87 protein-coding genes and 2 pseudogenes (2 of these 89 cut by a window edge) are annotated in these 115,343 nt (G+C 66.3%); 53 read left to right on the forward strand and 36 right to left on the reverse strand.

Translation table 11 applies throughout. The annotated features are described in order from the left end of the window. Nucleotides 1–438 carry the 3' portion of a helix-turn-helix domain-containing protein gene (locus tag ACZ0AE_RS09840; protein ID WP_448133638.1) on the forward strand. 318 nt of this gene lie to the left of the window's left edge, so 438 of the gene's 756 nt are visible here — the last part of the coding sequence; its start codon lies beyond the left edge, outside the window; it ends in the stop codon at nucleotides 436–438. A gap of 48 nt (nucleotides 439–486) precedes the next feature. Here the strand turns inward: ACZ0AE_RS09840 and ACZ0AE_RS09845 are convergent, their stop codons facing one another. The 3 genes from ACZ0AE_RS09845 to ACZ0AE_RS09855 all read right to left on the reverse strand — a co-directional run bounded on the left by ACZ0AE_RS09845 (nucleotide 487) and on the right by ACZ0AE_RS09855 (nucleotide 3,194). Continuing rightward, complete coding sequence (locus ACZ0AE_RS09845; RefSeq protein ID WP_463600952.1) at nucleotides 487–2,028, reverse strand: diflavin oxidoreductase; 1,542 nt, start codon at nucleotides 2,026–2,028, stop codon at nucleotides 487–489. Further along, entirely contained in the window at nucleotides 2,028–2,456 is a 429-nt protein-coding gene (locus ACZ0AE_RS09850; RefSeq protein ID WP_038688342.1) for a PAS domain-containing protein, read from the reverse strand. The genes ACZ0AE_RS09845 and ACZ0AE_RS09850 overlap by 1 nt, the downstream gene beginning before the upstream one ends. Nucleotides 2,457–2,666: 210 nt before the next feature. Further along, nucleotides 2,667–3,194 carry a hypothetical protein gene (locus tag ACZ0AE_RS09855; RefSeq protein WP_463600953.1) on the reverse strand — a complete coding sequence of 176 codons (528 nt, stop codon included), beginning with the start codon at nucleotides 3,192–3,194 and terminating at the stop codon, nucleotides 2,667–2,669. Nucleotides 3,195–3,566: 372 nt separating this feature from the next. On the opposite strand from ACZ0AE_RS09855, the pseudogene proP reads away from it, so the two are divergent. Beyond that, a pseudogene (gene proP, locus ACZ0AE_RS09860) lies at nucleotides 3,567–5,048 on the forward strand (glycine betaine/L-proline transporter ProP); the annotation flags it as partial. A gap of 191 nt (nucleotides 5,049–5,239) precedes the next feature. Here the strand turns inward: proP and ACZ0AE_RS09865 are convergent. Next, nucleotides 5,240–7,516, reverse strand: coding sequence for an autotransporter family protein (locus tag ACZ0AE_RS09865; RefSeq protein WP_463600954.1), 2,277 nt, complete (start codon nucleotides 7,514–7,516; stop codon nucleotides 5,240–5,242). Nucleotides 7,517–7,857: 341 nt separating this feature from the next. Here ACZ0AE_RS09865 and ACZ0AE_RS09870 point away from each other — a divergent pair, with 341 nt between their 5' ends. The 5 genes from ACZ0AE_RS09870 to ACZ0AE_RS09890 all read left to right on the forward strand — a co-directional run bounded on the left by ACZ0AE_RS09870 (nucleotide 7,858) and on the right by ACZ0AE_RS09890 (nucleotide 12,190). Then, the gene (locus ACZ0AE_RS09870) at nucleotides 7,858–10,209 is read left to right on the forward strand and encodes a GH92 family glycosyl hydrolase (RefSeq protein ID WP_463600955.1); all 2,352 of its coding nucleotides are present in this window, start codon (nucleotides 7,858–7,860) and stop codon (nucleotides 10,207–10,209) included. A 141-nt stretch (nucleotides 10,210–10,350) separates the two neighbouring features. After that, a complete protein-coding gene (locus tag ACZ0AE_RS09875; RefSeq protein WP_038688332.1) occupies nucleotides 10,351–10,689 on the forward strand; it encodes a type II toxin-antitoxin system prevent-host-death family antitoxin in 339 nt (112 codons plus the stop codon). A 3-nt stretch (nucleotides 10,690–10,692) separates the two neighbouring features. Continuing rightward, a complete protein-coding gene (locus tag ACZ0AE_RS09880; RefSeq protein ID WP_463600956.1) occupies nucleotides 10,693–11,322 on the forward strand; it encodes a hypothetical protein in 630 nt (209 codons plus the stop codon). 119 nt (nucleotides 11,323–11,441) lie between these two features. Beyond that, a complete protein-coding gene (locus ACZ0AE_RS09885; protein ID WP_038692204.1) occupies nucleotides 11,442–11,864 on the forward strand; it encodes a baeRF12 domain-containing protein in 423 nt (140 codons plus the stop codon). After that, entirely contained in the window at nucleotides 11,861–12,190 is a 330-nt protein-coding gene (locus tag ACZ0AE_RS09890; RefSeq protein WP_463600957.1) for a thioredoxin family protein, read from the forward strand. The genes ACZ0AE_RS09885 and ACZ0AE_RS09890 overlap by 4 nt, the downstream gene beginning before the upstream one ends. Before the next feature lie 34 nt (nucleotides 12,191–12,224). Here ACZ0AE_RS09890 and ACZ0AE_RS09895 read toward each other — a convergent pair whose 3' ends face one another. Both ACZ0AE_RS09895 and ACZ0AE_RS09900 read right to left on the reverse strand, forming a co-directional pair. Continuing rightward, nucleotides 12,225–12,878 (reverse strand): YcxB family protein, encoded by a 654-nt coding sequence (locus ACZ0AE_RS09895; RefSeq protein WP_463600958.1) that lies wholly within the window; start codon nucleotides 12,876–12,878, stop codon nucleotides 12,225–12,227. After that, nucleotides 12,875–14,098 (reverse strand): MFS transporter, encoded by a 1,224-nt coding sequence (locus tag ACZ0AE_RS09900; protein WP_051598824.1) that lies wholly within the window; start codon nucleotides 14,096–14,098, stop codon nucleotides 12,875–12,877. Before ACZ0AE_RS09900 ends, ACZ0AE_RS09895 begins: the two co-directional genes overlap by 4 nt. A 212-nt stretch (nucleotides 14,099–14,310) precedes the next feature. On the opposite strand from ACZ0AE_RS09900, the gene ACZ0AE_RS09905 reads away from it, so the two are divergent. After that, the gene (locus ACZ0AE_RS09905) at nucleotides 14,311–15,669 is read left to right on the forward strand and encodes an XAC2610-related protein (RefSeq protein WP_463600959.1); all 1,359 of its coding nucleotides are present in this window, start codon (nucleotides 14,311–14,313) and stop codon (nucleotides 15,667–15,669) included. 7 nt (nucleotides 15,670–15,676) lie between these two features. On the opposite strand, the gene ACZ0AE_RS09910 is transcribed toward ACZ0AE_RS09905, so the two are convergent. The 5 genes from ACZ0AE_RS09910 to ACZ0AE_RS09930 form a co-directional block, all read right to left on the reverse strand. After that, nucleotides 15,677–18,466 carry a type 2 lanthipeptide synthetase LanM family protein gene (locus ACZ0AE_RS09910; RefSeq protein WP_463600960.1) on the reverse strand — a complete coding sequence of 930 codons (2,790 nt, stop codon included), beginning with the start codon at nucleotides 18,464–18,466 and terminating at the stop codon, nucleotides 15,677–15,679. Between the two features lie 188 nt (nucleotides 18,467–18,654). Next, nucleotides 18,655–18,861 carry a DUF6229 family protein gene (locus ACZ0AE_RS09915; RefSeq protein ID WP_038688320.1) on the reverse strand — a complete coding sequence of 69 codons (207 nt, stop codon included), beginning with the start codon at nucleotides 18,859–18,861 and terminating at the stop codon, nucleotides 18,655–18,657. Nucleotides 18,862–19,296: 435 nt separating this feature from the next. After that, entirely contained in the window at nucleotides 19,297–20,883 is a 1,587-nt protein-coding gene (locus ACZ0AE_RS09920) for an SDR family NAD(P)-dependent oxidoreductase (protein WP_463600961.1), read from the reverse strand. Between the two features lie 411 nt (nucleotides 20,884–21,294). Next, nucleotides 21,295–22,959: a fatty acid--CoA ligase gene (locus ACZ0AE_RS09925; protein ID WP_463600962.1), complete on the reverse strand. Its 1,665-nt coding sequence runs from the start codon at nucleotides 22,957–22,959 to the stop codon at nucleotides 21,295–21,297. Nucleotides 22,960–22,983: 24 nt separating this feature from the next. Next, entirely contained in the window at nucleotides 22,984–24,828 is a 1,845-nt protein-coding gene (locus ACZ0AE_RS09930) for a 3-hydroxybutyrate oligomer hydrolase family protein (protein ID WP_463600963.1), read from the reverse strand. A gap of 88 nt (nucleotides 24,829–24,916) precedes the next feature. Between ACZ0AE_RS09930 and ACZ0AE_RS09935 the strand changes: the two genes are divergently transcribed. Beyond that, on the forward strand, nucleotides 24,917–25,591 hold the full coding sequence (locus ACZ0AE_RS09935) for a response regulator transcription factor (RefSeq protein WP_038688314.1): 675 nt from the start codon (nucleotides 24,917–24,919) through the stop codon (nucleotides 25,589–25,591). Between the two features lie 7 nt (nucleotides 25,592–25,598). On the opposite strand, the gene ACZ0AE_RS09940 is transcribed toward ACZ0AE_RS09935, so the two are convergent. The 4 genes from ACZ0AE_RS09940 to ACZ0AE_RS09955 all read right to left on the reverse strand — a co-directional run bounded on the left by ACZ0AE_RS09940 (nucleotide 25,599) and on the right by ACZ0AE_RS09955 (nucleotide 32,566). Next, complete coding sequence (locus tag ACZ0AE_RS09940) at nucleotides 25,599–28,931, reverse strand: hybrid sensor histidine kinase/response regulator (protein WP_463600964.1); 3,333 nt, start codon at nucleotides 28,929–28,931, stop codon at nucleotides 25,599–25,601. Nucleotides 28,932–28,995: 64 nt separating this feature from the next. After that, nucleotides 28,996–29,481 carry a MaoC family dehydratase gene (locus tag ACZ0AE_RS09945; RefSeq protein ID WP_463600965.1) on the reverse strand — a complete coding sequence of 162 codons (486 nt, stop codon included), beginning with the start codon at nucleotides 29,479–29,481 and terminating at the stop codon, nucleotides 28,996–28,998. After that, entirely contained in the window at nucleotides 29,478–30,356 is an 879-nt protein-coding gene (locus tag ACZ0AE_RS09950; protein ID WP_463600966.1) for an alpha/beta fold hydrolase, read from the reverse strand. The genes ACZ0AE_RS09945 and ACZ0AE_RS09950 overlap by 4 nt, the downstream gene beginning before the upstream one ends. Nucleotides 30,357–30,367: 11 nt before the next feature. Then, nucleotides 30,368–32,566, reverse strand: coding sequence for a TonB-dependent receptor (locus ACZ0AE_RS09955; RefSeq protein WP_244880218.1), 2,199 nt, complete (start codon nucleotides 32,564–32,566; stop codon nucleotides 30,368–30,370). A 157-nt stretch (nucleotides 32,567–32,723) separates the two neighbouring features. Between ACZ0AE_RS09955 and ACZ0AE_RS09960 the strand changes: the two genes are divergently transcribed. The 3 genes from ACZ0AE_RS09960 (at nucleotide 32,724) to ACZ0AE_RS09970 (ending at nucleotide 36,654) form a co-directional block, all read left to right on the forward strand. Next, nucleotides 32,724–34,130: a GntP family permease gene (locus tag ACZ0AE_RS09960; protein WP_463600967.1), complete on the forward strand. Its 1,407-nt coding sequence runs from the start codon at nucleotides 32,724–32,726 to the stop codon at nucleotides 34,128–34,130. An 87-nt stretch (nucleotides 34,131–34,217) separates the two neighbouring features. After that, nucleotides 34,218–35,222, forward strand: a complete 1,005-nt coding sequence (locus ACZ0AE_RS09965; RefSeq protein ID WP_463600968.1) for an extracellular catalytic domain type 1 short-chain-length polyhydroxyalkanoate depolymerase — start codon at nucleotides 34,218–34,220, stop codon at nucleotides 35,220–35,222. Between the two features lie 307 nt (nucleotides 35,223–35,529). Next, nucleotides 35,530–36,654 (forward strand): serine hydrolase domain-containing protein, encoded by a 1,125-nt coding sequence (locus ACZ0AE_RS09970; protein ID WP_463600969.1) that lies wholly within the window; start codon nucleotides 35,530–35,532, stop codon nucleotides 36,652–36,654. A 30-nt stretch (nucleotides 36,655–36,684) separates the two neighbouring features. Here ACZ0AE_RS09970 and ACZ0AE_RS09975 read toward each other — a convergent pair whose 3' ends face one another. Then, on the reverse strand, nucleotides 36,685–36,963 hold the full coding sequence (locus tag ACZ0AE_RS09975; RefSeq protein ID WP_038688301.1) for a hypothetical protein: 279 nt from the start codon (nucleotides 36,961–36,963) through the stop codon (nucleotides 36,685–36,687). Nucleotides 36,964–37,440: 477 nt separating this feature from the next. Between ACZ0AE_RS09975 and ACZ0AE_RS09980 the strand changes: the two genes are divergently transcribed. After that, nucleotides 37,441–37,788 carry an RcnB family protein gene (locus ACZ0AE_RS09980; RefSeq protein ID WP_463600970.1) on the forward strand — a complete coding sequence of 116 codons (348 nt, stop codon included), beginning with the start codon at nucleotides 37,441–37,443 and terminating at the stop codon, nucleotides 37,786–37,788. Between the two features lie 49 nt (nucleotides 37,789–37,837). On the opposite strand, the gene ACZ0AE_RS09985 is transcribed toward ACZ0AE_RS09980, so the two are convergent. Beyond that, entirely contained in the window at nucleotides 37,838–38,959 is a 1,122-nt protein-coding gene (locus ACZ0AE_RS09985; protein WP_463600971.1) for a LacI family DNA-binding transcriptional regulator, read from the reverse strand. A 322-nt stretch (nucleotides 38,960–39,281) separates the two neighbouring features. Between ACZ0AE_RS09985 and ACZ0AE_RS09990 the strand changes: the two genes are divergently transcribed. The 8 genes from ACZ0AE_RS09990 to ACZ0AE_RS10025 all read left to right on the forward strand — a co-directional run bounded on the left by ACZ0AE_RS09990 (nucleotide 39,282) and on the right by ACZ0AE_RS10025 (nucleotide 52,762). Further along, complete coding sequence (locus tag ACZ0AE_RS09990) at nucleotides 39,282–42,413, forward strand: TonB-dependent receptor (protein WP_038688298.1); 3,132 nt, start codon at nucleotides 39,282–39,284, stop codon at nucleotides 42,411–42,413. A gap of 65 nt (nucleotides 42,414–42,478) precedes the next feature. After that, nucleotides 42,479–43,237: a SapC family protein gene (locus ACZ0AE_RS09995; protein ID WP_463600972.1), complete on the forward strand. Its 759-nt coding sequence runs from the start codon at nucleotides 42,479–42,481 to the stop codon at nucleotides 43,235–43,237. A gap of 21 nt (nucleotides 43,238–43,258) precedes the next feature. Continuing rightward, the gene (locus tag ACZ0AE_RS10000; RefSeq protein ID WP_463600973.1) at nucleotides 43,259–44,260 is read left to right on the forward strand and encodes a cupin-like domain-containing protein; all 1,002 of its coding nucleotides are present in this window, start codon (nucleotides 43,259–43,261) and stop codon (nucleotides 44,258–44,260) included. A 13-nt stretch (nucleotides 44,261–44,273) separates the two neighbouring features. Continuing rightward, nucleotides 44,274–45,827 (forward strand): tryptophan halogenase family protein, encoded by a 1,554-nt coding sequence (locus tag ACZ0AE_RS10005; RefSeq protein WP_463600974.1) that lies wholly within the window; start codon nucleotides 44,274–44,276, stop codon nucleotides 45,825–45,827. Nucleotides 45,828–45,869: 42 nt separating this feature from the next. After that, nucleotides 45,870–47,363, forward strand: a complete 1,494-nt coding sequence (xylB, locus tag ACZ0AE_RS10010) for a xylulokinase (protein WP_463600975.1) — start codon at nucleotides 45,870–45,872, stop codon at nucleotides 47,361–47,363. 46 nt (nucleotides 47,364–47,409) lie between these two features. After that, entirely contained in the window at nucleotides 47,410–48,744 is a 1,335-nt protein-coding gene (gene xylA / locus ACZ0AE_RS10015; RefSeq protein ID WP_038688292.1) for a xylose isomerase, read from the forward strand. 47 nt (nucleotides 48,745–48,791) lie between these two features. Next, the gene (locus ACZ0AE_RS10020) at nucleotides 48,792–50,201 is read left to right on the forward strand and encodes a sugar porter family MFS transporter (RefSeq protein WP_038688290.1); all 1,410 of its coding nucleotides are present in this window, start codon (nucleotides 48,792–48,794) and stop codon (nucleotides 50,199–50,201) included. Beyond that, a complete protein-coding gene (locus ACZ0AE_RS10025) occupies nucleotides 50,198–52,762 on the forward strand; it encodes a glycoside hydrolase family 3 protein (protein ID WP_463600976.1) in 2,565 nt (854 codons plus the stop codon). Before ACZ0AE_RS10020 ends, ACZ0AE_RS10025 begins: the two co-directional genes overlap by 4 nt. 17 nt (nucleotides 52,763–52,779) lie before the next feature. Here the strand turns inward: ACZ0AE_RS10025 and ACZ0AE_RS10030 are convergent, their stop codons facing one another. Then, complete coding sequence (locus ACZ0AE_RS10030; RefSeq protein ID WP_463602084.1) at nucleotides 52,780–53,835, reverse strand: LacI family DNA-binding transcriptional regulator; 1,056 nt, start codon at nucleotides 53,833–53,835, stop codon at nucleotides 52,780–52,782. A gap of 126 nt (nucleotides 53,836–53,961) precedes the next feature. Between ACZ0AE_RS10030 and ACZ0AE_RS10035 the strand changes: the two genes are divergently transcribed. The 7 genes and pseudogenes from ACZ0AE_RS10035 to ACZ0AE_RS10065 all read left to right on the forward strand — a co-directional run bounded on the left by ACZ0AE_RS10035 (nucleotide 53,962) and on the right by ACZ0AE_RS10065 (nucleotide 65,741). After that, complete coding sequence (locus tag ACZ0AE_RS10035) at nucleotides 53,962–56,055, forward strand: alpha-glucuronidase family glycosyl hydrolase (protein WP_463600977.1); 2,094 nt, start codon at nucleotides 53,962–53,964, stop codon at nucleotides 56,053–56,055. Nucleotides 56,056–56,087: 32 nt separating this feature from the next. Continuing rightward, nucleotides 56,088–58,064, forward strand: a complete 1,977-nt coding sequence (locus ACZ0AE_RS10040; RefSeq protein ID WP_463600978.1) for a sialate O-acetylesterase — start codon at nucleotides 56,088–56,090, stop codon at nucleotides 58,062–58,064. After that, nucleotides 58,064–59,761 (forward strand): glycoside hydrolase family 43 protein, encoded by a 1,698-nt coding sequence (locus ACZ0AE_RS10045; protein WP_463600979.1) that lies wholly within the window; start codon nucleotides 58,064–58,066, stop codon nucleotides 59,759–59,761. The genes ACZ0AE_RS10040 and ACZ0AE_RS10045 overlap by 1 nt, the downstream gene beginning before the upstream one ends. Next, nucleotides 59,758–62,430, forward strand: coding sequence for a glycoside hydrolase family 3 protein (locus ACZ0AE_RS10050; protein ID WP_463600980.1), 2,673 nt, complete (start codon nucleotides 59,758–59,760; stop codon nucleotides 62,428–62,430). The genes ACZ0AE_RS10045 and ACZ0AE_RS10050 overlap by 4 nt, the downstream gene beginning before the upstream one ends. 10 nt (nucleotides 62,431–62,440) lie before the next feature. Further along, nucleotides 62,441–63,913 (forward strand): annotated as a pseudogene (locus ACZ0AE_RS10055) (MFS transporter); the annotation flags it as partial. Next, on the forward strand, nucleotides 63,887–64,903 hold the full coding sequence (locus ACZ0AE_RS10060; protein ID WP_463602085.1) for a glycoside hydrolase family 43 protein: 1,017 nt from the start codon (nucleotides 63,887–63,889) through the stop codon (nucleotides 64,901–64,903). The pseudogene ACZ0AE_RS10055 and the gene ACZ0AE_RS10060, both read left to right, overlap by 27 nt. Further along, on the forward strand, nucleotides 64,893–65,741 hold the full coding sequence (locus tag ACZ0AE_RS10065) for an aldose epimerase family protein (protein ID WP_463600981.1): 849 nt from the start codon (nucleotides 64,893–64,895) through the stop codon (nucleotides 65,739–65,741). The genes ACZ0AE_RS10060 and ACZ0AE_RS10065 overlap by 11 nt, the downstream gene beginning before the upstream one ends. 26 nt (nucleotides 65,742–65,767) lie before the next feature. Here ACZ0AE_RS10065 and gcvA read toward each other — a convergent pair whose 3' ends face one another. Next, a complete protein-coding gene (gene gcvA, locus ACZ0AE_RS10070; RefSeq protein ID WP_463600982.1) occupies nucleotides 65,768–66,709 on the reverse strand; it encodes a transcriptional regulator GcvA in 942 nt (313 codons plus the stop codon). Between the two features lie 101 nt (nucleotides 66,710–66,810). Here gcvA and ACZ0AE_RS10075 point away from each other — a divergent pair, with 101 nt between their 5' ends. From ACZ0AE_RS10075 to ACZ0AE_RS10090, 4 genes are all read left to right on the forward strand, one after another. Beyond that, the gene (locus ACZ0AE_RS10075) at nucleotides 66,811–67,665 is read left to right on the forward strand and encodes an MBL fold metallo-hydrolase (RefSeq protein ID WP_463600983.1); all 855 of its coding nucleotides are present in this window, start codon (nucleotides 66,811–66,813) and stop codon (nucleotides 67,663–67,665) included. Further along, a complete protein-coding gene (locus ACZ0AE_RS10080; protein ID WP_463600984.1) occupies nucleotides 67,662–68,522 on the forward strand; it encodes an MBL fold metallo-hydrolase in 861 nt (286 codons plus the stop codon). The genes ACZ0AE_RS10075 and ACZ0AE_RS10080 overlap by 4 nt, the downstream gene beginning before the upstream one ends. A gap of 59 nt (nucleotides 68,523–68,581) precedes the next feature. After that, entirely contained in the window at nucleotides 68,582–69,280 is a 699-nt protein-coding gene (locus tag ACZ0AE_RS10085) for a hypothetical protein (RefSeq protein WP_463600985.1), read from the forward strand. Between the two features lie 73 nt (nucleotides 69,281–69,353). After that, a complete protein-coding gene (locus tag ACZ0AE_RS10090; protein ID WP_463600986.1) occupies nucleotides 69,354–69,713 on the forward strand; it encodes a nuclear transport factor 2 family protein in 360 nt (119 codons plus the stop codon). Nucleotides 69,714–69,720: 7 nt separating this feature from the next. Here ACZ0AE_RS10090 and ACZ0AE_RS10095 read toward each other — a convergent pair whose 3' ends face one another. The 4 genes from ACZ0AE_RS10095 to ACZ0AE_RS10110 all read right to left on the reverse strand — a co-directional run bounded on the left by ACZ0AE_RS10095 (nucleotide 69,721) and on the right by ACZ0AE_RS10110 (nucleotide 79,904). Beyond that, nucleotides 69,721–69,981: a hypothetical protein gene (locus ACZ0AE_RS10095; RefSeq protein ID WP_463600987.1), complete on the reverse strand. Its 261-nt coding sequence runs from the start codon at nucleotides 69,979–69,981 to the stop codon at nucleotides 69,721–69,723. After that, a complete protein-coding gene (locus ACZ0AE_RS10100; RefSeq protein WP_463600988.1) occupies nucleotides 69,978–78,689 on the reverse strand; it encodes a GH36-type glycosyl hydrolase domain-containing protein in 8,712 nt (2,903 codons plus the stop codon). The genes ACZ0AE_RS10095 and ACZ0AE_RS10100 overlap by 4 nt, the downstream gene beginning before the upstream one ends. 106 nt (nucleotides 78,690–78,795) lie before the next feature. Next, a complete protein-coding gene (locus tag ACZ0AE_RS10105; RefSeq protein ID WP_463600989.1) occupies nucleotides 78,796–79,578 on the reverse strand; it encodes an SDR family oxidoreductase in 783 nt (260 codons plus the stop codon). Next, nucleotides 79,575–79,904 (reverse strand): nuclear transport factor 2 family protein, encoded by a 330-nt coding sequence (locus ACZ0AE_RS10110; RefSeq protein WP_463600990.1) that lies wholly within the window; start codon nucleotides 79,902–79,904, stop codon nucleotides 79,575–79,577. Before ACZ0AE_RS10110 ends, ACZ0AE_RS10105 begins: the two co-directional genes overlap by 4 nt. Nucleotides 79,905–80,027: 123 nt before the next feature. Between ACZ0AE_RS10110 and ACZ0AE_RS10115 the strand changes: the two genes are divergently transcribed. The 3 genes from ACZ0AE_RS10115 (at nucleotide 80,028) to ACZ0AE_RS10125 (ending at nucleotide 84,089) form a co-directional block, all read left to right on the forward strand. Next, the gene (locus ACZ0AE_RS10115; protein WP_463602086.1) at nucleotides 80,028–80,930 is read left to right on the forward strand and encodes a LysR family transcriptional regulator; all 903 of its coding nucleotides are present in this window, start codon (nucleotides 80,028–80,030) and stop codon (nucleotides 80,928–80,930) included. A gap of 505 nt (nucleotides 80,931–81,435) precedes the next feature. Continuing rightward, nucleotides 81,436–82,692, forward strand: coding sequence for a DUF1214 domain-containing protein (locus ACZ0AE_RS10120; RefSeq protein WP_463600991.1), 1,257 nt, complete (start codon nucleotides 81,436–81,438; stop codon nucleotides 82,690–82,692). Further along, nucleotides 82,689–84,089, forward strand: a complete 1,401-nt coding sequence (locus ACZ0AE_RS10125) for a DUF1254 domain-containing protein (protein ID WP_463600992.1) — start codon at nucleotides 82,689–82,691, stop codon at nucleotides 84,087–84,089. Before ACZ0AE_RS10120 ends, ACZ0AE_RS10125 begins: the two co-directional genes overlap by 4 nt. Nucleotides 84,090–84,172: 83 nt before the next feature. Here the strand turns inward: ACZ0AE_RS10125 and ACZ0AE_RS10130 are convergent, their stop codons facing one another. Next, nucleotides 84,173–84,544, reverse strand: a complete 372-nt coding sequence (locus ACZ0AE_RS10130; protein ID WP_463600993.1) for a hypothetical protein — start codon at nucleotides 84,542–84,544, stop codon at nucleotides 84,173–84,175. Between the two features lie 112 nt (nucleotides 84,545–84,656). Further along, on the reverse strand, nucleotides 84,657–85,067 hold the full coding sequence (locus ACZ0AE_RS10135) for a DUF3693 domain-containing protein (protein WP_463600994.1): 411 nt from the start codon (nucleotides 85,065–85,067) through the stop codon (nucleotides 84,657–84,659). Nucleotides 85,068–85,367: 300 nt separating this feature from the next. On the opposite strand from ACZ0AE_RS10135, the gene ACZ0AE_RS10140 reads away from it, so the two are divergent. The 10 genes from ACZ0AE_RS10140 (at nucleotide 85,368) to ACZ0AE_RS10185 (ending at nucleotide 90,729) form a co-directional block, all read left to right on the forward strand. Beyond that, nucleotides 85,368–85,568 (forward strand): hypothetical protein, encoded by a 201-nt coding sequence (locus ACZ0AE_RS10140; protein ID WP_463600995.1) that lies wholly within the window; start codon nucleotides 85,368–85,370, stop codon nucleotides 85,566–85,568. Between the two features lie 118 nt (nucleotides 85,569–85,686). Then, nucleotides 85,687–86,619 carry a rolling circle replication-associated protein gene (locus ACZ0AE_RS10145; protein ID WP_463600996.1) on the forward strand — a complete coding sequence of 311 codons (933 nt, stop codon included), beginning with the start codon at nucleotides 85,687–85,689 and terminating at the stop codon, nucleotides 86,617–86,619. Then, nucleotides 86,616–86,915 carry a single-stranded DNA-binding protein gene (locus tag ACZ0AE_RS10150; RefSeq protein WP_463600997.1) on the forward strand — a complete coding sequence of 100 codons (300 nt, stop codon included), beginning with the start codon at nucleotides 86,616–86,618 and terminating at the stop codon, nucleotides 86,913–86,915. Before ACZ0AE_RS10145 ends, ACZ0AE_RS10150 begins: the two co-directional genes overlap by 4 nt. A 3-nt stretch (nucleotides 86,916–86,918) precedes the next feature. Further along, complete coding sequence (locus ACZ0AE_RS10155; RefSeq protein WP_463600998.1) at nucleotides 86,919–87,170, forward strand: hypothetical protein; 252 nt, start codon at nucleotides 86,919–86,921, stop codon at nucleotides 87,168–87,170. Nucleotides 87,171–87,201: 31 nt separating this feature from the next. Next, complete coding sequence (locus ACZ0AE_RS10160) at nucleotides 87,202–87,342, forward strand: capsid protein (protein WP_463600999.1); 141 nt, start codon at nucleotides 87,202–87,204, stop codon at nucleotides 87,340–87,342. A 277-nt stretch (nucleotides 87,343–87,619) separates the two neighbouring features. Beyond that, a complete protein-coding gene (locus tag ACZ0AE_RS10165) occupies nucleotides 87,620–88,666 on the forward strand; it encodes a hypothetical protein (protein WP_463601000.1) in 1,047 nt (348 codons plus the stop codon). Further along, on the forward strand, nucleotides 88,663–89,010 hold the full coding sequence (locus tag ACZ0AE_RS10170; protein ID WP_463601001.1) for a phage coat protein: 348 nt from the start codon (nucleotides 88,663–88,665) through the stop codon (nucleotides 89,008–89,010). Before ACZ0AE_RS10165 ends, ACZ0AE_RS10170 begins: the two co-directional genes overlap by 4 nt. Nucleotide 89,011: 1 nt before the next feature. Then, complete coding sequence (locus ACZ0AE_RS10175; protein ID WP_463601002.1) at nucleotides 89,012–90,328, forward strand: zonular occludens toxin domain-containing protein; 1,317 nt, start codon at nucleotides 89,012–89,014, stop codon at nucleotides 90,326–90,328. Nucleotides 90,329–90,413: 85 nt separating this feature from the next. Beyond that, nucleotides 90,414–90,602: a hypothetical protein gene (locus tag ACZ0AE_RS10180; RefSeq protein WP_463601003.1), complete on the forward strand. Its 189-nt coding sequence runs from the start codon at nucleotides 90,414–90,416 to the stop codon at nucleotides 90,600–90,602. Beyond that, complete coding sequence (locus ACZ0AE_RS10185) at nucleotides 90,595–90,729, forward strand: hypothetical protein (RefSeq protein ID WP_463601004.1); 135 nt, start codon at nucleotides 90,595–90,597, stop codon at nucleotides 90,727–90,729. The genes ACZ0AE_RS10180 and ACZ0AE_RS10185 overlap by 8 nt, the downstream gene beginning before the upstream one ends. Nucleotides 90,730–91,070: 341 nt before the next feature. Here the strand turns inward: ACZ0AE_RS10185 and ACZ0AE_RS10190 are convergent, their stop codons facing one another. The 9 genes from ACZ0AE_RS10190 to ACZ0AE_RS10230 all read right to left on the reverse strand — a co-directional run bounded on the left by ACZ0AE_RS10190 (nucleotide 91,071) and on the right by ACZ0AE_RS10230 (nucleotide 101,706). Continuing rightward, nucleotides 91,071–91,451, reverse strand: a complete 381-nt coding sequence (locus tag ACZ0AE_RS10190; RefSeq protein WP_463601005.1) for a DUF3653 domain-containing protein — start codon at nucleotides 91,449–91,451, stop codon at nucleotides 91,071–91,073. Between the two features lie 270 nt (nucleotides 91,452–91,721). After that, nucleotides 91,722–92,372 carry a hypothetical protein gene (locus ACZ0AE_RS10195; protein WP_463601006.1) on the reverse strand — a complete coding sequence of 217 codons (651 nt, stop codon included), beginning with the start codon at nucleotides 92,370–92,372 and terminating at the stop codon, nucleotides 91,722–91,724. Between the two features lie 134 nt (nucleotides 92,373–92,506). Beyond that, nucleotides 92,507–93,889 carry an aldehyde dehydrogenase family protein gene (locus tag ACZ0AE_RS10200; RefSeq protein ID WP_463601007.1) on the reverse strand — a complete coding sequence of 461 codons (1,383 nt, stop codon included), beginning with the start codon at nucleotides 93,887–93,889 and terminating at the stop codon, nucleotides 92,507–92,509. 35 nt (nucleotides 93,890–93,924) lie between these two features. After that, nucleotides 93,925–95,580 carry an acetolactate synthase large subunit gene (locus ACZ0AE_RS10205; protein ID WP_463601008.1) on the reverse strand — a complete coding sequence of 552 codons (1,656 nt, stop codon included), beginning with the start codon at nucleotides 95,578–95,580 and terminating at the stop codon, nucleotides 93,925–93,927. Nucleotides 95,581–95,867: 287 nt separating this feature from the next. Beyond that, the gene (locus ACZ0AE_RS10210; protein ID WP_448133695.1) at nucleotides 95,868–96,149 is read right to left on the reverse strand and encodes a hypothetical protein; all 282 of its coding nucleotides are present in this window, start codon (nucleotides 96,147–96,149) and stop codon (nucleotides 95,868–95,870) included. 87 nt (nucleotides 96,150–96,236) lie between these two features. After that, nucleotides 96,237–96,530 carry a hypothetical protein gene (locus tag ACZ0AE_RS10215; protein ID WP_038688243.1) on the reverse strand — a complete coding sequence of 98 codons (294 nt, stop codon included), beginning with the start codon at nucleotides 96,528–96,530 and terminating at the stop codon, nucleotides 96,237–96,239. A 65-nt stretch (nucleotides 96,531–96,595) separates the two neighbouring features. Further along, complete coding sequence (locus tag ACZ0AE_RS10220) at nucleotides 96,596–100,342, reverse strand: hypothetical protein (protein WP_463601009.1); 3,747 nt, start codon at nucleotides 100,340–100,342, stop codon at nucleotides 96,596–96,598. Nucleotides 100,343–100,372: 30 nt separating this feature from the next. Beyond that, nucleotides 100,373–101,185, reverse strand: coding sequence for a hypothetical protein (locus tag ACZ0AE_RS10225; RefSeq protein WP_463601010.1), 813 nt, complete (start codon nucleotides 101,183–101,185; stop codon nucleotides 100,373–100,375). A gap of 110 nt (nucleotides 101,186–101,295) precedes the next feature. Further along, nucleotides 101,296–101,706 (reverse strand): hypothetical protein, encoded by a 411-nt coding sequence (locus ACZ0AE_RS10230; protein WP_185753518.1) that lies wholly within the window; start codon nucleotides 101,704–101,706, stop codon nucleotides 101,296–101,298. A 394-nt stretch (nucleotides 101,707–102,100) separates the two neighbouring features. Between ACZ0AE_RS10230 and ACZ0AE_RS10235 the strand changes: the two genes are divergently transcribed. Further along, nucleotides 102,101–106,762 (forward strand): autotransporter outer membrane beta-barrel domain-containing protein, encoded by a 4,662-nt coding sequence (locus ACZ0AE_RS10235; protein WP_463601011.1) that lies wholly within the window; start codon nucleotides 102,101–102,103, stop codon nucleotides 106,760–106,762. A gap of 6 nt (nucleotides 106,763–106,768) precedes the next feature. On the opposite strand, the gene ACZ0AE_RS10240 is transcribed toward ACZ0AE_RS10235, so the two are convergent. Continuing rightward, complete coding sequence (locus tag ACZ0AE_RS10240) at nucleotides 106,769–107,350, reverse strand: hypothetical protein (protein WP_463601012.1); 582 nt, start codon at nucleotides 107,348–107,350, stop codon at nucleotides 106,769–106,771. Nucleotides 107,351–107,628: 278 nt separating this feature from the next. Between ACZ0AE_RS10240 and ACZ0AE_RS10245 the strand changes: the two genes are divergently transcribed. The 4 genes from ACZ0AE_RS10245 to ACZ0AE_RS10260 all read left to right on the forward strand — a co-directional run bounded on the left by ACZ0AE_RS10245 (nucleotide 107,629) and on the right by ACZ0AE_RS10260 (nucleotide 112,314). Next, complete coding sequence (locus ACZ0AE_RS10245; protein WP_463601013.1) at nucleotides 107,629–108,777, forward strand: SPFH domain-containing protein; 1,149 nt, start codon at nucleotides 107,629–107,631, stop codon at nucleotides 108,775–108,777. 21 nt (nucleotides 108,778–108,798) lie between these two features. After that, nucleotides 108,799–110,136: a TFIIB-type zinc ribbon-containing protein gene (locus ACZ0AE_RS10250; RefSeq protein ID WP_463601014.1), complete on the forward strand. Its 1,338-nt coding sequence runs from the start codon at nucleotides 108,799–108,801 to the stop codon at nucleotides 110,134–110,136. Continuing rightward, nucleotides 110,133–110,384: a hypothetical protein gene (locus ACZ0AE_RS10255; RefSeq protein ID WP_463601015.1), complete on the forward strand. Its 252-nt coding sequence runs from the start codon at nucleotides 110,133–110,135 to the stop codon at nucleotides 110,382–110,384. The genes ACZ0AE_RS10250 and ACZ0AE_RS10255 overlap by 4 nt, the downstream gene beginning before the upstream one ends. A gap of 277 nt (nucleotides 110,385–110,661) precedes the next feature. Further along, nucleotides 110,662–112,314 (forward strand): tyrosinase family protein, encoded by a 1,653-nt coding sequence (locus ACZ0AE_RS10260; protein WP_463601016.1) that lies wholly within the window; start codon nucleotides 110,662–110,664, stop codon nucleotides 112,312–112,314. A 78-nt stretch (nucleotides 112,315–112,392) separates the two neighbouring features. On the opposite strand, the gene ACZ0AE_RS10265 is transcribed toward ACZ0AE_RS10260, so the two are convergent. Continuing rightward, complete coding sequence (locus ACZ0AE_RS10265; RefSeq protein WP_463601017.1) at nucleotides 112,393–112,824, reverse strand: GFA family protein; 432 nt, start codon at nucleotides 112,822–112,824, stop codon at nucleotides 112,393–112,395. 137 nt (nucleotides 112,825–112,961) lie between these two features. On the opposite strand from ACZ0AE_RS10265, the gene pip reads away from it, so the two are divergent. The 3 genes from pip to ACZ0AE_RS10280 form a co-directional block, all read left to right on the forward strand. After that, complete coding sequence (gene pip / locus ACZ0AE_RS10270) at nucleotides 112,962–113,927, forward strand: prolyl aminopeptidase (protein ID WP_463601018.1); 966 nt, start codon at nucleotides 112,962–112,964, stop codon at nucleotides 113,925–113,927. A 130-nt stretch (nucleotides 113,928–114,057) separates the two neighbouring features. Further along, nucleotides 114,058–114,747 carry a hypothetical protein gene (locus tag ACZ0AE_RS10275; RefSeq protein ID WP_463601019.1) on the forward strand — a complete coding sequence of 230 codons (690 nt, stop codon included), beginning with the start codon at nucleotides 114,058–114,060 and terminating at the stop codon, nucleotides 114,745–114,747. An 88-nt stretch (nucleotides 114,748–114,835) separates the two neighbouring features. Further along, a protein-coding gene (locus tag ACZ0AE_RS10280) for a DNA-3-methyladenine glycosylase (RefSeq protein WP_463601020.1) crosses the window boundary here: on the forward strand, nucleotides 114,836–115,343 show its 5' portion. The gene runs 92 nt beyond the window's last position; 508 of the gene's 600 nt are visible here — the first part of the coding sequence; its start codon is at nucleotides 114,836–114,838; the stop codon falls past the right edge of the window.

Below are 115,343 nucleotides of genomic sequence, written 5' to 3' on the forward strand. Positions count from 1 at the left end.
GGTGCGCGTTACCCCTGCAACGCCGTTGCGCTGGATACGGTGTACCTGTGCCGGTTCTCGTTCCCGCGCATGAGCCTGCTGGCCACGCGCATGCCGGGCCTGCAGGCCAAGCTGTTCAGCCTGCTCAGTGCCGAGATCGGCAAGGTGGCATTGATGGCGGCCAACCATCGCACCGAAGAGCGCATGGCCGCGTTCCTGCTCGATCTGTCCGAGCGCTATGCACGGCGTGGTTTCTCGCCGCTGCGCTTCAACCTGAGCATGAGCCGGGTGGAGATCGCCAATTACCTGCGGATGGCGCCGGAAACCGCCAGCCGCGTGCTGCGTCGTCTCAGCGATGACGGCGTGATTGCGGTCAACCAGCGCGAAATGCAGGTGCTGCAGCCGGACCGGCTGGCTGCGCTGGCCGCGGCAAGTGACGGGACCGGCGCGACTGGCTGACGAAACGGTTTCGGCCAGGTGGCGCGCAGCACCGCCCTGGCAGAGGACTCAGTACAGTTCCCGGTGCAGCCGGCCCTCGGTCTGCAACGTATCCCATGTACTACCGCCGCCTTCGTGGGCCGGCATGATCGTGTTGATCGCGTCCTGCACGGCAGCGCCCAGGTGGTGCTTGTTGCCGCACAGGAACACGTGCGCGCCACGCTGCAGCAGGTCGCCAACCGTTTCGGACTGCTCAGCCAGCGCGTGCTGCACGTAATACTTGGCCGTGCCGTCGCGTGAGAATGCCGTGTGCAGTCCCTGCAGGCGCCCGTTGGCGCGCCACGCCTCCAGTTGCTGCTGGTAGAGGAAGTCGTGGTCGCGATGCTTCTCGCCGAATACCAGATGCACCTCGCGCTGCTGGCCAGCGGCGTCGAGCTCGCGCAACAGCCCCATCAACGGCGCGATACCGGTGCCGGTGCCGACCATCAGCAGCGGGGCATCCGGGTCGCGGGGCAGGTGGAAGCCCGGGTTGGAGCGGCAATACACACGGGCGCTGCCGTCGCCGTCCAGCAGCCAGCCGGTGGCGGTGCCGCGGCGCTCGCGCCCGGTGCGGGTGTAGCGCACCTCGCGCACACACAGCGCCACCGCCGTGCTGTTGGCAGCCGATGCAATCGAGTAGGCGCGCGGCAGGCACGGCGACAGCAGTGCCGCCAGCCGCTCCAGTGGCACATGGTCCGGGCTGGCGTGGTCGTTCAGTACATCCAGCAGGTCGGCCCCATGCAGGTAGGCCTCCAGCGCCTGGCGCTGGCTGCTGCGGAGCAGGTCCTTGAGCACCTCGCTGCCGGTCAGTCGCGCCAGCTCGCGGAGCAGGGACTTGCCCAGCAGGCGCAGCTCTTTGTGACGGAGCAGCTCGACCGCGTCGCCCTGGCCATACCAGCGCGCCAGTGCCTGCAACAGCGCCGGGTCGTTCGGAGCCACCACGTGCAGGGTGTCCCCCGCGCGGTAGGCGATGCCGCTGCCGCGCAGGTCCAGCTCCAGGTGCCATGCCGCCGGATCGCGTGCGTTGAGGCGGCGCCGCGCGATGATCGGCGCCGCGAACGCATTGTCCTCGGCATACGCGGTCACCTGCAGGCGAAGGTCGCGGCCGGCGGACGGGTTGCCGTCCAGTACGTCGCCGAGTACCGGGGCCCATTGCTCGAAAAAGTGCTCGTAGCCGCCATCGGCGTCGACGCGCTGCATGATCGGCCGCGCCTGACGCGCCCCGAGCAGGCGGTCCAGGGTCTTGCTGAAACCGCAGAACTGCGGGTAGCCCGTGTCGCCCAGCCCGAACACGGCGTAGCGCAGCCCGGGCAGGGCAGGGCACTGGCGCAGCGCCTCGGCGAAGCGCTCGCCGTTGGCGGGCGGCTCGCCATCACCGAATGAGCTGGACAGCGCCAGCAGCACGTCGCCTGCGCCGAGCGAGGCAACGTCGATGTCGTTGAAGGGCAGCACCTGCGGCGCATGCCGCTGCAGGGCCGGGAACGCGCCCAGGCGGTGGGCCAGGGCGCGTGCGTTGCCGGATTCGGAGCCGTATCCGACCAGGACGCGTTGGATCGGGGCGGCGACGTCCATCAGGCGGCAGCGTAGAAGTCGTCGAACTTTTCCTTGCTGAACTCCACCGCGTCGAAGTTGCCCATCAGGTCATTCACCACGCGGCGGATGCTGATGTAGGCGGTGATCGCACCGTCAGCGTCGAACAGCGGCTGCACGGTGGTGTCCACCACGTACAGCACGCCACCCTTGCCCAGGTTCGGCACGATGCCGGTCCAGCTCTTGCCGGCCTTGATCGTGTCCCACATGTCCTTGTAGACGGCCTTGGGCACGTCCGGGTGGCGCACGATGCTGTGCGGCTGGCCAATCAGCTCATCGCGGGTGAAGCCGGTGAGCGTGCAGAACAGGTCATTGGCATAGGTGATGTTGCCCTGCAGGTCGGTGGTGGAGATCACCATGACGTTCTGCAGTGCGTTCAACAGCTGGGCATTGTCGGGGGCGTAAGACATGGCGGGTTCCTTGGAGCGGTGTGGTGGGTGCGATGCCGGCGTACCGGCAACGCGTTGACGTCGTGTCCCGTACAGGATCGACGTAGCCCCCAGGCACCACCATGACAAAGGTCAAGGTCGCTGTTGCCGCCGCTGCGACATTGCGTCGCATGCGCGCACGCACGCGGTGCGGCATCGGCGCCCGCACCGCTGTGTGTGCGCAGCGGGTACTTACAGGATGTCGCTGTACGCGCAGCCCACCGTGACCCAGCCCGGCGAATAGCTCAGGTCCACCAGCACGCGGGCCGTGCGGTTGCCGCCCAGCGGCTTGCGGTAGTCCATGCCTTTCCAGCCGTAGGTCTCTTCCATGGCCGCCTGGTCCGGGCGCGGCGACATGCCGCCGATGCGGTCCACGATGGTCTTGCCGCGGCTCAGTTCCTGGCCGGGCGCTACCTTGAAGGCCAGCAGCATTTCGGTGGTGCTGGACAGGTGCACCAGGTCGGACGTTTCGCCCCAGGCGGTGATGGGCGCGTCGCTCTTCCAGAGGCTGAGCGCGGCGTCGCTGGACGCTGCCGAACCGGCATGTGCGAAGTCGGTGACTTCTTCGGCGTTGATGCTGTCGGTGAAGGCAGCCACCTGGTCGGCGGTCAGTTTGCATTCCAGCAGGCGGGACAGCGTAGCGGCGCTGTCCTGGGCCATGGCGGCGGTGGGTGCGAGCAGGCCGAGCAGGGCGCACAGGGTGGTGGTCTTGATGGACATCGGGGTGGTATCTCTTCGTGCTGGTGATGGGATGCCGCGCGCACGTTCCGTGTGAGCACGCCGCAGCGGCGCACGGATTCTGCACGATTCCTCATGTCCATCGATAGCGTTGCGTAGTACTCACGTGAAGATGAGGTAAGGATCACATTTTCGATGTGTAGTACCATGTGTCGCTTGATCATTGTCTCGGGCCGTTGCCCGTCTCTCGGTCACCCTTCCTGCAGCGCCGTGGAATTCCACGCGGCCGTCCGGGAACGCCTGTTGCCACCCCTTCTTCGCGCCTCGTGCTGCGTTCTTTCGAAGGCGGTTCTTTCCTGTGCCGTGCGCGGGACCTCGGGCGTGGTGGTGGCCATGCTTCCAGGAGAAAGCAGAATGCAGGACCTGCATGCCGCACACGCCCATTTCGGGTGGTTCAAACGCCGTCGCCACGTCCAGGTGGATGAAGTGACCGTTGTTGATCGCCCGATGCTCAAGAAGGCCGTGGGTGCCGCCGCCCTCGGCAATGCGATGGAGTGGTTCGATTTCGGTGTGTACGGCTACATCGCGGTCACGCTGGGGCAGGTGTTCTTTCCCGCCAGCAACCCGACCGCACAGCTGATCGCCACCTTCGCCACGTTCACCGTGGCCTTCCTGGTGCGTCCATTGGGCGGCCTGGTATTCGGGCCGCTGGGCGACAAGTACGGTCGCCAGAAAGTGCTGGCCTTCACCATGATCCTGATGGCGCTGGGCACCTTCAGCATCGGCTTGATTCCGTCCTATGAGCGCATCGGGCTGTGGGCCCCGGCGTTGCTGCTGCTGGCGCGGCTGGTGCAGGGCTTCTCCACCGGCGGCGAGTATGGCGGCGCGGCCACCTTCATCGCCGAGTATTCCACCGACCGCAACCGCGGCCTGATGGGCAGCTGGCTGGAGTTCGGCACGCTGGGCGGCTACATTGCCGGCGCGGGTACCGTGACGGCGCTGCATATGGCGTTGAGCAGCGCGCAGATGCTGGACTGGGGCTGGCGCATCCCGTTCCTGGTGGCCGGTCCGCTGGGCCTGCTGGGCCTGTACATGCGCATGAAGCTGGAAGAGACCCCGGCGTTCCGGGCCTATGCCGAAGAGGCCGACAAACGCGACAACGAGCGCCCCGGCCTGGGTGCGCTGTTCCGCGTGCATTGGCCGCAGCTGCTCAAGTGCGTGGGCCTGGTGCTGGTGTTCAACGTCACCGACTACATGCTGCTCACCTACATGCCCAGCTACCTCAGCGTCACCATGGGCTACGCCGAAAGCAAGGGCCTGCTGCTGATCATCATCGTGATGCTGGTGATGATGCCGCTCAACGTGGTCGGCGGCCTGTTCAGTGACAAGCTTGGCCGCCGCCCGATGATCATCGGCGCGTGCATCGCGTTGTTCGCGCTGGCCATTCCGTGCCTGAAACTGATCGGTACCGGCAACGACTGGCTGATCTTCCTGGGCCTGATGCTGCTGGGCCTGGCCCTGGTGTGCTTCACCAGTTCGATGCCCTCCACGCTGCCGGCGTTGTTCTACACCCCGGTGCGTTACAGCGCGCTGTCGATTGCCTTCAATGTCTCGGTGTCGCTGTTCGGTGGCACCACGCCGCTGGTCACCGCGTGGCTGGTCGAGCGCACCGGCGACCCACTGGTGCCGGCGTACTACCTGATGGGTGCAGCGGTCATTGGCATCATCACCATGCTGTTCGTCACCGAAACCGCGCGCCTGCCGCTGCGCGGCTCACCGCCGGCGGTGGCCAGCGAAGCCGAAGCCCGCGCCCTGCTGCGCAGCGACGCCCTGATGACCGTCGACAACGCCCAGCCAACGCTGCCCGAGGTGCGCCACCCCCGACGACGCACGTCCCGCCTGACCCGGCGCTCCCGTGCGACCCCGGTATTGCCGGCCGCTGGCCGGCTCCGGCACGATCTCGGTAATGCTTGCCGCCGGCCGGCTCCGGTGCAGTCTCCGTAGTGCCGGCCGCTGGCCGGCTCCCCGCACACCAGGATCACCGCGACGCCCAAAAAATGGAGCCGCCCAAGGGCGGCTCCATTCCATCACCAGCTGTAACTCATCCCCAGCTGCGCACTGGTCTGGTGATACCCACTGGCCTGCTGCCGGGCCAACCCGGCCCACGCTCCGAACCCGTTGGCAAACTTCAACGACGCACCGGCGCTCACCTCCGCACGGCTGCGCGGAATGCGCGCATCCACGCGCTCATCGTCCATCCACACCTGGGACTCGGCGCGGGTATGCAGCCAGTTGGCGGCGATATACGGCTGCACATCGGCGGCACCATCGCCCCAGCGGGTCACGCCGGACAAGCGCAGGCCCACGCGGCCATACAGCCCATCGGCATCCTGCGTGGTCACTACCGTGCCATTGGCCTCGGTGTGGCGCAGGTCGTCCCAACGGTTGTAGCCCACCTGCAGCTGCGGCTCCAGGAAGATCCCGCCGGCCTGTGCACCGCCCACACGGAACGCATAGCCGGTTTCAATCGCGCCCTGCCAGCCGCGGCTGTCGTAGCGCTCCGCGTCCAGGCCTACGCCTTCCACGCGGTTGCGGAACTGGGCGCGCTGCACCGAACCATCCACGTAGAAGCCGGCATACGGATCAACGGCATTACCCGCCCGCCACGTGCCATACACGCCCAGTGCTTCGCCCTTGACCTTGCCACGCGCGTAGTAGCCGGTAAGTGCATTGGTGGACGTGCTGGTGGCATTGCCACTGGACAGCATCACGCCCACGCCGCTGCCCGCATCGTTGCGCCACACATCGGCACCGACGCTGAGCGACTGGCTGTTGCCCTGCACATCCAGCTGCTGGCTTACCGCATCAAAGCCGGTACGCGAACCATCCACCCGCGCCCAGGCGCGGCCGCTGTTCTGGCCGGCATGGCGGTCGTGGTAGCCCAGGCGGAACATGGATTGGGTGGCCTGCAGGTTGGCCAGGTAGGCACCGCCTTCCGGGCGCAGCACAGGCTCCGGATTCACCGGATTGCACTCGGGTAGGGTGGGGTCGACCTCGCACGGTTCCGGCTGGGTGGGCAGCTGCGAACGCAGATACCAGTTGCCATCGGTGCCGGTGCCCTTGAACAGGAAGTAGTCGTACTGGCCACCCACGGCACGGCCGGCCAGGTTGAACTGGCCATTGGAGGCTCCGCCCACCCGGATCAGCTCGATGCCCTTGTCGGTCTGTGCGCCGGCACCGCCCACATTGTTGACGCGCACGTTGGCGCTGCCGCTGGTGTCGCCGCCGATGATCAGTTTGTCGGTGGCCGCGGTGTCGCCAGCCAGTGCGGTGTTGAAGGCGAGGGTGCCGCCGTTGCCGCTGAAGTTGCCCGCGACGTTGAGGGTGTTGAAGGTTGTGCCGTTGCCCAGCGATACCGTGCCGCTGCCGAGATCGAGCCGGCCAACGGTGGAATTGCCGGTCATGTTCCAGGTGGCCGTGTCGAGTGTGACACGGGTAACATTCGTCATCGTCCCGGAGAGGTGGGCGTTGTTGTCCAACAGCACATTTGCGATGGCTCCTGGACCATTCCGGACATCACCAACAAGCGTGCTGTTGCTGGCGGTGAAATTCACATCTACTACGCCATTGGTTTCCAGCAGGACCCCATTGCCACCCTTGGCGGTCGCTCCGTTGCGGAAAACAATATCGGTGCCGAACGGAGTGGCACTATTGCCCAGGAACTCGGTGACGTAGACCGCCGCGTCAGTACCACCCTCGATGTGGGAACTGTCCACGATCAGCTGGTTGCGTCCATTGAATACGTTCCCGCCGCGAGGGTCGTAGGTCAGCCCTGCGCCGTATTTGGCGCCGACAATGCGGGATCCCTGCGATACCGTGGCACTGGCGGATCCACCATAGGCCAACCCGCTACCGCTAAGGAATGAGCCTCCAGCCGTGCTGGATACCCTCGTATTGGCCAGGGTGACCGTCGCGTCACTCGACAATTGAATTCCGAGATTTTCCGCGATGACGGAGGCGCCTGTCATCGTGACGTTCGAGCCACGGGTTGCGAGCAGGCCGATCACTCCGCCACTTAGTGTTGTTCCGTCGAGCGTCGCGCTCGATCGGGCGACGCTCAGTGTTCCGTTGATGGAGCCTGCGGCAAGTGACAACGTGGAGGCATTGTCCGCTGTTATTCCAAGGGAGGCAGCACTTGGGCGAAGAATCAACGACGCAGCATCGAGCGTCCACGCTTCGGCTGGATCGCCAGGCTCCACGGTTGCGGAGTCGCCAGGGTTCAGCGTACCTGCATTTGTGCTCAGTATCGGCGACAGTGCGGCTGCCAAGGCGAGTGCGAGGGTGCGACGAACGATGATCTTCATGCATTACTCCTGTGGGAAAAAAACTCCGAAAAGGACCGCATTCACTTCGCTAGCATGGATCAAAGATACGGCGATGTGACAACGACGTGATTTTTCCGGAAGTTCTCAAGTAGCGAGAGCAGAGTGCAGGCCAGCTCTCGCTTGAGGTGGATCGACAGGCTCTTCTCTTGTGCACTGCAGTAAGGAGGGGACAGTCTGTTGAACGGCCATAGATCGATCCATGCAATTTGTTGCATTCGATAGCGCCGGCGATTGACGCTTCGGAGGCCATTCAGCCGCAGCGCAGCATGCGGTGCCGTAAGGGGGGTGCTAGGATCTGACTACCATCTGAATCGATCCAAATGCCGATGCCCACGTTGGACCGTCGTCTCCTGATCGCTGTCGCCGCCACGGCGATGTTCGCCTCCGGCCTGGCTGCGGCCGCCCCGGCCAAGACCGCCGCTGACAAAGCCTATGCCTCGGTCGACCCCTTCATCGGCACCGGTGGGGAAGGGCATACCTATCCCGGCGCCACGGTGCCGTTCGGCATGGTCCAGCTCAGTCCGGACACCCGCATCCAGCCGCGCGAAAAAGCCTACGGCTGGGCTGCCGGGTACCGCTATGACGACAGCAGCATCGTCGGCTTCTCGCATACCCATTTCTCCGGCAGCGGCCATTCGGACCTGGGCGACGTGCTGGTGATGCCGTTTACCGGCGATCCCGGGCTGGAGCGCGGCGACCCGGACAAGCCCAAAAGTGGCTATGCCTCGCGCTTCCACCACGACAACGAGAAGGCCGAGCCGGGTTACTACGCGGTAACGCTGGACGACTACAAGGTGCGTGCCGAGCTCACCGCCAGTGCCCGCACCGGCGTGCACCGCTACACGTATCCACGTGGCCAGCAGGCGCGGGTCCTGCTCGACCTGCGCACCAGCCTGTATGACTATCCGGGCAAGATCCTGTGGTCGCGGCTGCGCCTGCAGCCCGATGGAACGGTCACCGGCTTCCGCGAAACCCGCGGTTGGGCGCCGGGCCGGCAGCTGTATTTCGCGATGCGTTTCTCGCGCCCGCTGACCGGCCACGCATTGCACAACACTGAAACCGACATTGCCTACAAGGGCTTCCCACCGCCGGGCCAGAACGATCCCACCCAGCGGCCGCAGATCGAAGGGCGGCAACTGGTGGGTACGTTCGATTTTGGTGCACTGGATGCGCCGCTGGTGGTCACCGTGGCCATCTCGTCGGTGAGCGAGCAGGGCGCGATCGCCAACCTGGACGCCGAGGCGAAAGATCAGAACTTCGACCGTGTGCGCGCCGAGGCGAAGCAGCAGTGGACCCAGGCGTTGTCCGCCGTGGACATCGAGGCCCCCGAGCATGATCGCCGCAGCGCCTACACCGCGCTGTACCACAGCATGCTGGGCCCAACCCTGTTCATGGATGCCGATGGCCAGTACCGCGGTTCGGACAATGCCGTGCACCGCGCCGAGGGCTACACCAACTACTCCACCTTCTCGCTGTGGGACACCTACCGTGCGCTGCATCCGTTGCTGACCCTGGTGCAGCCGGAAAAACGCAACAGCGACTTCATCAATTCGCTGATCGCCCACCAGCAGCACAGTGCGTACGGCATGCTGCCGGTGTGGGCGTTCCACGGCCAGGAAACCTGGTGCATGATCGGCTACCACGCCGTGCCGGTGATCGCCGATGCCTACCTCAAGGGCATCCGCGGTTTCGATGCCGACAAGGCGCTGGATGCGATGGTGGCCACCGCCAACTACGGCCCGTATGACGGCATCGCGCAGTACCGCGAACTGGGCTGGGTGCCGATCGACGAAGAGGGCGAGGCGGCCAGCAAGACGCTGGAGTACGCCTTCGACGACTGGACCATCGCACGCATGGCCGAGGCCATGGGCCGCAAGGACGTGCAGGCCACCTTCGACGGCCGTGCCGGCAACTGGCGCCACGCGTTCGACGCAGAGACCGGCTTCATGCGCGCGCGCAAGCGTGACGGCAGCTTCCGCACCCCGTTCGATCCGTCGGCCAGCGGGTATGGCACCGACTACACCGAAGGCAATGCCTGGCAGTATTCCTGGTACGTGCCGCAGGACGTGGCCGGGCTGGCCGCCGCACACGGGGGCAGCGACAAGCTGCTGGCCCGCCTGGACCAGGTATTCGAGGCCAAGGTCGACCCGTCGATCTTCGAGCATATGGAAGACATCACCGGCCTGATCGGCTGGTATGCGCACGGCAACGAACCCAGCCACCACGTGGCCTACCTGTACGCTCATGCCGGCCAGCCGTGGCGCACCCAAGCCCGCCTGAAGCAGATCATGGACACCCAGTACGCCGACCGTCCCGATGGTCTGGCCGGAAATGACGACCTGGGTCAGATGTCGGCCTGGTACGTGTTCACCGCGCTGGGCTTCTACCCGGTGGCACCGGGCAGTGGCGAGTACATCATCGGCCGCCCGTTCCTGCCCAAGGCAACGTTGAACCTGCCCAACGGCAAGCGCTTCAGCATCGTCACCGAGGGGATGGCCAAGGGCCACCAGTACGTGGGCTCGGTTACCCTCAACGGGCAGCCCCTGCAGCGCACCTTCCTGCGCCATGCCGAGATCCTGGCCGGCGGCGAGCTGCGCTTCACCCTGCAGGCCGAGCCCAACAAGGCCTGGCCGGGGGAGGGCGCCCAGGCGCCGTACTCGATGTCGCGCTGAGCCTTGGGGAAACCCGTGCAGCCCTTGCATGGCAAGGGCTTTCGCGGTTTGTCGGGGCACCCGGGATAGGCCAAAATGGGATTTATGTCCAATTTGGCCAAAAGGCGTATGATGGCGCCATATCCCGCGCTGGAGCCTGCCATGACCCTGCCCCTGGACCTGCCCGGCCTTGAAAAGGCCACTGCATCGTCGGTAAAGACCCGTGGCTGGCCAAGCCTGATGCGCACCGTGCGCGAAAAGCAGGCCCTGGTGATCACCAACCACAACCACCCCGAAGCGGTGATCGTGGACATCAAGGCCTACCAGGAGCTGCTGGCCAAGGCCGCCGAGGCCGACACCGACGAGCGCGGCGGCGAGCTGGAACGCCTGCGCGCGCAGTTCGACGTGCAGCTGGCCAGCCTCAACCGCGACGGCGGGCTGGGCAAGGTGCTGGGCCAGCCGATCCGGCGCGGCAGGATCACCCCCGGCAAGTCGCTCTGACCGATGGGGCGGATACTGGTGCTTGCCGGCGTCAATGGCGCCGGCAAGAGTTCGCTGCTGGGAACCTGGCTGGAGGCCGATGGCCTGACCTGGTTCAATCCGGATTCCTTTACCCGCGCCCTGGTCCAGGCGGGGTGGGCGGCCGAAGAGGCCAACTCCGCCGCCTGGCACGAAGGCGCACGGCGGTTGCGCAGCGCCATGGCCGAGGGCAGCGATTTCGCCTTTGAGACCACCCTGGGCGGCAACACCATCGCGCGGCTGCTGCGCGAGGCGTGCGAAACCCACGACGTGGCGATCTGGTTCTGCGGCCTGGACAGCGTGCAGCTGCATATCGATCGGGTGGCCGCGCGCGTCGCCACCGGTGGGCACGATATTCCGCAGGACAAGATTCACGCCCGCTACGACGCATCGCGTGAAAACCTGTTGGCGCTGCTGCCCTATCTGGCCGAATTGCAGGTCTACGACAACAGCGCTCCGCTGGATGCACAGGGCTGCGCCAACCCGCTGCCGCTGCTGCATTGGGACCGCCGCGGGCTGCACTACCCGGTGTCGGTGGCCGAGCTGCTGCACACCCCGGACTGGGCCAAGCCGATCGTGATGCGGGCGATGGAGCTGCACGCCAGCGCGCCCTGACCACTGCGCAGAGCGTGCGCTGCACACATGGCGAACACATTCGTATGCGCGGTCCTTACACCTGCCCGCCTACGGTGGAGCTGGGTGCACTGGCACCCGTTTTTCCACAGGAGTTCACCATGCAGCAGCAGATCCCGGAAGGCACCTTGATTGTCGTCGCAGACGGCGGCTCGGCCCGCGTGTTCACCAACATCGGCAGTGGCCATACGCTGCAGCTCAAGCAGCAGGACGCGCTGAAGCTGCAGGACATCAGTGCGCAGGGCGTCTCGGGGCAGGGTCCGTCCGGTTCAATGCCGCAGGACACCAGCATCGCGCAGATGAACGAAGCCACCTTCGCCAAGCAGCTTGCCGGACAGTTGAACGAGGACGCCCTCAACAACCGCTATGCGCACCTGGTGCTGATCGCCGACCCGCAGACCCTGGGGCGCATCCGCCCGCAGCTGCACAAGGAAGTCCAGGCCCGCCTGCTGACCGATATTGCCAAGGACCTCACCAACGCGCCGCTTGAAGACATCCAGCGGGCGCTTGAGTCACCGCGATGAGCTACGCGCGCGCCTATGCCGCGCAGGAACCCAGCCGCGCCGCCGTCGATGCGGCGCCCGGCTGGCAACTGCTGGAATTCGGCGCGCCGTGGTGCCCGCACTGCAGTGCCGCGCAGGCGCCCTTGAAGGACTGGCTGGAGGCGAGGGACAACATCTCCCACCTCAAGATCGAAGACGGCAAAGGGCGGCCGCTGGGCCGCTCTTTCCAGGTGCGGCTGTGGCCGACGCTGGTGCTGCTGCATGACGGACAGGAAGTGGCGCGGGTTGTACGCCCGCGTGCGGATGCGGACCTGGCGGCATTGGCGGCGGCCACGCCGACGACCTGACCCGCAGGGCGCGGTGGCTTGGCCCTTCGGTGGGTCAGGCCGTTGCCGCGGCTGCTCTGCAATGACCCAGCAAGCCCTGCATGCCCTGGCGGTAGACCTCCGGGTCCATCGCATCGCTGTGCTTCGGGATCCAGTACGCCTGCCCGCGGCGATGCAGTGAGGCGCAGGCCACGACCAGGAACGCATCGGTCTCCTGGATATGCACAACGTCGCTCCAGCGCAGCAACGCAGGTCGCTGTCCTGCCCGCGCCACCTGCATGCCCTGGGCATCGAACTGCACGCGGTAGTCGCCCTGCAGCCGCTTGAAGCGAGTTTCCAGGGTGAGCCGGGCGAGGGCGCGGCTGAGCGGGCGCCCGCCTGCCGTACTGGCCGTCTGCTGTTGCGCCATCGTGCTGCGCAGACGCGCGGCGAACGGGCGGGCAGATCGCCAGGCAGGCACCAGCAGCAGCGCCGCCAGTGCCAGCGTCATCCACGTTTGCGGCGTGGCGCCGCGATGGAACAGCAACCATGCAGTGCCGCACACCGGCAGCAGCACCAGCAACGGTGTGACCGCACGCTGCTGGGCTGCGCCGAGCCGCTCGGCCAGCGCGTCGTCCCGGCGCATCTCGCGCTCCAGTGCCGCATCCACCCAGTGGCGGGTGTGCGCCGCGGTAATCGTGTAGCGCAGCTCGCCGCACGCCTCGCTCACCGGGCGCGGGTCCTGGGCAGGAATGCCGTGGCCAGGCCCAGCAATGGCAGGTATGAGGTGAAGTGGTAGATCCACACGATGCCATGCACGTCGGCCAGTTTGCCCAGCCCGGCGGCGCCGAGGCCGCCGATGCCGAACATCAGGCCAAACATCAGGCCCGACACCATGCCCACGCGGCCCGGCACGGCTTCCTGCGCGTAGACCACCAGCGCGGCGAATGCCGAGGACATCACCAGGCCGATGGCCACGGCCAGCACCGCGGTACCCATCAGGTTGGCGTAGGGCAGGGCAAGCGCGAACGGCGCCACGCCCAGGAACGAAATCCAGATCACCGCCTTGCGCCCGATCCGGTCGCCCACCGGGCCACCGATGAAAGTGCCCAGCGCGATCGAGGCCAGGAAGATGAAGAGGTACATCTGGCTCTGCTGCACGCTCAGATGGAAGCGCTCGATCAGGTAGAAGGTGAAGTAGTTGGTGAAGGACGCGATGTAGACGAACTTGGCGAACATCAATACCGCGATCACCGCGATGGCCTGGACCACCTTGCCACGTGCCAGGCCGACCCCGGTGTTGCGCGCCAGGCTGCTCATCTTTGCCTGCCCGTGGCGGATGGTCCACCCGGTGAGCAGGAACAGCACGCCAACGGCCAGCGCGGCGGCCAGCATGAACCAGGCAATCGAACGCTGCCCATACGGAATCACCACCGCGGCGGCCAGCAGCGGCCCAATCGCCGAGCCGGTGTTGCCGCCCACCTGGAAGGTGGACTGTGCGGTGCCGAAACGCCCACCGGAGGCCATCCGCGCCACGCGCGAGGCTTCCGGGTGGAAGGTGGCCGAGCCCACCCCGACCACTGCGGCGGCCACCAGCAGCATCGGGTAACTGCCGGCCAGGGCCATCATCGCGATGCCGATGCACGTGGCGATCATGCCGCACGGCAACAGGTAGGGCAGCGGACGTTTATCGGTGTACATCCCGATCCACGGCTGCAGTAGCGAGGCGGTGATCTGGTAGACCAGCGCGATCACGCCGATCTGCCCGAAGCTGAGCTGGAACTCGCTCTTGAACATCGGGTACACCGCCGGCAGCACCGCCTGGATCATGTCGTTGAGCAGGTGCGCAAAGGCGGCCGCGCCGACGATATGGACCGCAAAGCCCTGGTTGGGCGCGGTGGCGCTGGCGGCGGCGGGAATCGCAGGTTGCGTGGGGGAAGGCGAAGTCATGGACGGTATCGGACGCGAAGTACGGTCAGCGGCACCACGCGCGCGCACCCGGGCGCCGCCTGGTCCCTGGCCCGTAGGGGAGGGGTACCCAAGGATAGGCCGGTTGCAGGGCGCCGTCCTGTGCCGGACCGGGCGAATGGCCGTGATATGGGCAGCACGTGCGCCGGCGCGGTAGCATGCGCCGGCCTTCTGTATTGCCAACGAGATTCCCCATGGCGTTCCTTTTGCCTGCACTGGCCCTGGCCGTGGCGGGCAGCACCCTCGCCGCGCCCGACCTGCTGCAGCCCGGGCTGTACGCGCTGCAGCCCGACGCGCACCTGCTGGCCACCCCGGCGACCCCTGCGGCGGGAGAAACCTACCAGCAGCGCTACGAACATGCCGTTCCCACGGCGGCCCGGGTGCGCTACGCGTTCGTCTCGCGCGATCCGCAGGCGCAGCTCAACAAGCTGGTGTTCGTTACCGACGCGGCCTACCGGTACGACATCAACAGCGCCAACCTGCTGTGCCCGGCGTACGCCTTCCCGGATTGGAATGCGCATTCCGACGCGCAGCCCTACTGCCGCACCAACATCGGCGCCAATGACCGGGAAGCGGCACTGGACTGGACCGCCACCGCGTTCTCGGTGCGCTGGGCCGACCGCAAGCAGCTGCAGGGCACAGTGCAGGTGCCGCCGCAGCGCGCACCCACCGCCGAAGAGGCCGGCGCCTGCGCCATTGCCGATGTCTGTGCGGCGGTCGCCTACGGGCGCCACATCAACCAGTACGAGGTGGTGCACTACAGCGACCGATTCGCGCTTCAGCAGCCGCGGGACTATGTGGATGTACTGCACGTGGACCGGGCGCTGCCGTTGCACGCCCAGGCCAGCGACGCGGGCAGCGTTGCGACGATTGCCGCCGGCAGCTACCTGGCCGTGCTGCAGCGTACCCCGGCGTGGTACCAGGTCGAGCAGATCGACCCGGACGGCGGCGCGGTGCGTGGCTGGATTGACCGCGATGCCATGTCCACCGTTACCTGGGTGGCACAGGCGGCCGCCACCCCGAAGGCCACGTTCCGCGTGGGCGTTGAGCGTGACGAAGACGGCGTGAGGCTGACGGCGATCGAAGTGCTGGATGCCCGCACCGGCCAGCGGCGCCAGGTCCTGCGCGATTTCGAGGCCGATCCCGTTGGCGACGCCGATGCGCTGCTGCAGGTGGTGGACGTGAACTTCGATGGCCACCCGGATCTGCTCGCGCCGGGAATGTCCGGCGGTGCCGGCCCGAACAGCACCACCAATGTGTTCCTGTTCGACCCGGCCAGCGGTACGTTCGTGCACGACGCCACGCTGTCGGACCTGCCGCAGTTGTCGATCAATGCGCAGGATCGCAGCATCACCTCCGCATCGCGGGGCGGCTGCTGTTCGCATGCGTCGGAAACCTATCGCTACCGCGACGGCACGCTGCAGCTGGTTGGCAGTTGGGAAGAGTCGTTGTCTGCCGACGGCGAGCATGTTGAAACCACCCGCGGCACCTGGCGCAACGGGCGGATGCAATACCGCACCACGCGGGCCCGCGCGACGCCCGACGGGCCGTGACGCCGGTCTAGCCGGCGTATTCGGGAACGGCCTCGCGGGTTGATGGCGCGGCCTGCTGGTTGCGCTGCACCACCCCGGGTGCACGCTCCAGCAACAAGGGCGACGGCATCACGCACGCCGGATGCATCCGGCAGAAACCGTAGATCGCGCCGGCCAGGCCGATCATCAGGCCCGGCGTGAACGCGGCGCGGGTCAAGCCGCCCACCATGCCGTGGTGCTCCTCGATGGAGGAGATGACCTCGATGGCGGCCGCGTCGACATCGTACGGGCAGGCCGGGTCCAGTTCCGCCGCGCGCAGCAGCAGTTCGCGGGTGGACAGGTCGCCATGGCAGAGCGTGTGGCTGAAGCCCCATTTGCCGGATGCATCCGCGACCGCCCGGCGCAGTCCGCGCAGGTGCTGCTCGCTGCCGGTGCGCGCATACAGGTCGGCATGGGCCAGGCCGATGCCGACGCTGCCGTGGCACCAGGTCGGGAAGTTCTTCTGGCCGTCCTTCAGGTGGATGTCGCGCCAGCGCCCGGTGGCGGGCTCGAACAGCGCCTCCTGGAAGGCGAATGCCGCCGCGGCCAGCTGCCGCCACCCGTCGCGCTCGGCGGCGGTACCTGCGTCGGTTGCGGCCAGGCGCGCCAGCGACCAGCCGATGCCCATCGCCCCATGGGCGAAGCCGCCGATGGGTTCGTCGAACTGCGGGCTGGGCCATCGCGCCCCGTCATGGTCGACGATGGCGGCCGCCTGTACGACGCGCGCCACACGCGCGGCCAGCGCCAGCCAGCGCGCTTCGCCGGTGGCATCGGCCAGGCCGATCAAGGGCAGGATGGCGCCGCTGACGCCATCCAGTATTTCGAACTTCGGTGACGCATCGAAACTGTGCCGCTCCAGCGTCGCCGCGCAGTGCCGTGCGTCGTCGAGCAGCGCAGGGCGGTCCAGCATGTCTGCCAGCGCAAGCAACGCCCAGATCCGCGAGCCGGCACCGACGAAGCCGCCGTCCATTTCCGAGTGGTCCAGCCGCGACATGCTGGCCAGTACCTGGATCGCCCCCTCCAGGGCCGCCTCCAGGCCGGCAACCGCATCGGCACGGCCCGCCTGTACTTCCAGCCAGTAACCGGCCAGCGCGAAGGCAATGCCGCCCAGCCCGAAGTAGGTGTCCGGACGCACCGGCTGCACCGTCCAGCCGTTGGGCGTGATCTCCGGCGTGATCCAGGTCATCGACCCATCGTCGCCACGCACCGACAACCGCAGCAGGCTTTCCACCGCGGCGGCGGCCAGTGCACGCCGGCGCGCGTCCAGGTTGTCCGGACGGGGATCGCGGGCGGCGTAGGAGTAGCCTTCGCGCGCCTCTGCCCGGGCCAGGGCATGTTGGTTCAGATCGGTCGCCACCAGCGTGCTGCGGATCGTGACGTCTTCCAGGTCGATGCGCATGTCGCGCCAGTTGGCGATCACGGTGTTGATCCGCTCCAACGCAACCGGTGCGGCGAAGATCGGGATGTCGCCATGCCGCAGGTCGTCGATCTCGCCCATGATGGCGGCCGGATCCGATGGCGCCGCGCGCACCACCTGCGCATTGCGCACCAGCAGGTCCATCGCGCGTGCGACGGCCTTTGGCTCGTCATGCAGGGACGCCGGGTGCCACAGCATCCGCCCGATTTCGGCATAGGCCATGGTGGGGCGGCGCACGTCACGGACCTGGCAGCCTTCGAAGGGCGCCAGCAACGGCATCAGTGCCCCCGACGCGTCCAGTTCGCGCAGCCGCTGGCTGGCCTGCATGAAGCCTTCGCTGATCTGGTCCCAGTAGCGCGACACGTCCGGATGCGGGGATGGATGATTCTGTGACGCGGCGAAGTCTGCGTCGATCATGCCCAGGCGCGGCCCGTCTGCGGGGTCCTCGACAATCACCGGCACGCGCACGCGGGGCTGCTCGCCTGGCAGGGCGCCCGCGGCGGAGAGGTCCACGCCGGCCATGCCCAGGCCCGCGGTGCGGAACGGCACGATGCCCGTGCGCAGGACCGAATTCATCATCAGCTTTACGGCGATGTCGTACGCCTGCCCGTAGCCGGATGTTTCGATCTCGATCACCGGGGCGAACACGCTCTCGGCATCGACCACCACCGGTACCGGCCCGACCGCGATCAGGTTTTCCAGATGGATGTCGGTACCGCCGATCAGGCGCAGCACTGCCAGCCAGTGGCCCAACCCGCGGTAGTAGGTCTGCAGCTCCTGGTCGCCGTCACAGTAGCGGTGCGCGGCAAATGCCGCCCAGCCGTGGCTGCCCCGATCGATCACGCGTGGCACCCGCACCCGGTCCGGCACGTCACCGAACACGGCGCCAAGGAAGGCGTCCAGCGTGGCGTCGATGCGCAGCGAGCGCGGCTTGTACATCAGGTTGCCGCCTTCGAATGCAAGGCGGGCAACGGTATGCCCCTGCGAGTGCAGGTCGCCCTTGCCCAGCGACACCGACAGCAGCTGGCCGGCCGGGCGGCCGAGCAGGGCAGGGAAGGCGTCGCGGTCGGCGACGATGCGCGTGGCCAGTTCTTCGACGGCAGTGCACTGCGCGGCCAGCATCTGCTGGAACCTTGGGCGCAAGGCGGGGTAGCGCTGGTCCAGGTGGGCGCTGAAATCGGGGTGGGTGGCAAGCTGCACGAACTGCGCGAACTGCCCCGCGTTATCGGTGGCGGTGATGGCGCCGCTGCGGACGGCGGCGTGCAGCTCCAGCAGCAACAGCCGGTTGAGTTTCAGGTGGGCGTTTTCAAGCAGTGCGGCCTGGGCCTGGGCGCTGATCAGCGCGATTTCCGCGGTACTCAAACCGGGCGCCAGGCTGTTCAGCCGCCTGGACAGCGCGTCGCGCTGGTCTGCCGTGATGTGGTTGAGAACAAGAGCAAACGAATCGACTACGGTTGTGCCCGCCATTGCCTTCCCTGCGATAGTGTCCGGATGCGGCATTGCTGGAGACGGCGCGCAGCACGTTCGGCTGCGCGCCGGTACAGGCTAGATCAGCAACACATGCAGTGGTTGATCACTGACATGGTGGTGGTGCAGTTGCCGGTGCCGCCGGTCACCATGGTGGGCGCCATTGCGGTCAGCGCGGCATCGGTTGCGTCCTGGCCGTAGATGAAGAGCGAACCCGCCGGATTCTCGCAGCCGTCGACGCTGTCTGCGCCATTGAGCCAACCTGCAACGACGTTGTCATTCAATTCCATTCCGCTTTCTCCTGTTGATCAACAATGAAGCGATCAAGGCGCCAGGACGAAGCTGGCGCCTCTGGGATACGGCCATTCCATGGCAAGGCGAGGACGCCTGGCGATACGGAGTGACGATGGTCAGGCCGCATTTCTAGGGTGCACATAATTGTTTGTCAGGTCAAACTGAGAAATGGTGCTCAGAACCATTCCGTATTTGCGCTCATTACCGTGTAGGAAAATACCTACGACCGTTCAGCGATGCGGTGCTGCAGCATCGAAGTGTTAACGGAGGGGCGAGGCGAATATCACCCTGCGGGATTGAATCGACGGCGGAAGATACACGCCTGGGCGGTCTGGTTGCGGTGACGCAGACTGCTGAAACGAGAAACCCGGAACGGGTGCGCATGCCCCCGCAACCCGGTATGCCGGGCTGCGGGGAGTTTCAACGCGTCATTACCAATCGGTAGGCGCGTAGTCTTTCAGGAACTGGCCCCAGACGTGCTCGCCGGTGTTGATGCCATGGATGATCGGGTCCACGATGCGCGCGGCCCCGTCCACGATGTCCAGCGGCGGATGGAAGCGCTCTTCCTGCACTTTCTTGGCCGCAATGTCGGCCGGATCCTCGTCGGTTACCCAGCCGGTATCCACGCTGTTCATGTGGATGCCGTCGTTCTGGTAATCGGCCGCCGAGGTGCGCGTCATCATGTTCAACGCGGCCTTGGCCATGTTGGTATGCGGATGCCGGGTGGTCTTGAAGTTGCGGTAGAACTGCCCCTCCATCGCCGACACGTTGACGATGTGCTTGTCGCGGCCCGGCGTACGAAGCATCAGCGGCTTCAACCGCGCGTTGATGATGAACGGCGCGATGGCATTCACCAGCTGCGTTTCCAGCAGTTCCACCGAGGGCACTTCGGCCATCAGCATGCGCCAGGAATTGCGCCCGCGCAGGTCCACCTGCTGCAGGTCCTGGTCGAGGCGGCCATCGGGGAACAGGTGCTGCTGGGCCACCAGCTCATCCTCCAGCAGCGGCACCTGCGACAGCTCGGCGGCGCGGGTGAGGCCGTTGGCACCGTTGAAGCCCTGGTCCTGCACCACCGGCAGCGCGGCGGTCGACGTTGTGCCCAGCAGTTCGGCGCTGCGCAGGCCTTCGTAGTCGCCGATCAGCTTGCGCAGCGTCTCCGGAACCTCGTGCAGCGCCGCGGTTTCGCCGGCCATCATGTGCGCATAGAACTGCGGCGGGCGACGGACGGTCTGGCAGGCGTTGTTGATGATGAAGTCCAGGCGCGTGCGCGTGGCCAGCAGTTCGTTGCAGAACGCTTCCACGCTGGGCGTGTGGCGCAGGTCCAGGCCATAGACCTGCAGGCGGTGGCCCCACTCGGCGAAGTCCGGCTCTTCGGCGTAACGGGCGGCCGAATCGCGCGGGAAGCGCGTGGTGACAATCAGCTCGGCACCGGCACGCAGCAGTTTCAGGCCGGCCTGGTAGCCGATCTTGACCCGGCCACCGGTCAGCAGCGCCACGCGGCCGTGCAGGTCGGCGGTTTCGGTACGCTTGATGAAGTTGAGCTCGGCGCAGGCCGGGCACATCTGGTCGTAGAAGTGATGCAGCTGGGTGAACTTCTGCTTGCACACATAGCAATGGCGCAGCTCCGGCGAGTGCACCGGATCCGTCGTCTCGGCGGCGTTCTCGCCGTTGTGGGCGTCATGCAGCCCGGCGGCGTGCGGCGGGAAGTAGTTGGGCGTGCTGAACACCGGCTTGCGGCGCAGGGCGCGGATGCCGGTCTGCTCCAGCAGCGCCTCGGCCTTGGCCACTTTTTCCTGGTGGCGCTGCTTGGCCTGCTGCTTGAGCTTCTGCCGGCGCGCCTTGGGTTCGGGGTGGTAGACCTTGGCCACCACCTGGTGCAGGCGCACGCGGTCGGCTTCGGGCAGCGTGTCGAGCACGGTGCGGTCGGCCTCGATCGCCTCCAGCAGGTCCAGCGCGGCGCGCAGGCGGTCGGTCAGGGGCAGGTCGTCAGCGTCGAGGGGTGGGGCGATGGTGTTCAAATCGGGTCCGGATAGCGCGATGGCTGGCGTGGTGCGGGCGGCAGGGCGGGCGCGCAGGGCGCGCATTGGGGGCGCTATTGTCCCTGATCCTGGGTCTGGTTGCCCAAACGAGGGGTTCAGAAGGGGCGCTCGGGGGCCGCTGCCGGGGTCGATCGGGCCGGGGCGCCGGGCCTGGGGCGTGCTGGTGCGGCCTCGGCAAGGAACGCACCAAGGGGGCGCTGTGGAGACCGTGTCGCGTCATGGTGGCTGTGTGAAGACGGCGGCGAGGGGGCTGAGCCTACCGTTTCGGGGCTGCGCGCCAAGGTGGCCGGATACAGTGCCCACTGCCTGTCTCCACGGCCATGAGCAGGCGCATGCGGCGCGTCGTTGCTTCCAGCATGCCGAGCTGACGCCCGCCCTGCATGCGCCGCATCATCCCGCGTCGGCGGCGGCGCCCAGGTCATGCAGGCTGCGCAGTTTCTTCTTGTTGATCTTGCCCACGCTGGTGCGTTCGATCGCATCCACGAAGCTGACGCGGTCCGGGATCGCGAAGCGGGAGATATCGCCCGAGCGGCTGCGCGCGGCGACCAGTTCTATGATCTCGGCTTCGGTGACATCGCTGCCGGCATGCCTGACCACCAAGGGCAGCGGTCGCTCGCCCCATTTCGTGTCGGTGATGCCGATGACGGCCACTTCGTTGACCGCCGGATGCAGGGCGATGATGTCCTCCAGGGCGAGCGAGGAGATCCACTCGCCGCCGGTCTTGATCACGTCCTTGATGCGATCGGCGACGCGCAGGTAGCCGGCGGCATCGATGTTGCCGATGTCCCCGGTATGCAGGTAACCGCCGGCCCACAAGGCCGCCGACGCGTCCGGGTTGTGCAGGTAGCCCTGGGTAAGCCAGGGCGCGCGCACCACCACTTCGCCGGTAGCCACGCCATCGTGGGCGACATCGTGCATGTCTTCGTCCACGATGCGCAGGTCGACCAGCGGCACCGGAATGCCCGCCTTGGTACGCAGCGAGAGCGCCTCGTCCGACTCGCCCAGGGCGGTGGCATCGATCTGGGCGAGGGTAAGCAGGGGGCAGGTCTCGGACATGCCGTAGCCGCCGAAGATGTCGATGCCACGGGCCAGCGCCTGCTGCGCCAGTGCGCGGGGCAGGGCCGCGCCGCCGATGACCACTTTCCAGCCGCTCAGATCGGTGTCGGCCGCGCTGGGGTGGCCCAGCAGCATGTGCAGGATGGTGGGCACGCAGTGCGAGAAGGTCACCTTCTCGCGGGCGATCAACGCCAGCAGCTGCCCCGGCAGGTAGCGACCGGGGTAGACCTGCTTGATGCCCATCAGCGTGGCCACGTACGGCAGGCCCCAGGCGTGGACATGGAACATCGGCGTGATCGGCATGTACACATCGTCGCGGTGCAGGCGGCCCTGGCTGGCCGCACTGCCCAGCGCGGCCATCCCCGCCAGCGAGTGCAGCACCAGCTGTCGATGGCTGAAGTACACCCCTTTGGGCAGGCCGGTGGTTCCGGTGGTGTAGAACATCGTGGCGCGGGTGTTCTCGTCGAAGTCCGGGAAGTGGCTGACCGGCGTGGCGGCACGCAGCCCGGCCTCATACTCGGTCACGAAACCCGCCGGCAGCGGCTGATCGGCCTCGTCCTCGAGCACGATCCGTGTGCGCACATCCGGCAGCTGGTCGTCGATGCCGTCCAGCACCGGCAGGAACGCGCGGTTGGCCAGGATCACGCGCGCACCGCTGTGGTTGAGGGTGTAGGCAATCTGCTCGGGCGCCAGGCGGATGTTCACCATCATCAGCACCGCACCGAGCATCGGCACGGCGAAATTGCTCTCCAGATAGCGGTTGCTGTCCCAGTCCATCACCGCCACGGTATCGCCGTGCTTGACCCCAAGGGACGTCAACAGTCCGGCCAGCTGGCCGATACGGGCCTGCAATGTGCGGTAGTCGAAGCGCACGTTGTCGCCGTAGACGATCTCCTGCTCGGGACGCACCGCCAGCGGCGTGAGCAGCAGCTGCTTGATCAGCAGCGGGTAGGCGTGGGCGTCGGGGGCGGGCGTGTCTGCGGCGGTGGCAAATGACATGGGGGGTTCCTGGTGGGGCGCGTGTCAGCGGCCGGGCGCGGCGGGAATGGACAGCTGCTCACGCCGCAACGGTGCTTCCGCGCGGGGCGTGGGCTGGATGCGGGCGTCCTGCGGCAGGGCGCGGGCAGAGTCCTCAAGGTGATCCCACACCTGGTCCATCGCCGCGAACATATAGGGCAGCAGCGGCACATAGCGCTTGCGGTAGTCGGGGAAGGCCAGCACCGCGTCGAAGTGCTGTGCGTTGTCCACGCGCCAGTACGCAATCTGCGCCCCCGCCTTGCGTGCGAGGGGCACGTAGCGATCGCTGGTCATGCTGATCGGCACCAGCCCGTCGTCCATGCCGTGAATGACCACGATCGGCAGGCCGCGACGCGGCGCCTTGGCGGTAGCCTCGGCGATACCGGTGCGTACCCGTCGGGCATCGGCGCTGTCGCCTCGGCCAAGCGCGCGCAGGCAGTTCATGCCCTGCAGCGGGTCCTCTGGCGAGCGTGCCGCATTGCCATCCACCAGCACCACGCCGCTGCCCGGCGGGATGCCGCTGCCTTCACTCCACCAGCTGGCACGCAGCGCCGCTGCGGCCGGGCCGGGTGTGCCGTCAGCGGCCGCGGCTGAGAAGCGGTACGCACAGGGATGCTCGTCCGCCCCGTAGCGCCCATAGGCCGACGCATAGGTCACCGCGATGGCACGCCACAGATCGAACCCGGTCGAGAACGCCCCCGCACGAAGCGCGCCGTCGCTCAGGCCGGCGTCGACCAGCTGCTGCCGCGCGGAGCGTGCCTGTGTTGCGGTGTCATCGCCTTGCACCTGCCCGGCGGTTTTCAGCAGGGCGCACCGCTGGCTCCCGGCCGCCGCGGCCTGTGCCTGCAGCGGCGGTTGTGGCAGATCCTCCAGCGCCAGCAGCGCGCAGGGCATCAGCAACGCGGCCTGGGTGACGAAGTCGTACAGCGGCGGTGCGCCGGCCACTGAGACATTGGGTTCGCCGGCCACCATCGCATCGAACCAGTCGCCGTCGATCTCCGCGGCACGCAGCACTGCGCCTCCGCCGTTGGAGACACCCACACCCAGCGTGCGCGTAGTGGACGGTGTGAACGGGGCGGATTCGGGGTAGGCGCGGTCCAGTGCCTGCAGGCCGAACTGCAGCGCCTGCAGCAGATGTTGGCCCCAGTCTGCTTCCGGGTTGTCGCCCGAATGGGCGTGCTTGAAGGCGATGCCGTGCGCGGCGGTTGGCGTGACGGGCGCGAATGCCAGCGGGCCCTGCGAGGCGGGCGTGCCGTCAGCCTGGAAGCCAACCTTGGCGTCCAGGTCGTAGTAGTCGCTGCCGGTCCCCTTGTCGGTGTACGCCACGGCACAGCCGTGGGTCAGCCCCCAGCTGCCGGCCACGGCGATGGCGCCATAGATGCCGCGCGAGCCGGACGAGGCGGCGACCACCAGGCAGCGTCGCGCGGCATCGAAGGTGTCGGGCACCTGCACCAGTACGCGGTGCGGGTGGCGCGCGCCGGGGACGCGTGCATAGGCGGAGAATTCGCGGCCGGGTACCGCCTGCAGGCGGCCGTAGACATCGCCGAAACCGCCACCGGGGGTCAGGTCGGCGATGCCGCGCCAGCTGCTCCAGATGGCGCGGCGCCGGGCCTCGTCGGCTGTTGGCTGGGCCGGGTTGGCGAACGCCGGCGCGGTGGTCGAGCGCAGGGCGTCCAGTCCCAGCCCGGCGGTCAGCAGTTCATCGCGGCCGCGGTGCGGGGTTTCCCGCCACTGCTCGAACACGGGGGCTGCAGCAGTGGAGCGGGGCGCGGCGGCATCGGCGACGGAGATGCCGCCCGGCAACAGGGCCAGCGCGGCGCACAACGGAGCAAGGGAGCGATGAGTGTTCATTGCGCCACCCTAGCAAGCCCGGCAGCCCGCGCCAGCGTACCTAGGTACCCGTGCCGAGCGGTGGGCGATTTGCTAACCTCGGCTGGACATGCCGACCCTGCTCATCGCCGACGATCACCCCTTGTTCCGCGCGGCGCTGCATCGCGCGGCCGAAGAGGCCGTTGCCGATCTGCAGATCAGCGAGGCCGATTCGCTGCACAGCGTGCTTGAAGCGATCGAGAGCCAGCAGATCGACCTGATGCTGCTGGACCTGCATATGCCCGGCAATCACGGGCTTGCCGGGCTGGCGACCATCCGCGCGTTGCAGCCCGGGCTGGCGATCATCATCGTGTCGGCCAACGAAGAGCCGCACGTGATCCGCCGTGCCATCGACCTGGGTGCTGCCGGCTATCTCCCCAAGAGTTCGGGGCTGACCGACCTGCAGTCGGCGCTGCTGAGCGTGCTGGAGGGCGAACGCTGGATTCCGGCGCTGCTGCGCGAGCCGGTGGCGCGGGTGGCGCCTTTCAGCAAGGACGCCGACCTTGCCGCACGCCTGTCCAGCTTGTCGGCGCATCAGTACCGCGTACTGAGCCTGGTGGCCGAAGGGCTGCTCAACAAGCAGATCGCCGACCGCCTGGGTGTGCAGCTGCGCACGGTCAAAGCGCACATGACCCGCATCATGGGCCGACTGGGCGTACGCAATCGCGCGCAGGCCATCCGCGTGCTGCACGAGATGGGGTTGACCGATCCCGCACGGCAGATCGAAGAAGCGCAGGACGCCTGATCCTGCGTCAGGCGGTGGCCGGGCGCGGGGTGGCCAGCAGGTGATTGATCGCCCAGCGCAGCGCCAACGGCTTGAACGGCTTGTTCAACAGGGATAGCCCCACCTCGCGCACCGCTTCACGGGTGTCGCTGCCGGTATCGGCACTGAGAATCACCGTTGGCCGCGCCCCATGCACGGCGGCAAGGCGCGTCCACAGCGCAACCCCGGTATCGCCTTGGTCAAGGTGGTAGTCGAAGAGCCACAGCGCGGCCTCGTGCGCGGCTGCACCCACGTCACGGGCATCCCGCACCGCGACGACCTCGCAGCCCCACGCAAGCAGCATCTGCCGCATGGCCTCCAGTGCGTCCGGATCGTTGTCGACCACCAGCACGCGGATGCCCTTTATGGTGCTGTTGCCGGCCGTGGCTTCAATCCGCGGCGCCGCGGGCGCAGTGGCTTGTGCCACGGTGATGGAGAAGGCCGAGCCGCGATCGAGCACGCTGTGCAGTTCCAGCGGTGCGTGCAGCAGGTCGGCAATGCGGTGGGCGATGGTCAGGCCAAGGCCCAGGCCCTGGCCATTGCTGCGGTCGCCGCGATGGAACTCCTCGAACACCACCGCCTGCTGTTCCGCGGCGATGCCGGGACCACTGTCATGCACTCCGATCGACAGCGTGTCGCCCCGGCGACGCACGCCCAGCAGCACGCCGCCGTTACGCGTATAGCGGATGGCATTGGCCAGGAAGTTCTGCAGCACGCGGCGCAGCAGCAGCGGGTCGCTGTGCACCCAGGCGCGGGTGCGGACATGGCGGAACTGCAGGCCGCGCGCCGCGGCCAGCACGGCGAACTCCTGCGCCAGCGGATCCAGCACGGTGGACAGCGCGAACGGGCGCGGATCGGCCACCAGTCCACCGGCCTCCAGCCGCGAAATATCGAGCAGGCCCGACAGCAGGTCGTCGGTGGAATCCAGGGCGCCGCGGATCTGGCGCAGGAAGCTGTCCAGGAACTCGGATTCAATGTGCTGCGACATGGCGTCGGTGAGCAGCTGCGCCGCGTGCAGGGGCTGGATCAGGTCGTGGCCGACGGCGGTGAGGAAGCGGGTCTTGGCCACGTTGGCCCGCTCGGCCTCGTGCACGGCCTGCTCCAGCCTTGCGGTGCGGTCCTGCACGCGGCGTTCCAGGGTTTCGTTACTGCGCTTGAGTGCATCCTCGGCGCGGCGGAAGGCGGTGACGTCGGTGAAGGTGGCCACGTAGCCGCCCCCCGGCATCGGGTTGCCGCGGATTTCCACGATGGTGTTGTCCGGGAATATCCGCTCGGACAGGTGCGGGGTAGCGCGGCGCATGTGCGCAACACGGCGCTGCAACGCCTTGTCGCGGGTGTCACCGGGGCTGTCGCCGATTTTCAGCTGTCCCAACGCCCACGCCGTGAGGTTGACCACCGGCTGCCCCACCTGCAGCAGTTCCGGGGGGAACTTGAACAGCGCGGCATAGCGGCTGTTCCAGGCTACCAGCTGCAGCTGGGCATCCACCACGCTGATGCCCTGGCTCATATTCTCCAAGGCCGCTTCCAGCAGGCGCTGGTTGAAGCGCAGTACCTGCGTGGCCTCACCGACGGCGCGGGTGACCGCGTCCAGCGGCGCGGCGCCGCCATCGCGTGCGGCCTCCACCAGCAGCCGCGCCATGCCGGCGCCCACCACGGCGGTCAGCTCACGCTCGATGGCGGTGACCCGGTCGTCATCCAGCATCTGCCCGGCGTGGCCGTCCATCAGCTGCCGTGCCCGTTCCGGGCCGAGGAAGCGACCGGCGGTCTTGCGCATCGACGCGGCGGCCACCGCGTCCCGTTGCCGTGGCAGCGAGGGACGCACGGCGCGCGACACCAGCACAACCGTGGCCAGGTTGACCGCCAGGCTGGCACCCATGCTGATCGCGATATGGCCCGGCTGCATGCGCAGCGAGAACATCGCCAGCCAGTGCAGCCCCTCGGGGCTGGCAGACGGCGGCGCGGCCGGGATCACCATCGGCAGCAACACCAGCCACAGCCAGACCAGTGAGCCCAGCACGATGCCGGCAATGATGGCCGGGGAGGGCGTGCGCGGGCGATACACCGCCAACAGGACGGCCGGTGCCAGTTGCGAGAGCGCGGTGAACGACATCAGGCCGAAATCGCTCAGCGCTTCGGTGCCGCTCATCGCGCGGCTGTACAGCCATGACATCAGGAACACGGCAACGATACCGGCGCGCCGGAACGCCAGCACACGCGGACGCAGGTCGGCGCCGGTGTTGAAGGCCGTGACGCCGCTCAGCAGGCGCGACCCCACGCCGTGGTTGCCGAGCATGATCGACAGGGTCAGCCCGGACAGGATCATCATGCCGGTGGCCGCGCTCAGGCTGCCCAGGTACGCCAGCAGCGCCAGTACGTGGTGGCCGCGTGCCTGCGGCAGGGCCAGCACGTACAGGTCGGGCGACATCGACGCCGGCAGCTGCGCGGCACCGGACAGCGCCATCGGCACCGACGGCAGGCCGATCAGCAGCAGATACAGCGGGAACAGCCAGCGCGCCGTTTTCAGGTCCGAGGACTGGCGCAGTTCAACCACGCCCACATGGAACTGATGGGGCAGGGTGAACGCGGCCATCGCACCGAGCGCGACCATGGTCAGGAAATCCGGGATGACGGCCGGCGGCGGCAGATGTGCCATCTTCTCCAGCAGGGGCGTGCCGGCCTGGTGCACCGACAGCCCGGCATACAGGCCGATGGCCAGCAGGGCCGTCAGCTTCAACAGCGATTCCAGGCCCAGCGCGACCACGATGCCGCGGTTGTGCTCGGTGGCCGATGCCTTGCGTGCACCAAACAGCAGGGTAAACGCAGCCATGGTCAGCGCGAACCAGAACGAGATGTCCAGCTGCCACCCAACCGGCGCGAACTGATCGCCCAGCAACGCGCCGAGGCCCTGGCTGACCGCTTTGAGCTGCAGCGCGATGTAGGGAATGATGCCGAACAAGGCGACCAGGGTGATGGTGACGCCCAGGCCTTGATCGGTACGCAGCCGCGCGACCACCAGGTCGGCGATGGTGGCGCTGTTGTGCTGTTTGGCCAGGCGCCCGAGGCGCGCCAGGAACGGCAGGCCGAAGGCGAAAATCAGCGCCATGCCGATCAGTGTCGGTGGGATCGGGAAGCCCCATTGCACGCCCTGCGAGGCGGCGCCGTAGTACGTCCATGCGGTGCAGTGCACGCCGAGCGACAGCGCGTAGATGGCCGGCCAGAGCCTGGACAGGCGGTGCCCCTGACGCTCCCCCCACAGGGCAACGCCAAACAGCAGCACGGTCCATGCGATGCAGGCGAACAGGACGATGGTGGGCGTCAACATCGCTCCAGTGTAGAGAGAACCGCAGCCGCCGGGCAGTAGGCCGGCACGGTGCGGTAGGGCAGTGCTAGGCGGTGAGCACGATCAGCGACAGCTGCTCGGCCACCAGCGCCACTTCGCCACCGGGGACAACCTCCACGGCCTTGTGCTGGGTCAGCAGCCATTGCCCCGGGTTGCGTGCTTCCAGTGCCAGCAGGCGCGAGCGCACCCGGACCTCGGAGCCGCTTGGCACCGGCGCCAGAAAGCGGACCTTGTTCAAACCGTAGTTGAGTACGTGGGCGATGCCGGGGAAGCCGGTCAGCGCCGCCACATCGTCTTCGACGGTGAGGGAGAGCAGGAGAAATCCATGGGCGATGGTCTGCCCGCCGGGCAACCCCGCCTGTGCGCGGGTCGGGTCGACGTGAATCCAGTTGTGGTCACCGGTGGCGTCGGCGAACGCGTCGATCCGTGATTGCGTGAGGCGCGTGCTGCCACCCAAACGCTCGGTTGCGGCCCATTTCCCCAGCGGCTGCAGCGTGGCCGGCAGTTCATCAATCCAGGATGCGGCGCTCATCGCACGCGTTCCAGCAAGGCCAGGATCGCCTCACGCGCTTCGGGCTCGGACAAGGTCGGCGCATGCCCCACCTCCGGCACCTCGACCAGACGGGCGGTGGGGGAGGTCGCGGCCATCCTGCGTGCGACATCGGCCGGCAGGATGTCCGACAACGCCCCGCGCACCACCAGCACGGGCACGCGCGCCGTCAGCCCACGCACCGCGCGCCACAGCACCGGGCGCAGCAGCCACAGCACCCACGGCCGCGTGGTGCGGATCACCGCCGGGTCGTAGTCCAGTTCCAGCAGCCCATCGTCGCGCTGGCGGAAGGTGTTGGCGGCCATCACGCGCCAGTCCTCGGCAGTGAAGCGCGGGAACGAAGCCTTGCCGATGGATTCCACATAGGCCGTGGCCTGCGCCAGGTCCATGGGGGGTACGGGCTTGCCGGCGTATTTGCCGATCCGCGCCAGGGCTTCGCGCGGCACCTTGGGGCCGGCATCGTTGAGCACCGCGGCGGCAATGCGCTCGGGCGCGCGGGAGGCGAGGGTAATGGTCACCAGCACGCCCAGCGACGTGCCGATGAACACCGCCTTGTCGATGTTCTGCGACTGCAGCAGCGCCACCATGTCGTCGGCATACGCGCGCGGGTTGTAGCCGGCCGGGTCCGGCGCCCGCGCCGAGCGTGCCCGCCCGCGCAGGTCAACGGCAAGTACGCGCCAGCCGGCGGCGGTCAGCGTGTGTGCAAGGGCATCGAAGTCGGCCGCATTGCGGGTCAACCCCGGAATGCAGACCACCGTGCCGCGAGGCGGTTGCCCCGCGGCCGGTGCATGGTCGCGCGCATGCAGGCGCAACCCGTCGTTGCTGTTCCAGTACAGATCATCGTAAGACGGCGTCATGCACACGCTTCCTAGAAATCGTAACGAACGCTGAGGCTATATTGGCGCGGCGGGCCATAGAAGCCTATCAGCGTGCCGACTGCCGGAATGTTGTAACCGGTGGTGCGGTATTCCTTGTCGGCCAGGTTGGTGCCCTGCAGCGAGAAGGTCCAGGCATCGTCCAGCTTCCAGATCACACCGGCATTGACCAGCCCGTAGCCGTCCTGGCGGATCACCGGGCTCAGGTCGGTGGTCGGCCACACTTCGCTCTGGTAGCTGTAGCTCACCCGTGCCGAGAGGTTGCCGCCGCTGGCCAGATCGGTGCGGTACTCCACGTTCAACGCGCCGGAGAAATCCGGTGCGTTGGTGAACTTCATCTGGTCGGCCACGTTGACGCCACGGTCCATGTATTCATCGTACTTGGCGTCCAGCCAGGCCAGGTTACCGGAGATCAGCCAATGCTGGCTGGGCAGGTACTGGTACTCGATTTCCAGCCCGTTGATGGTGCCAGCGCCGGCATTGGTGAAGTCGCCGAAGAAGGCATCATTGGTGCCGTCGCCATTGGTATCAATGCCGGTGAACACCGACAGCTGGATATCCTTGTACTTGTTGTGGAAGGCCGACAGGTTCAGGAATACGCGCTGGTCGAGGAAAGCCATCTTGCTGCCGATCTCAATGCTGTCGACGGTCTCGTCGTCGAACGGCTCGGCCGAGCGCGGCACGGCCACGGCGTTGGCGCGGATGTTGTAGCCGCCCGACTTGAAGCCGCGCGTCGCCAATCCGTAGACCATGATGTCCGGGGTGATCTGGTAGTCCAGCGACACCTTCGGCGAGACGTTCGTGAAGTTGGTCTTCTTGTCGAAATCCGCCGCCACCGCAATCGGCCTGCTGAAGGTCGCATCGGCGTAGAAGCGGTTCAACACGATCGCGCGCTTGTCCTCGTCGGTGTAGCGGGCGCCGACGTCCAGCTTCAGCTTGCTGGTCAGGTCGAAGGTCCAATCGGCATACAGCGCGATGCTGTCGGTCAGCACCTTGCCGCGGGTATCGCCGAACTGAAGGTTGAAGAAGTTGTTGCGGATCTGGCCACCGGCTTCACCGCTGAACTGGTACAAGCCCACCACGCCGCGCACCTTGCCACCGGCATCATAGTTGAGCTGGACCTCGTTGCTGACCTGGTTGTCGGTGTAGGCCCCGCCCACATCGGCCAGCTTGACCGGCGTGCTGTCGAAGTCGATGTTGGCATCGCTGTCCGACTCGCGCTTGGCCACCACGTACTTCAGTGCGAGGTCGTCGTTGGGCCGCCAGTTCACCGTTGCCGACGCGCCCTTGGTCTCGACGCTGTTGAGGTTGCGCATGCCCGACCGGATGTCGTAGCGGTCATCCATCGGCGGGTAGGCCGGGGTGAACGGGTTGGGTGCCAGCATCTTCGACCCGCGCATGCCGGATTGGTCGTCGATCCAGTCCAGGGCGAACTGCACATCGAAATCGTCGCCCGCGTAAGCACCCACGTTGAGGCGGGCGGCGTTGATCTGCTTGTCACTGACCGGCTGGCCATTGAACGTGTTCTCGCCGAAGCCGTCGCGGTTCATGCTGGCCACCGCCACGCGCGCCCGCAGGCCGCTGTCGGCGCCGCCCACCGGACCACCGATGGCGGCCTTGGCGTCCAGCTGGCCGTAGTTGCCCACGGTGATCTGGGCGAAGCCTTCGTTCTGGGTGGGCAGGCCGCGCGAGATGTACTTGATCGCCCCGCCGATGGTGTTCTTGCCGTACAGCGTGCCCTGCGGACCGCGCAGCACCTCGATGCGCGATACGTCGAACACGTCCAGCAGCGCACCCTGTGGGCGCGCGATGTACACGTCGTCGAGGTAGATGCCCACGCCCGGGTCCGCGCCCCAGGTGGGATCGGACTGGCCAATGCCGCGGATGTAGGCGGTGACCGTACTGCTGGCACCGCGCGCGGCGTAGATGGTCAGGTTGGGCACCTGGCCATCCAGGTCGCTGATGTCCTGGACATTCATCTTGTCCAGCGCCTCGGAGGTAAAGGCGGTGACGGCCACCGGCACCTCCTGCAGGGTTTCCTCACGCTTGCGCGCGGTTACCGTGATGCTGTCCAGGTTGGTGGCCGAAGCGGTCTTGCCTGCCGCCGGTGCGGCGCGTGGCGCCTCCTGTGCCAGTACCGGCCCGGAGGCCAACAGCGCGCCGATCATCAGGCTCAAGCAATTCCGTTTCATGCGGTCCTCCCCCAAGGCATCTACGTTGCGGATGGCCCATTGCCACCCATGGAGCCTAGGCTAGCGGCGCCGCGGTGCACCGGCGAGTGGACCTAGGTCCAGTCGGCAGCGACCGCCAGATCCGGATACTGGGCGCGTCCTCACCTGGAAGCGCCGTATGTCGTTACTGATCGTACTTGCAGCGCTGGGGTTCCTGATCCTGGTGGCCTACCGCGGTTACAGCGTGATCCTGTTCGCGCCCATCGCCGCCCTTGGCGCCGTGCTGTTGACCGACCCCTCGCTGGTGGCCCCGATGTTCACCGGCTTGTTCATGGACAAGATGGTGGGCTTCCTGAAGCTCTACTTCCCGGTGTTCCTGCTGGGCGCCGTGTTCGGCAAGCTGATCGAACTGTCCGGCTTTTCCCGCTCCATCGTAGGCGCCGCGATCCGGCTGTTCGGCCCACAGCGGGCGATGCTGTCGATCGTGCTGGTGTCGGGCCTGCTGACCTATGGTGGCGTGTCGCTGTTCGTGGTGGTGTTTGCGGTCTATCCGTTCGCGGCCGAAATGTTCCGCCAGAGCAACATTCCCAAGCGCTTGATCCCGGCGACGCTGGGGGTGGGTGGTTTCAGCTTCACCATGGATGCGTTGCCCGGCACGCCGCAGATCCAGAACATCATTCCGACCACGTTCTTCGGTACCGATACCTGGGCGGCGCCCGTGCTGGGCACGCTGGGCAGCATCTTCGTGCTTGCGGTGGGGATGGCGTACCTGGAGTGGCGCCGGCGCGTCGCGCAGCGCAACGGCGAGGGCTACGGCGACCCGGCCACCCTGGTGAATGAGCCGACACCCTTCACCGGCACGCATCTGGCGCACGCGGGCATTGCCGTGCTGCCGCTGGTACTGGTGTTCGTCTCCAATAAGCTGTTTACCCTGGGCATGCCGCACTGGTACGGCGGCGGCGAGCACAGCTTCGTGCCCTCGATCATGGGCAACGCCGCGCCGGTCGTGCAGGACGTGGCGAAGATCGGGGCGATCTGGGCGGTGGTGGGGGCGCTGCTGGTGGGCATCCTGTCGGTGCTGGCGCTGGCCTGGCGCCCGGTGGTCACCCAGTTTGCCGAAGGCACCCGGGCGGCCATCAGCGGTGCGGTGCTGGCGGCCATGAACACCGCATCGGAATATGGCTTCGGTGCAGTGATCGCTGCATTGCCGGGTTTCATGGTGGTGGCCAACGCGCTGGGATCCATCAAGGATCCGTTGCTGCATGAGGCGGTCACGGTAACCGGCCTGGCCGGCGTCACCGGCTCGGCATCCGGTGGCATGAGCATCGCCCTGGCCGCGATGTCGGAGACCTTCATCGCCAACGCGCAGGCGGCCGGCATCCCGATGGAGGTACTGCATCGGGTCGCCTCGATGGCGTCCGGTGGCATGGACAGCCTGCCGCACAACGGGGCGGTCATCACCCTGCTGATGGTGACCGGGCTGACCCATCGCCAGGCCTACAAGGACATTTTCGCGGTGACCGTCATCAAGACCCTCGCGGTGTTCGTGGTGATCGGCATCTATTACGCCACCGGCTGGGTTTGACAGCGGCGTCGAAGCACCCTCTGGAAGGCTGGTCCACGAGGATTCCCGGAACCACTTCATCCACGACTCACGCATGAGGATCTGGCAATGAACTCTGGAATCAATTCGATCAAGGCGGCCGTACTGGTGCTGTGCACCTGGCTGGCAACGGCGGCAAGCGCCTTCGCGGCAGGGCCCGCCGGGCATTGGGATGTGGGCCTGTTCGGCAATATCTTCGGCGCCCGCGAGTACCAGGTGTGGGTGCCCGCGGGTTACGACGCCACGCAGCCGCTGCCTGTGCTGCTGGTGCTGCACGGCTGCGTGACCGGGCCGAACCTGATGGGCGAGGCCTCCGGCTTCAACGATGTGGCCGATACGGAAGGCTTCCTGGTGGTCTACCCCCGGCAGAACGTCACCGCCAACCCCGCACGCTGCTGGAACTGGCAGCTGCCGATCAACCAGGCGCGCGGCAGCGGCGAGGCGTCGATCCTGGCCGGGATCGTGGACCAGGTGAAGGGCAGCTACAGCGTCGATCCGCGCCGGGTCTACGTCACCGGCATTTCGGCCGGTGGTGCGATGACCTCGATCATGCTGGCCTGCTATTCGGATGTATTCGCCGCCGGTGCGATCCATTCCGGCGGCATGTACAAGGGGGCCACCACCGTGCCCGGCAGCGCCTACGCGCTCTTGGCGGGCAGCATCTATTCGCCGGACAGCAACGGCCGGCTGGCCTGGCAGTGCTCGGGCTCGCCGACGCCGCGACCGATCCCGGTGCTGGTGTTCCATGGCACCGCCGACAGCACGGTGAACCCGGTGAACGGCCAGCAGGCCGTGCGCCAGTTCCTGCAGACCAATGACCTGGCCGACGATGGCCTGGACAACGACTCGGTGAAGTACGTGCCGACCAGTACCTACAACGGGCAGGTGCCGGGTGGGCGCGCATATCGGGTTGACACCTATAGCTACGGCGGCAGGACGCTGGCCCAGCATTACGTGGTGCAGGGGATGGGGCATGCGTGGAGTGGCAGCCAGACGGGATTGCCGTTCACCGATCCCGACGGGCCCGATGCCACGTTGATTACGTGGGTGTTCCTGAAGGATCAGCTGCGCTGAGCCGATGGAATGAAAGGCCGGGGACACGGTAGAGCGGACCGTTGGTCCGCTCCCACCGGGGGCAGGACGAACCATGGTAGAGCGGACCGTTGGTCCGCTGCGGCCAGGGCTGGACGATCCATCGTAGAGCGGACCGTTGGTCCGCTACCGCCCGCGGAATGGCCGATAGCCGCCCAACCTCCCGCGACAGGCGTGCGCGCCGTGTATCCGCTATCGTAGGGGCCCTTTCCGCCTCCCCACCAAGCGCCGACGCATGCGAGCTACTTCGATGGTTGTTCGACACAGGCACTGGTTGAGTTGCCTCGTAGTGGTCGCTGCGCTTCTGGCCGCCGGATGCGCCGGCGAAAAAGCCCCGGCGACGGATCTGGCCACGGACATCGATGAGGTCGCCGCAACCCTCATCGAGCAACCCTTGCTGCACTCGACCTCGATCGGCGTGGTGTACCGGGGCCAGGCGTTCATCCGGCACCGCGGCGACATGGAAGCGGGGAAGCCAGGCCCTCCGACCGACGCGACCCTCTACGAAATCGGCTCGTTGAGCAAGACCCTGGCCGGCACCCTGATGGCCAACGCCGTCCTGGAGCACAAGGTGGGTCTGGACGACGACATCCGGAAGTACCTCCAAGGGGACTACCCGAACCTGCAGTACAAGGGCGAGCCCCTGCGCGTTCGCAACCTGCTCTCACATACCAGTGGTCTGCCGAATATGTTGCCGGCGCGTGCGAATACGGTACTGTCCGACTTCACCGATCACCGTACGCCCGGCCAACTCAATGCCGTGTACGCGCGCTACGGCCAGGCGGATTTCTTCAGGGATCTGCACACGGTCGAGATCGGCGGCATGCCCGGAAAGGAATACGCCTATTCAAGTGCGGGAACGGAGCTGGTGGCGCACATCCTGGAAGTGGTCTACAAGCGCGACTACGAAACGCTGTTGCGCGACTTCCTGGGGGACTCTGCAGGCATGACCGGCGTCAGGCTCCGGCTGAGCGATGCCGAGGCACCCCGTCTTGCGATTGGGTACCACAGTGACAACCCGATACCGACGACGCCGATGCCGCAGTTGCCCTGGGGCGCTTCCGGAAACGTGAAGGCGACCGTTCCCGAGATGGTGAAGTACCTCAAGTTCCAGCTGGCCGCTGGGCCGGTCGTGGCGGAATCGCATCGCGCCCTGGTCAGATTCGATCCCGAGTTCAGCGTCGGCTACTTCTGGAACATCGTCAGCGGTGACGCCGTGAAGGGTGTCTACTACGCGCACCATGGGGGCGTGCCACGGTCGCAGTGCTACATCTACATCGTGCCCAAGTACGACCTCGGCATATTCGTGATCACCAACCAGAGCGGCGACGATACGGCGCACGCCATGGAGGCGGCGATCGACACGCTGATCAAGAGAATCGCCGCGCGCGAGAACGCTGCTGGTTCGGCCTGAAGCACCGGGCCGAGCCCTGGCCGGCTGACCTCAGCCCGGTAGCTCGCACTTCATTTTGCCGTCCACGTAATAGGGCTTGGGCACATTCGGGTTGTCGCTGGTCTTTTCGAAGACCACTTCGAACGAATCGGCGTCGGGCGAGCCCTTGCGTTCGGTGCAGGCCTCCTGCAGCTTCTTCTTTACCGCCGTGATGCCGGCATCGCGGTTGGCGCCGTCTGCGCTGTTGGTCAGGTTGACTGTTTCAGCGGATGCCACGGCGCTGAAACCCATCAGGCAGCCGGCAATCATCAGCGTGTGCAGTTTGGTCATGGCGCTTTACCTTGTGGACGCGAAGGGGTTCCAGCATAGGGCGACGCGGTGAAGGTGCCGTGGTCAGAAGGCCGACAGACCAGAGGGACGGCCGCCGCGCACCTCCGCAGACGCGCGCCACTTCCGGCAGTGGGTTATCGATCTACAATGAACAGCGCCGGACTCCAGCGCTCACAGAAAAGTAGCCCCCACGCATGGCCCCCTCGATGAAAAAACTGGCGTTTGTCGCATTCGCTGTCTCCATCTGCATCCCCCTCGCCGGATGCATTGCCCCCTTCCGAGTGAAGGCGCGCGCCTACGCAACGGCCGACACGGCCTCGCCAGCGAAGCCGGATTCCCCGTCGCCGTCAGCGCCCCCGAAGTGATGGGTGGCGGAGCGCCCAACTGGCACCGGCCGGGCGCATCGATTCGTTCACAGGCCCTGCTCTATATTCCGGACATGACGCCGCGCACTGCGGCTGGACCAGGAGGCTCTCCATGAAAGCCGGTCGTTTGGTTGGCATCGCCTTGGGCGTGGTAGTGGCGATGGTTGCGGCCCCGGTCTGGGCCGATCCTCCGCATCATGCACGGGGCAACGGCCCGCCGCCCCATGCAGGCGGCCCCCACAATCGTGACGCACCACCGCCGGGTTGGCAGAAGAAGGCTTGGCATCGTGGTGACCGCTTGCCTTGGGCGGAGGTTGATCGCCGCTACTGGGTGGACGACTACGCGCAGTACCGACTGCGGGATCCCGGTCGCGGGCAGCGGTGGGTTCGGCAGTCGGATACGGACTACCTGCTGGTAGAGATCGCGACAGGCGTGATCATCGACGCCCTGCGCCGCTAGCGGTCCTTGCACAGAACCGCAGGGATTCGGGCTGTAGGTTCAAGCGGCGTCAGCCACCTTGCTCATCGATGTCCCTGAAGCGGCTTGCCGCTTCTGGCGATGGCAGCCGTCTTGGGGCCAGCCCAGGCCTCGATACCGAATCGCGCATGATCAGCTGGTGCGCAAGCACATGGTTGACCGTAACGCGTCCCGAGGACGGCGTGCGGCGAATCTCCCGCAACAGGATGTCGACCGCACTGTCTGCCATCTCTGCCACCGGCTGATGGACGGTGGTCAGTTCCGGCCACACCATTGTCGAGGCGGAGGTGTCATCGAAGCCCACCACCGACAGATCACCCGGCACCTCCAGGTCGCGCCGATGCGCCACGGAAACAACCGCCGATGCCATGTCATCGTTGCTGGCGAAGATCGCGCTGGGAGGCGGCTGCAGGGTCAGCAGCCGTTCGGCCGCGTCCAGTCCGGAGCGGTAGGTGAAGTAGCCGGGTTGGACCAGCGCGGGGTCATAGCCGATGCCGGCGTCAGCCAGTGCATCCCGGTAGCCCTGCCAGCGGTGCGCACTCGCGGTCTGATTCGGGTCGCCCTTGATGTACCCGATGCGGGTATGGCCGTGGGCGATCAGATGCGACACCATGTCGTGGCTTGCCTGGCGATCATCGATGCGCACGCAGGAAATCCTGTCGTTGAGATGGCTGGACGCAATGGAGACCACCGGGATGCCGGCGCCGACGAACTGGTCGACGATCGCTTTGGATTCGCACAGGGGCGGTGGAAGAATCACGCCCGCCACGCTGCTGGACAGCTGCCGTGCTGCTTCGCAGCGTGCCTCGGTATCCAGTTCATCCCAAGTGGCGATGACCAGCTGCGCCGCCGCCCGGGTGGACCCGCGCAGCGCACCCACCAGCAACTCGCGCAGGTAGCTGGAACTGGGATTGGTGTAGATCAGCGCGATGCAGGTGTGCTGTGCCGCCGCCAGCGCGCTTGCCGCAAGGTTGGGCCGGTAGTCCAGTTCGCGCACGCTGCGCATGACCCGTTCCCGGTTGGCGTCGCGCACGCTGGCATGGCCGTGGATGACGCGCGACACGGTCATGGCCGACACCCCAGCATGCGCCGCAACGTCGTCGATGGTGATGCCGCTCGCTTTCCGACGGGCCGCTTTGGGGCTGTTCTTCAAGGGCTCGGCTCCTTTGCTGCGCTGCATGATGACAAGCGTTATCCCGGGTGATTAGTCTGCGCCCGTGACGTGATGGTAGCGCTACCACTGTGCCGGGGTAAGGCCAGCGGGTACCCCCCCTTTACCACGCGGCTGTTCTGGCAAGTCTGAAAGCGAGTTGAGTCGCAGCGAGCGCACAGCGCGCTGCGATGTTCGGTGTGGAAGACGGGCATCGCCCGTACGTGCCCCCTGGAGGGGCGGTACATCCATTCGATCGTATGTCAGAGGGGAGAGTCATGAGCGCGTTTTCGATCCGTCGTACCGCAGGCCGGAGGGCTCGTTCATGAGCCGTACGCTGGCGAAGTTCACATCCAGGGCCATGTTCACCTTCGTAGGTGGCGTCCTGGTCATCAATCCCGCATTCGCACAGGACGCATCGACGCCTGCGCCGGTTACCCAGCCGCAGGCCCAGCCCAGCCCGACACAGCTGGATACCGTGCAGGTCACCGGTATCCGCAACAGCCTCAGCCAGGCGATGGATATCAAGCGTGACTCGGCCGGTGTGGTGGATGCGATCAGTGCCGAGGACATCGGCAAGTTCCCCGACACCAACCTGGCCGAGTCCCTGCAGCGCATCACCGGCATCTCCATCGAACGCCGTGATGGTGAGGGCGCGCAGGTAACAGCGCGTGGCTTTGGTCCCCAGTTCAACATGGTGACCCTCAACGGCCGCCAGATGCCGGGCGCCGATGCGTTCGGCGCGTCGGGCCAGGTGGCCATCGGCGGCGTGGACGGCGGTACCCGCGCCTTCAACTTCGCCCAGCTGGCCGCTGAAGCCATCAATGGCATCGAGGTCTACAAGACCAGCCAGGCCAACGTGCCCAGCGGGGGTATTGGCGCCACCATCAACATCCTGACCGCGCGGCCGTTCGACCATGAGGGCACCGTCGCCAGTGTCGGCGCCAAAGCCGTCTACGACGAGAGCCAACCGTTCGCCGACGACCTGACACCGGAGCTGTCCGGCATTTTCAGCTACAGCAATCCGGACAAGACCTTCGGCGTCGGACTGAGTGCCAGCTACCAGAAGCGCAAGGGTGGTTCGGTGCAGGCCACCAACAACTACTGGAACATCCAGCCGTGGACCGGCACGATGCCGGGCAACCCGACCGTGGTCAATGCACCGGCGGTGGGCGCGCTGTACGGTCGCCCGAACGACCTTCGCTATGCGTTCTCCGAGTTCGAGCGTGAGCGCATCAATGGCCAGGCGGTGCTGCAGTTCGCGCCGACCGACGCGGTGACCCTGACCCTGGACTACACCTATTCGACCAACGAGATCACCGAGAATCGTGGCGAGCAGGGCATGTGGCTGCAGAACAGCAACTACACCGATGTAACCTTCGACACCAGCGGTGCGGTCGCTACGCCGATCTATATCCGCGAAATCGCGGGAACCAAGGATTTCGGGCTTGAACAGCAGCGCAGCATGCAGAAGTACAAGCTGGGATCGCTCGGCTTCAATGCACTGTGGAACGTCACCGACCGGTTCAAGCTGACCTTCGACGCGCACAATTCGAAGAACGAAAGCCGGCCGAACGATCCGCTCACCGGGGGCGGCTCCATCTTCAGCAGCATCGCCGGCACCAACAACTGCACCACCGGGCCGCATTGCGGTGGGTCATGGGTGCAGGAAATGAACTTCAACAACGGCCTGCCGGTGGGCACCCAGGTCTGGTACCCGAGCACGGCAGACGCCATCGCCAAGACCAACGGCGTGGTCAACCCGGGCTTCGTGCCGGGCGAGATTGGTTCGCAGGTGCTGCGGATCAATTCGCAGAGCCAGATCAGCGAGATCAAACAGGGTCGCGTCGACGGTGAATGGAGCTTCGACAAGGGGCGCTTCCAGTTTGGCGTGGACTCGAGCAAGCAGACCACCCACCGCATCCAGGCCGCGGAGAATTACAACACCCTGGGCGACTGGGGCGTGGCCAACGTTGACGGGGATGTTGCCAACGGGCTGATGGACCTGCTGCAGCCGGTCAACATCGTCGGGTTGTTCAACGATTACAACGCCAACAGCTTCACGGCCTGGCGCGGCGATGCTGGCCGCCTGGCGCAGTGGGCGGCGGACAACTATGGCGCCAATCTGGGCGTTAGCCCGCAGCGCGCCGCCGACAACCTGGTGGAGGAGAAGACCAAATCGGCCTATTTCCAGGTCGAGCTGGACGGCGAACTGGGCGGCCGACGCACCAATACCCGTCTGGGCGTGCGCTATGAAACCACCGATGTGGTGTCCACCTCGGTCATCGCCATCCCGGAAGCCATCGAATGGCAGTCCAACAATGACTTCCGCGTGATCCTGTCCGACGAACAGCAGCCCTTCACCGAGAAAAACACCTACAGCTACATTCTGCCCAACCTCGACTTCAGCATCGACCTCATGGACGACCTGAAGGGGCGCGTCTCGTTTGGCAAGAGCATTGCGCGTGCGCCGATTGGCAACCTCTACGCGGGCCCGACCGCACAGCAACCGTTTGGCTCGGTGCTGATCGATCCGTCCTCGCGGGCCAGCGGCACCGCCCAGAACCCGCAGCTGAAGCCGCTGGAGTCGGACAACCTCGACCTGGCACTGGAGTGGTACTTCGCGGACGCCAGTTACGTGTCGGTGACGTACTGGAACAAGTCGGTCGACAATTTCATCGGCAACACCATCGTGCAGGAGAACCTGTACGGCCTGCGGGATCCCACCGCCGGTCCGGATGCGCAGGCCGCCCTGGCATTCCTCAACAGCGGCGCCTGCATCACCCAGGTGGGCGCAGCCAATGCGGCGGCATGCTCGGCCAATGACACCGCCCTGTTCACCGCGCTGGCCCTGCTGCGCAACAACCCGGCCGGCTTGGGCGCCTACACCGGTACCGACGCGCAGGTGCTGGCCACCGAAGCGGCCTACGATCTGTATGGCACGGGCGCTGACCCGTTGTACCAGTTCAACGTCAACCGCCCCATCAACCAGAACAAGGCCAAGCTGCACGGCTGGGAGCTGGGCGGGCAGTACTTCTTCGGCGACACCGGCTTTGGCGTCCTGGCCAACTACACCATCGTCGACGGCGATGTCGGCTACAACAATGCGGGCGACCCGGGCATCGACCAGTTCTCGCTCACGGGCCTGAGCGACACGGCCAATGCGATGCTAATGTACGAAAAGTACGGTTGGTCGGTTCGCTTGGCATGGAACTGGCGCGACCAGTACCTGATTCTGGCCAACCAGGGGGCCAGCCGGAATCCGTACTACGTGGAAGCTTACGAACAGTGGGATCTCAGCGTGAACTACACCCTGGATGATCACTGGTCGTTCGGCCTGGAAGCGATCAATCTGACCGGTGAAGACGTCCGCTGGCGTTCACGCACCTCGGAGATGATCGTGAAGCTCGCAGATCAAAGTCCGCGTTACATGCTCGGCGTTCGTTACAGGTTCTGAACGGTGGGTGCCGCTGCACGCGCAGCGGCACCTGTTCACGGCTCCTGAGGGGATTGGACAGCACCATGCCGCGTTACGAAATGCTCAACAACATCGCCCATCGCGACCTGCGGGTGGCGACCGGCTTCGGGCCCGAATTTGGCGACGCGGTGGGCATGGTTCCGGCCTACCCGAGTGAGTTTGCCGAGCTGCAGCGCGAGTACTCCATCTTCCTTCGCAAGGACGCCGCAACAGGCCAGTGGCAGTCGGTGGTTCTGCTGGGGTTCGAGCAGCACGAGAATCTGTATCTGCAGGACGGTCGCTGGAATGCATCCTATCTGCCCGGGGCGGCGGCCAAGGGGCCGTTCCTCATCGGATTCCAGGAGCACCAGGTCGACGGTGCGTTCACCCAGGACGCGGTGCTGCACGTGGACCTGGATCATCCGCGCGTGAACGCCCAGCAGGGCGAACCGGTATTCCTGCCGCAGGGCGGCAACACCCCCTACCTGGACCACATCGCAGGCGTGCTGCGTGGGATACACGATGGCCACGCGTTCGGGGCGGACATGTATGCGATGTTCGATGCGAAAGGCCTGATTCAGCCCCTTACCCTGGACGTGCAGATCGATCCGCAGCATCGGATCGGCGTCAATGGCCTGCACGCGATCGACCGTGACCGCCTGGCCCTGCTGGACGGTCCTGCGCTGGCTGAACTCAATCGCGCCGGGTATCTGGAGGGCGCGTATCTGATGCTGGCGTCCCTGCACAACATGCGCCGCCTGATCGCTGAGAAGCAGCGACGCCTGCGCATGCACGATGCCGCCGTTGCGGCCGGGGGACACTGACCCGTGCTGGACGGCGCCGCCATGCAGACCCTGGAAGGCCTGGACCCGGCCGCACTGCCGATGGAGGCGTTGGTGGCCGCGGGGGTGCCGGTGGTACTGCGGGGCATCGCGCGCAACTGGGGAGTGGTGCAGGCCGGGCTGCGCTCCACGCAGGAGGCGATGGCTTATCTGCGCAGCTTTGATGCCGGCGTGCCCGTGCCGTATTCCTTCGGCGGCCCCGAGATTGAAGGACGTCCGTTCTACAACGCCGATTTCACCCGGTTGAACGTGGAGGTCCGGCGTGGATTGCTGCCGCAGGTGCTCGACGAGATTGCCGACACCTTCGACGACCCGAAGCCACCCACCTATTACGTGGCGTCGCTGCTGATTGATCGGGCGCTTCCCGGGTTTGCGCAGTCCAACGACGCCGGTTTGGCGGGGCAGGGCATCGAGGCCTCGGCCAGCATCTGGATCGGCAACCGCGTGACTGCTTCCTGCCATTTCGACACCCCCGAGAACCTGGCGTGCTGCGTAGTGGGCCGACGCCGGTTCACCCTGTTTCCGCCGGAGCAGATCGACAATCTGTACCCGGGGCCGCTGGAGCCCACGCCGGGTGGCCAGGTGGTCAGCGTGGTGGATATGGATCGCCCGGACTTCGCGCGCCATCCCCGGTTCCGTGACGCGCTCGCAAGCGCGCAGACGGCTGTGCTGGAGCCCGGCGATGCGATCTTCATTCCGAGCATGTGGTGGCACCACGTGCGCAGCCTGATGCCGTTCAACGTGCTGGTGAACTACTGGTGGCGCAGTTCGCCGCACTTTCTTTCCTCGCCGTTGCCGGCGCTCCAGCATGCAATGTGGGCGCTGCGCGATCTGCCGCCACGCCAGAAACAGGCATGGTCTGAGATCTTCGCGTACTACGTTTTCGGTCCCGGCGAACGCGCAGGGCAGCACCTGCCGGACGTAGCCCGGGGTGAACTGGCGCCGTTCGACGAGACACAGGCACGGCGCACGCGCGCCCAACTGCTGGCTCGACTCAACCGCTGATGGGAGCATTGCATTGAACGTGGCGGACACAACACACGGGCGCATCCGCAAGGTGGTCATCGCCGGCGGCGGTACGGCAGGGTGGCTGGCCGGCTGTGCGCTGTCCCACCAGTTCCGCGACCAGCTGGACATCATCCTGGTGGAGTCCGAGCAGATCGGCACCGTGGGTGTCGGCGAGTCGACGGTGCCGCCCATCCGTACCTTCCACCGCTTTCTGCAGATCGACGAGCAGGAGTTCCTGCGCGCCGTCGCCGGCACGTTCAAGCTTTCGATCTCGTTCGAGAACTGGCGTCGCCCCGGGGATCGGTTCATCCATCCCTTCGGCACCATCGGGCAGGGCACCTGGGCCACGCCGTTCCACCATTTCTGGCTGGACAGCCTGCGCCGCGGCATGCCGTCGGACCTGGGCGACTTCTGCCTGGAGAGCGTCGCCTCACGCGGCGACCAGTTCTCGCTGGAGACCCAACCCGCGCTCAACTACGCGTATCACTTCGACGCCGGGCTGTATGCCAGGTTCCTGCGACGCAAGGCCGAAGGGCATGGCCTGCGACGGGTGGAAGGAAAGATCCGGGAGGTCCGGCAGCATGCCCACGACGGCTCCGTGGCGGCACTGGTGCTGGAAGACGGGCAGGTCATCGAGGGCGACCTGTTCATCGACTGCACCGGGTTCCGCGGGCTGTTGACCGAGCAGACCCTGCATACCGGCTATGAGGGCTGGAACGAATGGTTGCCCAGTGATCGCGCCGTTGCGGTGCAGACCGAGGCGGTCGCGCCGCCCGTTCCGTACACCCGTGCCATTGCACACGAGGCCGGCTGGCGCTGGCATATCGCGCTTCAGCACCGGGTTGGATGCGGGCTGGTGTTCTCCAGCCGGCACATGTCCGATGACGAGGCGCAGGCCAAGCTGCTGCGTGATGTTGACGGTCCGCCTCTGCGCGATCCCTGGTTGGTGCCGTTCCGCAGCGGGCGCCGGCTGAAGGCGTGGAACAAGAATGTGGTGGCGCTCGGGCTTGCCAGTGGCTTCATCGAGCCGCTGGAATCGACCAGCATCCACCTGACCATCAGTGCCGTGGTCCGCCTGATCCAGCTGTTCCCGATCGACGGCATCAGCCCGGCGCTGGTGGCGCTGTACAACGATGTCAGCCGCCAGGAAATGGAGCATGTGCGCGACTTCATCATCCTGCATTACCACGCTACCCAGCGCGACGAACCCATGTGGAAGGCCTGCCGCGAGATGGCCCTGCCGGAGTCGCTCGCGGTCCGGCTGCGCGCGTGGCGCGAACGTGCCCATGCCTGGCAGGACCCCGGTGAGTTGTTCCGCGTGGATTCCTGGACCAGCGTGTTGATGGGGCAGGGGATCCAGCCCGGTCCGCCGCACCCGCTGGCGGCGGCCATCAACGACGCAGACCTGCGGACGCTGTTGGCGCGAATCCGGCAGCCGGTGCAGCAGGCGGTCGCGACGATGCCGTCGCAGGCCGCCTTCATTGAACGCTACTGCAAGGCAGCGGCAGACGTGCTGGCCACGGCGCTCCGCCGTGGCGTAACAGAGCCGCACGCTGCGGCATGAAAATGGTAGCGCTACCTTCAACTACAGGTGAGGCGGAAGACGATGGATCTGGTGGCTGGAATCGACGCGGGTACGCAAAGTCTGAAGGTCGTGGTCTACGACCCTGCCGGGCGCCGTCTCATTGCCAACACCAGCGCCCCCCTGGACTTGGCGTCGGACGCCGATGGCAGCCGCGAACAGCGCCCGGCCGACTGGATCGCCGCACTGCATGCCTGCTTCCGTGCGGTTGATCCCAAGATACGGTCCCGCATCGCCGCACTGGCGGTGTCGGGCCAACAGCACGGGTTCGTTCCCGTCGACGCGGCAGGGGAGGTGCTGGCACCGGCCAAGCTGTGGTGCGACACCAGCACCTCGGCGGAGTGCGTGCAGATCATGGACACGGTGGGCGGAACAGCGCGCACCATCGCACTGGCGGGCAACCCTGTCCTGACCGGTTACACCGCGTCCAAACTGCCGTGGACGAAGGCCCACCGACCCGAGGCCTACGCGCGTCTTGCCACCATCCTGCTGCCGCACGACTATCTCAACTTCGTGTTGACCGGCCAGCGCTTCTGCGAGTACGGCGATGCCTCGGGCACGGGCTGGCTGGACGTGCGGACCCGTACCTGGTCGGCCGAGCTGCTCCGCGCAACCGATCCGGACCGCGACCTGGCCGCGTGCCTGCCGCGCATCGCCGCGCCCGAGGAAGTGTTCGACATCGATCCGTCCACCGCGGCGGCGCTGGGCCTGCCCGCGACAGTGAAGGTGGCCGTTGGCGGTGGCGACAACATGATGGCCGCCATCGGGACCGGCTGCGTCGCACCGGGCCGCCTGACGGTGAGCCTGGGCACCTCGGGCACCCTGTTCGCCTACTCCGACACCCCGGTGGTCGACCCGGACGGGGCGTGGGCCGCGTTCTGTTCGTCCACCGGCGGCTGGCTGCCGCTGATCTGCACGATGAACTGCACCGTGGTGACCGAACAGGTTGCCGACGCCTTCAGCTTCAGCACCCGGTACGGCGACGGACACCTGCGCGCCACATCGCCCGGGGCCGATGGCCTGGTGATGCTGCCGTTCCTCAATGGCGAGCGCACGCCGGACCTGCCGCTTGGCAAAGGGGTATTGGCGGGTCTGGACACGACCAACATGACCCCGGCGCACTTCTACCGCGCGGCCATGGAAGGGGCAACGTACACCCTGAAATATGGCTACGACGCCTTTATCCGCGCGGGCATGCGGTTCGACCGCATCGTGCTGACCGGTGGCGGCAGCAACAGTGCGCAGTGGCGGCAGATGGTGGCCGATGTATTCGGCCTTCCGGTGGACGTACCGACCCAGCCCGAAGGCGCGGCGTTCGGTGCGGCATTGCAGGCGCTGTGGGCCTTGGGCCAGGCGCGTGGTGACGCTGCGTCCATCGCCGATATCGCCGACCAGCACGTGGCGGTCGACCCGCTGCAGTCCGCACAGCCCGATCCGGCGCGTACGGCCGCCTACGCCGCGGCGTATGCCCGTTTTCTGCGCCATCTCGATGCCATCACGCCGTTGTATCGCGGCTGATACCCCCTTTTTCGCGACACCTCGCACAACGACAGGAAGACGCACCATGAGCAATCAGCCCTTCATCGGCGGCAAGGAATACTTCCCCGGCATCGGCCGCATCCCCTTCGAAGGCCGGGGCTCGGACAATCCCCTTGCCTTCAAGGTCTATGACGCGAACAAGGTCATCGGGGGCAAAACCATGCAGGACCACCTGCGTTTTGCGGCCTGCTACTGGCACACGTTCTGCAACGCCGGCCATGATCCGTTTGGCCCGGGCACGCGCCACTTCCCGTGGGAGACCGGCACGCCGATGGGCACCGCCGAGGCAAAGGTGGACGCGGCGTTCGAATTCTTCACCAAGCTCGGTGTGCCGTACTGGTGCTTCCACGATATCGACCTGGCGCCGGATGCCGAGGATGTCGGCGCGTACGAAAAGAACCTGAAGCACATGGTGGGACTGGCCAAAGAGCGCCAGGACGCGACCGGCATGAAGCTGCTGTGGGGCACGGCCAACCTGTTCTCGCACCCCCGCTACATGAACGGTGCATCCACCAATCCGGATTTCGCGGTGGTCGCGCGTGCCGCCGTACAGGTGAAGGCGGCGCTGGACGCCACGGTTGAACTGGGTGGCGAGCACTACGTGTTCTGGGGCGGCCGCGAAGGCTACGGCTCCCTGGCGAACACGCTGATGAAGCGTGAGGTCGACCACTTCGCGCGGTTCCTCACCATGGCGCGCGACTATGGCCGCAGCATCGGGCTGAAGGGCAATTTCCTGATCGAGCCCAAGCCGATGGAGCCGATGAAGCACCAGTACGACTTCGACAGCGCCACCGTGGTCGGCTTCCTGAAGGAGCATGGGCTGGACAAGGACTTCAAGCTCAACATCGAGGCGAACCACGCCACGCTGTCCGGGCACACCTTCGAGCACGACCTGCAGGTCGCTTCGGATCATGGCCTGCTGGGCAGTATCGACGCCAACCGCGGCAATGCCCAGAACGGCTGGGATACCGACCAGTTCCCGACCGACCTGTACGACACCGTGGGCGCGATGCTGGTGGTGCTGCGCCAGGGTGGGCTGGAAGGCGGCTTGAACTTTGATGCCAAGGTGCGTCGCGAATCCACCGATCTGGAGGACCTGTTCATTGCCCACATCGGTGGCATGGATGCGTTCGCCCGCGGGTTGGAAGTGGCTCATGCGCTGCTGAACGACTCGCCCCTGGAGCAGTGGCGCAAGGCGCGGTATGCCAGCTTCGACAGCGGGTCCGGCGAGCAGTTCGCGCGCGGCGCGCTCAGCCTTGCCGACCTGGCCGCACTTGGTGCCAAGGGTGGTGAACCCACGCAGATCAGCGGCAAGCAGGAGCGTTACGAGAACCTGATCAACCAGTACCTGCTGCGCTGAGCGTTGCAGCTTGCATTGATGACACCGGACCGGAGAAGGGCAGGGTAATGGACCAGGCAATGAAGGGCGGCGAGAACACCCGCCTGATTGTAGTGATCAGCGTGGTGGCGACGATTGGCGGATTCCTGTTCGGGTTCGACAGCGGGGTGATCAACGGCACCCAGGACGGGCTGCACCAGACCTTCAAATCCGGCGAGTGGATGCAGGGGTTCGAGATCGCATCGATGCTGTTGGGCTGCGCGGTCGGTGCCTTCAGCGCCGGCCGTCTGGCCGACCGCCTGGGGCGCCGCAACGTGCTGATTGTCTCGGCAGTGCTGTTCCTGCTGTCGGCGATCGGCGCGGGTGCGGCGTCGTCCTCGGCCATGTTCATCGTCGCGCGGGTGATGGGCGGCTTTGCGGTGGGAGCGGCGAGTGTGATCTCGCCGGCCTACATCGCCGAAGTGGCGCCAGCGCGTTACCGCGGCCGCCTGGCCACGGTGCAGCAGATCGCCATCATCAGCGGGCTCACCGTCGCGTTCCTGTCCAACTATCTGTTGGCAGCCACGGCGGGTGCGTCCACCGAAGCGCTGTGGGGCGGGTACGCGGCGTGGCGCTGGATGTTCTGGATGCAGGCGGTGCCGTCGCTGCTGTTCCTGGCGCTGTTGCTGACCATTCCGGAAAGCCCGCGCTATCTGGCGGTGAAGCGCCGCAAGGACGAGGCGCTGCAGGTGCTGACGCGGCTGTTCGGCGCTGCCGAAGCGCAGGCAAAGCTGGCCGAGATCGACGCCTCGCTGTCGACCGACCATCATCGCCCGCGGCTGTCGGATCTCCTCAGCAAGGCGACCGGCCGGGTCCGCCCGATTGTCTGGGTCGGCATCGGCCTGGCCACCTTCCAGCAGCTGGTCGGTATCAACGTAGTGTTCTACTACGGCGCCGTGCTCTGGCAAGCAGTTGGCTTCTCCGAGAACGACGCGCTGATGATCAATGTGCTGTCCGGTGCGCTCAGTATCGGTGCCTGCATCGTCACCGTGCTGTTGATCGATCGCATCGGGCGCAAGCCGTTGCTTTGGGCTGGCTCGGCCGGCATGGCGGTGTCGTTGGCCCTGTTGGTAGTCGCATTCGCCAGCGGCTCCCTGGTCGATACACACCTGCAGCTGCCGCCGGGCATGGGCACGCTGGCGCTGGTGGCGGCCAATGCCTACGTGGTGTTCTTCAACATCTCCTGGGGGCCGGTGATGTGGGTGATGCTGGGCGAAATGTTCCCCAACCAGATCCGTGGCTCCGGGCTGGCCGTGGCGGGGGCGGCGCAGTGGACCGCGAATTTCGCCGTCACGGTGACCTTCCCCATTCTGCTGGCGGGGACCGGGCTGGCCACGACGTACAGCATTTACCTGGTGGCGGCCGTCATCTCGATCTTCTTCGTGCTCAGGTACGTGCACGAAACCAAGGGCAAGGAACTGGAGCAGATGGAAGGATGAACGCGATTACCCATCAAGGCGCTGCACGCGCCCCGAAGACCGTGCTGCTGACCGCGCTGCTGCTGGTACTGGCCGCCTGCGGGAAGGATGACAAGGCGCCCGCGTCTGCGACGGCGGCCCCCGATCCATGGCCGCAGGTCACCTGGCCGCTGGCCGAGGACGCCGCGCTGGAAAAGCGCATCACCGACCTGATGGCGACCATGACGGTAGAGGAAAAGGTCGGCCAGCTGGTGCAGGGGGATATTGCCAGCATCACGCCGGATGATCTCCGCAAGTACCGGCTTGGCTCGATCCTGGCCGGTGGCAACTCCGACCCGGGCGGCCGTTACGATGCGTCGCCGGCCGAATGGCTGGCGCTCGCCGACGCCTTCTATGCGGCATCGATGGACACCTCGCAGGGCGGCAAGGCGATTCCGGTGCTGTTCGGGATCGATGCCGTGCACGGGCAGAGCAACATCATCGGCGCGACCCTGTTCCCGCACAACATCGGCCTGGGTGCGACCCGCAATCCGGAACTGCTGCGCCGGATCGGTGAAATCACCGCGCTGGAGACCCGTGCCACCGGCATGGAGTGGGCGTTCGCACCGACCGTGGCCGTCCCGCAGGATGACCGCTGGGGGCGCACCTATGAGGGCTACTCCGAATCACCCGACGTGGTGGCCAGCTATGCCGGTGCGATGGTCGAGGGCCTGCAGGGCAAGGTGGGCACGCCTGCCTTCCTGGACGGTCGCCATGTGATCGCGTCGGTAAAGCACTTCCTGGGCGACGGTGGCACGGCCGATGGCAAGGACCAGGGCGATACCCGGATCAGCGAGGCCGAGCTGGTGCGTATCCACGCGGCCGGGTATCCACCGGCGATTGCCGCGGGCGCACAGACCGTCATGGCGTCCTTCAACAGCGTCAACGGTGAAAAGATGCACGGTCACAAGCCGTACCTGACCGATGCGTTGAAGGGCCGCATGCATTTCGGTGGTTTCGTGGTGGGCGACTGGAACGGCCACGGGCAGGTCAAGGGCTGCACCACCACCGATTGCCCGGCCACCCTCAATGCCGGCCTGGACATGGCCATGGCGTCGGACAGCTGGAAGGGCTTCTATGAGACCACGCTGGCCGCAGTGAAGGCGGGCACCATCGCCCCGCAACGCCTGGACGATGCGGTGCGCCGGATCCTGCGGGTCAAGATGCGGCTGGGTCTGTTCGAGGCGGGCACGCCATCCTCGCGCGCGGTCGGTGGCCAGTTCGCGCTCATCGGCGCCCCGGCGCATCGTGAGGTCGCACGGCAGGCAGTGCGTGAATCGCTGGTGTTGCTGAAGAACCAGGGCGGCGTGCTGCCGTTGTCGCCGAAGCAACGCATCCTCGTCGCCGGTGACGGTGCCAACGACGTCGGCAAGCAGGCGGGCGGGTGGACCCTGAACTGGCAGGGCACCGGCACCACCCGCAAGGATTTCCCGAATGCAGACACCATCTTCGAGGGCATTGCGCAGCAGGCGAAGGCCGCTGGCGGTCAGGCGGAGCTGGCGGTGGACGGGAAGTATGCGACCAAGCCGGACGTCGCCGTGGTGGTGTTCGGGGAGAACCCCTATGCAGAGTTCCAGGGAGATCTGCCGACACTGGCCTACAAACCGGGGGACGACGCCGATCTTGCCCTGATCAAGCGACTGAAGGCCGAGGGCATTCCGGTGGTTGCGGTGTTCCTGAGCGGGCGCCCGCTGTGGGTGAACCGGGAAATCAATGCTGCCGACGCGTTCGTGGCGGCCTGGCTGCCCGGCTCGGAAGGCGCCGGCATTGCCGATGTGCTGCTGCGTGGGCCGGGGGGCGACGTGCAGCACGACTTCAAGGGCAAGCTGAGCTTCAGCTGGCCGCGCACGGCAACGCAGTACGTCAACAATGTGGGGCAGAAGGACTACGCCCCGCAGTTCGCCTTCGGTTTCGGCCTGACTTACGCCGATAACGGCGATCTGGCCGCGTTGCCGGAAGTTTCCGGCGTTACCGGCAATGAAGGCGCGGGCGGCGTGTTCTTCGCGCGCGGTGATGCCGGCGCCGGCATGGCGCTGCGACTGGAAGGCAGCACGGGGCAGGGCGTGACCGTCACCAAGGTGCCCGAGTCCCTTGATGGGGGCCTGCTGCAGGTCACCGGCGTGGATCACCTGGCGCAGGAAGACGGTCGTCGGCTTGCGTGGACGGGCAAGGGCGAGGCGATTGCCGCGTTGCAGTCGCACACGGCGCTGGACCTGCAGCGCGAGAGCAACGGCGACCTGATGCTGTTGACCACGTTGCGCGTTGACGCCGCACCCCAGGGCGAGGCGTGGTTGTCGGTAGGCTGCGGTCCGGGCTGCTCGGCACGTGTTGCGCTTGGACCGACGCTGGCCAAGCTGCCCAAGGGTCAATGGACCCGCGTGGGCGTGCCCTTGAAGTGCCTGGCGGCGGCAGGCGCGGATGTCGGCAAGCTGGATCGCCCCTGGTCCATCGGGACGGCGGGCGCGATGACGCTCTCGGTGTCACGCGTCGCCCTGGGTGCCTTGAACGAGGCGGAGGCCACCATCGCATGCCCGGGCGCGTGACGATGCGTCGTGCGGCATCAGCGTTTCGGTGGGCGCGCGACCGAGTCGCGCACCACCAGCCGGTGCGGCATGACGTGGTCGGTCAACACGCGCGTGTCCTCGCCCTTGCGGCGGATGGTGCGCAACAGGATATCGATGGCGGCGTCGGCCATCGCGGCGATGGGTTGATGGATGGTGGTCAGCTCGGGCCAGACGGTGGTGGCGGCCGAGGTGTCATCGAAGCCCACCACCGACAGGTCGCGGGGCACGTCCAGGCCGCGCCGGTGCGCGACGGAGATCACCGCCGCGCCCATATCGTCGTTGCTGGCGAAGATCGCGGTGGGCGGCTGGCGCTGGGCCAGCAGCTTCTCGGCGGCGGCGAGCCCCGAGCGGTAGGTGTAGTCGCCCTGCTGCACCAGGCCGGGATCAACCTCCAGCCCGGCCGCGTGCAAGGCCGTCACAAAGCCGTCGTAGCGCCGTGCACTGGCACTGAGGTCCTTGCGCCCACAGATGAAACCGATGCGGCTGTGGCCGTGCTGGATCAGGTGTTCGGCCAGTTCCTTGCCGGCCTGGAAGTCGTCGATGCGCACGCAGGAGATGCCGTTGCCCAGGTGGCCCGGTGCGATCGCGACCACCTGGATGCCGGCCTTGATGAGCTCGGTCACCGCCGGCTGCGACTCGCACAGCGGGGGCGGCAGGATGACGCCATCCACACGGCCGGCCAAGGCACGCGCGGCCTTGCGCTCGGCGGCGGGCTCGAAATCCTCCCAGTAGTCGACCACCAGCTGGATGGCAGCGTTGGACGCCACACGCAGCAGGCCGACCAGCAGTTCGCGCAGGTAAGCGCCGCTGGGATTGGTGTAGATCAGCGCAATGCGCGTGTGCTGTGCGGCGGCCAGCGTGCTGGCGGCCAGGTTGGGCGTATAGCCCAGTTCGCGCACCGCGCGCATCACGCGTTCGCGGGTGTCATCGCGCACCTTGCCCTGGTTGATCGCCCGCGACACCGTCATCGGCGACACCCCGGCCAGGGCTGCCACCTCGTCGATCGTCACGCCACTGGTTTTGCGACGGACCGATTTCTTCGGCTTGTCCAATACGCGCTCCCGTTTTTCGTTGCGACGCTGGCGCATCGAAGGCACGTCCGGAGCTTACAAGGTTTGCTGTCCCCGCTGCGGTTCCGCTGGGATGTCGAGCGGTGTCATTGGAGGGTGGGTGCGGTGATGGCGTTGTTGGCGTGCACGGGCACGGTGCGCGCGGAGGATGGCTACGCGCTCTGGATGCGTTACGCGCCGCTCGAACCCGCGCTGGCGGCCGATTACTACACGCGCCTGGCGGAGGTGGTAGCCCCGGATCAGACACCCATCCAGCGTGCCGCGCGCGAGGAGCTGGAACGTGGTCTCACGGGTCTGACAGGCAGCGCGCCGCGGATGCATGTCGCGCCCGCCATCAACCCGTCACTGGTCATCGGCACACCGCAGTCGTCGACCTTGATCGCGCCGCTACGCCAGGAGCTTGGCGCGCTGGGCGACGAAGGCTATCTGCTCCGGCAGACCCGCATCGACGGGCGCGACGTACTGCTGGTGGCCGCGCGCCGGGATATCGGCGTGCTGTACGGCGTGTTCCATCTGCTGCGACTGCTGCAGACCGGCGCATCGCTGGATGCGCTGGAGGTGCGCGAATCGCCACGGATGCAGCTGCGGGTGCTCAACCACTGGGACAACCTGGACGGCCATGTCGAACGCGGCTACGCCGGTCGCTCGCTGTGGGACTGGCAGACGCTGCCGGAGTGGCACGACCCGCGCTACACCGACTACGCACGCGCCAACGCCTCGGTGGGTATCAACGGCACCGTGCTCAACAACGTGAACGCCAATGCGCAGAGCCTGGCGCCGGACTACCTCGCCAAAGCGGCGACGCTGGCGGACATGTTCCGGCCCTACGGTATCCGCGTGTACCTCAGCGTGCGTTTCAGCGCGCCCATCGAACTAGGCGGCCTGAAAACCGCCGATCCGCGCGATCCGGACGTACAGCGCTGGTGGCAGCACAAGGCCGACGAGATTTACGCGCGCATTCCGGATTTCGGCGGCTTCCTGGTGAAGGCCAATTCCGAAGGGCAGCCCGGTCCGCAGGACTACGGCCGCTCGCACGCCGACGGCGCCAACCTGTTGGCCGATGCGCTGGCTCCCCATGGCGGCGTGGTGATGTGGCGGGCGTTCGTCTACGCGCACGATGTTCCTGCCGACCGTGCCACACAGGCGTACACCGAATTCGCGGGGCTGGACGGCACCTTCCGCCCGAACGTGATCCTGCAGGTGAAGAACGGGCCCATCGACTTCCAGCCCCGCGAGCCGTTCCACCCGCTGTTCGGGGCCATGCCGCGTACGCCGCTGATGATGGAAGTGCAGATCACCAAGGAATACCTCGGCTTCGCCACGCATCTGGTGTACCTGGGGCCGCTGTACGAAGAGGTGCTGCAGTCCCACACCCGTGGACCGGGCGCCACGGTGGCGCAGGCGCTGACCGGCATGGCCGGCGTCGCCAACATCGGCGCGGATCGCACCTGGAGTGGCTCGCACTTCGACCCCGCCAACTGGTATGCCTTCGGCAGGCTGGCATGGAATCCGCAGCAGTCGGCCCGCGCCATCGCGGCAGACTGGGCGGCGATGACCTTCTCGCCAGACCCCGCGGTCGTGCAGCCCATTGTCGGGATGATGATGGCCTCGCGCGAGGCCGCCGTGAACTACATGACCCCGCTGGGCCTGCACCACTTGATGGCACGCGGACATCACTACGGGCCCGGCCCGTGGGTCGACGGCGGCCCGCGCGCGGACTGGACGTCGGTGTACTACCACCGCGCCGACCGCGATGGCATCGGCTTCGACCGGACCGCCCGTGGCAGCAACGCGGTGGGCCAGTACGCCCCTGACGTGGCCGCGCGGTATGGCGACCTGGCGCGGGTGCCGAAGCCGCTGCTGCTGTGGTTCCATCACGTGCCGTGGGAGCACCGCATGGCGTCGGGCAAGACGTTGTGGGACGAGCTGGTCGGGCGCTATTCGCAGGGCGTGCGCCAGGTCCAGGACATGCAGGCGACCTGGGCGAGCCTGGGGGGCAGGGTGGACCCGCAACGGCATGCACAGGTCACCGCGTTCCTGCGTGTCCAGCTGCGCGAAGCACAGTGGTGGCGGAATGCGAGCGTGGCGTATTTCCAGTCGGTGAGCGGCAGGCCTCTGCCTGCCGGCGAGAGTGCCCCGCCGCACCCGCTGGGCTGGTACCAGCGCCTGCAGTTTCCTTCCGCGCCGGGAGATGGGCGATGAGCCATAGGACGTGGATTGGCTGGATGCTGGCAATGGCGTTCGCTGGCTGCGCCGTGCCGTCAATGGCGCAGGAACCGGTGACGACGCTGTTGCATCCGCTGTTCCAGGATCACGCCGTGCTGCAGCGCGACCAGCCGATTCCGGTCTGGGGCAACGCTGCACCTGGCACCACGGTGTCTGTCACATTGGCAGGACGGAACGTCACCACGCGCGCGGAGGCCAGCGGTCGCTGGCAGGCACGGCTCACACCGCTCGCCGCTGGCGGTCCGTACGTACTGTCGGTGCGGGCAGGGAAGGCCAGCCAGGTGGTGCAGGATGTGCAGATGGGCGATGTCTGGTTGTGTTCCGGACAGTCGAACATGGAACTGCCGGTGTGGCGGGCACTCGACGCGGGCAGCGAGATCGCCTCGGCCACACACCCGATGATCCGCCTGTTCACCGTGCCCAAGGCGGTGGCCACCGTGCCGCAACAGCAGTTCGGCGCGCCGGTTGCGTGGCACCCTGCGTCACCGGAGACGGTGCGCGACTTTTCTGCTGCCTGCTTCTACTTTGCGCGCGAGCTGCAGAAAACCGTCAACGTTCCGATGGGGCTGATCCAGGCGGCGTGGGGCGGCTCGCGGATCGAGGCCTGGACCAGCGCCGATGCGCTGCGCGCACAGGGCGGCATGGACCCGGCACTCGATGTGCTCGCGCTGTATGCCCGCGATCCGGCGGCGGCAAACGCACGCTGGGGCACGCAGTGGCAGCACTGGTGGGCAACGCGCGAGGGGGCTGTCGCCGACGACCGGCCGTGGCAGCCAGAGGCCGACGCCACGGGATGGCAAACGGCGCCGGCCATGCTCGGGGCATGGGAGCGCTGGGGCGTGCCGGCACTGTCCAGCTACAACGGCATGGTCTGGTACCGCAGCCAGGTGACCCTGACCGCCGCGCAGGCGGCGCAGGGTGCACAACTTGCGCTGGGCCCCATCGATGAGACGGACATGACCTGGGTGAACGGCGTGGCCGTGGGCAGCCAGTACGATCCGGGCGAGGCGCGGTCTTATGCGCTGCCCACCGGTGTGTTGACCGCGGGTGCGAACACGGTGGTGATCAATGTGCTGGACACGTACGGCGACGGTGGCCTGGCAGGCCCTTCGGACGCCCACGCCGTGGCGCTCGACGATGGCACGCGGATCGCCCTCGATGCGCCTTGGCAGTACCGTGCCGCGCCGAGTGCGCAGGCACCGCCGTCCGCGCCGTGGCACGCCGCCACCGGCCTGTCGACGTTGTACAACGCCATGATTGCGCCGCTGGGCGCCTATGGTCTGCGCGGCATGCTGTGGTACCAAGGCGAATCCAACACGGGTGATGGTCCTGCCTACGCCGCACGGCTGCGCGGCCTGCGCGCTGACTGGCGCAGGCAGTTCGGCGCGCAGATGCCGCTGCTGGTGGTGCAGCTGGCCGGCTACGGTCAGCCGCCCGTGGCGCCGGTGGACAGTGGCTGGGCGCAGGTACGCGAGGCGCAGCGGCGGGTCGCGGCCGAAGACCCGCGCACCGGGCTTGCGCTGGCCATCGACATCGGCGACGCGTACGACATCCATCCGCCCAACAAACAGGAGTTGGGCCGGCGCCTGGCTCGGGTGGCGCGTCATATGGTGTACGGCGACCGGACGCTGGCACCCGCCGGCCCGACGGCCCGCACGGCGTCGCTCGCACAGGGCAAGGTGCGGGTGGTGTTTGATGGTGTCACCGGCAGTTTGGTGACGACCGGTGCGAACGGCCCCATAGGATTCGAGCTCTGTGACGCCGAAGCACGGCACTGTGGCTATGCCGACGCGGTGCTGGAGGGGCGTGAGGTTGTGTTGGATTGCATGGATTGTCTGGAGCCGGCCAGCGGCCGGCACTACCGGGGTGCTGCGTTGCTTGTGCGCTATTGCTGGGCCGACGGTCCGGTCTGCACGCTGCGCGACAGCAGCGGTGCGCCGGCTGGGCCCTTCGAGCTTTCTCTTAACGCTGCGGAGGTTCGCTGATGCGTCTGCTGATGGCCACGGTCGTTCTGCTGTTGTCGGCGACGGTGTCGCCACTGGGCGCTGCGCCTGCGCCTGCGCCGCCGGTGTACTTCGACTGGTTCGAGTATTCGGGTCACGACGCGGCCTTTGAAACGCCCCTGCCAGCCGGTCACTACCGCAACCCGATCCTGGCCGGCTTCCATGCAGATCCGAGCATCGTCAGCGCGAACGGGCGCTTCTACCTGGTCAATTCCAGCTTCACCTACTTCCCGGGCATTCCGGTGTTCGAGAGCGTCGACCTGGTGCACTGGAAGCAGATCGGCAACGTGATCGACCGTCCGGGCCAGCTGGATTTCGACGGCCTGAGCGTGTCGCGCGGCATCTTCGCGCCGGCGATCGCGTACCACGACGGCATGTTCTATGTGGTCACCACAGCGGTGGACAGCGGCGGCAATTTCATCGCCACCGCGCGGGACCCTGCCGACCCGTGGTCCGACCCGCACTGGCTGCCAGGCGTCGGCGGCATCGATCCGTCGCTGTTTTTCGACGAGGACGGCACCGTTTACCTGCTGAACAATGATGAGCCGCCCGGTCCGCAGCGCTACGAAGGCCACCGCGCCATCTGGATGCAGCAGATCGACCTGGCCACCTTCCAGCCGGTGGGTGCGCGCAAGGTACTGATCGACGGCGGCGTGGAGCCGGCGAAGAACCCGATCTGGATCGAAGGACCGCACCTGTACAAGCGCGACGGCTGGTACTACCTCTCCGACGCCGAGGGCGGCACCGGGCCACAGCATTCCCAGGTGGTGCTGCGCAGCCGCGACGTCTGGGGACCCTACGTGCCATATGCGGACAATCCGATTCTCACCCAGCGCGACCTGCCCGGTGACCGGCCGCTGCCGATCACCAATGCCGGGCATGCCGATCTGGTGGAAGGGCCGGACGGCTCCTGGTGGGCGGTGTTCCTTGCCAGTCGCAACTACGACGCACGCCACTACAACACGGGCAGGGAGACGTATCTGCTTCCGGTGGAATGGCGGAACGGCTGGCCGGTGATCCTGCCGGCTGGCCAGGCCATCCCGTATGCGGTCAAGGCGCCGTCGTGGATGCAGGGCGAGGCGTCGCAGGCGCCTTCCACCGGCAACTTCGTCGACCGCGACGCGTTCGATGCCCCGGTGCTGGGCACGGGATGGCTGCGCGTGCGCGTTCCGAAACAAGCCTGGGCAGACCTGCGCGGGCGGCCGGGCAGCTTGGCGGTGCATCCGCTGCCGGAGGATCTGGACACGCTGCGCAACCCAGCCTTCCTTGGGCGCCGCCAGCAGCATCTGCGCTTCGAGGCCAGCACCGCGATGACGCGCCCGGCGGCAGGGGTGGCGGCCGGCCTGGCCGCATTCCAGAGCGAGGCGTACTGGTATTTCCTTGGCGTCCGCAGCCTGGGCGGTGACCGTGTTGCGGTCTTCCTCGAAGCACGCGACGGCGGCGGCGCGACCAGGACGCTGGCCAGCCGGGAGCTGGACGCAACCCCGTCACTGCGCCTGCGGATTGCAGGTGACGAAGGCCACTATGCGTTCGCGTTCGATACCGGCGACGGCCGTGGCTGGCAGACGCTCGCCGACAACGTGGACGGCACTGTATTGAGTACTGATCGTGCCGGCGGTTTTGTCGGCGCCCTGCTGGGACCATTCGCGCGCGATGAGCGCGCCTTGAGGAGCAAATGATGACGCGCAAGCCCATCGTCCGCACGCTGGCGCTTTGCGCCGCCGCCGCCCTGGCAAACGTCGGTTACGCCGCCGGGCCCCAGCCTTGGCTCGACACCTCGGCCAGCTTCGAAACCCGTGCGGCCGCGCTGGTGGCGCAGATGAGCCTGGAAGAGAAGGCGGGACAGATGCAGAATGCCGCGCCTGCCATCGAGCGTCTCGGCGTGCCGGCCTACGATTGGTGGAACGAAGGCCTGCACGGCGTCGCGCGGGCAGGGCAGGCCACGGTGTTTCCGCAGGCCATCGGGCTGGCGGCCACGTTCGATGTGCCGTTGATGGGACAGGTGGCGACCACCATCAGCGACGAAGCGCGCGCCAAGCATCACCAGTTCGTCCGTGAAGGATCGCATGGCCGCTATCAGGGGCTGACCTACTGGTCGCCGAACATCAACATCTTCCGTGACCCGCGCTGGGGGCGGGGCCAGGAGACCTACGGTGAGGACCCGTACCTCACCGCGCGGATGGGCGTCGCCTTCGTGCAAGGCCTGCAGGGCGACGACCCGATGTACCGCAAGCTCGACGCCACGGCCAAGCACTTGGCTGTGCACAGTGGCCCCGAGGCCGACCGTCACCACTTCGACGCCCGCCCGAGCAGACGCGACCTGTATGACACCTACCTGCCGGCGTTCGAGGCGCTGGTGAAAGAGGGGCAGGTAGATGCGGTGATGGGCGCCTACAACCGGGTGTACGGCGAGTCCGCCAGCGCCAGCCAGTTCCTGCTGCGCGACGTACTGCGCCGCGACTGGGGCTTCAAGGGCTATGTGGTGTCTGACTGCTGGGCCATTGTCGATATCTGGAAGCATCACAAGATCGTGCCCACCCGCGAGGCTGCGGCGGCGTTGTCCGTCAAGAACGGCACCGAGCTGGAGTGCGGCCAGGAATACGCGACGCTGCCGGCGGCCGTGCGGCAGGGCCTGATCAGCGAGGCGGAGATCGACGACGCGGTGACGCGCCTGTTCACCGCGCGGATGCGGCTGGGCATGTTCGATCCACCCGAGCACGTGCGCTGGGCGCGGATTCCCGCGTCCGTGAACCAGGCCCCGGCACACGATGCGCTGGCGTTGAAGGCCACCCAGAAATCGCTGGTGCTGCTGAAGAACGATGGCATCCTGCCACTGTCACGCAGCCTCAAGCGCATTGCCGTGGTCGGTCCCACTGCCGATGACACCATGGCACTGCTCGGCAACTACTTCGGCACGCCGGCAGCACCGGTCACCATCCTGCAGGGGATCCGCGATGCAGCCCAGGGCGTGGAGGTGCGGTACGCCCGCGGTGTGGACCTGGTCGAAGGGCGCGACGATCCCGGTGCAACGCCGTTGATTGAAGCGGCCTACCTGCGCCCCTCGGCCGATTCCCCCGAACGCGGCCTGCGCGGTGAGTACTTCCGCACGGCCGATCTTTCCGGGACGCCGGCGCTGGTCCGCACCGATGCACAGATCGGCTTCCGCTGGGACAGGGGTTCACCGACCGACAATCTGTTGGCCCGCGGCGAGGCGGCGCCGGGGCAGGGCATTCCCAGCGACGGGTTCAGCATCCGCTGGCGTGGCCAGCTGCTGCCGCCAGTGTCGGGCCGCTACCGGATCGAGGCCGCTGCCGACGACGGCTTCCGCCTCTACGTGGACGGCAAGCGGGTACTGGACCACTGGGCCAACAGCGACCGCCTGCGCAGCGACGGCGTGGCGATGGACCTGCAGGCCGGCCGTGCGTACGACCTGAAGCTGGAGTACTACGATGCCGAGCGCGACGCCGGCGTGCGCCTGGGCTGGCGCATGCCGGGGGCAAAGCCGCCGTTCGAGGAGGCCGTCGATGCCGCCCGCAGCGCGGATGTGGTGGTGTTCGTCGGCGGCTTGACCGGCGACGTGGAGGGCGAAGAGATGACGGTCAACTATCCGGGCTTCGCTGGCGGCGACCGCACCGACCTGCGCCTGCCCGCGACGCAGCGCGCCCTGCTGGAAGCGCTGCACGCCACCGGCAAGCCGGTGGTGATGGTGTTGACGGGGGGGTCGGCGTTGGCGGTGGAATGGGCCCAGGCGAATCTGTCCGCGATCCTGATGAGCTGGTATCCCGGGCAACGCGGCGGCACCGCCGTGGGCAACGCGCTGTTCGGCGACGTCAACCCGGGCGGCCGACTGCCGGTGACGTTCTACACCGCAGACCAGGCGATGCCCGCGTTCGACGATTACACGATGGAAGGCCGCACCTACCGCTACTTCCGCGGCACACCGCTGTATCCCTTCGGCTACGGGCTGTCCTATACCCGCTTCGACTACGGCAGGCTCCGCCTCGATGCGCCCCGCATTGCCGACAACGGCACGCTCAAGGTGCAGGTGGACGTGACCAACACCGGCAAGCGCGCGGGCGATGAAGTGGTGCAGCTGTATGTGCGACGCCTCGCCGCCGGAGCAGGGGACGCGCAGCAGACCCTGCGTGGCTTCCAGCGCGTTCACCTTGCCCCGGGCGAGCGGCGCACCGTGGCATTCAGCCTGGACGCGCACCAGGCGCTGCGCGAGTACGACGAAGCGCGCGGCGCCTATGGCGTGCCGTCCGGGGCGTACGAGGTGCGGATAGGCGGCTCAAGCGCCGATGCCCGCGTGCAGAGCCGCTTCAACGTGGAGGCGAATCGTGACTGATTCGCGCCCCATGGAGACACCCGAGCACACGCTGTCGATCCGGGAGAAGCTGGGCTACAGCCTGGGCGACCTTGCGGCCAACCTGATCTTCCAGACGCTGATCACCTACCTGGCCTTCTTCTATACCGATGTGTACCGGTTGCCGCCCGCCACGGCGGCCACGATCATTTTCGTGATCGGTCTGCTGGGGGCGTTTGTCTTCACTCCGCTGATCGGCATCGCGGCCGACCGCACCGCCACCCGCTGGGGAAAGTTCCGTCCCTGGATCCTGTGGACGGCGATCCCGTTCGGCGTGTTGTCGCTGCTGGCATTCAGTACGCCGGACCTCGGTGAGCACGGCAAGGTCGTCTACGCCCTGACCACCTATGGCCTGCTGATGCTGGTGTATGCGGCCAACAACCTGCCGTATTCCGCGCTCAGCGGCGTGCTGACCGGCAGCATGGCCCAGCGCAACAGCCTGTCGGCCTACCGCTTCGTGGCGGTGATGATCGCGCAGTTCATCATCCAGGTACTGCTGTTGCCGCTGGTATTGATCCTGGGCGACGGCGATCGCGTGCAGGGCTTCGAGCGGGTGATGACCTTCTTCGCGGTAGTGGGAACGCTGTTCTTCCTGATCACCTTCGCCACCACGCGCGAGCGCATCGTGCCTGCCAAGGAACAGACGGGCGGGGTGCTGCAGGACCTGACCGACCTGCTGTACAACCGGCCGTGGAAAGTGATGCTGGCCCTCACCGTGCTGGTCTTCATCAACCTGGCCCTCAAGGGCGGCACGTACATCTACTACTTCCAGTACTACATGAGCGAAGCCGCATTGGCGGGCTTCCTCGACACCTCCGGCTTCAACCACTTCATCGGGGGATTGAACGCGACGCTCAATGGATGGGGTCTGTCCGACTTCACCTGGCCGGAGGATCCGGCGACCTCTGCGTTCAGCCTGTTCAACGCCTGCGGCATCCTCTGCATGATCCTGGGCATTGGCGTGTCCCGCCATCTCGCCGATCGCTTCGGCAAGCGCAGTGTCTTTGGCGGCGCGCTGTTGGTTTCCACCGTGTTTCTGCTTGCGTTCTACTTCCTTCCGCCCACGGCGGTTGCCGTGGGCTTCGCGGCCTTCATGCTGCACGGGTACTTCTACGGCATCACCATCCCGTTGCTGTGGGCGATGATCGCTGACGTCGCCGATTACTCCGAATGGAAGAACCACCGACGCGCCACCGCGATCATCTTTTCGGCCATGTTGTGTGGCCTGAAGATCGGCCTGAGCATCGGCGGCGCACTGGTCGCCGGCATTCTGGCGCACCACGGCTACCTGGCGGGCGCGGAACAACAACCCCAGGCCGTGGTGGACGGCATCCGCCTGACCGTGAGCGTGTACTGCTCCCTTCCGTTCCTGCTCGCGGTCGTGCTGCTCCTGCTCTATGAGATCGACAAGAAGATGGAGGCCCGCATCGAGCAGGACCTGCATGCGCGCCGGCAGGCGGGCAACGTGGATCACCTCACGGCACGCGCCATCTCCCAGCCACTGGTGACCCACATCTACACGGCCGATCCGTCGGCCCATGTGTTCGAGGGGCGCCTGTACATCTACCCGTCGCACGATATCGACAGCGGCGCGCCCTTCGACGATGAGGGCGGTCACTTCGGCATGGAGGACTACCACGTATTGCGGATGGACACGCCCGACGGCGAGACCACCGACTGCGGCGTGGCGCTGCATGTCCGCGACGTGCCGTGGGCCGCACAGCAGATGTGGGCGCCCGACGCGGCCAGCCGGGACGGACGCTATTACCTCTATTTTCCGGCCAAGGACAGGCAGGGTGTGTTCCGCATCGGTGTAGCCGCGTCACATCGCCCGGAGGGTCCGTTCACGCCCGAGCCCGAGCCGATGGAGGGGACGTACTCGATCGATCCTGCGGTGTACGAGGACGACGACGGCACGCATTACCTCTATTTCGGCGGCATCTGGGGCGGTCAGCTGCAGAAGTACCGGGACAACCGTTACGACGCGGCGCACGAAGAGCCGACCGGAGACGCGCCTGCACTCGGCCCGCGGGTCGGCCGACTCGATGCCGGTATGACACGCCTTGCCGAACCCACGCGCGAGATCGTCATCCTGGACGAGCACGGGCAGCCGCTGCGCGCCGACGACCACGCGCGCCGGTTCTTCGAGGGACCGTGGCTGCACAAATACCAGGGGCGCTATTACCTGTCGTACTCCACGGGTGACACCCATCTGCTCTGCTATGCCGTGGGCGACAGCCCGTACGGACCGTTCACCTATGGCGGCGTGATCCTCACGCCGGTGGTGGGCTGGACCACGCACCACTCCATCTGCGCCTTCGAGGGGCAGTGGTACCTGTTCTACCATGACGCGGTGTTGTCCGGCGGGGTGACCCACCTGCGCTCGGTCAAGTGCACACCGCTGCACATGAACGCGGACGGCAGCATCCGGACGATCGACCCCTATGGCGCCTGAAACAGCAGTGCCCAAGGACGATGCGCAGGCCCCGATGCCTGCCGGCCGCCTGCACTGGCTGCGGGCGGGCAGGCTGGAGGTCGCACTCGCTCCGGAAGCCGGTGGACGCATTGCCCAGCTCCGCTACGACGGCGTGGATTGGCTGGTGGGTCCGGACGAGGTGGAGCAGGCAACCATCGCGTGGGGGTGCTACCCGATGGTGCCCTGGGCCGGACGGATCCGGCAGGGGCGCTTCCGCTTCGATGGCCGGCGTTTCGGGCTGCCGGTGAACTTCGGTGGGCACGCCATCCATGGGGTAGGGTTCTCCCGGCCCTGGCGCATCGACAGCGTTGGTGCGGACAGCGCCACGCTGACGCTCGCGCTTCCAGAGGATGGCTACTGGCCCTTCGGCGGCGTTGCGACGCAGGCCATCCATGTCCGGTCCAACCGGCTGGAGCTACTGCTCGCTGTGCAGGCCGGTGACCAGGCTATGCCCGCCGTACTCGGCTGGCACCCGTGGTTCCGCAAGCCGGAGCGCTTGCTGTTCGCCCCCCTTGCCATGTATCCACGGGATGCTGAGGGCATTGCCACGTTACCCTGCGGCAGCCCCGCATCCGGGCCTTGGGATGACTGCTTCATCAACCAGGGCGACGTGACCTTGGTGTCGGCGGGCCAGCGGCTGCGGCTGCGGGCGGACACCGATCACTGGGTGGTCTACGACGGTGCGCCGCACGCAACGTGTGTCGAGCCGCAGACCGGGCCGCCGGATGGTTTTACGTTGGCGCCGAATCGGTTGGAGCCGGGGCAGCGGCTGCAGCTGAGGTTCGAGCTTGAGTGGGAAAGCGACGACCCGGGGTAGCACCGGGACCGTGCCCCCCGGATGTCTCAGGGGGGATCGCGTGCATCCAGACTCAAGACAGGGGAGGTTGAGGCCTCGGCGTGTATCCAGCTGCAGAACGCGTCCGTCGCTGCCTGCCGCTGACCCTTTGACGGCCGGATGATCCAGAACGCATAGGCATTGGGAAGATGGTTCTCAACGGGCCTCACAAGGCGTCCCCGATGCAGATCGTCCTCTACCAAGGGCGCCAACCCCAACGCAACGCCGTGCCCGTGGATCGCTGCCTCCTGGGCCAGATAGATGCTGGGAAACACGGGGCCGGCGTCAGCGGATACGCCCTTCAGGGCAGCCGCCTGCAGCCACGCCGCCCAATCGGGAACGCCCGGCCGTCCCTCAGCGCTTTGATCATGGATGAACGCGACATGGGCGAGATCGGCGGGCGATGCAATCGGCTTTCCATCCTTCCGTGACGTGCCGGGGGCGCACACCGGAAACACCGGGGCGTCCATTAACTTCTCGACCTGCACGCCCGGGTACGTCCCCAGGCCGTACCGGATCGCGACATCGACCTGCTCCTGGCCAACGTCGACCAGCTGATCGGTCGTCAGTACCCGAACGTGGATGTCCGGGTGCGCCTCGTGGAACCGGTGAAGCCGGGGCGCCAGCCACTTCGCGGCGAATGACTCCAGGGTGCTGACACGCAGGTGGCCGGGTTCGGCCGGTGCGGCTCGGTCCAGTGCGAGATCGAGCATCCCGAAAATCTCAGTGAGCGACGCCGCAAGAGTGGCGCCCTGCGCGGTGAGCGTCACGGCCCGATGGCCGCGCTCGAAGAGCTCGGTACCCAGGTAGGCTTCGAGTCGTTTGACCTGGTGACTCACCGCCGCCGGTGTGACAAACAGCTGGGTAGCGGCCTTCTGGAAGCTGAGGGATCGTGCTGCGGCCTCAAACGCTCTCAACGCATTCAAGGGAGGGGCGTGGCGCGGCTTCATCAGGCGTTCCTACCAGCACGGGTGACCGATCTTATCAGGTTAGTTTTAGTAACTTGAAGGTCAAATCTTCTCGTTTGTCGGCGTCTGCACACCCGTCAATCATGGCGGCCTCCATTCAACGGGAAGCCGCCGTGCATCTGAAACCGCTGGGTCCGGACGTGTTCTTGTGCGTCGGCGAGGACCACCAATCCGTTGCGACCGTGTTCCTCGATGGCAATGACGCGCTGCTGGTGGATGCACTGGGAAGCGCAGCGGACGCGGCTGCGTTGCGCGTGCTGATCTGCGACGATCTGGGGAAAACGGTGCGCGTCATCGTCGCCACCCATTTCATGAGCGACCACATCGCGGGGCTCTCGGCCTTCCCCGATGCCATGGTCATCGCGCACCGCAATTACCGCCACACCTTCCTGTCACAGAACCACCGCGTCGACGCGTTCTACCGCGAGCCGCAGGTGGTGTTCGACAGCGCGATGCGTATCCGCTGGGGCCGCCATGAGCTTCGCCTGCTGCACAATCCCGGCAAGACGATGGATCACATCAGCGTGGATGTTCCCACCGCCGACCTGGTCTGCGTCGGCGACAACATCGTGGGCAACATCGTCTACCTCTCAAAGGCCGACCCGGTCCAGATTCGAACGGCCATTGGTCGGGCGAAGCAGTTCGGGCGCGGCACTGTCGTCGGCGGACACATGGGGCGCTTTGACGCCGCCGTGCTCGACAACGCAGTGCACTACCTCGACCGGATCCGCCAGAACGTGGTGGCGATACGCGCGCAAGGCGAGGGTGAATCGCTGGCGTCCCGGTTGGCCACCCTTCGGATCGGGGACTGCCTGGCGCCCGGCGTCGAGGCAAGCGCGTTCGAAACGGCGTGGCATCTGCGCAATCTGGAGGCCATCGAATCCCAGGGCATCTTTGAGCTGGACACCTACCTGGCCCGTTCGGCGGATGTCGCATGAGCGGCGACGTGCCAGAGGGCGCACGCATGGGCCGCCGCGTCTTTCTCTCCGGTCTCGCCGCTGGCGCCACGGCCGCGCTGTTGCCGGTCTCCCGCGCCGTCGCACGGCCAGCGTTGGACGACCTGCGAATTCAGCGGCTTGCGTGGGCGGGCATTCGCCTCCAGCTGCCAGGCGCAACCTTGTTCATCGATCCCCTGACCAACGCCGAGGAGTGGGGCAGGGCACTGCCCGATGTCCTGGTTCCCGTTGAGGGCGGGGTGGGCGACACGACGGTATTGCTGACGCACGTCCACTCGGACCACTTCGACGCCGGGGCTGTGGCCCAGGCGCTGCGGAACGGCGGGCGCTTGATCTACCCCGAGGGGACCCATCCGCTTCCCGTGCCTGCGGGCGCCCGGGCACGGCCCGCAACGCTTTGGGAGCCGCAGTTGCTGGGTGACTTCACCGCCACGGCGGTACCCGCCTCGGACGGATACGGCGACACTCAAGTCTCCTGGGTGGTGTCGGCGGCCGGCCGCCGGATATTCCATGGAGGAGACACGATGTGGCATGGCCACTGGTGGAAGATCGGCCGCCAGCTCGGACCCTTCGACGTGGCGTTCCTGCCGATCAACGGTGCCAGGTTCGGATGGCGCACGCCCGTCAGCGGGCAGCCGGGCGTCCTGACGCCCGAGCAGGCCATCGCCGCCGCCACCGTGCTGGGCGCGCGCACTGTGGTGCCGATTCACTACGGCATCTCGGGCGTTGATGCGTACCAGGAAGTGGACGATCCTCTTGGCGCCCTGATCCGGGCCGCGCGGGGAACGGCCATCGGGGTCCAATCAGTGCAGCCGGGAGCGTGGGTGGCGTGGCGGTGAGGTCCTGCTGCACTGTCGACACGTCCAGCCGGAGGCCACTCACCGCCACGGGAACCTGCATGAAGCACCTTGCCTTCGCCGCTATCATTGCCTCGATATTTGTCAGTCCCCTGTCCCATGCGACGGAGGATTCAGGGCCGTCGCGACCCTCGTTGGGTGCGCTGCAGCGCATCATCGAGTCCCGCAGTCCGGAGACGACGGTCGCCACGCCTGACCATGATCGGATCACCGCCCAACGCATCGATATCGTCGACGAGAACGGGGTGATCCGCATGACCCTTTCAGGCCGGACGCCGGCGCCGATCATCGATGGCATCCAATACCGCCGGGCGTTCAACGTCGCCGGGCTGGTGCTTTACGATAACAAGGGCAGCGAGCGCGGCGGCTTCGGCACCGCCGATGTGGACGGGGGGATGGCGGTTCTGGCCCTGGATCACCCGGCGATGGATGCCATCGGCTGGCGCGTCTCGCCGGACGGCGAGGTGGCGTTCTCGATCAACCAGGCGCCGCCACTGCTGCGCGAACCGGCCCTCGGCAATCGCTTGGTTCCCGGGGTTAAAACGTCCACGCGAATCCGCATGCTGGTGGATGCAGACGGAACCCCTGCGATCGCGTTGAACGACAAAGCGGACAAGACACGCCTGCGGCTGACGGTGACCGAAGAGGGCTACGGCGCCATCGAGTTCCTCAACGCACAAGGGGAGGTGATTCATACCCTGGCGCCAGAGGCGGATGCGAAGCTGGCGAAGGCGCAGTAGATCCAGCGCTGAAGCAGGGTAACGGTGTTACACGGCACTTGGGGTTGAAGCGCTATCTGGAGAACTGACGCACATGCAGATTGAAGAATACGAAGAGCGGCTTCGCGTTGCCATGCTGCACAGCAATGTGGCGGAGCTGGAGGTCCTGATTGATGACGACCTGGTGTTCGTCGGGCCAGGGGGCGGCATTTATACGAAGGCGGATGACCTGCAGCTGCATCGCTCGGGGGCGCAACGCATGTCTCAAGCGGACTGGCATGCGGTGGAAGTGCGTTCGTACGGTACGACATGCGCCACCGTGGTAACTGCTGCGCTGTCTGGCACGCTCATGGGAGAGCCATTCTCTGGCCGGTTCCGTTATCTGCGCACCTGGATGCAGAAAGAGGGTGTGTGGCGCGTGGTTGCCGGTAGCGTGTCGGCGATCAGCGAATAACGGGCCATCACGCTCCCGGCCTCCCCGTGGGCACGCTGTTGTCGCGTTCGTGCCAGGGCGGGAGCGCCAGCGCATGGGCTTTGAGCATGGCTTGGATGCGCGCATGCACTTCATCCCTCTCCGTATGCGCGCATTGATCCAGAATCTCTCCAGCCAGCGCCTCAAACTGCGGCCAGAACTGCGCCGGGTGGCGCACCTCTGCCAACCAGTGGACCAGCATTTCGGCCAGCCCATCAAGCTGCGCCTGTATGTCGGGGCGCTTGTTCATCCCGGAGCGGCACCCAGATCAAGCGCGACACGGTAGTAATGGCCGTCGTCGCGGAGCAGGACGGTGAGGTCCGGCTGCAGGACGTCATCCACATGCAGGGTCGGCTGACCTTCCGCGGTGCGGGTCACCACGAACTCATACAGGCTGCGCCCGAAGTGGTAGCTCAGTTCGAACGACGGCCAGTGATCGGGCAGGCAAGGTTCAAGCGAAAGTCGATCACCGTCGCGACGGATGCCGAGCAGGGATTCCACCAGCAGGCGATACATCCACCCGGCCGACCCGGTGTACCACGTCCAGCCGCCTCGCCCGACGTGCGGCGACACGGCGTAGACATCGGCGGCCAACACATAGGGTTCGACGCGGTAGGTCTGGACCGCCTCGGCGTCCAGCGTGTGGTTCAGGGGATTGATCATGCCGGCCAGCTCCCAGGCACGCACCGCATCGCCCTGCTGTGCGAATGCCATCGCCGCCCACACCGCCGCGTGGGTGTACTGGCCGCCATTCTCGCGCACGCCCGGTACGTAACCCCGAATGTAGCCGGGGTCCTCCGTGGTCTGGTCGAAGGGCGGGTCGAGGAGCTGGATCAGCTTGGCGTCCTTTCGCACCAGATGCGTGTACAGCGAATCCAGGGCTTGCGTGGCACGCTCAGGCGCGGCCACGCCTGACAGCACCGACCAGCTCTGGGAGATCGAATCGATGCGGCACTCCTGATTCTGTGACGAGCCCAACATGGCGCCGTTGTCGAACCAGGCGCGGCGATACCACGCGCCGTCCCAGGCATGCTGTTCCAGGTTTTGACGCAGGCGTTCGGCCTGTTCTTCGCACCATTGCGCACGGGCGGCATCGCCACGCGCGTTGGCCAGCCCGATGAAGCGGCGAAGCGTGTCATGCAGGAAGAACCCGAGCCACACACTTTCACCGCGCTGCTGGTCGCCGACGCGGTTCATGCCATCGTTCCAATCGCCGCTGCCCATCAACGGAAGCCCGCGTTCGCCGAGCAACCGGCACCCGCGCTCCAGCGCGACGACGCAGTGCGCATACAGTGTTCCGCGCTGTGCCGAAAGGGTGGGCATGTCGTAGTAGCCTTCCTCCTCCGGGGTCACCGCGCGCCCCTCGATGAAGCCGACCACTTCGTCCAGCACGCTGGCGTCGCCGGTGACCTCCAGGTAGCGGCATGCGCCCTGGGGCAGCCACAGATAGTCGTCCGAGCAGCGGGTACGCACGCCGCGACCTTGCGGCGGGTGCCACCAGTGCATCACATCGCCTTCGGTGAACTGGTGTGCCGCGCAGAGCAGCAGGTGTTCGCGGGTCAGGTCCGGGCGCGCGTGTACAAGGGCGAGCGCGTCCTGCAGCTGGTCGCGGAAGCCGAACGCGCCGCCGGACTGGTAGTAGCCACTGCGTGCCAGGTAGCGGCAGCCCAGGGTCTGGTAGACCAGCCAGCCATTGGCCAGTGCGTCGAACGCCGGGTCCGGCGTGCGTACCTGCACCGTGGCCAGCACATTGCGCCAGTGGATGCGCACGGCGTCCAGCGCATCGATGGCTTCCTGATTGCCCTGGCGGCTTCGTGCCAACGCCAGCGTTTCCTCGCGGTCGCGCCCGGCGCCAAGGCGGAACGTGGTTTCACTGCGGTCGCCCGGCGCCAGCTCCAGCGGCACCTGGATCGCCGCGCAGGGATCCATGCCCGCACCGGCCCGTGCATCCAGACGCTCGCGACGCAACGCGGCCGGTGCGTGCAGGCCGCCGTTGCGGCCGATGAACTCCAGGCGGTCACAGGTCCAGCCGCAGCCCTCGGCATCGGTGTCGAAGAAGGCCATCCGGCCGCCGAATTCGGTGCTGTAGCTGTTGCGCGCCAGCAGCGCCCCGGTCTGTGGGTCGCGTTCGGTGACCACGTGCATGCGCGACTTCGGGCGCAGGTCACCCATGACCCACTCCACATAGCCGATGGCCGCCAGCCGCCGTGGCCGGCCCGACAGGTTGTGCAAGCGCAGGACCGAGAACTTCAGTGGTGCGGTGACATCGACGAAGACCCACAGCTCGCTGGCGATGCCGTCTTCGATATGCTCGTAGACCGTGTAGCCAAAGCCGTGGCGGGTACGGTAGGCACCGGTGCCCCGGCATGGCAGCGGCATCGGCGACCAGACACGACCGGTGTCCTCATCGCGCACGTAGAAGGCTTCGCCGCCGGTATCGGACACCGGATCGTTGAGCCAGGGCGTCAAGCGGAATTCGTGTGCGTTTTCAAACCAGGTATAGCCCGGTGCACTCTCGCTGACGACCGTACCCAGGCGGGCGTTCGCGATCACGTTGGCCCACGGCGCCGGGGTCGGGGCGCCTTCGCGCACGACCACCACGTACTCGCGGCCGTCCTCGCTGAAACTGCCGGTGCCGTTGTCGAATCGGCCGGCGCCGCGGTACGGAAGGAACGGCCACGGGTCGTCCACCTCTTCGTCGTGCTCAACGCCCGGGGGCAGTCCGGGCTCGGGTCCCGGGTCGGCGACAACGGGCAGCCCGGGCGTCGCGTCCATCGCCAGTGCCAGCTCCTGCTGCTCCGCCTGCGGCACCAGGGCCGGAATCCGTCGTACAGGCAGCGGCTGGCGCCCCACCTGCGCGGCCAGCGTGCCGTCCTCGTCGCTGAGCACCACCCGTGCCACGGCCTGCAGCAGAACGCGGTCCTCGTGGCTCATGTTCTGCACCGGCCGCACGAAAATGCCGCCGGGGCGATCGAGCAGGCCCGTCTCCGAACTGGCGGCCACCATCCCCAGGATCTGGTCCTGCAGTTCCTGCCGATAGCCGGCCTTGCTGTCGTTCCAGATCACCAGATCGGTGTTGAGTCCCTTCTGGCGCCAATACGCGTGCGCCTGCACCAGCTGCCTGACCAGTTCCACGTTCTCCGCGTCGGTGACCTTGAGCAGGACGATGGGCAGGTCGCCCGAGATGGCATGGCCCCACAGCCCGGATTGCCCCCGCTGGTTCTGCTGCAGGACGGCGTCGCCCGCGCGCAGCAGCGGATTGGCATACAGCACGTGGCTGGCCAGGCGCTCGTACAGCGAGGCTTCGGCCTGGCTGGCATTGATCTGCCGGCGCACCACCTGGCTGTGTGTCCAGGACAGGTCGAAGACACGGTCTGCCAGGCGGCGATCACGATACTTGTCGACCATCGCCTCGCAACCGGTGCGGTCGGCGCCGATGCCAAACACCATGTCCAGCTGCACGGTCTGCTCGGGCTCCAGCACCACCCGCACGCGGATGGCCACGATCGGGTCGAGCACCGAGCCGTCCGTGCCGGAGAGGTCGATATCGGTGGTCAACGCCTGCGGCGTCCGCGGCGTGTTGCCACGGCCCAGGAAGCGCGCACGGTCGGTTTCGTAGGAGATCGACACGACCTCGGCGTCATGCACCGCGACCAGATGGAACATCCACGGTGGCACTTCGTCGTGCGAACGGGGCCGGCGCGTGCAGAGCACGGCCTGCTTGGCGGCCAGGATCTCGCTCTGCACGAAGAGGTTGCTGAAGGCCGGATGCGCATCGTCGGACGCTGCGGGCGCCAGCACCACTTCGGCATAAGTGGTGATTTCCACCGTGCGCTGGCGACGGCCGCGGTTGGTCAGGCGCAGGCGCCTGAGCTCAATGTCGTCCTCGGCCGAGATGGCGACCTGCAGATGGCTCTCGCAGCCGCGGCGGGCACCCCGGAACTCCGCCTTGGCGTCGGAGAAGATCGCCTCGTAATGGTCCAGCGCCACGCAGGTGGGCTGGTAGGCGGCAGACCAGAACTCGCCGCTGTCCACGTCACGCAGGTAGCAGAACGACCCCCAGGCATCGGTGGTGCCGTCCTCGCGCCAGCGGGTGAGCGACAGGTCGCCGTGGCGGCTGTAGCCGCCGCCGGCATGGGTCAGCATGCCGTGGTAGCGCCCGTTGGAGAGCAACTGCACTTCCGGGCGCGGGCCAGCCGGATCACGCAGGACGCGCAGGGAGGTTTCGTGCTCGGCCATGGCCGAGTGCTCGCCCAGGGCTTCGACCTCATGCGGATGGAACACGCCGATGCGCGGGATGCGTTCCTGCAGCAGCAGCAGGGTGGCCTGGAACTCGGTATCGGCAACGAAACGGCGCTGCATCGGCTGGTCGCGCAACAGATAGTCCAGCGACAGCAGGCCCATGCCCTGGTGGTGGGCCATGAACGAACGCAACAGCACGTGATCCTGCCCCGGGGGTAGCCGGGCGGGGGTGTAGTCGATTGCTTCGTACATGCCAAAGCGCCCGGAGAACCCGAGGCCTTCGAGTGCCTGGAGGTTCTGGCACGCCGCCTCCGGCGCCACCATCAGCGCCATCATGCTGGCGTAGGGCGCGATCACCCGATCCTGGCCCAGGCCGCGTTTGAGACCCAACCCGGGCACGCCGAACGCGCGGTACTGGTAGTTCAGACGGGCATCGACGGCGTTATAGCCGGACTCGGACACGCCCCATGGCAGGTTCAAGCTACGGCCGTAGACGATCTGCGCCTCGACCGCATGCCGCGCGGTCTGGTCGAGCAGCGTGTCGGGATAGCTGGGCATCACCAGCTGCGGCATGAGGTACTCGAACATCGAGCCACTCCATGACAACAGCGTCGGCGTGCCGTTGACCTCGGTGAGCATCCGGCCGAGTGCGAACCAGCTCTCCTGCGCCAACTGCCCCTGGGCAATGGCGACGAAGGCGCACAGCCGCGCTTCGGAAGCGAGCAGGTCGTAGAAGCTGTTGTCGAGGCGGTGGTCGTCGACGTTGTAGCCGATCGAGAGCAGGTTGCGGGTACGGTAGAACAGGAACCCGTACTCCATCAGCGAGAACTGCCCGGCGCGGTGCGCCAGTGCCTGCAGCTGCTCGATGCGCACGCGCGCGTCCGCACCGGCGGAACCGGGCAGGGCGGCCAGCTGGCGCAGGCTGGGCACCGGCGCCTCGACGTCCGCGCCGGCATCGGCCGGGAGGTCGGCGAGTGTCGCGTGGGCGGCACGGCATTCGGCAGCGAACAGGGCAGGCCAGTGCAGCGCACCTTCCTCGGGCGACTCCGGTGCCGGCCACTGCGCCAGCACGGCGTCGGCCAGACCGGCGAGCTCCTGCAACCGGGCGAGCAGCTGCGCGGTCCCACGGGGGCGGTCAGTACGCGCTGATGCCAGGCGCTGGCGAAGATGGTTGAGCGCATCGCCCAATGGCGCGTCAGCGGGGCGATGGCGTTGCCGTTCCTCTTCCAGCACGCCGAGCGTATCGGCCAGGCCGTCGAACGTGTGCGGCGCCAGCACCGGCGCGTCCACCAGCGCGAGCAGGCCTTGGCGCAGCGTCAGCAGGTGGCCGGCCAGGTTGCCGCTGTCCACGGTGGAGACGTAGCGCGGCTGCAGCGGCGCCAGGGTTTCGGTGTCGTACCAGTTCAGGAAGTGGCCGCGGTGGCGCGGCAGCTGGTCCAGCGTATCGAACGTGAGCGCGGTACGTTCCGCGACCGCGCCCAGCTGGAGCCAGCCGAAATCCCACGCGGACAGATTGGCCAGCAGGGACAGGCCGATGTTGGTCGGCGAGGTGCGCCGCGCCACCACCAGCGTCGGGTGCTCCTGGATATTGTCCGGCGGCAGCCAATGATCCTGCTCGCGCACCCAGGCCTGGAAGAACGACCAGGTGCGCCGCGCCAGCCGGCCCAGGAACGCCCGCTGGGTCACAGACAGTTCGGCCACGCTCGCGGCCGGCGGCCGGCCCAGCCACGCCATCAACGCGGGCGCAAAGGTCCACGCCAACAGCAGGGGCAGGGCGACAGGCAGCGCGTGCGGAGCCACGCTGGCCACGACCGCCGCCAGCGCAACCGCCAGCACCGACGCCGGCGCCATCACCCGCCATTCCGCGCCGCGGTCGCTACCGAGGCGGCGCTCGACTTCGCTGGAGGGGTTCCATTGCAGCAGATGGCGGCGGGTGACGGTCATGCGCCAGAGCGTGCGCAGCACCGCGCCACCGGCCAGCAACGCTTCGTAGGGCAGACACGCGACCTGGGTGGCGGCGCGCAGCAACGACTGCAGCGTACCGCGCCCGACCATGATGTAGTGCGCTTCCAGCGGCGTGTCGTCCGGAACGCTCAGCGCATCGCGCAGCATGCCGATCAGCGGCGGCGCAAACCACAGCGCCAGCACCCACGCCGTCCACGCAACCGGGCTTTCGGCATGCAGCCAGCCCGCCACCAGCAAGGCCAAGGCAGCAATCGGCACCACGCTCCGGCGCAGGTTGTCCAGCAACTTGCCGCGCGACAGCAGGCTGAGCCGGTTCCGTTCCCATCCCGATCCCGGGCGCGGTGTCCACGGCATCAACCAGGGCAGCAGCTGCCAGTCGCCGCGGATCCAGCGCGCACGGCGCTTGGCATCGGCGACGTAGCGTTCGGGATAGTCCTCGTACAGGCGCACATCGCTGACCAGGCCGGCGCGTGCATAGCAGCCTTCCAGCAGGTCGTGGCTGAGGATGCGGTTCTCGGGCAGGCGACCTTCCAGCGCATGCTCGAAGGCCTCGACGTCATAGATGCCTTTGCCCACGAACGAGCCTTCGTCGAACAGGTCCTGGTAGACATCCGAGACCATGCGCGAGTACGGGTCGATGCCGGGCTCGCTGCCGAACATCCGGGCAAACCGCGAGGTGCGGCGCGTGCCCAGGCTGGTGCCGACGCTGGGCTGCAGGATGCCGTAGCCCTCCACCACGCGTTGCAGCGCCGGATCGAAGCGCGGGCGGTTGAGCGGGTGCGCCAAGGTGGCGACGAAGGCGCGTGCGGCATCCCGCGGAAGCTGCGTGTCCGAATCCAGGGTGATGACGTAGCGGACGCCAACCAAGGCCGCCGTGTCACCGACGGTGCGCATGAACGCGGTCGCGTCGCCTTGGCGGAGCAGGGCATTGAGCGCTGCCAGCTTGCCGCGCTTGCGCTCGTGCCCCATCCACACCCCTTCGCTTGGGTTCCATTGCCTGGGGCGGTGCAGCAGGTAGAAGCGATCGCCGCGCTCGGCCGCGTAGCGGCTGTTCAGTTCCTCGATGCGCTCCACGGCGTGCGCGAGCAGGGTGTCGTCCGTCGGCGTCTCGGCGGCCGCGGCGTCAAGGAAGTCCGTCAGCAGCACGAAGCGCAGCTGGGGATCGCGGTTGGCCAGGAAGCGGACCTCCAGCGCTTCGGTCAGCACATCGATGCCGTCGATGCTGGACAGCATCGAGGGGACTGCGACCACGGTGGAGCAGGCGGCCGGAATACCTTCGCTGAAATCGAGCTTGGGAAGCGGCCTGGGGGTGACCAGCACCGTCGCGGTCCAGTTCACCAGGACGATGCCCAGCTCGCTGAACACCAGCAGCGCGAACAGCGCGGCCAGCCACACGGGCACCGCGCCACTGCCCGAGGCCAGCAGGCCCGCGGTGGCCACCACCGCCAGCAGGGCGATCGGCAGCAGGTACAGGGCAAGTGGCACGCGATGCGCCCGTAGCCGGGCCTTGCGGTGGCGCGGTGCTGCCTCGGCCACTGCGTCCACGGTGGCGTCCACGCCTTCGCCGACGAGCCAATAGCCTACGTGCGCACGTGGCCCATCGAGCGGCTCAGCGGCCCGTGCCAGGTCCAGCGCGATGGTCGCAACGCGCTCTTCGGCGACGCGGCTACCGCGGGCGATTTTTTCTACGACATGGCGATAGGCGTCGCGGGTGCCGAAATCCATCTGCGGATAGACGCCCATGGGGTCCTCCTGCAGCCGCTGCTCGACCACGCTCATATCTTCGACAAAGGTGCGCCAATCCATGGTGGACAGAAAACGCAGGCTGCCGATGCTGTTGCCGATGGAGACCTGATCGGCCGCTTGCTGCTGCCCCTCGGCGGCGACCAGCTCGTCGATGCGCTGCCCAGCCGCGGCCGCCCACTGTTCCAACCAGGCGACGGGCATGGCCCACGCGCCGCCGCGCCCTTGCAGCGAGCGGGTAAGCTCGGCGATGAACGCGCCGGTCAAGGGCGGCTCGGAGCGTGCCATGTCGGCCACCACCAGGACCACATCGGTCGGGGTGTCGGAGGCGGCGCGATTGAGGTTGTCCGCCCATTGGGCCGCCAGGCCGCGGTCCGTGCCGTCGCGCATCACCCGCGCGGCCATGCGCCGCAGATTCTCCAGCAGGGCCAGGCGCAGCATGATCGGAACGGCCCACAATTCGCCCAGGCTCAGCGGCGCGAGCGACTGGTACGAGGCGATGAAGCGGCTCAAGGTATCGCCATCAATACGGCCATCGCCGTGCGCGATGGCTTGCATCGACAATTCGTACACGCGCGGCAACCCGGCCGAGGGGCCGGCGGCAAGCGACGGCAGCTGCCGGCTGTAGCCGCGCGGCAGGTGGCGGCGCGCGGTCTGGATCTGTTCCTGGATCAGGTAGTAGTTGTCGAGCAGCCATTCCCCGGCCGGGGTCACCGGCCGCTGTTCGCGCACTACGTTGCTGAGCAGCGTATTGGCGTCTTCCAGGACACGTTCGTTGGCTTGCAGGCGATCGAGAAGGCGCTCTGCGCCAGGTCGCATCCGCACCCGATGCTGGCGCGCAAGCGCGCGGCCGTACACCTCCATCTGTTCAACGCTGTACAGCGCGGCACGCAGTGGGACCTCGGTGGCTTCGATGGCCGGGACCGAGGCCTGGCGCTCACGCCAGCGCCAACGGACAAGCCGACGCAGGCGGAGCCAACGACCAAAAAGACGACGAAAGTGGGGCATGGTTTACCGAGGGGGGGAGGTCGCGTCCTTGCATAGTTGCATTCGGGGTGGCGTGGTAACTGTGAAGGCCGCGAGCGCGAGCGGCCCGGATGGTCGCGGCGCAACCTCAGGCGGTCGGCACCGTGCCGCCATCGATCGTGTACTCGGACCCGGAGATGGACGCCGCCCGCGGCGAGACCAGGAACGCAATCAGATCGGCTACCTCGGCGGGCTTGGCCGGGCGGCCCAGCGGGATGCCGCCCAACTCCTGCATGACCTGCTGTTTGGCGGCCTCATAATCTGTGCCTGCATTGGACGCAATCCGCTCGACGAATGCGATCGCAGCGTCTGTCTCGATCCAACCCGGCGACACGCGGACCACGCGCACCCCCTTTGGGGTGACTTCCTTGGAGAGTGCCTTGCTGTAGGTGGACAATGCTGCCTTCGCCGCAGCATAGGCAATCGTGGCGTCATGCAGCGGCAGTAGCCGTTGGATCGACGTCACATGCAGGATCACCCCCGCGCCCTGGGCGATCATGGCGGGCAAGCAGGTGCGATCCATCCGCACCGCGGACATCAAGTTCAGATCGAGTGCGTTTGCCCACTCCACATCGTCCAGCCGAGCGAAGCCACCCGCCGGCGCCGACGACCCGCCCACCACGTTGATCAGGATGTCGAGGGTGCCGAGATGGCCTACGGCTGCCTCCGATGCCTGGCGTACACCTTCGGCGGTAGCGAGGTCCGCAGCGACATAGTGCACGCCATCGACAGGGCGCTTCGGCGCCGACAGCGCGACCGCCACGACCCGAGCCCCCAGCCTGGACAACAGATCGACGACGGCAGCGCCCACACCGCGGGCACCGCCTGTCACCAGGACACGCTTGCCTGTCAGTTGAAGATCGAAGGTCATGGGGCAATCTCCAGCGAGGCGATCTTGCCGCGTTCCAGAATGAAGATGTAGCGCAGGTCAACCGGGCTGCCCTGGAAGTTGCCCGACACTTCGCTGGTCACGATATAGCTGCCATCCAGCGTCTCCACCGCTCGGGGGAGGGCGACATAGGTGTATTTCGCCGAGGAGGCGTTTTTCCATGCTTCGATCGCAGCTGTACCTGAATGGGTAGTCCTTTCATCCAACACGCGCCCGTTCGGCGTGAAGCAGCCGGCAACCGCCCGGCCGTCGTGCTGGTCGGCGACAAAATAGGCCGCGATCGGTTCGGGAAGATCGAGTCTTTGCATGTCAGGTCTCCGTTGTGGTGGACGGCGCCAGATTGACTCGTTCCTTGTGGTAACAGAATCACCTACTATCTGAGCAGGCTATGTAGAAACGAGTGCACAATGCGCGGCGCTTAATTCGCAGAACTGAAGGCGTTCGTCGCCATAGTGGACAGGTCAAGCTTCGCCAAGGCGGCCGATCACCTGGGGCTTTCCCGGTCCGCGCTCAGTCAGACCATCCGCCAGCTGGAGGCGCGGCTGGGCGTGCGCCTGTTGAACCGGACCACGCGCAGTGTTTCTCCCACCGAGCCGGGCAGGCGGCTGCACGAACGCATGGCACCCATGCTGCGTGAAATGGACGCGGCCGTGGCGGAGGCGGTAGACACACGGAACCGTGCCTCGGGAACGCTGCGCATCAACACGCTCAGCATGGCTGCCAAGCGACTGATAGCGCCACGGCTCGGTCGTTTCGCACGTGCCCATCCCGATGTGGTCCTGGACATCGTGATCAATGACGCCCTGAGCGACATCGCCGGCGAAGGCTTCGATGCCGGCATCCGCGTGGGCAATCGCGTGGGCAATCGCGTGCAGAAGGACATGGTTGCGGTCCGAATGACGCCGGATGTCGAACTGCTTGCCGTCGCATCGCCGGACTACCTTGCCCGCCACGGTGAACCCAGAACGCCTGAGGACCTGAGCCGACACGCCTGCATCCTCTGGCGCTTCCCCGGCAGCGGCAGGATTGCGGGCTGGGAGTTCAGTAAAGCGGGGAAAACGGTCGAGTTCTTTGGGGAAGGAAACGTGATCTCCAACCACCAGGACATCATCGTGCCCGCAGCGTTGCAGGGACTTGGAATCTTGTACGCCTATAACGATGATGACATCGCCGAGGCACTGCGCGATGGCCGACTGCGGCGCGTGCTGGCGGACTGGTCGCCCAAGGTCCCTGGCCTTTACCTGTACTACTCGAGCCGACGGCATATGCTGCCGGCGTTGCGGGCTTTCATCGATTGCATGCTGGATCGAGACCTGGGCGGTGAAGCGGGGTGATCGGCGCTAAGTGGCCGATCAGCGGCCGGTACGGTAGTCGGTAGAAAGTAGAGCGGGAGGCGGGCCTCGGGGCAGGGAAGCTATGCCGGCACGTCCGCGGCCGCGGTGATGTAGTTGTTCTAGATCGGCAGGGGATTAAGTAGAACTACTGGCTCTCTGCAAGCTGTTCTACGGATGCCTGCGTTTGGGCGATGGGCACATGATCTGGTGTCGCAAGCCGACGGAGTGCCCTGTGAACTCCGATCAAAGCACCACGTCTTCTTTGTCATGGCCGACGACATCGGCATCAGCTACAACAAGCAGGAATCATGGAGTAACGGTTGCCCAACATCGCTGCGCAGCGGAACGTGGCGGCCAGGTCGACGCGAATTCGGCGCCGGTTGACCAACGTGCTCGATTATCGCCTACAGCCAATTGCATTGCCTTTCCCACCGCGTAGGACAGCGGGCTATGACGCTACCCAAGAGGAGCATTTCCAGTGCATCCAGAGTCCAAGGTATCGAGTTTGCAGCCGATCTCCGATCAGGATATTAGCGACGCCTATCTGTATCTCCTCAGCCGCCTGCTCGTACTCCGGCAAGAGCAATTGGACTTCAACAAGGAGGGCTTCAAGTGGAATGAGATTGCCCATCGGGAGGTCGGCGGTGTGGCCTGGGCCAACCCGAACCTCGACGTGGCCTACAGTGAGGCGTGGGTAGCGGTCGATGAGAGCAGTTGCGCCGTCTTCAGCGTTCCCGAGATCAACGGGCGGTACTACACGGTGCAGTTCCTCAACGGCTGGGGTGAGACTATCGTCAACATCAATGAGCGCAACTATCCGGACCACCCCAGCGGCGATTTCTGGATATGCTTGAAGGGCGCGCCGACGCAGGTGCCGGCCGATGCCGTTCGCATCGACGTGCCAGGGAAAACCGCACGCGTCCTCGCACGCGTCGAACTTGGTGCCGATCCCGAGCAGGCGATCGCATTGCAGCACCGGATCACCGTCAAGCCCACGGGCACGCCGAAGATCGAACCTGTGCCGGCGACGCCGGTATTCACCAATGACGCGTTCCCGGGCGCCGAGGCATTCGATGCGGCCACGCTCGCGCTCGACAGCGAGCCCGACATCAACCCCGGCATGGCTGCGCTGCAGGCCCGCGTGCGAGCCATTGCCGAAGCGGTCAAGACACCCGCCGATCGCGAACGCGTGGAGAAGGTGATCCGCGAACAGGCCCTGCCGAACTTCCATAAATCCTTCAGCACCGCCGGTTCCAACAAGAACGGCTGGAACCGGCCGGCAACGATTGGCAAATACGGGGACGACTTCAAGACCCGGACGTTGATCAACATGGCCGGTATCTGGGCCAACAGCACCGATGAGGTGGTCTACTTCAAGACCGACAGCGACGGCAGCGGCGCCAAGCTGGACGGCGGCAACACCTACACCCTGACATTCGCCAAGGACGAGCTGCCGCAAGCGCATGTGAGGTACTTCTGGTCGGTGATCGCAGTGGACTCCAACGAGTTCCACGTGATTCCGAACGACAAAGACCGGTTCCTGATCAACCGGCAGTCCAGGCTAGAATACGGCGAGGATGGGGCGCTGACGTTGTTCTTCTCGCCGCAGAAGCCCGAGGACGCACCGGATGGGAACTGGCTGCCCACGCCCAAGGGTCAAAACTACAACCTGACCTTCCGGGCCTATGGCCCGGACCAGGCGATCCTTGGCGGGACGTGGTATCCCGCGCCGCTGATAACGACGGCGGAGGCAGCGTCATGACCGCTCGTGCGCCAGAAGCGGCAATGCCGGTGCCGGGCCCGGTGTCAGGCACCCGAATCACCGAGGAGTACGCACGCATGGTCGCGCGCCAGGCCTACTTCTGGGCATGGCCGATGATCAATGTCCATAACCGTCGCCAGACCTTCAAAGACCTGCCCGAGCCGGGCCTGATGGGGGGTGTCGTGCCGGTGGCCCCGCTTAATCGCTTGAGCATGCTCAGCGATTACATAGAGCCGCAGGAGCGGATGGTGGCGTGCCCAAATCAGGACGTCGTCTATGGCGCTGCCAGCCTGGGCCTGGACGTGGAGCCGGTCGTGATCCAGGTGCCGGACTTCGGCGACCGCTTTTGGGTCTACCAGGTAGTGGATGTGCGCACCGACAGCTTCGCCGAACTGGGCAAGATGTACGGCACCCGGCCCGGCTTCTATCTGCTGGCAGGCCCCGATTGGAAGGGTGACGTACCCGAGGGCATCGCCGGCGTGTTCCGCTCGAGCACCGATACCGGCTTCGTTATTCCGCGGGTGTTCCAGGACGCGACCGACGAAGACAAGCGTGCCGTGCAGCCGTTGATCAACCAGATCGACATGTACCCGCTTTCGATGTTTGACGGCAAGCTCAAGCAACGCGACTGGTCGAAGCAGCCCCGGTTCCCGGCGCAGGACACGGGCGGCGGCGCCGAGACGGTCTGGGTAGTGCCGGACAAGTTCGTCGACGAGCTCCCCTTGGCGCTCAAGGACGCGAGGCCGCTACCGGGCGAGGAAGCGCGTTACGCCGAAGTGCTGGCGGTGATCGCAGCCGCACAACAGTCTCCCGAGCTGAAGGCAGCCATGCTCGACGAGGCGGGGAGGGCAGAGCAGGACCTGGTGGGCCCGTTGCTTCAGTTCCGCCACTACGGCCTGCCGCTGCCGCACAACTGGACCACCCAGAACAACGGCGCCCAGTTCGGTACCGACTACTTCACCCGCACCGCGGTGGCCAAATCGAACATCTTCGTCAACCGGCCGAACGAGACCAAGTATTTCTACCAGGACCTCGACGATGCCGGCGCGCGACTCAATGGTGGCAAGCGCTATACCGTGACCTTCTCCGGGGGACAGCTGCCGCCTGTGTATGGCTTTTGGTCGCTCACGCTTTACAACGAGCACCACTTCTTCGCTCCCAACGAGATCGATCGTTACTCGGTCGGCACCAAGAACAAGGACCTGCAGACGGATGCGGACGGCACCTTGACCATCTATGTCCAAGCCGACGCGCCCAGCGATCCCAAGCACCGCGCGAACTGGTTGCCGACGCCGCAGGGCGGGGGCTTCTCGTTGTACATCCGCGCCTACTGGCCAGGTGAAGCGATCGCCAGCGGGCAGTGGACGCCCCCTGCGGTGAGCGCGGTCGGGGATTAGATGGATCGGGCGGTGTAGGCGTAGTTGATGGAGTGGGGACGTCTATCGAAGCGCCATTTGGATCATTTCTTCAAGAATCGCGGTCAAGGCAATGGGTAACCTGGACGCTGGCTCATGCCTGCCGAACGAAGTTTGCGATAGTTGGACAATGTCGCATCCTCGGTTCCACCAGCGTCAAACACCTCCTGGACGCTCCCTAAGTCGACGTCGAGGCGGTCAATGAGTGTGCCTTGCGCCGGAACGGCCCTGGTTTCGGTCGGCACGTACGTGTTGCGCTTACGTTTGAGATGGACCGGTACGGTCACTTCATCCACCACGAACACTACGCCCGGGGAGTCATTCGTCAGGACAAGGAATACTCGGTCGTTTTCTACCCTTGAGCTGGTGGACACAGGGCCAGCTGCGGCGATTGCGGGGGTGCTGAGGAGTGAGAGCAACAACAGGCGGTGGACCATGCCGGGCTTACCATTGTCAGGACTAGGAGATCTGAATGATCACTGTTTGAGCTGTGGAAGTGAAACTGTTCTTGCAGAACAACGTAGAGCCCGGCGCCACGCGAGTCGGACGTCACGCCCGCTGGGCAGGTCTGAGGTTTACATAATATACAGAATCTGCACTTTGACCCTGCGCAAAGCCTTGTACCGCAAGGGTTTCAGCCTTCACCGCACCAGGTGCAGTGATGCACACCAGCGCGACCACCGCAGCGGCCGCGCTCACCCTGTCCAAGATCAAACGCCATAGGGCGCGCTCAGTTGTCGACGTGGCCCGCTCCGCGTGAATCATGGCCATCCACGTGGTCCCGTCGATCTTGGCCATCGCGCAAATCTGCGCAATTCGCTCATCCGAGATAGGGGTATCGCCCTTCCGCCAGCGTGAAATTAGCGAGCGGGTGACGCCGACGCGTTCCGCCAATGCGATGTCCGAGCCGAGATTTAAGCGGTTTTTCACGTTGTCAAGTAGTTCGTTGACGGCGGACATTGCGGCTCCTGTTGATCGATCAGTTGACACGTGTTTCCCGATCAGTTTACATCGCCCCCGTTGAGTGATCACTCAACACCCGCCAGCCGGTCCCCCTAGGCCGCTGGCGGGGATCTAGGGGCTAGGGGCAGGGGTAGGGGATGCACGGATACATGCTCGCGTGTGGGGCGCTCGGAGCGGCCTGCGTACTGATCGGATCTGCTCGTTTCGTGGCGTGGGTACTGGACCGCCGCGAAGAAGCCAGCACCCGCGCCATTCGTGACGCCGCATTCGTCGCCCAGGCATCGGCCGAGGTGCGCCGTGGCTGATTTCGTCATCACCGTCTCGCAAGCGGATATCAACGCCTTCGCCACCGGCATGTTCTGGATGTGCTTCGCAGGCGCGGCGTGCGGCGCAGGTCTGCCCGGAGTGCTGGGCACCATCATCCGTGAGCTGTGGTACTGGCACCGCGCCAGCCGTCGCCTTGCGCGTATGCAGCGCCGTGAGGTTGCCCGTGGCTGACGGCTCTCGCTCTGCGCGAAGTACGTGCGCCTTCTGTGGCGACCCCACGTCCTACTTCTTCCCCGGTGGCCTGTGCGCAGGTTGCACAGGCAAGAGCGCCCGCATCAAGCTCGACGCTATGGCCCCTGCGCAGCGCGCAGAGCTTGTCGCGTTCGATGACTCCATTGGCCTCATGCAGGCTGCTGCGCGCCGCACTGAGCAAGCCTCAGAAACCGTCGCGCGCCATAAGCGCACGTCCGGCGCTTCTCTCAAATCGTACCTCGCGGCGGCACCGCTCGCGTTGACCCCGGAGGGCCAGCGCGAAGCGCTGGCCCTTGGGCTTGTCCATTACAAAACAAGTGACACCGAGTCGAAGACCGGTCGTCTTTCCATCGAAATTGATCCGCTGCAGCAGCGGGCGCAACGGCTGCGCAAGGCCGTAATCACGAGTGCACGACTCCATGACCAAGAAGCGAAGAAGGGATCACGCCGTGGCGCGTGGTACATGCTCACGCTCACCTACCGAGACGGAAGCCGTAGCGGCCCTCGTGACGTTAGCGGGCTACTTAAGCGCATGCGCGGCCACTTCAATCGAACTGTCGCTAGGCTCCGACGGCTCGCGGGTCAGGTGTTCCGTTACCTGTGGGTCGGGGAACTCACCCAGCGCGGACGACCCCACTACCACCTCCTAGTTTGGGTTCCCCAAGGCATGTGGTTTGGCCGCGTCGATCACCGCAAGTGGTGGCCTCACGGCTCAAGCAAGTTTGAGAAGGCCCGCAATGCTGTGGGGTATCTCGCCAAATACGCATCCAAGTTCAGCAGCCTCATGGCCGCTTCGTTTCCCAAGGGGTTCCGCACGCACGGTTGCGGTGGCCTCAATGAAGAATCCCGCCGCGAACTGCGGTGGTGGAAAGCCCCCATATCCGCACGCGAAGTGCTGGGCGGTGAGGCCGACATTCGCAAGTGCAATGGCGGCTATTTCGACAAGCTCACAGGGGAGTTCTGGCCGTCCCCATGGAGAGTGACCTTCGCATTCGGCCGGACCATCGCTTGGAAGGTAATCCCAATATGAAAGTTCAGATCATCAGCGAAAACATCGCCGTTCGCTCGTTCCCCGCACGCGAGGGCAAAGCCGCAACCGTGTTCCGCGAGCAGAAAGCTGCCGTGGTGCGCGAGAACGATTTCCCGCTGCCTTTCACCATCGGCCTGGACGAAGACCAGCAGCCGTACAAGATCGGCACCTACGACCTGTGCGCAACGTCGTTGCAAAACAACAAATTCGGCGGCTTGGAATTTGGTCGCCGCATTCGACTTCTGACGCCGTCGCCCTCGCCGGGTCCATCGGCAGCGGCCAAGGCGGCAGGCTGAGCAATGGGCCTCTGCATCGCCATTCGTGAAGACGGCACGTTGGTACCAACCGGCCAGCCTGTCGATCAGTGCACCGGGTACGTGCTGATGAGCAGTGCAGAGGCCTCATCCGTCGCCATGTTCGCCGAGGCGTTCAAGGCACCAGACAAAGAGGTCTTGGCGGGATGGGCGGCGGGTCCGTTCATTCTCATCATGACCCTCTATGTAGCTGCAAACATCGGTGGCCGGGTTGCAGCTGTGTTCGACAAATCGTAGGCCGCCATAACCAACATGAAAGGGGATTTACATGGATTTCGAATCGATTCTGGCCGGTCTGTCGGTCGCTGGCGCCCTCACTGCCATCGGTGGTGCCCTGGCCTTGATGGCCGTGGTGGGCTTCTCCCTGTGGGGTGGCCGTAAGGTCGCCGGTCTGTTCGGCAAGTCGTAAGGCGAACGGCAGTGGGGCAGGGGAGGCAATGCCTCCCCTTTTTATTTGAAGGGGGCTTAGATGGACTTCGACTCAATCATTTCGAGACTGCAAATTGGCCTGTTGATGCTTGCCATCCTCGCCGGTCTTGCACTCTGCGCGCAGATTCGATTCGCCCTGTGGGCCGGTCCGAAGGTTGCGCGCTTCTTCCTGCTGCGGAGGTTGCGATGATTCTTTGCCTGTTCGCCGGGTTCATCAGCGCGCTATGCGGCATCGCTGTTGTGATGGGCATTAACCGATGAATGCGTGGCACCTCGTGCTGCTATGCGCGCTGACATTGGCCGCTGGGTCTGCGCCTGGTACCGCCAGTGCGCAACAGAACTCCTACGGCCAATGCGGCACCAATTCCATTTGGGGTGAATCTCAGATTCCCGCCGCCTGCGATCAGGGCGTTGCGTATTCCGAATGCATGGCTAAGGAGTCCGATGCGGCCGCGCGCATGAAGGCGCGATATCCGGATCAGATGCCCGAGAAGCTCGGATGCCCGCAGACGAGCGGTAGTCCCGCGTGGCATCGCTGCTACGTGCGCATCCCGGGCGTTACTGAGGAAGAATGCGGCAAGTACTTTTTCAAGGGGCTTTGTAGCGCACGTTCCGATGAGTTTGGTTGGGAAGGCGGCTCCACTGCTGCCAGCGTCAACGCCTGCCACAACGGTTGCATGTACACGAGCAGCCTTGACGCCGGTGCTACATCCGGGCATAGCTTTTCGCCTACCGGTGGACCGTGTACCGAGAACGACGCCCCTAAGCCCACTCCGGTATCGCCGGGTGGAGACGGTGGAGAGGGCGGAGGTGAAACGGGCGGCGGTGATGGTGGTGGCACCGACCCCGGTGGCGGCGAAGGCGAAGGGGGAGGCGGAACCAACCCCGGCGGCGGTGACGGTGGTGGCGGGACAGATCCCGGTGAGGGCGAGGGAGAGGGTGGCGGTACAGACCCCGGCACGGGACCCGGCCCAGGACCCGGTGACGGTGACGGCGATGGCCCCGGCCAAGTAGGCCCCGATGGCGATGCCCTTTACGAGTCGGACGGAAAGACAGTCGAGAAGCTCTACGACCAGTTTGCCCAGCGCGTCAACAAAGCGCCCATCATCGACGCCACAAAGAGCTTCTTTGACATCAGCGTCAGCGGGTCTTGTCCGGTGTTTACATTCCCGGCGTCGGCGTACTGGGACGCCATGACGTTCGATTTCCTGTGCAAGTCGGAGATTGTCGCCATCCTTAGCGCGCTTGGATGGCTACTGCTCGCGTTCGCCGCATTCCATGCAGTCAAGATCGCACTCACATGACCAACTTCATTGCATTCGTGACCTTCTACGCCGGTTGGCTGGATGACATCACCGGGTTCTTTCGCAGGCAGATTGAGCGACTCTGGAAAGCGATCGTTGAGTTCTTTCGTGACTTGGTCCTGTACGCCATCGAGCAGGTGCTCAACCTCGTTGCCCACGCCTTTGAGAAGCTTCCCGTTCCAGAATTTCTCACCGAATACAAGCTCGGCACGCTGTTTGCTAACGCCGGTCCGACCGTGGCTTGGTTCGTCAATATCTTCAAAATTCCCGAGTGTATGACGGTCATTTCGCTGGCAGTCGTGTTCTTTATCACCCGCAAAATTCTGACCATGGGGAAGTGGTGACATGCTGGTTTTTAACGAAGGCGTACCGCGCGCAGGCAAGAGCTACGATGCTGTCAAGAACCACATCCTGCCCACTCTCAAGAAGGGCCGTCGCGTGTTCGCGCGGCTTAACGGCTTGCACCACGAGCGCATTGCCGAGTATCTGAAAATGCCGGTCGATGAGGTCCACCAGCTGTTGACGCTGGTTGACACGAAGGACGTGGCCACGACGTTCGTTTGCTCCAGGCATCCGGAAACCGGTCAGTGGTGCATCCCCGATCAGTTCAAAGATGCGCTGGTGGTCATCGATGAGGTCCATGAGTTCTACGTCGCCCAGCGCAACGCGCTGCCTGAAGCGGTCGAAAATTTCTTTGCATTGATCGGCCAGAACGGCGGCGACGTGCTGGTGATGACGCAGTGGATCAACCGCGTGCATCAGGCGGTGAGGGCGCGCATTGAGCGTAAAAACGTGTTTCAGAAGCTCACCGCCGTGGGCCTCAAGAGCCGCTATCGCGTCACGTATTACCACACCACCAGCCCCGGCAAGTTTGAGGTTGTCGGCGGCAAAACCCTCAAGTACGAGCCCGAGATTTATCCGCTCTATCACGGCTACGCGGTCGGTGCCGAGAATGCGGAGGTCTACGAAGAAGGCGGCACCAACATCTGGAAGCAGCTCGCGCCCAAGATCATCATTGCAGCCATCGCCCTGGTGTTCGGGGTGTGGGCTTACGTAGGCTACTTCGTGAAGCAGATCAAGAGCGATGAGCCGGCCGCCACGACGCAAGCACCCCCGGGCGCGAAGGTTTCGCCGGGGCAGGGCGCGTTCAAGCCTATTTCCACCTCCATTACCCCATCCGTTCCGACAGCCGCGGCTGATTCGATGGAAGGCATGACCGTTGAGCAACGCTACGTCGCGGCCATGACTCAGGCCAACCGCATCCGGCTTGCCTTTACTGGGCAGTTCGATGGCCGGAGCGTGGGCATGGTTGAGTGGGTCGACGGATCAGGCAACACGGTCGACCAGCTGAGCTTTGATGCGTTGATCGCCATGGGCTACCAGCTGCGGGTCGCCGTGTATGGCGTTCGCCTCACGGCGAACAAATTTGAGACTATTGCGACGGCGTGGCCTAGGGAAGCCCCCAAACGCGAAGCCGAACCCACGCTATACCGCCTGGACAGCGACGGCGCTGCGGGTGCAGCTGCGAGCGGAGCGAGTGGCGGAACCCGTGGCGCGGGCGCGGGGTTAGGCACACTTAGCGGCGGTGCCGTCATCCGCGTATCGGAGCGCGCCATGGCAACGTTCCCCGAGTCAAAGCAGAACCGCTATGGCGGGAGTTGAGTAACGCGTTACATATAACCAATAGTCATTTGCTATAGGTAACGCGTTACCATAATATGAACCCATCAACCACAAGGGGTGCCACATGGAAGTCATCGCGTTTCTCTTAATTGCAGCCATCCTAGTTGGCGGCGCATGGGGTGGTGTCGAGCAGTACATTGAGCACCGTCGCTATCTGAAGAGCGATGCTTATGCTCACGACATGGCACGGATCAAGGCCACCGATGCGTGGCTCAAGTATCGTCGTGACGCGGAGGCTGCCCGCAATGTCTGAATTTCTCGATTTCCTGCGTGACCCTGCCGTTATTGCTGCTGTCGCCGTCGTGGGCTTCGCCGTCGGCGCAATGTTGGTGATGATTTCGATGGGCTACAGCTTCAAGCGACGCTCCGATGGCGAGTGACGCTCAGGCCTTGAGGCGGGGCAGGCCACCCATCAACGGCGAGGCGATGACCCCCGCTGAGAAGCAACGCCGGTACCGCGCCGAGCGCGCCAGGGCGGCAGCTGCTGCGTCCGGGCCAAAGGAACTAAGCGACTCTGTGCTGCTTGACTGCATCCGCCGCAGCCTATCGGATGGGTCTTCTCGGCGTTCCGTTTCCCGCCTTGTCGATGAGCTGGCACGCCGCCATGGCACGGGCGCTTCCCGGGCCGAGTAGTTCCGCGCCGTGGCCGCAATCGCCTCCACGGCTCGATACAGGCGATTTCAAGGGGGGGTGTAGGGGCAGCGCCCCTACGGATAACGCCTCACCCGCGCACGTGAGGTATCGGCCCTGTGGCCGGCTGGACTGCTTGAGCTGCCCCGGCGCTGGGACCGGGATCACCCACGGCTAACCGCTGTTCGTATGTCCGGCGCACGTAGTCGCGCAGGCTCACCACGGTTGCAACGCGAGTGGCCATGCGCGCCCCTGTTGAACGCCTACTGCTGCAAGGCTTTCCGTGTCTGTCTTTCGGTTCAAAGCCGCGGCGTGTGTCATCCATCATGGCTCGCCATTCCTGCGCAATGCAGGCGGTCAGCGACAGCCAGGCCAGATCCTCCGGCAAAAGTTCGCGGCCTTCGGGGGTGACCAGTCGGCCACCCTTGAACGAAAAACCGGCCCAAGGGCCGGTCAGCTTGCGATCACGCATGGGTGAGGTTCCGTCTCAGCTGGGGAGACGGTATGGCAGGCAAGATCCGGGCCAGCCACGCCAGCAGCTTCCTTACATAATATACATTATGCGAAGTGGCGTATCTGTCCGTCTCCCGGTTCGCGGGCACCGGCCGGCGCAGGCGCAAGCTCTGGATCGGCTCTCGCTTCCCCTCCCGACCGCCGCATAAAGACCAGATTGCAGCCCGTCAGCCCATTGATTCAAGGACAGTCATGGCAACGGCCGTGAGTTGGTTGATTTCTCCGCCGTTTAGGACCTTGAGCGCGTCAGAATTCGCAGAGAACCCATGCACCAGCTTGTGCACGACGGTCGCCTGCATGATCCGAGGCTGTGCCAGCTAGCGCGCTCTTGATGTCGCCGCCGACTGCTTCCGCGCTGTCTCCAACTTTCTGACGTCGCCAGCCGGTACCAGAACGGTGGTCTTCCGCGCGGGGTCCCAAAGCGCATACGTATCACCCAGTACGCCAGCCACGGTGACTCCTTGACGATGCCGGGCACGACCGGCGACAGCGTCAGCACAAGCAGGCACGCAACCGTCAACAGCATGCCAATCAGCAGAACCCACGCGCTGGCCCACCAGATGATCGCGCCCAAACCAGTGAAGAAAAGGACCGGCGCGAGCCAGGCAAACCGATTGCGCGCTGTGTTGATGCCCGTAAGCTTGCCCTCCACCCAGCCCCCAAGCAGCAAGGTGATCAGCATCAAGCCGAGGACCATGCCGATCCCCGCAAGACCAGTCAGCGCTAGTTCGCCTACCGCGACGAACTGGAACGGGTCCAGGCCGAATTGACTCCAATACGCCTGCAGATACAGCGCGCCTTGAATCAGACCAAAGGTCACACATGCCGATCCCCAGCCCGCCACGTCGGCGAGGGACAGTTCCTTCTGTACGCGCTTCACTCGTTCGCCTCCATGCGGTGCTGATATACGCTCAATGCTGACATGCGAAACGGCGCTGCAGGCGAAACGACCTTGCGCTGCAGAGGGCATTAATGTGACGCATCACGGCGAGGCCCCGGCCCCACCCTCCCCGCTCAACTCCTCCGCAAGAGAATCATCTTCTCCTGCGACATATCCCGCATCGTGTAAGGAATACCCCCAGTTCCATAACCCGACTCCCTGCGCCCCGCAAACGGCATCCAGTCGGTGCGGAACGCAGTCGGGTCGTTGATCATCACGGCAGAGGCATCCAGCCGGTTGGCCGCGCGCATCGCGATATCGATGTCCTGAGCGAAGACGCTTGCCTGGAACGCAGTAGGCAACGAGTTCGCCCGCGCAATAGCCTCATCAAGCTCGCCATAACGGTACACGGCCACCACCGGGCCGAAGACCTCCTGCGTGGTCACCCGGGCGTCGCTGGCGGGATCGAGCAGCACGGTGGGCTGCAGCGTCGTCTCGGAAAGGCGTTTGCCGCCGGTTGCACACTGCGCCCCGCCCTTCACTGCCTCCTCGATCCACTCAGCCACCCGGTCGGCCTCGCGGGGCTGGATCAGCGGGCCCACCTCGGTGTCTTTCAACGTAGGGTCGCCGGTACGCAGTGTCTTGACGCGCGCGATCAGCGCCTGGGTGAAGTCGTCGGCGATGGCGTTGTGCACGAAGATGCGCTGGGTGGATACGCAGACCTGGCCGGCGTGGTAATAGCCGCCCTTGACGATGGGTTCGATGATCTTGGCCAGGTCCGCGCTTCGATCCACGATGGCCGGCGCGACGCCACCATGCTCCAGCGCCGAGCGTGCCCCGTGTGCCAGCTTGGCATGCAGCGACCAGCCGACCCGGGCCGAGCCAATGAAACTGAGGAACGCGACGCGCGGGTCGGTGACAAGCGCCTCGGCCAGTTCGTTGCCATCTGGCAGGAAGCTCTGGCACCACGGCTCCGGCAGGCCCGCTTCGTGGACCATCGCCACGAATTCCAGGCAGGACAACGGTGTGGTGGAGGCCGGCTTGATGATGACCGGGCAGCCCACCGCGATGGCCGGTGCCACCTGGTGGACGATCAGATTCAGCGGGTGATTGAACGCCGAGATCGCCGCGACGACGCCGATCGGCTCGCGGGTGGTGAACGCCCAACGGTTCTCGGCCGCGGCTGAAAGACCCATCGGAATTTCCCGGCCGGCAAAGTTGCGCAGCTCATCGGCAGCATTGTGGACGCCATCGATGGCACGGGTGGTCTCGACGATGGCGTCGGGCAGTGGCTTGCCGCCCTCGCGCGCGATCTGCAGGGCCAGATGGTCACGTTTGGCCTCCATCAGCGCGGCCAGCTTGCGCAGGATCGCGATGCGCTGGTGCGGCTGCAGCCAGCCGTCGCGGTTCTTGAACGCCCGCTGCGCGGCGCTGAGTTTGCGTTCCAGTGCTGCCGCGTCGTCGAACGGGATGTCGGCGATGGGCGCGCGGTCGAAGGCTTGTACGACGGTCAACATCGGGGATTCCTTGTATTGGGCGTCAACGCGACCGGCTACGCACAGCCCACGTCGGGCGTACGGTTGCGCAGTTCGTCGACCAGGACGCGGGTGTTCTCGGAGTAGTCGATGGGCACATCCAGCAGGTGGACGCCACCGCCAGCAAAGGCGGCCTCGATCGCGGGCACCAGCTGCTCCACCGCCGTGATCCGGCTGCCTTTCGCGCCGTAGGCTTCGGCGTAGCGCACGAAATCAGGGTTGCCAAAGCGCATGCCGAAATCCTCGAAGCCGTCCACCGCCTGCTTCCAGCGGATCATGCCGTAGGCGCTGTCGTTGAGAACGATGACGACCAGGTTCAGGCCCAGCCTGACGGCGGTCTCCATCTCCTGCGAGTTCATCATGAAGCCGCCGTCGCCGCACACGGCCAGCACGCGTCGCTGCGGAAACAGCATCGACGCCATCATGGCCGACGGCAGGCCGGCGCCCATCGTGGCCAGCGCGTTGTCGAGCAGCAGTGTGTTGGCCACATGCGTGCGGTAGTTGCGGGCAAACCAGATCTTGTACATGCCGTTGTCGAGGCAGACGATGCCGTCTTCGGGCATCGCCTGCCGCACGTCATGGACCAGGCGCTGGGGCGTCACCGGGAAGCGGTCTTCCTCGGCGCGGTCGTTGAGGCGGGACAGGATCTTCTGGCGCAGCTCACTGGTGCCCGCGTCTTCGACCACCCTGCCCTCCAGGCGTTCGGCAAGCGCGGTGGCGCTGGCGCCGATGTCGCCGATCACTTCGATATCGGGGTGGTAGACCTGTTCAACCGTGGCGGACTGGAAGCCGACATGGATGACCTTGGGCCCGCCGTTGTCTTTCATCAGGAACGGCGGCTTTTCGATCGTGTCATGGCCGATGGCAATGATCAGGTCGGCACGTGCGACGGCTTCGTGCACGTAGTCGCCTTCGGAGAGCGCGGCCGTGCCCATGTACAGGTTGGAGCCGCCGGTAACGGCTCCTTTGCCCATCTGGGTATTGAAGAATGGCAGGCGCGTGCGGGCCACGAATGAGGAGAGCGCCTCGGTCAACGAGGGCCGGCTGCAGGCCGCACCGATCATCACCAGGGGGCGTTTGGCGGCCAGGATCGCAGCGGCGGCCCGGTCGAGCGCGGCGACCGGGGCAACGGGCCGGTCCAGGGGATGCACCGGAATCACCGGCACCGCGTCCACCTCTTCCCCGGCGATATCCTCCGGAAGCTCCAGATGTACCGGGCCCGGGCGCTCCTCCATGGCGACGCGGAAGGCATCGCGCACCATGGCCGGGATGGCCGCGGGGCTGACGATCTGGCGCGTCATTTTCGTGAGCGGCTTCATCGAGGCCACGATGTCCACGATCTGGAAGCGCGCCTGCCGCGCGCTCATCACGGCCTTCTGGCCGGTGATCAGGATCATCGGCCATGCCCCGAGATGGGCATAGGCCGCGCCGGTGGAGAAGTTCAGCGCCCCCGGCCCGAGGGTGGCCAGGCAAACCCCGGGTTTGCCGGTGAGACGGCCGTGGGTGGCAGCCATGAAGGCGGCGGCCTGTTCGTGACGGGTGAGGACCAGTTCGATGCTGGAATTTCGCAGGGATTCCAGGAAATCGAGGTTTTCCTCGCCTGGAACCCCGAAGATACGGTCTACGCCCTCGTTTTCGAGTGCGGCGACCAGGAGGTCTGAGCCCTTGGGCATTGCTTCGATCCTTGCGGTGATGAACTACAGAGAGTTCGTGCCATGGGGAAGAGCGTCGTGTGGGACGACTATACCCCCGGTGCTGTGCACACCCGTCGAAGAGACGGCATCCCGCGGTAGGACGGTGAGGTCCATGGGTGCATCGGAGCCTGCTGGTGTTTGTCACGGTCGAAGCTGCCTGCCGCCTCCTTTGGCTGGCTTGCACATACAGTGCGTACTTCCGGGTGGTTTGACGCAGATGGCGGTGCGATGCCGCCCGTTCTGGCTGCGCGCCCTCTCCAAGGCGGCTACTGCCTCCGACAGGAGTTGATGGTGTCGCCGATCCCATCGAAGACCTGTCCGGATGTCACAATCCAGGGCTTGGACAGGATGCAGTACTGGATCGTGCCGGACCCGGGATCGAAGTTGAAGCTGACCACCACCGTGCCAACAACGGGCACCTTTGTGGTCGCCTTGCCCTGGTGCGCCCCCGGCGGGTCGTAGACCGTGCCGTGCTCTTCCAGGCTCTTCTTCTTGACGCAGGTGAAGATCGCCTCGGTGACACCGTTGAATGTCCTGCAGTCCGTCATCACGCTCTCCTTATCTTTCGTTGATGGATGAGGAGCGCCTTCGAGGGAAGGCGCTCCATGCAACGCGCCGAACCAGCCCGCCCCGCGTCAGTTGCACGCCGGAAGTTCGATCTTGGTACACGGGTCGTTGGTCTGCACATAGGCCCGGCACGACTGCTGCAGGCGTGGCCTGAGTTTGTTGGCGGCTTGCGCCTTGGCGGCCGTGCAGCCCGGGTGCGTTTGCGGACCTTTCCCCGTGTTCGCGTAGCCCTTTTCCGCCTGCGTGCACATGGCCGCCGGCGCAGACTGTTTCACTGTTGCCTTGCCCTGGTAACACTGCGCGGCGTGCGCCGCCGGGATTGCGCCCACCAGGAGGGCCGCGACCAGAAGGGTCGTTTTCATGGATACACCTCGCTATGCGTTGATGTCGGATGTCCGGTGACGCCGCTGCGTGCGGCAACCGGCCTTCATGGACTGCCGGGGGCGACGTCTGCGCCCCGCCCTGCCTCGTTCCCCTGTGTTGGAGTGGAGTTGCTTGCACTGGCGCCGGTAGCGCCGATGCGCCCCGTGGTGATGCCGCCGCGGGGCTCGCCGCGCAATGCACCCGATGCGATCCATGCCTGCACCGATGTCAGCCCCACGAGGGCATCGGGCGTACCCAGCCGGATGTCCAGACGATGCTGGCCCGGCCCCAGCCCATACAGGGAACGCGACGCCAGCGCGACGCGCTTGCCGTCGGCATCGACACCGCTGATGATCAATCGGCGTAACGAGCGGTCTGCTCCCGGCATGTCGATCGTGACCGTGACAACGCCAGGGGGCTGTGTCCTCGCCTTGCCCACGGGAAGGCGCAACGACAATCCCACCGCCTGCGCAGCGCCCTGCCCGTCGTTACCGGCATTGGCCACGGTGGATCTGCGCGTGTTGAACACCCAGAAACCCCCGCTCCACGGCCAGCGTCCGATGGTCTGTGCCCCGGCTGCCGGGTCCGATCCGTGCAGCTTGTCTGGAATCGCATCGTCCGGATCCACCGTGACCTTGAGGTCGTAGGCAGTGCCCGCGTCACTGCCGCCCAGGTTCGCGGTGTCCCAGAGCACATCGACATCGGCCTGGCCGCGCGGCGCGATGGTGATGGGTTTGGAACGCGCGAACTCGATGAAGGTGTCCTCGCGCGGCCGCGCCCCATCACCGCGAGCCACGCTGTCGGCCTCCGGGCCACGTGCGTGATAGGCGAAGGCGACCACGACATTCCGGGCGGCGGTGTCGATCGAGTAGTTGTGCACCGGCACCACCACCCTGACCTTGGTGCCCTCCTCCACCCCGCCCAACAACGGCGCGTACTCGCCCGTCACTTCGTTGGGCACGGCCTCGGTGAGCTTCAGGCCGCGCAGACGGAAGTACGTGTCCTCCGGGGCCAGTGTCCAGGTGCCCTGCATCGCATCGAAGACAATGCGCCACGGCAGGTTGAGCGCCGGGTCGGGCCGACCGCCATACATCTTCTTCCACCACGTGGCGCCGCCGGTGGAGCGCAGGAAGTCGGTGCCGTGCGCGACCTTGATGCCGCCGTTCCCGGTGACATAGACCAGCGTTTCGTAGTGGTAGGCCTTGGATGCGATGCCAGACACGTCCGGCTGATCGAGGGTGATCCCGCGTGAATTGCGCATGGTGCGCTGCGCGACCACGCTGCTTTCCCAGTTGGACGTATCGGACAGGTTGACGGCGCCTTCGTAGTTCGCGCTGCCGTTGAACATGCGCACGTCCGCCGAGGCCCGGAAGCCGGCGGTGATGTCCACGCTGTTGCTGAGCGTGTAGGAATAGGACTTCTCGCTGCTGGATCCCGACTCCTTGGTGTATTCCAGGCTGAAGGTCTGGGCATTGCCATCGAAGGCACGCTCGATCGGGCTGTTGAGCGGCTTGCCCGCCACCTCAACGGTCTTGCCGGCCTCATTCTGATAGCTGAAGGAGCCGATATCCTTGGCAAACAGGCCCTGCGCGGGGATTTCGGGATAGCTGGTGGCGTTGTAGTTCTGGTGCGAGGGGTTGTACCAGTCGTAGTTCAGCCCGCCGCCGCTGTACTCCATCAGCTGCCCGGGAATGACGATGTCGTAGAACGGAAACCGGCTGGACCGCTCCCGGTTCACCCCGTAGACCGGATAGCGCCAGATATCCACCAGGCGCATGTTGAACACCAGGTGGTCGTCCTGGGTGGTGGTCGCGGCCTTCTGCGTGGTGACCGATTGGTAGGCGTTGTTGAGGCTGCGTTCCATGCTGTTGGTCTCGAACGAGACCGCCGTTCTGACCGAGAGCGATGTCTCGAAGGTGGCGATGTTCATGAAGCCGCCACCGACCGTGCTGCCCACGGTCTGCGTCAAGCCGCCGCCGAAACGGGCGGAGCTGGCATTGGTCGAGGTCTCGGTGAGCGTGCTGTCGGTACTGTCGCGCAGGGTGACGTTGAAGGCGGACGGCCCGGAGACGCCGAGTAGATTGACGATCTCGTAAGGCGGGTCCTGCCCGGGCGTAGGCAGTGCGTCGACGTGGCGCGGCGGCATGCCCACCACGTACTGCGGGTCGATCATGTCCTGAATGGTGATGTGCGCAGGATTGCCCAGATACAAGGACTCGCCGCCGCGATCATAGGCCACGATCGGCACCCCGAACACCAGCCCACCGGCCTCATAGTTGGGCATACGGTGGCGGTACACCGGCTCAAGCGCCAGGGTGTCGCCGTTGACGCGGGCGACCACGATCTCCGGCACGGTGCGGCCGGCCTGCTCGCCGCGCCCGGGCAGCGCCACGGCCACCTGGTGACGCGGATCAACGCCGTCATTCTTGAAGCCGATGAAGTTCCCCGCGGCCACCGAGGGCCCCAGCGCCGTGCTGACAATCGGCGATCGGTCCGACGAAAGCTGTGCCGCCGGGCCTGCCTGGATGACCGGTGGATCGCCATCACGTACCTGCAGCACGCGGCCCATCACCCGCGCGTCTGGCGAGGTATGAACGATCGCCAGTTGCCGCCGGAAGAACGGATCACTTGGCACGGGGGTTGCCTTCGGATCGAACCGGAACAGGCCGGTGGCCATATCGACGTAGGTGTTTTTCGCCACCGGCCCGATCGTGGTCTTCGCCCTGGGTGGGCCGATCTGCTCCAGGGTTGCCGGGTCGAAGTACGCCAGCGCCATCTGGTCGGCGCCGGCATCCTGCGGCACCAGGTAGCTCATGATGAACTGCTCGTGGCCACGGCCCACGAAATCGGCCGAGGCCAGCGCCAGTGACGTCGACCGGCCATTGGGAACGTCAAGCGCGTAGGACGTGCCCACGCGCTTCAGCGTGTGCGTGGTGCCGTCACTGGCATAGCGATAGGCCGCCAGGCGGATGCGCCCGGCGCCGGTGCCGGCCGCGGCATCGGCGGCACTGATGATCTGCAGCGTGCCGTCGCCCATGTAATCGCCGAGAGTGACGGCCACGTCGCCCGTGGGCGCTTCATCGGCCGGGCCGATATAGGAGGCGGCAACCTTCAGCTCCCCCGCCGCGCCCTCCTTCGACGTGCCCGTACCTTCCTTGGGCACCCAGATGATCACGTCGATCTGCAGCCGATGCTGCAGGTTGGCGTAGGCCGCGACGATGGCCTGGTGCGGCTGTTCGTCCTGGCTGGGCCGGCGCAGCAATTCCCCGACGGCAAGATCAAAATTGCGGCCGACCGTGCTGGTGGACGGGTTGGGGAAGGCCAGCGTTGCACGGCTCCCGTTGTTGATGTTGAGCGGGCTGGTGTACACGGTGATGCCGAAGTTGGTCATGCACACCGCCTGCTCGAAATCCGGCGTCGACACGCGGCCATGGCCAAGACGTCGGCGCTGCGACTGCTGGCAGGAATCCCCGGATTGGAGCTTCTGCGCCGACACCGTCCATTGTGTGAGCTGCGCGTCGGCGGCGGCGTAGTCGAACAGATCGCTGTAGAACGAGGAGTTCTGGCTGGCCAGCAGCCCCAGGGTAGCCACCGGGAACAGCGTCAGCTTCTTCGGGTTGCCGATCGGATCCACTTCACCGGGGCGCACCTCGGCGCTGGCGGTGGCAGCCAGGCAGATCGCGGTGACGGCGCAGACCATGCCATGACAGACGCGGCCGCGCATGCGGCGCCAGAGTGCGCAGCCTGCGGCACGAAGCGCCGGGTCGGGCAGCGCCTCCTCACCGTCCCTGCCTTGGTATCCCCTGGTCATGCTGCTCTCCCTGCGCCTGGTGGATGGGCATCACTGCTTTTTGCACATCAGGGCCGTGTAGTACGGCGCCTGGACGGCGCTGTCGGACGGCTGTGTGGCCACGGGAACGGTCTTGCCGTCCACGATGCTGAAGTCGCCCTTGGACGCATAGCCGCTGGCGCAGCATCCGCTGGCGCCTGCGATGTCGTGACCGCTGAACGCGATTTTTCCCTGCACGCCGTGCACGTGGTTGCGGACTTCGCTGGGCTCCAGCGGCTTGCCACCGAACTGGTAGTACGGCGTGCCGTTGTCGGGAAGCGCCACGATGTAACGCCCGGCCACCGAGTTCTCCGCTTCCCATGTTGCCGGGCACAGGGTCTGCGCCATGAAGGTCATCACGCCCGAGGGCACCGTTGAACCGTCCGGGTTCGAGGTTTTGATGCAGAGCCCGTACTGCGCGTAGGGCAGATCGCCGCTGGCCGCCTCCGATGCCCCGCTGACCGGGTACTCACCGGAGTCGCCCAGGTTACCGTTGCAGCAGCCGCCGATCAGCACGAAATTCTTCGATGGCAGCGACACCTTGCCGCTGATGCGCTCGTGCAGGTGCTTGGGCGCGCTCTTGCCGTCCAGCGCATCGCCTGCGAAGCCGCCAACGCCGGCCCCCAGCGGCGCGGGCACCACGAAGCGGCCCTTGGCCCCGTCGACCGATGTCCAGCCTTCCGGACAGGCGCCGGCGAAGTACGCCTCGGTGAAGAATGGCATGGCGTCAGCCGCCGCGGCGATCTGCGGAGACAGCGCGGACAGGAGAAGCGCGATGGAAAACGGGGCCAGGAGAGGCCGATGGAACCGACGCGTGATAGCCATGTCGCACCTGTGAAGTGAGAGCGAGCCGAATGCAGCCGGAGCCACGCGCCTGCCGGGCATGACGCACCCGGGCAACACGTGGATGGTGAAGCGGGCGATGCCGTTGCCGGTCAGTCGACCTTGCAGGCCAGCAGCTGGACGAAGGGAAGCGCCGAGGCGGATTCATCGGTTTCCACATCCGCCGAATGCGCGCCCTTGCCTGTCGATTGACTGTTGCAGCAACTGCTGGCGGCCGAGATCGAGTGCTCGTTCAGCGTGGCCGACACCTTCGCCTTGTGTTTGTGTTTGCGATCTTCGCGGTCTGCGAGGGCCTTGCCCGAGGTCGAGCCGATCGCACCGGGATCGTTGGCCACCAGCAGCATGCGGCCATTTGCATTGACCAGCCGGCTGCTGCCCGCCGGGCAGGCAGTGCCCGACATGAAGAAGATCATGTTTTTCGGCAACTCCGCCACGGCCGTGCCTGCAGCACCCAGCAAGGCAACCATGCCGATGAGAAGCAACCCAACGGTTCGCGTACGCATCCCCTGCCCCCTTGCATGTGGACGTTCGTATGAGCCTGAAAATCACACCCCGTTTCAATCACATTTCCCACATCTGCAGCGTGCCTGATAATCGAATCCGGGCCAGTAGGCGGACGTTGCATCCGCTCCTGCAGTTGGATCGGAGTATGGACTTAACTCCTTGGAATTACGTGCTCAACGTCGCAAAAGCAGAAAGTGCGCATTATCCATCGCGACGGGGTGTTTATGCGGCGGCGTGAAGGCCCGCACCGTGCGGTGCCTGGCCTTCCGCCATCTGCGCCGTCGTCCAGGCAACTGGTAGAAATACTGGTGCCATTGCCCAACTAGTACGGTGGCGCGCCCGCGTTGCCGGTGGGTAAATGCCACGGTCGGTCCAGTTGAGCGGGGAAAGACCATGGGCAGGAAAGAACAGACGCCCGCGCAACGGGCGGCGCACTTTCCCCGCGTGAAAACCTGCCACCTCCACGGCACGTCACCGACAGGATTGATCCTGCTCGGCGTGCTGGCGACCGCCCCGGTGACGGCCCTGGCGCAGAGCGTGGACGCGGCCACCTGCATCACGGTGCCGGCCACCGTGCCGCCCCAGCAGGTGCGCGCGGACGGCGGCACCGTGGCCGTCGCCGGTGGCACCTATGCCCCCACGGTGGCGGGCGCACCGGCGTTCTATGCAGCCAACGGCGGCGTGATCAACGCCAGCGGTGCGGTGGCCCTGATCACCAGTGCCGCCAACACCGCCACGGTCTGCTCGACCAATGGCGGCGCGATCAACTTCCTGGCGGCCGGTTCAACGGTCAGCCGGCTCGGTGCCGGCGGCCCGGCGGCGCGCGTTGAAGCGGACACCACGCTGACCTCCAACGGTACGCGCCTGTATACGTCGCTGGCCAACAGCGAGGGTATCCAGGTGGCCGGCGGCAGTTTCATCGGCACGGGCGATGTCATTGCCACCGGCATCGTGCTGGGCACGCAATCCGGCAATCCCGCCACCTACGGGCTGCCGGTCGATGCGGGCGGCGCGCTGGTCACCGATCCCAGCGCCTACGTCGGCAAGGCCGCCACGGCGGCGCACGGCATCAGCGCCAGCGATGGCACGGTCCGGTTGAACGTGGACGGCGCAGGAAACCCCACCGCCGGCACCACCTCGATCTACATCCTTGGTACCGGCGCGGGCGCGGCCAGCGGCAGCCACGGGTTGAATGGCACCAGCGGGGCCCGCTTCACCGTGCACGGGGTGAATGTCATTACCCGCGGCAATTACAACAGCGGCGGGCGCTTTGCCAGCGGCGCGCAGCTGCAGGCCTCGCAGCTGTCCATCGACACCAGCGGTACCGGTGCGGTCGGGTTGGCCTTTGCGGATGCGCAGGGCACGGTGAGTGGCTTGACCATCAACGCGACCGGTATCGCCGCGCACGGGGTGTCGGCTACGGCCGCGTCACAGCTGCAGATCGATGGGCTGGATGTGCGCGTGGCCGGCCAGAACGCGCATGGCGTGATGGCCAGTGGCGGCAGCACGGTGGTGCTGGGCGGCACGCCCGGCGTGGTCATCGCCGCCGGACAGACCGGCCATGCATTGCGCGCCGAGGGCGCCGGCAGCACGCTCACCGCGGACGGCCTGCGCATCTCCACCCTGCTCAATGGCGCTATCGGGGCGCATGCGCTGGACACGGGCACGCTGACGCTCCGCGGCAGCCAGGTATTCACGTCCGGCATCGCAGGGGGCAATGCGGCGGTCGGCCTGCAGGTGGCCAGCGGCGGCAGCCTGATCAGCCAAGGCAACGCCATCCTGACCGGCGTCCAGCTCGGCACCGACCCTGCGTCGGCCAGTTACGGTCTGCCGGTGGATGCCGGTGGCAACGTGACGACCGATCCCGCTGCCTACATCGCCACTGGCACCACCGGCGCGAACGGTGCACAGGTGTCCGCCAGTGGCGGCACGCTGTGGCTGGACGTGGCGGCCGACGGCACGCCCCTGGCCACGGCAACGCGGATCGAGACGTTTGGCAACAACAGTACCGGCGTGCTGGTGGCGCAGTCGGCGGCGGCCACTTCGCGGCTGCAGGCGGCCAACACCCAGATCGTCACGCACGGCATCAACGCCAATGGCGTGCTGGTGCAGGGCGTAGCCGGTGTCGCCGGGCCGCAGGCCACGCTCACGCAACTGGACGTGCGCACCACCGCCCTTAATTCGAACGGCGTATACGGCCAGGCGGGCGCGCAGGTGAGCATCCGCGACAGTGCGCTCACCACGTCGGGAAGTGGGGGTGGCATCCGTGCCGATGGCGCAGCCACCCGGATCACCGCGCGCAACCTGTACATCGGCGGCGGCGGGGCGGGCGGCATGGGCTTGAACGCCACGGGCGGCACCATCGACAGTGCCGGCCTGACCATCATCAACGCCGGGCGCCCGGCAATGACACTCAATGCCGGCGGCGGCACCGCCGGCACCCTGATATCCAGCGGCGACACGATCTACACCGGCGTGCTGCTCGGCACCGATCTGGCCCTGCCCACCTTCGGCCGACCGGTGGACACCAGCGGCACCGCCATCACCGATCCCACCGCGTTCGTCGCCTCGGGCATCGCCGGTCACGGCGTGTACGTCGGCACGGCCGGTGGCCGGGTCTGGATGAATGTCGTTCCGGCAACCGGCCAGGCCAATGGCGCGCGCAACAGCATCACGACCCTGGGCGACACCAGCGAGGGATTCAACATCCAGGGCGTTGGTGCGGTGGCAACGGTTGCCAACGTCACTGTTGCCACACGCGGCTTCGATTCCATCGGTGCGCGTGCCGCCGGGGCCGGTGAAATCCGCGGCACCGGCCTCACCGTCACCACCAGTGGCCTGCATGGCTATGGGTTGGCCGCCTATGCCGACAGCCTGCTGACGGCGCAGGCCAGCGCCATCACCACCAGCGGCGTGCAGGCGCACGGCCTGATCGCCTGGGCCGACAACGGGCGGCTGCTGCTGGGCGGTGGCAGCCGGGTGAGTACCGGCGGCGCGCTGGCGCATGCCGCCGTGGCCTGGAACGGTGGCCGCGTGGAGGTCGACGATACCGTGCTGGCCACAACCGGCATCGGCGCGGCGGCATTGCTGGTGCGCGGCGATCCGGCGGCGGCGTCTGCACTGATCAGCCGATCGTCGCTGGTCAGTGCAGACGGCCCCGGCGTGGGCGCAATCGGCGCAGCGCAGGTCGACCTGCTCGGCAGCACGGTACAAGGCCGCGATCTGTGGTTGAAGGTCGGCGCCATCGCCGATTTCGACGGTCTCGACGCGGTTGTACCCGTGGTGCCGCCCGACCTGCCCCCCGACGACCCGCCGGTACCGTTGCCACAGGCGCTGGCAGCGCCATTGCCTGCCGCCGAAACGCCGACGGTCGCGGCTATCACCGCCACCGGCAGCACACTGACCGGTGCGGCCGTCACCCTGCCCGGCAGCGTGTCCAACGTGGTCCTGCAGGACACCCTCTGGAACCTGACCGGCACCTCGACCCTCACCACGCTGGTCAACGGTGCGAGCCGGATCGTGTTCTCGCCACCGGGCGGCGACCCTGCGCTGGCGGCGAGCTACAAGACGCTCACGGTGTCGCGCTATGGCGGCGACGGCACGCTGGCGTTGAACACCTGGCTTGCCGACGATGCGTCTCCGTCGGACCAGCTGGTGGTGGTGGATGGCAGCAGCAGCGGCCCCGGCCTGCTGGACATCCACCGCAGTGGCGGCCTCGGTGACATCACCGTGTCCGACGGCATCCGCGTGGTACAGACCCTCAACGCCACCAGCACGGCAGACAACTTCAGGCTGGCCGCACCCGTCGTGGCCGGACCCTACGAGTACTTCCTGTATCGCGGCGGTGCCGCCAGCGCTTCCGGCGCTGACGTGGAGAACAGCTGGTACCTGCGCTCGGTGATCGACTGCGCCGCGCCCGGAGCGCCCACGCCACCCTGCCCTGCACCGCCGCCGGCACCGCCCCCGCCTGATCCTCCGCCACCGGATCCGCCGATGCCAGCGCCACCGCCCACCCCGGCCTACCGCCAGGAGGTGTCGCTGGTGCTCGCCCTGCCCGCAATGGCGCAGGCCTACGGTCGCAGCCTGCTCGACACCCTGCACGAGCGCGTCGGCGACGAGCAGCTGCTACGCCAGCGAGACGACCTGGATACCGCGCGCAGCGGCTTCAATGGCGCCTGGATGCGCTACGTAGGCCACGATGGCGAGCACGATGGCGGCCGCCGTGGCATCTACGGCGATCGCGGCCCGGACTTCGACTACCGTTTCGATGCGCTGCAGATCGGCGCCGATCTCTACCGCCGCATCGAAGCCGACGATCTCAGCCGGCGTCACGGCGGTTTCTACCTCGCCTACGGCAAGGGCAAGGGCGAGGTGCGGCACAACTTCCTGGACTACCGGTTCCATGCCGGCACCGATCGCTTCAAGGCCGGGTCGGTGGGCGCTTACTGGACCACGTTCTCCGCCAAGGGTGCCTACCTGGATGCGGTGGCGCAGTACACCTGGTATGACATGCGCCTGCAGTCGCCGCGCATGCCCGACAGCTTCCTCGACGCCGACGGTCTGGCGCTGTCGCTGGAAGGCGGATGGCCGTTCATCCTCAACGAGGGCGATGGCGCCCGCAGTGAGGACGGGCGTTGGCGGCTGGAACCGCAGGCACAGGTGATCTGGCAGCAGGTCGACGTGGACAGCCTGGATGACGCCACGGCGCAGGTGCGCTTCAGCGACGGCGATTCGCTGGTGGGCCGCGTCGGAGCACGCTTGAGCCGCAACGGCCTGCGCGTCACGGAACAAGGCGAAGCGCGGAGCAGTACGGCGTGGCTGCGTGGCAACGTGTGGCACGAATTCCGCGGCACGCCCCGGGCCACCTTCGCCAGCAACAGCGGCACCGTGCCGTTCGCCGTCGACATGGGCGGCGCGTGGGCAGAGATCGGCATCGGCGGGACATGGCAACTGACCCAGACCGGGTACCTGTACGCCGACATCGACTACAGTTGGAGCTTCGATGGCGATGAAACCGCGTGGAACGGCAAGGTGGGCATGCGCTGGAACTGGTAGGCCCGCTCAACAGCGCTGGCTGACGGTATGGAACCGCTGCTGCTGCGCGTCGAAGAACAGATAGGCCTGGCCGGTATCGTGGCCCAGCCCACGGATGTCCAGTTGGCCGACGAACACCATCGGCACGTCGTCGGCGAGCGGCCATTCCGGCTCCTGCAGCCACTTGGGCGGCGCTTTCAGGTAGCGGAAGTCACGCGTGATCGCCGCTTTCAACGCCGTCTGCAGGGCCTTCGGATCCAGCCCATCGTGATCGGCCATGAAGCGGGCGATGTACGCCGGCGGCAGTGACAGCCATTTCGGTTGGGCGTTGAGGGCCAGCGTGAAGCGGCGCTCGTGGCTGTCGTCCACGGCATGCGCAATGCCCTGGCTGTCGAGCCGTTCGGACAGCAGGGTCTGGACGTTGTAGATGCACGCCAGGCTCTGGTAATCCTGGCTGATCAGGTACAGGTACAGATCGGGCTCTGCCACGTAGGCCGGCAGGTCTCGTTCACCCTCAAGCAGCGTCTGCAGCGCCGCGTCGGTGTGGAGGCACTGCTCGAACGCGCGCGGTGCGAGCCGGCCTTCGACGAACTGCTTGATGATCTCCATGCCACTCATTCGGTGCTGCCTCCGTGCCGCAGATGCGCCGCGCCGTGCGCCGCCCCTGCCCTGCTGATGGCCGGCCATCGTGGCATCGGCGGCGTCGGCTTCGCAATGCCATGCATGCCGGGTGCGCCTGTCGCGCCCGAACCGATCGGCGCCGTGCCGATGCCGAAGCCCACCCTGGCCTGCCCTTGCCCGCTCCTGTGGCCCTCTTCCCGGTGCCTGATATAGTCCAGCAGGTACGGCGGGCACCCTGCCCGTCCACGAACGACACGGAGTTGGCCATGGGTCTGGTACAGGCGGTGAAGGGTGCAGTTGGCGGCGTTCTGGCGGACCAGTGGAAGGATTTCTTCACCGTGCCCGCCGGCCTGCCGTCCACGGCGGCGCTGTTTGCGGCGGTCCCGCGCGGCACCAATGCCGGGCGCGGGTCCAACACCAGCGCCTCGTCCAACATCATCAGCAACGGGTCGAAGATCGTCGTCCCCGAAGGGTACGGCCTGCTGCTGTTCCAGGACGGGGCCATCACCGGCTTCGTTGCCGAGCCGGGTGGCTACGAATGGCGCTCCGATGACCTGAATTCGCAGTCGATCTTCGCCGGCGACGGCGTGGTCACCCCGCTGATCAAGCAGAGCTGGGAGCGCTTCAAGTTCGGCGGCCAACCCGGCGCGCAGCAGGCGGCGTACTTCGTCTCGCTCAAGGAGCTGCCCGACAACCGCTTCGGCACCCAGTCCGAGATCTACTGGGACGACGGTTTCCTGGGCACGCAGGTGGGTGCGGTCACGCGCGGCTCGTACACGCTGAAGATCGTCGATCCCATCCTGTTCGTGGAGAACTTCGTGCCGGCCAGCTACCTGCAGCCGGGCCAGGTGTTCGACTTCACCGACCTGGACAACGCCGCGGCCAGCCAGCTGTTCAACGAAGTGGTGGGCTCCCTGGCGCCGGCCTTCAGCCTGTATACCAACGATCCGGGCAAGGGCAACCGCATCACCAAGCTGCAGCAGGACTCGCTGGGCTTCGCCAAGAGCCTGTCCGACGCCGTCGAGCAGGCCTACCAGTGGAAGTCCGACCGCGGCCTGGCCATCGTCAAGACCGCCATCGTCTCCATCGAGTACGACGCCAACACCCGCGAACTGCTCAAGACCGTGCAGCGCGCCGACGCGCTGGCCGGTGCGCGGGGCAATTCCAACCTGCAGGCCAGCGTTGCCCAGGGCATCCAGTCGGCCGGTGAGAACGGCGGCGCGGCCGGTCTGGTGGGCGTGGGCATGGCCTCGGGCATGTTCGGTGCCGGCAGCCTGCAGCAACCGGTCGCCCCGGCCGCGCCGGCCGCCGATGACCCGGTGGCCAAGCTGAAGAAGGCCAAGGAAATGCTGGATCTGGGGCTGATCACCCAGGACGACTATGACGCCTTGAAGGCCAAGGCGCTGGGCCTGTAACAGGCAAGGCGCCCAACGACCATGTCCGATTCCCGCATTCCCCCGCCCCTGCCGTCGGGACCGCCACCGCTGCCCGCGCAGCCGGTGACCGGCCCCGGTTCGCCGCAGGACGTCCCGCCCCTGCCCGGTAGCTTTCCGGTCGATCCAGCCACCCTGCCCCAGCCCATCCGCGACGAGATCGAGGCGCCGGATCCGGTGGCCCTGGACACCCGCGCCGCCGAGCTGAAGGACGGCCTCAACCGCTGCCCCAAATGCGGCAGCACCGATGTCCGGCTCAAGCTCGGCACCGACGTCCTGGTCTGCCAGTTCTGCCGCAACGAATGGCATGGCACCCGTGCCGAAGAGGCCTTCGGGCTGGGCGACGGCCTGGACCAGTTACGTGGCACCGTCGTCGCCTCCGGAGCACAGGACATCCAGGCCGACACCGCCAGCCTGATGAGTTTCAAATGCACCGGCTGCGGTGCCGAGGTCACGATCAATACCGAAAGCACGATGACGGCCCGCTGCCACTGGTGCCGTCACGTATTCGGGGTCAATGAGCAGGTGGCCAGCGGCGCCGTGCCCGATGCGGTGCTGCCGTTCCGCATTACCAAGGACGATGCGGTCGCGCGTATCCGCCAGTTCGTGGACAAGCGCCGCCTGTTTGCCTTGAAGGCGTTCAAGGACCAGTTCACGCCCGAGAACGTCGTCGGCGTGTACCTGCCCTACATGATCGTTGACAGCAATGTCAGTGCCAGCGTTGCAGGCCGCGGCGAGATCAAGACGCGCGAGTACACCCGCGGCACCGGCGACAAGAAGCAGACCTACTACGATGCCGACGTCTACCAGGTGGAGCGGCATGTCGACTTCACCGTGGATGACCTGACGCTCGAATCCTCGGCCGAGCGTGGCAACCTGGATGCTCGGGCCAACACCAACAACATCATCAATACCATCCTGCCGTTCGACACCAAGAATGCGCTGAAGTGGAACGCCTCGTTCCTGACCGGCTTTACCTCGGAAAAGCGCAACCTCGACGTCGAGAAGCTGCGCCCACGGCTGGAAGACCAGCTGTTGTCGATCGCCCGCGCCGAGGTCGAAGACTCCGTGCGCCGTTACACCCGCGGCGTCCGCTGGGAGCAGGAGCGCCTGGACGTGCATGGCACGCGCTGGGTATCGATGTACCTGCCGGTGTGGCTGTATTCGTACCACCAGCCCGGAAAGAACGGCGGCATGCTGCATTACATCGCGGTCAATGGCCGCACCGGCGAAACCATGGGCAGCGTGCCGGTGCAGCAGTGGAAAATGCTGCTGGCGGCGCTGACCACCGGCACTATTATCGAAGCCCTCGTGCTTCTCTTCCTGGTAGCGTCCTCATGAGCGATGACAGTGGACTGTGGTTGCTGGCCGCCGGCCCCGCCGGTGCGTCGGCGTTGTACTGGGCGTTGTACCGGTACTACCGGAATACCGACAAGTCGCATGCGTTCGAACGTGAAACCACCATCGAGGCCAAGCCGGTGACCGGATCGGACCGCAAGATCGACACAATCACCGGCACCCAGACCACCAGCATCTCCGGCAACAACGTCGGGGCGTACCGGTCACGGGTACAGCGCGACACGGGCTGAGCGAGTCGCGCTGAAGCGCCGCCGTTCCCCATGGATATGTGCGGCGCTTCTCATAACCGAAGATTGATCCCTGCACCGGGCGGCCATTTCCCAGCGCCCGGTGCGCGCGGCGTGCTACTACTGCCCCGCCATCCCGCGCCGGAGGCGGGTTTTTTTGACCGTAGACGCGTGTTGGCACGGGGCCTGGAGGCCCCGTCGGGCATGGCTTTGTGTAGTGGCATGTCCGCGCAGTGATTCGTAACCCATGCGGTTCCATCGATCACCAGGGAGTACCACCATGCGCTACACACGCCGTGATTTCCTTGCCACCGCCGCCAGTGCCTCGGTCGCCTCGTGGGCAGCGAGTACTGCATTCGCCGGGGGCGCTACCGGCACCGACGCGGCCGACGCGGCCACCTTCCATCGCTACAACGTCAACACGCCGCAGGGCCAGCGCATGCTGGCCAGCTACGCGCGCGGCATCCAGAAGATGTTGGCGCTGCCGGCGGATCACCCGCACAACTGGTTCCGCAACGCCTTCGTGCACCTGATGGACTGCCCGCACGGCAACTGGTGGTTCTACGTCTGGCATCGCGGCTATGTGGGCTACTTCGAGCAGACCATCCGGATGCTCAGCGGCGATCCCCAGTTCGCCATGCCGTACTGGGACTGGACATCGCAGCCGGAGATTCCGGCCACCATGTTCGACGGCGTGCTCTCACCCACCGACCCGGCGTACGCGCCGTTCACTGGCAACCTCGCACGGTTCACGAGTTTCATCCAGCCTGCGTTGGAAGAGTACTGGGACAGCCTGGACACCCAACAACGCCAGCAACTGGCCGCGCGCGGCTATGCGGACTTCGGTGCCTTGTGGAACGATGTCACCGGTTACAACGCCGACGCGAAAACCGGCATTTCCGGCAACGCGGGCTATGCCATCACCTGTGGGGCGCGCTACCTGTGGCGCCAGAATGCCCGCCTCGATGCCAAGACCGCCGCTGCGGTATCACCCGACACCATCCACGCCGGCTTGTCGCCGGCGGAGTTCTACAACAGCGACGTCAGCCGCAGCTTCACCAGTTCGCGTACGGCTTCGCACGTGGACTCACCGGACAAGAACACCCAGTTCTCGGTACTGGAGGGCTTCCCGCACAACAAGGTGCACAACTGCATCGGGGGCGTCGGTGCGATCGATCCGGGCCCCTACGGCAACATGACCAACTTCCTGTCGCCGCTGGACCCGATCTTCTACCTGCACCACGCCAACATGGACCGGCTGTGGGACGTATGGACACGCAAGCAGTTGAATCAGGGGCTGCAGATCATGCCGCCGCCGGGGGAAGCCCGTGACGCGTTCATGACCGAGCCGTTCCGGTTCTTCGTCCAGGCCGACGGGGAGTTCGCCGGGACCAAGCGCGCCGCGGACTTCTTCAACACCCAGGCCTTCGACTATGACTACGTGGGCGAAGGGGCTGGCGCGCTGCAGAGTGCGGCGCTGGCGGTGAAGGCCGCCGGACCGGCCACGCTGGTGCGCGGCAAGCGCCGCGGTGCCGCCGTGTCCGTGTCGCTGCCGGGCACGATCCGGGGTCAGCTGGGCGCCACTGTGCCACCCGCGCTGATCGCCGAAGTTACCGTGGAGCGGCCGCGCGGCCTGCACAACACGCGCGAGTTCGACGTGCTGGTGAACGCGCCGGCAGGGGTTGAGACGGTGGATGCGAACAGCCCCTACTACGTGGGCACGGTGTCGTTCTTCGGTCCGCCGATGACCGGGATGGACCATACGCACCCCACCACGTTCGCCGTACCGCTGCCGCAACGGCTCAACCTGCTCAAGGCGGGCGCGGCCGACGCCAGCGGCAGCACAGCGCTGGAGTTCAGGCTGGTGGCCTCCACCGGACAGGCCGCCGAAGCGTTCCCGGTCTTGGACGCGGCGGTGCTGGTGGTGCCCTGAGGGAGGCGCCAGGCGCCGTAGTGGGTGACGCAGACAGGGCCGCCACGCGGTCCTGTCTGTGTTGGCCGGCGGCGTGCGTCAGGCCGATGCGGCGTCGTAGGTAGGGCCGTCCCACCCGTCCAGGAATTTGGGCAGGGCGTCGGTGACGTCGACAATGCGGTCACGGTAGAACAGGTGCATGGTGGGCGCGAAGGACTCGGTCAGCATGCCGCCCAGGGCGCGGGCCACCAGCGCATTGGGCACCACGCGCATGCCCAGCCGATTGGTGCCGAACAGCACGTCTCCACAGCCGCTGCAGAACGTTTTTGACAGCTGCTTGTGCGGATGCTGGAACACCGCTGTCGTGGTCTGTTCCACCTCGACCGCGTCTGCGTTCCAGGCCGTGGCCGAGAGCATGGCCGTGGCGTAGAAATCCCGGCAGGTACTGCAGTGGCAGATGGCGCGCGCAACCGGCGCGCCCTTCAGGGTGAGGGTGGTGCATCCACACAGGCAGTTGGCGCGAAGCATCATGCGTGTCTCGGCGTTCAGTAGGCCGGCATGTTACCGGCAATGGCGGCCCGCCAGCGCAGCACTGCCTTGCACGCGGCAATACTGCGGATTCAGACCAAGCTGGCTATGCTTGTGTTCTCCGTCCACGAGCAGCCGCCATGCGCACGTTGTATCCCACCATCGAACCTTACCGCGAGCATCGTCTGGCGGTGGATGCCGTGCACACGCTGCATGTCGAGGAATGTGGCGCAGCAAACGGCATTCCCGTGGTGTTCCTGCACGGCGGCCCCGGCGCGGGCGTGTCACCCACGCACCGTCGTTTCTTCGATCCCGCGCGCTACCGGATCGTATTGATCGACCAGCGCGGCAGCGGTCGCTCTACCCCGTTCGGCGAGTTGCGTGACAACACCACCGCGCACCTGGTGGCCGACATCGAGACCGTGCGGGCGCATCTGGGCATCGACCGCTGGCTGGTCTTCGGCGGCTCGTGGGGGTCCACGCTGGCGCTGGCCTACGCGCAGGCACACCCGGAGCGCGCTACCGGCGTGATCGTGCGCGGCGTCTACCTGGGCCGTGCCGAAGAGAACCGCTGGTTCAACGAAGCCGACGGCGGCGCCCGCTGGATTTTCCCGGAACGGTGGGCGCGCTATGAAGCGCACATTCCCGAGGCCGAACGCGGCGAACTGATCGCCGCTTACTGGCAGCGCCTCGACAGTCCCGACCAGGACGTGGCCATCGCCGCGGCGCAGGCATGGCTGGGCTGGGAAGACCACGCGGCCACGCTGGTGCATGACGTGGAGGCGCGTTCGCACGCCGATCCCCTGGCGACACTGGCCAAGGCGCGCATCGAAGCCCATTACTTCCGCCACCACGCGTTCCTGGAGCACAGCCAGCTGCTGCAGGGCGTCGATCGCATCCGCCACCTGCCGGCGGTGATCGTGCAGGGCCGCTACGACATCATCTGCCCCGCGCGCAGCGCCTGGGATCTCGCGTCTGCCTGGCCGGAGGCGCAGCTGGAGATGGTGTTGTCGGGCCATGGCGCAACCGAACCGGCCACCGCTGACGCACTGGTACGGGCCACCGACGCCTTCGCCGACCGCATCGCCGGCCCTGCCCGCGCCTGACGCGGTCGGATGCAGTAGCAACACCCAGGCATCGCGCGACGCGGCGCTGCGCTGGATCGCCGGTCCATGGCACGGCGTTAACGGGGTGCGGTGCACGCTCGCATCCACGTTGAGCGAAGCAGGACCACGTATGCACCCCACCCTTCGAACCGTTCTGGCCGGCGCTGCCATGGTGGCGTTGGCCACGGCCTGCACCGCGTCCGATACCGATGCGGCACGCCAGGCGCCAGCAGCCTCGGTGCCGCCCACGACCACGGCACCGGACACGGTCGCACCGGCGGCGGCCCCCGCCGCACCGCCCGCGCAGGCAGTGGATGCATTCGCCGAATCTGCGCCCGGCATCGCGGTCCGGCCGGTGGCAGGCACCACCGTGCACCGGGACTTCAAGCGCAGCTACCTGGCGATGGATGCGTGGACGCTGCACCCCGCCGAGGGCAGCACCGGCCGGCCGCTCGTGGCGCTGGTGCTGGATGGCTCCAACGCAGTGACGTCGGCGGAAATGCGGATCGGGCGCAGCGACAGCGCCGCAGACGTGAAGGGGTGCACCACGCCCCCGGCCGACGCGGCGAGCAAGGCCGATACGGTGGATGTTGGCGGCGTGCGTACCACCCACTTCAGCAGCAGCGACGCGGCGATGAGTCACTATCTTTCGGCCGACAGCTATCACGTCGTCCAGGGCGGCGCCTGTTATGCCATCGACCTGATCATCGCCGGCACCCGCCCGGAGGTGTACGACCCGCCGCGCACGCCACCGTTCACCGCACAGCAGGCCAAGGCGGCGCTGGCGTCCATGCTCGCTGCGGTGCACTGGACGCACTAGCGGCGCGTTGATGTCGCCACCACGTATCAAGGCTCACCATCCAAGGCAACGGCGCGTGCGACGTGCGCCCCTTTGATGAGGTCTCTGCATGCATGGCTGGGCAACACTGCCGCGAACGTTCTATCAGCGCCATCCCACCGAGGTGGCACCGGCCCTGCTCAACAAGCTGCTGGTGCGCGACGATGGCCGTGCGGGCCGCATCGTCGAGGTGGAAGCCTATGCGGGCAGCGAAGACCCGGCGGCGCATTCGTTCCGCGGCCAGACGCCGCGTACCGCCACCATGTTCGGTGAAGCCGGCCACCTGTATGTGTACTTCAGTTACGGCATGCATTGGGGATCGAACGCGGTCTGCGGCGAGGTGGGTCAAGGCTGGGGAGTTTTGCTGCGGGCGTTGGAGCCGGTGCAGGGGCTGGAACTGATACGCGAGGCGCGCCCTGCCATCCGCCACGACCGCGATCTGGCCAGTGGACCGGGCCGGCTGTCGCAGGCGATGGGCATCACCAAGGCGCTGGACGGCGCGGACCTGGTGCGCAACGATCGCGGCGTGCGGATCGTGTCCGACGCGATGGCGCCGCCCATCGAACCGGCAGTGGGCC

The organism is Stenotrophomonas sp. AC248 (assembly GCF_979258185.1).

Excerpts from the sequence above, each read along its gene's own strand:
- ACZ0AE_RS09845 (WP_463600952.1), bottom strand. The coding sequence starts at position 2,028 with ATGGACGTCGCCGCCCCGATCCAACGCGTCCTGGTCGGATACGGCTCC.
- ACZ0AE_RS09850 (WP_038688342.1), bottom strand. The coding sequence starts at position 2,456 with ATGTCTTACGCCCCCGACAATGCCCAGCTGTTGAACGCACTGCAGAAC.
- ACZ0AE_RS09855 (WP_463600953.1), bottom strand. The coding sequence starts at position 3,194 with ATGTCCATCAAGACCACCACCCTGTGCGCCCTGCTCGGCCTGCTCGCA.
- ACZ0AE_RS09865 (WP_463600954.1), bottom strand. The coding sequence starts at position 7,516 with ATGAAGATCATCGTTCGTCGCACCCTCGCACTCGCCTTGGCAGCCGCA.
- ACZ0AE_RS09870 (WP_463600955.1), top strand. The coding sequence starts at position 7,858 with ATGCCGATGCCCACGTTGGACCGTCGTCTCCTGATCGCTGTCGCCGCC.
- ACZ0AE_RS09875 (WP_038688332.1), top strand. The coding sequence starts at position 10,351 with ATGACCCTGCCCCTGGACCTGCCCGGCCTTGAAAAGGCCACTGCATCG.
- ACZ0AE_RS09880 (WP_463600956.1), top strand. The coding sequence starts at position 10,693 with ATGGGGCGGATACTGGTGCTTGCCGGCGTCAATGGCGCCGGCAAGAGT.
- ACZ0AE_RS09885 (WP_038692204.1), top strand. The coding sequence starts at position 11,442 with ATGCAGCAGCAGATCCCGGAAGGCACCTTGATTGTCGTCGCAGACGGC.
- ACZ0AE_RS09890 (WP_463600957.1), top strand. The coding sequence starts at position 11,861 with ATGAGCTACGCGCGCGCCTATGCCGCGCAGGAACCCAGCCGCGCCGCC.
- ACZ0AE_RS09900 (WP_051598824.1), bottom strand. The coding sequence starts at position 14,098 with ATGACTTCGCCTTCCCCCACGCAACCTGCGATTCCCGCCGCCGCCAGC.
- ACZ0AE_RS09905 (WP_463600959.1), top strand. The coding sequence starts at position 14,311 with ATGGCGTTCCTTTTGCCTGCACTGGCCCTGGCCGTGGCGGGCAGCACC.
- ACZ0AE_RS09915 (WP_038688320.1), bottom strand. The coding sequence starts at position 18,861 with ATGGAATTGAATGACAACGTCGTTGCAGGTTGGCTCAATGGCGCAGAC.
- ACZ0AE_RS09925 (WP_463600962.1), bottom strand. The coding sequence starts at position 22,959 with ATGTCATTTGCCACCGCCGCAGACACGCCCGCCCCCGACGCCCACGCC.
- ACZ0AE_RS09930 (WP_463600963.1), bottom strand. The coding sequence starts at position 24,828 with ATGAACACTCATCGCTCCCTTGCTCCGTTGTGCGCCGCGCTGGCCCTG.
- ACZ0AE_RS09935 (WP_038688314.1), top strand. The coding sequence starts at position 24,917 with ATGCCGACCCTGCTCATCGCCGACGATCACCCCTTGTTCCGCGCGGCG.
- ACZ0AE_RS09940 (WP_463600964.1), bottom strand. The coding sequence starts at position 28,931 with ATGTTGACGCCCACCATCGTCCTGTTCGCCTGCATCGCATGGACCGTG.
- ACZ0AE_RS09945 (WP_463600965.1), bottom strand. The coding sequence starts at position 29,481 with ATGAGCGCCGCATCCTGGATTGATGAACTGCCGGCCACGCTGCAGCCG.
- ACZ0AE_RS09950 (WP_463600966.1), bottom strand. The coding sequence starts at position 30,356 with ATGACGCCGTCTTACGATGATCTGTACTGGAACAGCAACGACGGGTTG.
- ACZ0AE_RS09955 (WP_244880218.1), bottom strand. The coding sequence starts at position 32,566 with ATGAAACGGAATTGCTTGAGCCTGATGATCGGCGCGCTGTTGGCCTCC.
- ACZ0AE_RS09960 (WP_463600967.1), top strand. The coding sequence starts at position 32,724 with ATGTCGTTACTGATCGTACTTGCAGCGCTGGGGTTCCTGATCCTGGTG.
- ACZ0AE_RS09965 (WP_463600968.1), top strand. The coding sequence starts at position 34,218 with ATGAACTCTGGAATCAATTCGATCAAGGCGGCCGTACTGGTGCTGTGC.
- ACZ0AE_RS09975 (WP_038688301.1), bottom strand. The coding sequence starts at position 36,963 with ATGACCAAACTGCACACGCTGATGATTGCCGGCTGCCTGATGGGTTTC.
- ACZ0AE_RS09980 (WP_463600970.1), top strand. The coding sequence starts at position 37,441 with ATGAAAGCCGGTCGTTTGGTTGGCATCGCCTTGGGCGTGGTAGTGGCG.
- ACZ0AE_RS09990 (WP_038688298.1), top strand. The coding sequence starts at position 39,282 with ATGAGCCGTACGCTGGCGAAGTTCACATCCAGGGCCATGTTCACCTTC.
- ACZ0AE_RS09995 (WP_463600972.1), top strand. The coding sequence starts at position 42,479 with ATGCCGCGTTACGAAATGCTCAACAACATCGCCCATCGCGACCTGCGG.
- ACZ0AE_RS10000 (WP_463600973.1), top strand. The coding sequence starts at position 43,259 with ATGCAGACCCTGGAAGGCCTGGACCCGGCCGCACTGCCGATGGAGGCG.
- xylB (WP_463600975.1), top strand. The coding sequence starts at position 45,870 with ATGGATCTGGTGGCTGGAATCGACGCGGGTACGCAAAGTCTGAAGGTC.
- xylA (WP_038688292.1), top strand. The coding sequence starts at position 47,410 with ATGAGCAATCAGCCCTTCATCGGCGGCAAGGAATACTTCCCCGGCATC.
- ACZ0AE_RS10020 (WP_038688290.1), top strand. The coding sequence starts at position 48,792 with ATGGACCAGGCAATGAAGGGCGGCGAGAACACCCGCCTGATTGTAGTG.
- ACZ0AE_RS10025 (WP_463600976.1), top strand. The coding sequence starts at position 50,198 with ATGAACGCGATTACCCATCAAGGCGCTGCACGCGCCCCGAAGACCGTG.
- ACZ0AE_RS10035 (WP_463600977.1), top strand. The coding sequence starts at position 53,962 with ATGGCGTTGTTGGCGTGCACGGGCACGGTGCGCGCGGAGGATGGCTAC.
- ACZ0AE_RS10040 (WP_463600978.1), top strand. The coding sequence starts at position 56,088 with ATGGCGTTCGCTGGCTGCGCCGTGCCGTCAATGGCGCAGGAACCGGTG.
- ACZ0AE_RS10045 (WP_463600979.1), top strand. The coding sequence starts at position 58,064 with ATGCGTCTGCTGATGGCCACGGTCGTTCTGCTGTTGTCGGCGACGGTG.
- ACZ0AE_RS10050 (WP_463600980.1), top strand. The coding sequence starts at position 59,758 with ATGATGACGCGCAAGCCCATCGTCCGCACGCTGGCGCTTTGCGCCGCC.
- ACZ0AE_RS10065 (WP_463600981.1), top strand. The coding sequence starts at position 64,893 with ATGGCGCCTGAAACAGCAGTGCCCAAGGACGATGCGCAGGCCCCGATG.
- gcvA (WP_463600982.1), bottom strand. The coding sequence starts at position 66,709 with ATGAAGCCGCGCCACGCCCCTCCCTTGAATGCGTTGAGAGCGTTTGAG.
- ACZ0AE_RS10075 (WP_463600983.1), top strand. The coding sequence starts at position 66,811 with ATGGCGGCCTCCATTCAACGGGAAGCCGCCGTGCATCTGAAACCGCTG.
- ACZ0AE_RS10080 (WP_463600984.1), top strand. The coding sequence starts at position 67,662 with ATGAGCGGCGACGTGCCAGAGGGCGCACGCATGGGCCGCCGCGTCTTT.
- ACZ0AE_RS10085 (WP_463600985.1), top strand. The coding sequence starts at position 68,582 with ATGAAGCACCTTGCCTTCGCCGCTATCATTGCCTCGATATTTGTCAGT.
- ACZ0AE_RS10090 (WP_463600986.1), top strand. The coding sequence starts at position 69,354 with ATGCAGATTGAAGAATACGAAGAGCGGCTTCGCGTTGCCATGCTGCAC.
- ACZ0AE_RS10095 (WP_463600987.1), bottom strand. The coding sequence starts at position 69,981 with ATGAACAAGCGCCCCGACATACAGGCGCAGCTTGATGGGCTGGCCGAA.
- ACZ0AE_RS10100 (WP_463600988.1), bottom strand. The coding sequence starts at position 78,689 with ATGCCCCACTTTCGTCGTCTTTTTGGTCGTTGGCTCCGCCTGCGTCGG.
- ACZ0AE_RS10105 (WP_463600989.1), bottom strand. The coding sequence starts at position 79,578 with ATGACCTTCGATCTTCAACTGACAGGCAAGCGTGTCCTGGTGACAGGC.
- ACZ0AE_RS10110 (WP_463600990.1), bottom strand. The coding sequence starts at position 79,904 with ATGCAAAGACTCGATCTTCCCGAACCGATCGCGGCCTATTTTGTCGCC.
- ACZ0AE_RS10125 (WP_463600992.1), top strand. The coding sequence starts at position 82,689 with ATGACCGCTCGTGCGCCAGAAGCGGCAATGCCGGTGCCGGGCCCGGTG.
- ACZ0AE_RS10130 (WP_463600993.1), bottom strand. The coding sequence starts at position 84,544 with ATGGTCCACCGCCTGTTGTTGCTCTCACTCCTCAGCACCCCCGCAATC.
- ACZ0AE_RS10135 (WP_463600994.1), bottom strand. The coding sequence starts at position 85,067 with ATGTCCGCCGTCAACGAACTACTTGACAACGTGAAAAACCGCTTAAAT.
- ACZ0AE_RS10145 (WP_463600996.1), top strand. The coding sequence starts at position 85,687 with ATGGCCCCTGCGCAGCGCGCAGAGCTTGTCGCGTTCGATGACTCCATT.
- ACZ0AE_RS10150 (WP_463600997.1), top strand. The coding sequence starts at position 86,616 with ATGAAAGTTCAGATCATCAGCGAAAACATCGCCGTTCGCTCGTTCCCC.
- ACZ0AE_RS10155 (WP_463600998.1), top strand. The coding sequence starts at position 86,919 with ATGGGCCTCTGCATCGCCATTCGTGAAGACGGCACGTTGGTACCAACC.
- ACZ0AE_RS10160 (WP_463600999.1), top strand. The coding sequence starts at position 87,202 with ATGGATTTCGAATCGATTCTGGCCGGTCTGTCGGTCGCTGGCGCCCTC.
- ACZ0AE_RS10165 (WP_463601000.1), top strand. The coding sequence starts at position 87,620 with ATGAATGCGTGGCACCTCGTGCTGCTATGCGCGCTGACATTGGCCGCT.
- ACZ0AE_RS10170 (WP_463601001.1), top strand. The coding sequence starts at position 88,663 with ATGACCAACTTCATTGCATTCGTGACCTTCTACGCCGGTTGGCTGGAT.
- ACZ0AE_RS10175 (WP_463601002.1), top strand. The coding sequence starts at position 89,012 with ATGCTGGTTTTTAACGAAGGCGTACCGCGCGCAGGCAAGAGCTACGAT.
- ACZ0AE_RS10180 (WP_463601003.1), top strand. The coding sequence starts at position 90,414 with ATGGAAGTCATCGCGTTTCTCTTAATTGCAGCCATCCTAGTTGGCGGC.
- ACZ0AE_RS10185 (WP_463601004.1), top strand. The coding sequence starts at position 90,595 with ATGTCTGAATTTCTCGATTTCCTGCGTGACCCTGCCGTTATTGCTGCT.
- ACZ0AE_RS10190 (WP_463601005.1), bottom strand. The coding sequence starts at position 91,451 with ATGCGTGATCGCAAGCTGACCGGCCCTTGGGCCGGTTTTTCGTTCAAG.
- ACZ0AE_RS10200 (WP_463601007.1), bottom strand. The coding sequence starts at position 93,889 with ATGTTGACCGTCGTACAAGCCTTCGACCGCGCGCCCATCGCCGACATC.
- ACZ0AE_RS10205 (WP_463601008.1), bottom strand. The coding sequence starts at position 95,580 with ATGCCCAAGGGCTCAGACCTCCTGGTCGCCGCACTCGAAAACGAGGGC.
- ACZ0AE_RS10210 (WP_448133695.1), bottom strand. The coding sequence starts at position 96,149 with ATGACGGACTGCAGGACATTCAACGGTGTCACCGAGGCGATCTTCACC.
- ACZ0AE_RS10215 (WP_038688243.1), bottom strand. The coding sequence starts at position 96,530 with ATGAAAACGACCCTTCTGGTCGCGGCCCTCCTGGTGGGCGCAATCCCG.
- ACZ0AE_RS10220 (WP_463601009.1), bottom strand. The coding sequence starts at position 100,342 with ATGACCAGGGGATACCAAGGCAGGGACGGTGAGGAGGCGCTGCCCGAC.
- ACZ0AE_RS10225 (WP_463601010.1), bottom strand. The coding sequence starts at position 101,185 with ATGGCTATCACGCGTCGGTTCCATCGGCCTCTCCTGGCCCCGTTTTCC.
- ACZ0AE_RS10230 (WP_185753518.1), bottom strand. The coding sequence starts at position 101,706 with ATGCGTACGCGAACCGTTGGGTTGCTTCTCATCGGCATGGTTGCCTTG.
- ACZ0AE_RS10235 (WP_463601011.1), top strand. The coding sequence starts at position 102,101 with ATGGGCAGGAAAGAACAGACGCCCGCGCAACGGGCGGCGCACTTTCCC.
- ACZ0AE_RS10240 (WP_463601012.1), bottom strand. The coding sequence starts at position 107,350 with ATGGAGATCATCAAGCAGTTCGTCGAAGGCCGGCTCGCACCGCGCGCG.
- ACZ0AE_RS10245 (WP_463601013.1), top strand. The coding sequence starts at position 107,629 with ATGGGTCTGGTACAGGCGGTGAAGGGTGCAGTTGGCGGCGTTCTGGCG.
- ACZ0AE_RS10250 (WP_463601014.1), top strand. The coding sequence starts at position 108,799 with ATGTCCGATTCCCGCATTCCCCCGCCCCTGCCGTCGGGACCGCCACCG.
- ACZ0AE_RS10255 (WP_463601015.1), top strand. The coding sequence starts at position 110,133 with ATGAGCGATGACAGTGGACTGTGGTTGCTGGCCGCCGGCCCCGCCGGT.
- ACZ0AE_RS10260 (WP_463601016.1), top strand. The coding sequence starts at position 110,662 with ATGCGCTACACACGCCGTGATTTCCTTGCCACCGCCGCCAGTGCCTCG.
- ACZ0AE_RS10265 (WP_463601017.1), bottom strand. The coding sequence starts at position 112,824 with ATGATGCTTCGCGCCAACTGCCTGTGTGGATGCACCACCCTCACCCTG.
- pip (WP_463601018.1), top strand. The coding sequence starts at position 112,962 with ATGCGCACGTTGTATCCCACCATCGAACCTTACCGCGAGCATCGTCTG.
- ACZ0AE_RS10275 (WP_463601019.1), top strand. The coding sequence starts at position 114,058 with ATGCACCCCACCCTTCGAACCGTTCTGGCCGGCGCTGCCATGGTGGCG.